This is a genomic window from Vibrio sp. 1-1(7) (assembly GCF_013048485.1).
Classification (GTDB): Bacteria; Pseudomonadota; Gammaproteobacteria; order Enterobacterales; family Vibrionaceae; genus Vibrio; species Vibrio fujianensis.
Map to the genome: position 1 here is coordinate 1 of NZ_VHSP01000005.1, position 115,343 is coordinate 115,343.

Consider the following 115,343-nt stretch of genomic DNA (forward strand, 5'->3'; position numbering starts at 1 on the left):
CAGGGTGTGTAAGCGTTGTGAGGCGTTGAGCTAACCTGTACTAATAGCCCGTGAGGCTTAACCATACAACACCGAAGAGGTTTTGATGGGCTCAATTGAGTGCATTGAATGTGTAGAGAACAAAAAACAGCTTTCCAGATTATTCTCTAGAGATTAGAGAAACAAATTTGCTTGGCGACCATAGCGTTTTGGACCCACCTGATTCCATGCCGAACTCAGAAGTGAAACGAAACAGCGTCGATGGTAGTGTGGGGTCTCCCCATGTGAGAGTAGAACATCGCCAGGCACCAATTTAAACTTCTTAACCATAATGTTGAGAAGTGACTCTAGCGCTGATAATAAGCGAACTAGCAGTTTAAAAATAGATCTGCTGATATAGCTCAGGCGGTAGAGCGCATCCTTGGTAAGGATGAGGTCCCCAGTTCGATTCTGGGTATCAGCACCAGTGATTCAATAGCTTCAGCTATAAAAATTCACTTGGCGACCATAGCGTTTTGGACCCACCTGATTCCATGCCGAACTCAGAAGTGAAACGAAACAGCGTCGATGGTAGTGTGGGGTCTCCCCATGTGAGAGTAGAACATCGCCAGGTACTCATTTGAAAAGCCTCTGTAGTAATACAGAGGCCTTTTGCTATTTACGATTTAATTGCCAATCGTATTCATAGCGAAAACTTCGCTTTATTCTTTCATCATTAGCTAGCTTTGGACGATAGCGAATAAGGTGATCCAATAATTCATCTTGTGAACCAAAATCCTCAGCATACCATTGATAAATAGAAGATAGAATCAAATGTCGATGGTTACTCTTAACGCCTTTATCGCTGTTAATGAATTCATAAGCAGCCTGTTCCAGTAAATGCTCAGTATTATCTGCAGTAAATGCTTCAGGTTGGAGATTGGGACAACCAAGGCTGGCACAATTGACCACATAATGAATTCTTGCGTCTTGCCAGATAGGCCGCAAAATTCGATGCTCAATATCATTAAGAGTCAGCTTTTGATTAGCGATTTCTATTAATGGTAGATCCCAAGGTCCAAAGCGAAACCAGCCACCAATCTTGGTAATCGATGATACAGGATAATGGTCAATGACTACTTTGACAGTGAGTGCGTTATATAAGTTGATCCAGTAAGCGTACTGCTGTTGCTTATTTAGCGTTCTCGGATCTAGCCTTGTCAGGGTGTCAATATAAGCTTGTAATTTTTCTCGGTCCGAGGCTTGTAGATTGGCATAATCGAAAACGGTATGCATGCCTTGTTGAGATAGGTAGCTATCGAGCAGTTGTTGCCAAGTTTGATGAGAGACCTCTTGTAGATTGGATTGGTCATGTTGATCCCAGTAATTCCACAATTCAGATTTAGGTGCGGCGGTGATCGATAATGACCAGCATAAGGTTAAAAGCGACAGTAAGTATTTCATAGATTCCTTAATGAAAAAAAGCAGAATGCAGCCAGCAGACAGTGTAGTTCAAATGAGAAGATTAAAAAGTAAGGGCTGCCTAGGCAGCCCTTTTTCTAATAGTCGTTGAGTTATCTAAGCTAAAAAACGTGGTATTTTCGCTTCATATTCAGCGATTTTTGTCTCATGTTGTAGGGTGAGGCCTATATTGTCTAAACCATTTAATAAACAGTGACGTCGAAAATCGTCAATTTTAAAATGGTAGGTTTTGCCGTTAGCCGAAACAGTTAGGCTTTGTAGGTCAACATTAATGGTTGCTCCTTCGGTATGCTGAACATAGCTAAACAGCTCATCGACTTCTTGATCAGTCAGTTGTACCGGAATCATCTGATTATTAATCGAGTTGCCATAAAAAATGTCGGCAAAACTTGGGGCGATGATCACTTTGATACCGTAATCGGCCAATGCCCATGGCGCGTGCTCTCGAGACGAGCCACAACCAAAGTTTTCACGGGCAAGCAAGATACTCGCTCCTTGATAGCGAGGCTGATTCATGACAAATTTCGGGTTAGTTTTTTCACCTGCATCGTCTAAAAAACGCCAGTCATGAAACAGGTGCTTACCAAACCCAGTGCGATTGACCTTTTGTAAAAACTGTTTTGGGATAATCGCATCGGTATCCACGTTGGCGGCATCAAGAGGAACGGCTAATCCGGTATGTTGCTGAAATCCTGACATGGTGTTCTCCTTGAATTAAAGTTGACGAATATCGACAAAGTGCCCACTAATGGCGGCGGCGGCGGCCATCGCAGGGCTGACTAAATGAGTTCGGCCATCACGGCCTTGACGCCCTTCAAAGTTACGGTTTGAAGTTGAAGCGCAGCGTTCTCCCGGTGCTAAGCGATCGTTATTCATGGCTAAACACATTGAACAACCGGGTAATCGCCATTCAAATCCAGCTTCAATAAAAATCTTATCTAAGCCTTCTGCTTCCGCTTGTGCTTTGACTTGCTCGGAACCCGGCACAATTAAGGCTTGAACATGGGGAGCCACTTTTTTACCTTGTGCGACTAACGCTGCGGCACGTATATCTTCAATACGCGAATTGGTACACGAACCAACGAACACTTTATCCACCTTGTAATCAGAGAGCATTTTCCCAGCGTCTAACCCCATATAAGCTAATGCTTTTTCTGCGGAGTTACGCTCAACGGGATCGGTAAAGTCGTTTGGTGATGGAATCGGTTGATCGATAGCAATCACTTGTCCGGGGTTGGTTCCCCAAGTAACTTGTGGTTTGATTTCACTGGCATCAAGGATCACTTCCGCATCAAATTGCGCATCTGGATCGGTTTTTAGTGTTTGCCAGTATTTTATAGCGTCATCCCAATCACGACCTTGTGGCGCAAACTTGCGACCTTTAATGTAATTAAAGGTCGTTTCATCAGGGGCAATTAAGCCAGCTTTTGCGCCGAGTTCAATCGCCATATTGCAGACAGTCATTCGACCTTCCATGGAAAGGTCTTGAATGGCTTGCCCACAGAACTCAACCACATAACCAGTGCCACCCGCAGCGGTAGTTTTGCCAATGATGGCTAGCACAATATCTTTAGCCGTGATGCCGGGAGCCACTTTACCCCGCACTTCGATTTTCATCGTTTTGGCACGGCCTTGTTTTAAAGTCTGGGTCGCGAGGACATGCTCGACTTCTGAAGTGCCGATACCAAATGCGAGTGAGCCAAACGCACCATGTGTTGCGGTGTGTGAATCACCGCAAACAATCGTCATGCCTGGTAGCGTGATGCCAAGTTCTGGCCCCATGACATGCACAATACCTTGATATTTATGGTTAATATCATATAAGGTCACACCAAATTCTGCGCAGTTTTTAGCAAGGGTTTGCATTTGAATCCGAGCCATTTCCCCCGACGCATTAATGTCTTTGGTGGTGGTAGAGACGTTGTGATCCATGGTGGCGAAGGTTTTGCTGACTTGACGTACCGAACGTCCTTTTTCACGTAGCCCATCAAAGGCTTGTGGAGAGGTCACTTCATGGACTAGATGGCGGTCGATGTACAAAATCGGCGTTTCTCCCGCAGCGGCAACCACCACATGGGCATCATAAATTTTTTCGTATAAGGTTTTTGCTTTTGACATTGCTTCTTCCTTGAGCTCTTTGAGCCAATGAGAGCCGATCATTGCCGACTTTGAATACTATGCGTTTAGAATATATTGTGCGATAACATCGCCCATTTCTGACGTTGATAGAGCGGGTTTCCCGCTAGCAAGATCGCCAGTTAGTTGTCCTTCTGCAAGCGCTTGGCTAACCGCTGCTTCAATTGATTGTGCAGCTTGCTCTTCGCCTAAACTATAACGGAGCATAAGCGCTGCCGAGAGAATTTGTGCGATAGGATTGGCGATGTTTTTTCCTGCTATGTCGGGGGCACTGCCACCTGCTGGTTCATATAATCCAAATTTGCTTTCGTTGATGCTAGCAGAAGGTAACATGCCCATTGAACCGGTGATCATCGCGCATTCATCGGAGAGAATATCACCGAAGATATTGGAACAAAGCATGACATCAAATTGAGCTGGATCTTTGATTAATTGCATCGTTGCATTATCGATATACATATGTGATAGCTCGATATCTGGATATTCCTTGCTTATTTCTGTTACGACCTCGCGCCATAAAATCGAACTTTGCAATACGTTAGCTTTATCGATAGAGCAGACTTTTTGGCGACGTAAGCGAGCTGATTCAAAGGCGATACGAGCGATTCGTTCGATTTCAAAGCGGTGATACACTTCAGTATCAAAGGCTTTTTCATTCGCCCCTTCTCCTTCGCGCCCTTTGGGTTGGCCGAAATAAATTCCCCCAGTTAATTCGCGTACAACGACAATATCAAAACCTTGAGCGGAAATATCGGCACGTAGTGGTGAAAAAGCTTCTAATCCACGATGAATTTTTGCAGGGCGCAAATTACAAAATAGTTGGAAATGTTTACGTAATGGCAGCAGAGCGCCACGCTCAGGTTGATCATTCGGTGGTAAATGTTCCCATTTTGGTCCACCGACAGAACCAAATAAAACCGCATCGGCTTCTTCACACGCTTTGAGGGTGCTCTCTGGTAGTGGACATCCATGATTATCAATGGCGATACCGCCGACATCATGTTCTTCACGTGTAAAGGTTAATGCATATTTCTGTTCAATCGCATCCAGCACTTTATGAGCTTGCTGCATGACTTCTGGGCCAATGCCATCACCGGGTAAAACGGCGATCCGGTAATTTTTACTTGTCATAGTCGTCCTTCTCTAATTTCTTATTTCAATTGTGTTTGCTAGCGCTAAATTTTATACGGTAGCGATTTTTTTATTCTGCTTTATCTCGGCAATTTGATCCGCTCGATGAATGCTATTGATGACATGAAGCAAGGCTTGTCCTGATGCCTCAACAATATCAGTCGAAACACCCGTACCATGATATTTTCGGCCTTTGTAATTTGCGATAATATCGGCTTGGCCTAATCCATCTTCACCTTCCCCTTTTGCAGTGAGGTCGAACTTATCTAAGACGATTTCATAACCAGTAACACGATAAATACATTGGTAGAGAGCATCGACAGGGCCATTCCCGACCGCTGCTTCACATTTCTCTTCACTACCGCATTGCAGTTTAATCGTTGTAGTGGCCATGACACTACCTGATTGTACGCTGAGGTAGTTTAACTTATAAAAATCATCCTCTTCGCGCAGATTTGAGAAGTGCATTAGCGCTTCTAGATCATAATCGAACACTTGGCCTTTACGATCCGCCAGTTTTAAGAAGTCTTCATATAATGCATCTAGGTTGTATTCGCTTTCTTTATAACCCATTGAATCCATATGGCTTTTAACAGCCGCGCGACCACTGCGGCTGGTTAAGTTCAGCACCTGATTTTTTAGCCCGATCGATTCAGGTGTGATGATTTCATAGGTGTTCTTATTTTTTAATACCCCATCTTGGTGAATGCCCGAAGAATGGCTAAAAGCATTTGCTCCAACAATGGCTTTGTTACTTTGTATTGGCATATTGCATAGCTGACTGACCAATTTACTGGTTCGACTAATTTCTTGGTGTCGAATGTTGGTGCGAACCTGCAAAAGATCTTGGCGAGTTTTTAAGATCATGGCTACTTCTTCTAGAGCACAGTTGCCCGCACGCTCACCAATACCATTAATCGTACCTTCAATTTGGCGGGCTCCAGCTTGAACGGCGGCAATAGAGTTAGCCACAGACATGCCTAAATCATCGTGACAGTGAACAGAAATCACCGCTTTATCAATGTTAGGTACGCGGTTAAACAGGGTTTGGATAATGCCACCAAATGCACTTGGAACGGTATACCCTACGGTATCAGGAATATTGATGGTTGATGCACCGGCATTAATAGCCGCTTCCACCATCCGACATAGATTATCAATCGGGGTTCTTCCTGCATCTTCACAAGAAAACTCAACATCATCAGTATAGTGACGAGCATGCTTAACCGCGTGAACGGCCATCTCTACAACATCGTCATAGCTGCGACGTAGCTTGTCTTGCACGTGGATGGTAGAGGTTGAGATAAAGGTGTGAATACGAAAAGCCTCAGCCACTTTTAATGCTTGTGCAGCGGCATCGATGTCTTTCTCTACCGCTCGAGAAAGAGCACAAATTCGGCTGTTTTTAATATGTTTGGCGATCGTTTGAACGGATTCAAAATCCCCGGGAGAGGAAACAGGAAAACCGGCCTCAATGACATCGATTCCTAGTCGTTCAAGAGCATAGGCGATTTGTAGTTTTTCTCTTACTGTAAGGCTGGCAGACAATGCCTGTTCACCATCACGTAATGTGGTATCGAATATAATAACTTGATCGCTCATATAGGCTCCCTGATCTCGACAGTTAATCGTTTACTTCCTGAATATACTTATAAAAAAACCCGCATCTCGATGCGGGTTTTATGTAATCTTGTGTGCTATTTTTCTTCCACAATCTACCCGCGCGAATGGTTCACGATAAGGAGTAGGCCCAGCAGGAGAGAAAAACGTGATGTCATCAGTAACATTCCACACAATTAAGTTAACAAATTAGTACCGCACTCAACCTGACACGTCAACCATTAAGTTGATTTTTTATTCATATCGGATCATTTTCTCAGAAATATATATCGACTATAAATGAAGTAAATTCATCGATTCACCAAAAAACAGTCACGGATCTGTCATCTCTCTTACCTATGTTGAAAGGGTAGAACTCAATCAAGGAGGTGAGGCATGCGTACCCTCGAACCGATTGCTAAATTAGATTTGGCCTTTTCTATTATTTGTCTACATCACAAGTTTAATCAGCCGGTGGCTCGATTTAGCAAAGCGATCTCTCATACCGGAGATGGGCATCTATACCTTATTTTTGGGTTGCTCGCTTGGACAACGGATGGCTCAAATGGGATGAATTTTTTAACGACTGGGCTTATTGCATTTGCCATAGAATTACCTGTGTATTGGGCACTTAAAAATAGTGTCCAACGCCGTCGACCGGAAGAATTCTCACCATTGTTAACGGCTTTTATCACCCCTTCCGATCGGTATAGTTTACCGTCAGGGCATACCGCCGCGGCTTTTCTTATGGCGATCTTAATTGGTCATTTTTATCCTTCGTTGTTTTTGGGTGCTTTATTATGGGCAGGCGTGATTGGCTCTGCTCGTATCTTATTAGGCGTACATTTTCTCACTGACGTTATCATTGGTGCGATGCTTGGCACCAGCTGCGCCATGCTATCACTTTCGCTTATGGAGGGCTGGATGTGAGAATTTTATACGGTGTGCAAGGGACAGGAAATGGCCATATCAGTCGAGCGAGAGCGATGAGTCAAGCTTTTACAAAACACAAAGTATCGATTGATTTCTTATTTTCAGGAAGAGAAAAAGCGGATTATTTTTCCATGGAATGTTTTGGTGATTTTTATACTCGGCGAGGGCTGAGTTTTATCACGGTACGAGGGAAAGTCAGCTACTTAAAAACTGCGATGCGAACCAATCTGTGGGCTTTTTTACAGGAAGTGGATCAGTTAGATCTGGATGGTTATGATTTAGTCATTAATGATTTTGAACCCGTCAGTGCATGGGCAGCAAAGCGTCAAGCGGTTCCTTGTATTAGTTTGAGTCATCAAAATGCTTTTCGTTATTCGGTTCCACTTAAAGGCATAACTTGGCTTGATCATATAATTTTGCAGTATTTTGCTCCGGCTGATCACCATTTAGCTCTTTATTGGTATCACTTTAATCAAGCGATTCTTCCTCCGATTGTAAATACCCACTTATCATCAGGTGGCGGCAATGAGCACTTTATTTTAGTGTATTTACCTTTTGAGGAAATACATCAAGTGTGTGAATTATTGAGCCGTTTTTCTCATCATCGGTTTATTTGTTACCATCCAACCGTCTTGGATCACGCTATTGTGGAAAATATTGAATTAAAACCTTTATGTCATCGTGCTTTTCATGAGCATTTACACCGTTGTAATGGCGTTATTGCCAATGGTGGATTTGAGTTACCTTCTGAAGCGTTATCTCTGGGTAAAAAACTACTATTAAAGCCGCTTTCCGGTCAGTTTGAACAGCAAAGTAATGTGGCAACATTGGATCTACTAGGCTTAGCGAGTACGATGGATTTTTTAGATGCTTCTGTTATTGGCCGGTGGCTGAATGAGAAGCAAGCTGAACGGGTCAATTATCCGGATGTTGCTAATGCGGTAGCCGATTGGGTGATAAATGGCGCATGGAACGATCACTCAGCGTTATGTGATACGCTATGGAAACAGGTCGATTTTCCTGACTATGCTGCGATTAATTCGCTATGAGTTATATGATCTTTCTTATCTTATCTTTATGGTGAATGTTAAAATTTTCCATCCTTATATTTATTTGTCTCATCAATGCTTTGTAAAAAACCATCACTAAAATATTTTTATCTTTTTTTATGAAAAGTTAATATTTTGAAAAATATTGACTTTTTTTCTAATCGGGTAAAATTTACTGACTTTTTATCAATCGTGTTGCTATTCAACAAATGAATGGTTGATAGTACAACTCAACCAGAAGTTATCTGGACACCCAATAATCTAATTTTCTATTCGCCAATCTGATTTGAATTGGTCACCTGTGACGAATTGAATAATAACAAGAGGCGTACTTCATGCTTAATAAAAAAGATCCCGTAAGCGCGATTGCTAGCTATCGTATGGAAAGCACGTTACGTAGTGTGGATTTAAATCTGCTCACGGTTTTTGATGCGGTAATGCAAGAGCAAAATATTACACGTGCAGCTCATAATTTGGGTATGTCACAACCTGCGGTCAGTAATGCAGTCGCCCGACTCAAAGTTATGTTTAATGATGAGTTATTCATGCGCCAAGGACGTGGTATTCAGCCGACTCAGCGTGCACGACAACTGTTTGGCCCGATTCGTCAAGCACTGCAATTAATTCGTAATGAACTACCGAGCTCTGTGTTTGCTCCAGAAACCTCAACGCGTTTGTTTAAATTGGCTATTTGCAGCCCTTGTGATATCCGCTTTGCACCAAAAATTATGACGAGTATCCATCAACAAGCCCCTCATGTTCAGTTACATTTAGATGCTGAGTTTGATCGAAAACTAGCAGAACGGATGCGTTATCAAGAAATTGATTTCGTGATTGATTATGCTTGTTTTGACGCACAAGGCTTTTCTAGTACAGAAATATTTCAAGACGAACTTGTTGTTGTGACTGCAAAATCTCACCCACGGATCCAAGGTAGTGTGACTCGAGAAGGTTTAGCCATGGAGCAACATGCCAAGCTTTCTAAAGTACATGGGCAACGCAGTTTTTCTGAACAGGCCTATCGAGATCTCGATTGTCACCCGAGTTATGAAGGAACCAGCCTGAGTAATGTGCTTTATGTGGTAGGGCAATCGGAATTGGTGACAATCGCCCCTCGTTGGATGGTGGAGCACGCAGCGAATAAATCGCAGTTACAAATACTGGCTTTCCCATTTGACAATGCTAGTATCAGCGGTTATTTAAGTTGGCATGAGTCGAGTGAGAAAGACAAAGGGCACATTTGGCTACGAGATCAACTTATGGTGATCTGTGGCGAAGTTGTTGCACGGAAGTAATGCTAATTGTTGTTTTATTTTAACCTTAGGTGGGCGAAAGTTCTGACCTGAGGTTTTTTTATTTTAGTTGCCTTGATATTTTGTAAAATTTTGATACGGGTCAGTTGTCTTTTTACTGGTTGAATGTACACTTGTGCGCTCAAAATAGAGCTTACAGGTGTAAGCTAAAGGTAAGAGAAATGGCCAATTTAGATTTTCATATTGTTAAATGCATTAAAGAACAAGTTTCTCTTGGCGGAAATCGTATCGCGTTACGGCATAAAGTCGGTAAAGAGTGGCAAGGGATTAGCTGGAAGGAATTTGGCCAGCAAATTGATCAGGTCTCTTTAGCTTTATTATCTTTTGGCTTAAGTGTGCAAGATAAAATAGGTATTTATGCTCCTAATATGCCGAAATGGACTATTGCTGATTTTGCTGCCCTGCAAGCAAGGCTGGTGACGGTACCCATTTATCCTACCAATACACCTGAGCAGTCGGCTTATGTCCTACAAAATGCTGATGTGAAAATCCTCTTCGTAGGAGATCAAGCACAATATGATGCCGCCCTATCGATTTTTGAACAATGTGAACAATTGCAGCTGATTGTTGCTATGAATGAACAAGTCGATCTAAAAGGATTTGTGCATGCTTTTTCTTGGGATGATTTTATCGCTCAGGGTTCATCTGTCCAAGAGGTCGAGTTAGCAGAGCGTTTAGCGGCTGCAACCTACGATGATCTTTACACATTGATCTATACCTCAGGCACCACTGGACAACCTAAAGGTGTCATGATTGATTATCGAAATATTGGAGCTCAGCTAGAAGGGCATGATCAGCGGTTAAGCTTATCGAGTGATGACGTATCTTTGTGTTTTTTGCCCCTTTCCCATGTTTTTGAACGTGCTTGGACTTGTTATGTTCTTTATAAAGGCGCGACCAACTGCTATTTGCAAGACGTAAGGCTGGTTCGTGAGGCATTGTCTGAAATCCGCCCCACAGTCATGTGTGCAGTACCACGTTTTTACGAAAAAATCTTCTCTGCTATACATGAAAAAGTAGCAAAAGCTCCCTTTCATCGTAAAGCCTTATTTACTTGGGCTGTCAACATGGGGGCGAAGATGGCGCTATGCAAACAGGAAAAACGTCAGCCATCAGTTTTCTTACGCTATAGCTATGACTGGGCGAATACATTAGTACTATCGAAATTACGCGAATTACTCGGTGGACGAATTCACTTTATGCCTTGTGGTGGGGCGAAATTAGATGAAACGATCGGGCGTTTTTTTCATGCTATTGGCATTAATGTGAAGCTTGGCTACGGTATGACAGAAACCACGGCGACGATCTCCTGCTGGGATGACGATGTGTTTAATCCTGATTCGATTGGATTATCCATGCCGGGCGTTGAAATTAAAATTGGCGAGAACAACGAAATTTTAGTTCGTGGGCCGATGGTCATGCGTGGCTACTATAAAATGCCGGAAGAAACCCAGCAAACTTTTGATGAACAAGGCTTTTTAAAAACAGGTGATGCTGGTCATATTGATGAGTATGGTCACCTTTTTATCACCGATCGTATTAAAGAATTAATGAAAACCTCTGGTGGAAAATATATAGCACCGCAAGTTGTAGAAGGGGCGATTGGTAAAGATCACTTTATCGAGCAGATTGCGGTCATTGCTGATACTCGTAAATTTGTATCCGCCTTGATCGTTCCTTGTTTTGATACGCTTGAATCATATGCTAAAGAGTTGAACATCAAATATCATGATCGGATAGAATTACTTAAGCACAGCCAAATTGTTGAGTTATTTGAAAAACGCGTGAACGATCTGCAGCAAGGATTGGCAAAATTTGAACAAGTAAAGAAATTCAAATTGCTGCCAAAAGCCTTTTCTATGGATCAAGGCGAGCTTACACCGACGCAAAAGCTGCGCCGTAAAGTGATTAATGATCGGTATCAACAGGAAATCGAAGAGATGTATCACGATAAGCCAAAAGATTAACCACGTTTTATTCCATCGACCTATTATGCTGTTTTTTAGATAGGTCGATGATTTTGCTCCTAAACGGCCTTTTTCCTCCCTTTTGATGCGTTCCGCTATAAAATTTTTCTCTTTTTTTTAACAAGTTAATCATTTTTATCTCTAGTTTTAAACGTTTATCCCACATTGAATCCTAATTATCGGTTTTTTCCCCTATATTGCTAAAAATGTCCCGATTGAGCAGTTAGACCGAATAAAAATAAAGGGGTAAAGTTGTGATGTTACCTAGCACAGGTTATGACCTGTGCAGGACATAGCCGAAAGCGGAGTGTTTTCGAATTAGGCTACGAATAAGCCCTAAACTATGTAAAACCTATCTCATTCACGGACCTTGTGATGAGAAAAAGGTAAGGAGAAAAATGACAATGTTACCCAGTACTGCAATGTTATCTGGTGCAGAGATGGTGGTTCAATCTCTCATCGAAGAAGGTGTAGAACAGATTTTTGGTTATCCAGGCGGCTCGGTACTTGATATCTACGACGCTTTGCACGAAAAAACCGATAAGATTAAACATGTTCTTGTTCGTCATGAGCAAGCGGCAACTCATATGGCAGATGGCTATGCTCGAGCGACAGGGAAACCGGGCGTAGTATTGGTTTGCTCAGGACCTGGAGCCACGAATACCGTTACTGGTATTGCCACCGCTTATATGGACTCCATTCCTATGATTGTGATTTCTGGTAACGTTGCGACCAACTTAATCGGTAATGATGCTTTTCAGGAGTGCGATATTGTGGGAGTGTCTCGCCCTATCGTAAAACACAGTTTTTTGGTGAAAGACGCGCAGGATATTCCTGAAACGATTAAAAAAGCTTTTTTTATTGCCTCAACGGGCCGCCCTGGCCCGGTTGTGATTGATCTTCCTAAAGATGTAATGAATCCGCTGATCAAATTTCCGTATCAGTATCCACAAACCATACAAATGCGTTCGTATAATCCGACAACGTCTGGGCATAAAGGGCAAATTAAGAAAGGGTTAAAAGCACTATTAGCTGCAAAAAAACCGGTACTATATATTGGTGGTGGCGCGATTATTTCACAAGCAGATAAGCAAATTCGTCAACTTGCGCAAGCGTTAAACTTACCCGTTGTGAGTACATTGATGGGGCTGGGAGCTTTCCCAGGGACACATAAAAACTTCCTCGGTATGCTTGGTATGCATGGTGTGTATGAAGCCAATATGGCGATGCATCACGCTGATTTGATTTTTGGGATTGGCGTACGGTTTGATGATCGAACGACGAATAATCTGGAAAAATATTGCCCGAATGCCAAAGTCATGCAAATTGATATCGATCCTTCTTCGATCTCGAAGAACGTGAAAGTTGATTTACCTATCGTGGGTTCTGCGGATAAAGTTTTAGCAAACATGCTGACATTGCTCGAAGAACAAGCGGAAGGAAACGATAGTCAAGCGATAGATCAATGGTGGCTTGATATTCAAAGTTGGCGTGATCGGCAATGTTTAAGTTATGAGCCATCTGTCGATCGAATCAAGCCTCAGCAAGTGATTGAAACATTATTTAAGCTAACCAAGGGCAAGGCGTATATCGCCTCGGATGTGGGGCAACATCAAATGTTTGTGGCGCTCTATTATCCTTTTGATAAACCTCGCCAATGGATTAACTCTGGAGGCCTTGGCACCATGGGCTTTGGTTTGCCTGCCGGCATGGGAGTGAAATTTGCCTTACCTGATGAGGAAGTCGTGGTAGTGACAGGAGATGGTAGTATTCAAATGAATATCCAAGAACTCTCAACCGCTCTGCAATATGGCATTCCGGTTAAGATCATTAACTTAAATAACCGCTTCTTAGGTATGGTAAAGCAATGGCAGGATATTATTTATCAGGGGCGTTATTCTAACTCTTATATGAGTTCTGTTCCTGATTTTGCTGCTATTGCCGAAGCTTATGGTCATGTAGGGGTTCGAATTACTAATCCAAGTGAATTAGAACCCCAGCTACAGCGAGCGTTAGACATGAAAGATCGCTTGGTGTTTGTGGATATTCATGTTGATGAAACCGAGCATGTTTATCCGATGCAGATTAAAGGCGAAGGAATGGATAAAATGTGGTTAAGCAAAACGGAGAGAACTTAATATGAGATACATTATTTCATTATTACTAGAAAACCAGCCGGGAGCGTTATCACGGGTGGTTGGATTGTTCTCTCAGCGTGGCTATAACATTGAAACGCTCAACGTGTCTCCAACGGATGATGAAACATTATCGCGCCTGACGATCACCACGACATCCGATGAAATGCAACTCGAGCAGATTCAAAAGCAACTGCATAAGTTAATTGATGTATTAAAAGTACAGGAAGTTTCGGAGTTTGAGCATATTGAGCGTGAATTGATGCTGGTAAAAGTGAAGGCGAGTGGGTTTGCTCGTGCAGAAGTAAAACGAACGGCTGACATATTCCGAGGGCAAATTGTTGATGTGACTGCCGCGCAATATACCGTTCAGTTAACCGGAACCAGTGATAAATTAGATGCATTTATTGACGCGATTGTCGAAGTTACAGATGTGATTGAAGTCGCCAGAAGTGGTGTGGTTGGGATGACTCGTGGAGAACGAGCATTACGAGGCTAGTCTTTTCCGCCTCCATTGCATATCAATAAAAAACCAGCCGACTTGGGCTGGTTTTTTTATTGTCTATCTTGCCGTTACACGATCAGTGCAAAATACGGGCACGAATCGTACCATCAATGCTCTTCAATTTAGCTAAGGCCTCTGCTGAGCGGGCCGTTTCAACTTCAATCACCACATAACCAATGGTTGCATTGGTTTGCAAATATTGTGCTGCAACGTTAATCCCGTCTTGTGCAAAAATGGTGTTGATCTGAGTCAGAATACCCGGGCGATTTTCATGAATATGCAATAGGCGCGAACAATCACGATGTTGTGGTAGAGATACCTCAGGAAAGTTAACACTAGAGAGCGTTGAACCATTATCGGAGTATTTAGCCAGTTTTCCTGCAACTTCAATTCCAATGTTTTCTTGTGCTTCTTGGGTTGAGCCTCCGACATGAGGAGTCAGCAGGACATTATCAAACTCAATTAAAGGTGACTCAAATGCTTCTTTATTTGAACCTGGTTCTGTCGGAAATACGTCAATAGCGGCCCCAGCAATATGACCAGATGCCAGTGCATCACACAAGGCTGGAATATCAACTACCGTTCCACGAGCGGCGTTAATAAAGATAGAACCTGGCTTCATGCGAGCAAATTCGTCTTTACCCATCATGTTTTTGGTTTCAGGTGTTTCGGGTACATGAAGGGAAATAACATCACACTTATTGAGCAATTCACTCATGGTATGAACTTGTGTTGCATTTCCTAAAGAAAGTTTACTTTCTATGTCATAAAAATAGACTCGCATGCCTAAATTTTCTGCGATGATGCCGAGCTGTGTGCCAATATGCCCATAGCCGACAATACCTAAACATTTGCCACGAGCTTCGTATGAATGATCGGCACTTTTTTTCCAGATTCCGCGGTGAGCCAGGGCATTTTTTTCAGGGATACCACGTAGCAGGAGCAGAATTTCTCCTAATACTAGTTCTGCGACACTTCGGGTATTGGAGAATGGAGCATTAAATACCGGAATACCTCGTTTAGCGGCAGCATTAAGGTTGACTTGGTTGGTTCCAATACAGAAGCAGCCAATCGCAACCAATTTATTGGCCGCATTGATCACTTTTTCTGTCAAATTGGTGCGCGAACGAATGCCAATAAAATGTACATCTTGGATCGCTTCAATCAGTTCTGATTCTTCCAAAGATCCTTTATGGTATTCAATATTGCTATAGCCAGCAGCTTGCAAAACTTCTACTGATGATGGATGAAGTCCTTCAAGGAGTAGGATTTTGATTTTGTCTTTTTCCAGTGAAACTTTGGCCATTATTCTCGTCCTTAAATATGGGATGGTGGGCTAATCAAGCAAACGCCAAGTAAAACGTAGATTATTTAACTTTTTTTATTCAACGCAAACGTTTTCCCTGTGTTGCTACACCCCATTAAACTAACAAATATTTTGTCATTTGGGTAAGGAAATTACGTAATAAGAAATAATTTTCTTATAGAAAAACCGAAAAAAACGGCACTTAGTGTGCCGTTTGTAATCAAATAACAAAAAAGTGTAGTTTTTATCAATCTTATTCTTCGATTTTAGCACCTTGTGCTGTTCCGGTAATGACTACATCGGCTCCACGGTGGGCAAATAAACCATTGGTCACCACTCCGGTGATAGCATTTATTTGGCTTTCGAGCGTTTTAGGATCACGAATTTGTAGATCATGGACATCAAGAATCACATTACCGTTGTCAGTGATAACCCCTTCACGATAAATAGGGGTTCCACCTAATTTTGTTAGCTCTCTTGTGACATAGGAGCGAGCCATCGGGATGACTTCAACAGGAAGCGGGAATTTACCTAAAATATCAACGGCTTTGGTGCCATCAACAATACAAATAAATTGATCAGCAATGGCTGCGACAATTTTCTCACGGGTCAGTGCAGCTCCTCCGCCTTTGATCATGGCTCGCTGAGGATTAATTTCATCCGCCCCATCCACATAAATATCTAACTGATCAATATCATTACAGTCGTAAACTTTGATACCGAGTGCTTGAAGTTTTTCAGTAGAAGCGATAGAGCTGGATACGGCACCTTGAAGGTCATCTTTGATAGAACCCAGTGCATCGATGAAGTGATTGACCGTTGATCCCGTCCCTACGCCAACAATACTGCCTTTTTTTACGTATTTTAGAGCAGCCCAACCGGCGGCTTTTTTCATCTCATCTTGAGTCATGCCTGTCTCCTATCATGGTTTATGAGTTAATGCGTGTGCGGCGCGATTATATACTCAAAAGACACACAGATGTACTGGAGAAGCGGACAATTCATTTAGATTGAGAGAAGCGCGAATATACGTTCCATTGCCAAGAGCGTGTAGGGGTGACAACTTGGGGGAGGGGAATATCCCAGCTTTCAATCGGTAAGGTTTTGACGTATTGGCAATCATGAGCCAGTCCAATCGGTTTGGCTCCTTGACCCGTTTTAAACCAGGTTGAAAGCGTTCGATCATAGTAACCTCCCCCCATACCAAGCCGATGACCTTGTGCATCAAAAGCCACTAATGGCGTACAGATAAGATCTAATTCTTGGGCTGGTTTTACTAGCCACTTATTGAGTTTAGGCTCCATAATGCCATATTTGTTATAAGCCATCGGTGTATCAAGTTGGTAATGTAAAAAGAGCAGGTGCCCTTTAGAAAACGGGTGCAATACGGGAAGATAGACAGATTTTCCTTGGGCCCATAACCAGTGAATGAGTGGCGTGGTGTTGAGTTCACCATCGGTTGAAAGGTACAACGCGATATGTTGGCAGCACGTTAATTCTGGCTGTTTTGCAAAGATATCCACCAAATCTAACCCTGCTTGCCGTTGAGCTTCACGAGACAGTTGATGGCGTCTTTGTCGAATGGATTGACGAAAATATTGACGAGTCGATGACATATTAGGAAACCCCAGAGTGCCGTTGAGGATTGAGGCCCTTGAACCAGCTGGTTCAAGGCGGATTAGCAATGGTTGCCGTAGGCTTCTCGGTACGAGCCGAGCTTGCTCAATAGCAATCGAATACCAACCCTTTGGTGTTGCTTATCGGCTCAGGGACTTACATCCGCTGACGAACACTCCAGGGTAAAACTTTAAGCAGGCTTTAGTGGCCTTGCTGCTGTACTTTATTGAGCGCGGCTTGCAATGAGTTTGCGAGTTCATCAACCCGTCTATTCAATTGCGAGTGTAGATCATCTTGTTTTTGCCGCTCTGTTTGTAATTCGTAGCAAATATTCAATGCTGCGATAGTCAATAACTTAACTTCATTAGTAACTTTAGTACGTTCGGCCATATCTTTCAATCGTTGATCAAGATCTTGTGCGGCACGAACCAGAGAGCTTTCCTGCCCTTTGGGGCAATTAACTCGGGTTATTTTGCCTAATATTTCAACCTCAACGGCTTGATTACTCATGATAAGTGAACTCTATTCGCGCAACTAAAGATGGGTGCAATTGCCAAACCATCGAGGGGCAAACTATAGGTAAAGCGCTATCAAGATTCAAGCTTTTCACGCCGATAAGTCTAAATTGATAGCTAAAAAACTACTTATTGGGCAATTTGAATAAAAGCTAGTCATATGGGCGTTTTCGGTTAATCGTTGAAGTGGTAGGATGGCGTTTATTTACCTAGATGAAGTGATTATGAGTGAAGCGACCTTTCCCAGTTATAACCAATTAGCCAGTGATCTGCAATCGGCCTCATTGGCGATAAATCCTGCTGAACTGCATGGCTTATTAGCTGGAATGTTAGCGGGAGGAGTAACTGTCGATGACGCCAGTTGGCAAGCGCTCATCTTTGATTATACCAATGATGGCTTAGGTTGGCCGCAACAAGCATTAACACAGGTGAAGCAACTGTTTTTAGCAACGCATAGTGAATTGGCAAGCCGTGATTTTAAATTAACGCTATTAGTTCCAGTGAATCATGATGATGAAGCGCTGTATCAGTTTGCTGATGGCGTGGTTGATTGGGTGAACCATTTTATTTCTGGGCTGGGTTTAGCGGCGATAGATCTAACCCGCGCGTCGTCAGACGCCAAAGAGGCGTTACAAGATTTAGAAGAAATTGCCAAATTAGCCATTGATGAAGAAGATGATCTACAGCAACAAGCTCAATTATTAGAGCAAATCATTGAACACATCAAGGCGTGTGTTTTTACGCTGTATATTGAGTTCTGCAAATCTGAACCAGCAGTTAAGCCGATGATTCACTAAGTGAGGTTAGGGTGAGTGACGAGAAATGTTTTGATGTCATCATCGCGGGGGGGGCAATGGCTGGAGCGACACTGGCCCTGGCATTGAATGCCTTGAGCCGAGGAAAGCTGTCTATTGCTGTGATTGAAGCTTTTCAAGTCGATCATCATGCTCATCCCGGTTTTGATGATCGAGCGATCGCTCTTTCTCATGGTACGGTGGCTCTGCTGGAGCAGTGGCAGCTATGGGATGCTATGCGTCCTTTCGCCACTGCCATTACGGATATCCATGTTTCGGATCGTTCTCATGCTGGTATGACAGAGATTCATGCTCAATCTCTTGCGTTGGATGCTTTAGGGTACGTGGTTGAGTTAGCTCGAGTGGGCGCTTTATATGCTGAAAAAATGGCACAATGTGTGAATATTGCCCAATATTGTCCGACTAGCGTGTCCCATATTTCTCGTTCATTAGACTCGGTTTCGGTCACTTTATCGGATAACTCACATCTGGTTGGTAAACTCTTGGTTGCAGCAGACGGTACGAGATCAACCTGTTGCGAAAAATTAGGCATTCCACAACAAGAGCTAGATTTTCATCAGGTGGCGGTAATTGCGAATGTACAAACGAATCAACCTCATCAAGGACGAGCGTTTGAACGTTTTACCACTTCTGGCCCATTGGCCTTACTCCCGATGGATGATAATCGGTTATCATTAGTTTGGTGTGTTTCTGCCTTGGTGGCAGAGCAAATCATGCAGATGGATGATTCTTGCTTTCTGGAACAGTTACAGCGAGATTTTGGCTGGCGTATCGGACGCTTCATCCAAGCAGGCAAGCGTAGTTGTTACCCATTAGCGCTTCGTTATCGTCACAATATAGTTTCTCACCGTTTTGCGATGATCGGCAATGCAGCACAAACTCTTCACCCGATTGCTGGGCAAGGCTTTAATCTTGCTATTCGTGATGTGGCTAGCCTAGCAGAAGAGATCATCAAGAGTGATCAGATTGGTGATTATTCATCATTGAGCCGTTTTCAGCAGCGTCGAACAGCGGATCGTCTGGCCACTATTCAATTGACCTCAACCTTGGTTCATCTTTTTTCGAATGATTGGATGAGCTTTCGTATTGGACGTAATCTTGGCTTAATGGCAATGGATAGTTTCTCATTTTTAAGTATCCCCTTGCTTCAACGCACACTTGGTGTGGTCAATCGATAAAAGGTACAAATTTATGATGCAAAGTGTAGATATTGCCATTGTGGGCGGAGGAATGGTCGGCCTTGCGCTTGCGGCTGCTTTTAAAGATTCAGACTTAAGAATAGCGATGATTGAAAGCCAGCTTCCTCAAGCTGAATTAGATCCGCTACCTGATGTTCGCGTATCTGCATTGAATCGTGCGAGTGAAATGGTGTTAAAAAACGTCAATGCTTGGGACGGAATCATAAAGCGTCGAGCTTCGCCCTATCAAGCGATGGAGGTATGGGAACAAGACAGCTTTGCTCGAATTGAGTTTTGTGCTCAGCAATTAATTCAGCCTAATCTCGGTCATATTGTTGAAAACAGAGTGGTACAACTAGCGTTATTGGATCAAGTGAAACAACAAGCCAATCTAACACTGTTTATGCCCGCGCAGTGTCAAAGTTTAGCAATTGGTGAAAGTGAAGCATGGTTGAGTTTAAGTAATGGACAATCGCTCACCGCCAAGTTAGTTGTTGGAGCAGATGGGGCCAATTCGTGGGTTCGTCGCCAAATGGATATTCCGCTCACCTATTGGGATTATGGCCATAGCGCACTCGTGGCGAATATTCGAACGCATGAACCGCATCAAGGCGTAGCAAGACAGATCTTTACTCCACAAGGCCCCTTAGCTTTTCTTCCTATGTCTGAGCCACACATGAGTTCTATTGTGTGGTCAACAGAGCCGAGCCGAGCCGAGCGTTTAGCCGCGATGGAGGCGTCGGTTTTTAATAAAGCACTTACGGTCGAATTTGATGGTCGACTTGGCTTATGTCAACTTGTCGGTCAGCGGTACACGGTGCCACTCACCGCACGTTACGCTCGTGATTTTGTCGCTGAGCGTCTGGCGTTGGTTGGAGATGCGGCCCACACGATTCATCCACTTGCGGGGCAAGGGGTTAACCTCGGTTTGCTAGATGCAGCGAGCCTAGCGCAAGAGGTGTTATCGGCTTGGCAGCAAGGCTTAGATATCGGCCAGCGGCGAAATTTACGCCGTTATGAACGTTGGCGAAAAGCCGAGGCCGCGAAAATGATAACGGCAATGCAAGGATTTAAAGATTTATTCGCGGGAAGCTATCCTGCGAAGAAATTGATTCGAGGGGTTGGGATGCGTCTTGCAGGGCAAATCCCAGGAGTAAAACAAGAAATAATGCTACATGCTTTGGGGTTAAAAGGTGAATTACCTGAGTTAGCCAAAAGGTAATCGTCTGCTGATGATTATGAGTAATCATTTAACAATAAAAAACTAGGGTTGGCATTTGCCAACCCTAGTTTTTTTAATGTTGATCAAGCATAAGCGCAGCGTAAGCGTCGAATCTCTTGGTTGACTTCATTGACGGTTTGATAATGTCGCTGTTCAGCACGTTCTGGAAGAATCAACTTCCCATTATCAAACTCAAATTTACCGACACCATAGATATAAATTCTTCCTTTAAAAAGACGACTTACGTGTTTAGCTATCATACTCGGTGTATAGCGCTTAAACAGTCTCATACTTCGATCCTTTTTTATTTGTTTAGCTCAGTGTAAGTTAAATCGGTAGGCGATACTGTGATTTCGCCGGATATATCCAAAGTTACAGTTAGTTTTTTCAGTGATTTGTGCTGTTATTAGCAAAATTGGTTCATTCTCTAAATTAAACCCTTTCTTAGTACAATCCTCGCTTGACTCTTCTCCATCCAGGCCATAAGAGAGAAATAGTGTGATGCTTTGATTATTAAGCCAAACCAATGTGACAGTTTTAAGAATAGTTGAATTATAAGTCAATGAGTAATGATGGTGTTAATTGTGTGTAAAAAATCCCACGGGGATCCGTGGGCAAAATGCATGGGCGAGGTATGACGCGCGACATGATTACCTGGCGCTACAAGCGATATTCGCTCTCGCTAGTTTGTTTCATTGGCGGCAATTTATCATGGTCTTTTCAACGGATACGGTTCGTTGAATATCAGCAAACCTTGGTTGACAGAGCTGAATCAAATCTTGTACTGATAGAGCAATGCCTGCTAAAGAAGAGCCACTGCTAATGGTGACAATTGAATGCTGTAAAATGGCATGATCAAATAAAATAGGCATTGATGTTTTAAGGCACAGTGGCGTGACTGTGCCAACCGGATATCCGGTAATTGATTCGACTTGCGAGCGATCGACACAGGTCATTCTCCGCCACTCTAATACTTGACGAACTTTTTTGGGGTCAACTGCAGCATTACCCGGTATGCAGGCTAATGCCAGACGATTTCCCATATCTCGTAGGAGGAGAGTTTTGACCATTTGACTAGCAAGAATACCACGCTGACGCGCGGTTTCTTCAATCGTAATGGTCGCGGTTTGATGAGGTAGTAGCTGGTAGCTAACCTGATGGCTGTCTAGATACTGGGTAATGGCAGTAGAAAACGGCTTATTCATCATCTAACGTATACGGCAGTGGGCAGATAGTCCAGTGAGTTTCAGGTTGTTCAGTGAGTCTCAATTTTGTTTCCGGCTCAAGGTTATTGGGCAGGACAATTAACCCTATCGCCGTTTGGTCGGTAAAGCTGTAATGCGCCATGAGTTCGCCAGCATGACGCCAGTTTTCACCGACCGCACGTTCTAATGAATAGGCTTGTTCGGAAGCGAGTGGTTGCTGAGTATTACCTTGTACGATATACATCGCTCGTTTATTGATACCGCGATACTTGGCTCTGGCTACGGTTTCTTGCCCTGTGTAGCAACCTTTTGTAAAACTAATACCACCAAGCGACTGTAAGTTTAATGCTTGTGGGATGTGTTCATTTTGTTGTGTGTGATGAATGATGGGATAGGCGTGTTGAATATCAAAATAGGTCCAGATGGCAGGATCCACTTTGTTGGCATCACTTTGATTGAGCCACGCTTCAGCCGTTGATTCTTCTATCAGTAATAGCCAGCGTAAAGCATCGATTTTTACTGCGGTACCGTTTGGTAATGGGCGAACATCTTCCCGACTTGAAGTGAAACGATTGATCCATGCCTCTGCTCCTACCCCCATAATACCCAAAGCGATATCGGTGCTTTCTCTGATTTCAACTTTAGAGAAAATGGCGTATTTTTTTAGTTCATGTAGCTCTGCTTCAATGGCCGATTGAGGTTGGAACATGGCGTAGCGATCATGATGATGAAAGAGACGAAAAGCAGACCATACTTTTCCTTTCGCATCACAATGTGCCCCCCAGCAAGATTGTCCTGTTTCTAGGCTGACCACATTACAGGTCACTTGCCCTTGCAGGTAATTTTTTTTATCGTCGCCAGATAACTCAATCACGCCCCAATGGGTTAAGTGACTAATCATTAGCTCTGGGAGTGGTGTACTGTTGGTGATAGCGAGTGTGGTAAATGTATTTTTCCAATTCATATTTTTTACCTGAGTAAGACTCTTTCCGTTATGTTAATCTGGATCAACTTTTTTGTCAGCTTGAACAGGGACTGTGACTAAGCTACTAGTTGAATTTAACATTGGTTGTTACACTTGGCGAAATTAAATATTAAGGTGAGGAAAGCCAATGTACACTACGGAAGAAAAAGCGCGCATCAAATGGGCATGCCGACGTGGAATGCTTGAACTTGATGTAGTTATCATGCCGTTCTTTGAAGAGTGTTTTGAATCATTAAGTAAGACAGAACAGCAAGATTTTGTTTCGTTACTTGAATGTGATGATCCTGACCTTTTTACTTGGATCATGGGACATGGCCGCTCAGAAAATTTGGGTCATGCAGCGATGGTAGACAAAATTGTCGCACATAATCTTAGCAAGGTCCGTTAAGCTTTATTTAAAGCCTTCTTTTCTCGCTCATATCATCGCCTTTTCTCTGTTGGCGGCTCTGGTGTGGGCGATCTTAGCTTCCTCTATTCCACTTGTTGCCAGCATGGCGATGATTGCTTTGCTTTTCTCCTATCCAGTATTGAGTTGGCTCCCCACATCTTTACAAGATGAGATTGAAATCAATTTTTCAGGAGAGTTACGTGTGGGTGACGATGATTTTGTTTTTCATCAGGTCGATTTTCTCTATCGACATCTTTTCTTGATTATTCGAGGTCAAGGGGCGCGTTGGTTATTGTGGCGCGATAGCTGTGATGAATCTGACTACCGACAGCTATTGGTGAAATTAAAACGGGAGCAGTATCGCTCCCATTAATATTATTTGGTTGGTGTCAAAATAGTTGGCCCGCTATTTTCTAGTTGATCGGGATAATCTAACGTATAGTGCAGGCCTCGGCTCTCTTTACGTAGCATCGCACAGCGTACCATCAGTTCTGCCACTTGCAGCAAGTTACGTAATTCCAACAAGTTATTCGACACTCTGAAGTTGCTGTAGTACTCATGCGTTTCTTGCTGTAGCAGTTGAATGCGACGCAGTGCACGCTGTAAACGTTTATCGGTTCGAACAATGCCCATGTAGTCCCACATAAATAGGCGCAGTTCGTGCCAGTTGTGCTGAATAACCACTTCTTCATCCGAGCAAGTGACTTTGCTTTCGTCCCAGTTTGGTAATGAAGGCGGCATTTGTGCACAAGGGTGACGACGAAGAATATCTTGTGCAGCAGACCAAGCATAAACCACACATTCTAATAATGAATTAGAAGCCATACGGTTTGCTCCGTGTAAACCGGTATAACTCACTTCACCAATGGCATACAGTTGAGCAAGATCGGTTTGTCCTTGTTGGTTGATCATTACGCCTCCGCAGGTGTAGTGAGCGGCAGGAACAATCGGTATCGGTTCTTTGGTCATATCAATGCCAAGATCCATCAAGCGGGTGTAAATGGTAGGAAAATGCTTTTCGATAAAGTCGGCTGGTTTATGGCTGATGTCTAAATACATGCAGTCTGCACCTAAGCGTTTCATTTCATAGTCGATGGCACGAGCAACAATATCTCTAGGTGCCAGTTCAGCGCGCTTATCGAAATCAGGCATGAAGCGGGAACCATCAGGGCGGCGAAGGTACGCTCCCTCGCCACGTAAGGCTTCAGTAAGTAAGAAGTTTCGAGCTTCTGGGTGATATAAGCATGTTGGATGGAATTGGTTGAATTCAAGGTTAGCGACTCGGCAACCTGCACGCCAAGCCATAGCAATACCATCACCAGAAGAAACATCGGGGTTTGAGGTGTATTGATAAACTTTAGATGCGCCACCTGTCGCAAGTACCACAAATTTGGCTCGAATGGTTTCAACATGCTCGACGTTACGATTCCAAACATAGGCCCCTATGACTTTATTTGCTTTGCCGCCAATCTTGTCTTCAGTAATTAAATCGAGTGCATTGTAACGTTCGAATAGTCGAATGTTAGGGTGGTTATGCACGTTATCTTGCAAAGAGGTCTGCATCGCCATTCCTGTGGCATCCGCAGCGTGCAGTATTCGTCGGTGGCTATGGCCTCCTTCACGAGTTAAATGATAACGAGGATGTGCATCGTCATCATTCTCTTCTCTGTCAAAAGGAACGCCACCATCAATCAACCACTGAACACAGGCTTTGGCATGCTCAGCAATGAATTGGACGGTCTCTTGATTACAGATTCCGGCACCGGCAATTAAAGTATCTTGAACATGAGATTCGATACTGTCAGATTCATCAAAGACGGCAGCGATACCGCCTTGTGCATAATAGGTTGCCCCTTCACTACGAGGTCCTTTGCTCAATACGATGACATTGCACTGCTCGGCAACTTGCAGCGCTAAGGATAATCCTGCGGCACCGCTGCCGATAACTAATACATCGCATTGATGTTCTCGATTTACGTCCATAAGATGGTTAACTTCCTGAACTCAAAGTAGAGTGTTCCTACTCTAGATTAAAATAAAACACGAATGGTATTCGGGTTATTAGTGGTTTTATTCGGTCAACTCGCGAGTGGATCAAGCTCGGTGAATCCTTTATGTCGCTTGAGATCTCATTCGCATTACCTGCCGTGCAGTCGGCTTGGTTGTCTAGCATGTCGCTCGTGACAATAACGCCAAGCAAGCTAACTTGCAGGTAAAGACAATATGTTATAAATGCTATTGTCTTTTCTAAAGGCTATCCCCACTATGTGCGGGTGTCGATAATTAATTTAGACGAATGCCATACAAGCAAAACGAATTTCCATACGAGAGTTAAGCGGGTTACTGCATAAGACTGCGGTATTAAGGCGAAATATTTTACCTTATACTTGAACTTTTTCTCGTTTATTGAGTCACAATAGTGCTCATGTAGGCAGTGGTGTCAAGACAACATTCTGCATAATTAGAGTCCATATCTGAGAAGGTAAGGGAGATAACAATAGGAGTAACCGCTCGAATGAACGATCAACTGACCGATCAAGTGTTGATTGAGCGAGTTCAGAACGGGGATAAGCAAGCATTCAATCTGTTGGTATTGAGATATCAAAACAAGGTTTGCAATCTTATTTCTAGGTATGTGAGCAATTCTGGAGATGTGGCGGATGTTGCACAAGAAGCCTTTATCAAAGCTTATCGTGCCATCCCAACATTTCGTGGCGAGAGTGCGTTTTATACTTGGCTGTATCGCATTGCTGTTAATACCGCGAAAAATCATATCGTTGCGCAAAGCCGCCGGCCGCCGGCCAACGATGTTGATGCTGAAGAAGCTGAATTTTACGAAGGTGGTAATGCACTCAAAGAAATATCGAACCCTGAAAACATTACGTTGTCCAAGGAATTAAAGCAGGTGATATTTAGCGCAATAGAAGCATTGCCTGAGGATTTAAAAACCGCGATGACGTTGCGAGAGCTGGAAGGCTTAAGTTACGAAGATATCGCAGAAGTCATGGATTGCCCCGTTGGTACGGTGCGTTCTCGTATCTTCCGTGCTCGTGAAGCGGTTGAAAAGCGAATTAAATCGTTTTTATAACGCCGCATAGTGAGCAACAAAAATGGTGAAAATAATGGCTGACAAAGAAAAACTTTCAGCATTCATGGATGGCGAATTGGTTGATAATGTGCTGATACAAGAATTAGAGCACGACTCAGAGAGCCTCGGCACGTGGAAAAATTACCATCTTATTGGTGATGTTATGCGTGGGGATACACCTCAATCTGAATGGAATATCGCTGAAAGTGTCGCTCTGGCATTAGAACATGAACCAGTACATCGCTCGTTCACCAGCTCTGAGCGTATCACTGATCTGCACTTGGCGAAACTAGAGGCTCAGCCTAAGGTTAGTCAAGCTCGTCGCCAGTTGCCTACTTGGTTTAGCCAACTCGGGCAAGTGGCGATTGCTGCGAGTGTGTCACTTGCTGTCATCATTGGTGTGCAACAATATGGTGGCAATGAAGCTACCAGCGCACAAGAAGCGCAGCTACCTGTGCTACAGACGGTGCCATTTGCGGGTAGTGCCGAACCGGTCAGTTTGACCCGAGATTCAGTCGCAAGGCATGGTAGCAGCGAAGCGAATATGCAAGAACAACGTCGTCGTATCAATGCATTATTGCAAGACTATGAACTACAGTTGAGACTCAATAGTGAGAATTTGACCTCTCACCCTGACCCAGTTGAAACGGTAATTGAATGAAAAAATTTCTGATCAGTGCGTTGACACTGTTCAGTCTGAATGTAACGCCGGCCTTTGCAGAAACGCCTTCTGCAGAGGCTTTGTTGCATCAGATGAACGAAGCCAGTCAACAGCTTAATTATGAGTTGTCTTATATTCTGATTAAGAAAAATAGCATAGAACCTTTGCTTTACCGCCATGCTCATCAAGAGAGCCAACAGTTCGCTCATCTTATTTATTTGAGTGGCCCAGTACGCGAAGTGATTCGTCGCGGTAATGAAGTCAGTTATGTTGAACCGGGTGTTGAGCCTTTTACGATTGAATCCGGTAACATGGTGGCTCCGACGATTCCTATGCTCAATAGTGATGTCGCACAACTTAGCCAATATTATGATTTTGTAAAAATGGGCCGCGCGCGTGAAGCTGGAACAGCTTGTCAGGTTCTACGTATTGTGCCCAAAGATGGCCTCCGTTACTCTTATGTTTTGTGGATCGATGAACACAGTGCACTACCTCTGCGTGCCGACTTAGTCGATCGTGATGGTGAAGTATTAGAGCAGTACCGTACTATTTCGTATTCGATTAACGATAAATTGGCCTCTTTGATGGCCGGATTAAATAATGTTCAACTGCCAGAGGTATTATCTTTACCTAAAGGTAATATCCAAGAAACATTCTGGACTGTCGGGTGGAAGCCAGAAGGTTTTCAACCACTTGAGCTGAATCGTTATCGTATGGCAATGACCGAGCGTTTGGTGGAAAGCCAGATGTTTTCCGATGGGCTGTTTAATTTTTCTGTCTATGTATCGAGTCGTGATAATCATTCACTAAAAGGGCAGTTAGTCCGTCAAGGGCGTCGCACGGTGCATAGTTTTGTCAGTGGAGAGAACGAAGTGTCGGTGGTGGGTGATATTCCTCCCGCAACCGCACAGCGTATTGCCCAATCGGTGATTTTTGAACATGCCGGAGTAAAAAATCAATGATGACTGCACTGGCAACCGTGACAGCGGTGGAGCGTCATGCACTAGGTTATTGGGTCGATCTGAGTTGTGAGCAACAAACGAGTTGTAGCCATTGTCAGTCGTCTAAGAGTTGTGGTACGGGGATGGTTTCTAAAGCGCTAGGCAATAAAGCATTAGCTTGGCGCTTAGACAGTGAAAAGCCAGTGTCAACAGGGCAAGTGGTAGAAATTGGCTTTCCAGAAAAAAGCTTATTGCAATCGGCGGCTTTGGTTTACCTTGTGCCGCTATTTATGATGATCGTCGGTGCACTGATCGCTGAAATTTGGCTTGCTCCTTGGCTAAGTATGGGGGAAGGTGTCGTGATCGGCTGTGCTTTGCTTGCTATGATATTTGGCGTGATGCTGGCGAGATATTATTCAACCCGTTTATCAAAAAATTCCGTTCAACAAGTGATACTATTGCGAGTACTAGGACAGCCTATTCTTTAAATTATGGTGCGAAGCCTAGCGAAATTCGGTAGAATCGGCCAACTTAATTGAAATACCACCTCGGTGGTGTTTTTTATTCCCTAATCAGCAAAGAGTTTAGTCATCCCAAACCTATGAAGCACATTCGTAATTTTTCGATTATCGCCCACATTGATCATGGTAAATCGACCTTATCCGACCGTTTAATCCAAGTATGTGGTGGGTTGAGCGATCGTGAAATGGCAGAACAAGTTCTTGATTCAATGGATCTTGAACGTGAGCGTGGTATCACCATTAAAGCGCAGAGTGTGACTCTCGACTACCAAGCTAACGACGGCGAAACTTATCAACTAAACTTTATCGATACGCCAGGGCATGTGGATTTCTCTTATGAGGTCTCTCGTTCTCTAGCTGCTTGTGAAGGCGCGCTTTTGGTGGTTGATGCCGGTCAGGGAGTGGAAGCTCAGACACTGGCTAATTGCTATACCGCGATCGAAATGGATCTTGAGGTGGTGCCTATCCTCAATAAAATTGATTTACCGGCAGCAGAGCCTGAACGAGTGGCAGAGGAAATCGAAGATATTGTTGGTATCGACGCTGTTGATGCTGTTCGTTGTTCAGCTAAAACTGGGCTCGGTGTTGACGAAGTGCTAGAGAAAATTGTTTCCGCCATTCCCGCACCCGAAGGCGATCCTGATGCTCCGTTACAAGCGCTTATTATTGACTCCTGGTTTGATAATTATTTAGGGGTTGTTTCTTTAGTGCGGATTAAAAACGGTAGCCTGAAGAAAAACGATAAAATCAAAGTGATGAGTACTGGGCAAATCTGGGGGGTTGATCGTATTGGTATTTTCACGCCAAAACAGGTTGATACTTCTGGGCTGAATACTGGAGAAGTTGGTTGGGTCGTTTGTGGTATTAAAGACATCCTTGGCGCACCCGTGGGGGATACCTTAACGCTGGCTAAAAATGGTTGTGAAAAACCACTACCTGGGTTTAAAAAGGTTAAACCCCAAGTCTATGCTGGGTTGTTCCCCGTCTCTTCAGACGATTATGAAAACTTCCGTGATGCATTAGGAAAACTCAGCCTCAATGATGCCTCGTTGTTCTATGAACCAGAGACATCGGCAGCACTAGGTTTTGGTTTCCGCTGTGGCTTCTTAGGTATGCTACATATGGAGATCATTCAAGAGCGTTTAGAACGAGAATATGATCTTGATTTGATCACCACGGCACCAACGGTGGTGTATGAAGTTCTCAAAACCGATCACGAAATGCTTTATGTGGATAGTCCGGCTAAGTTACCTGCTATCAATGATATCGAAGAAATTCGTGAGCCGATTGCTCGTTGTAATATTCTTGTGCCTTCCGACTATCTTGGCAGTGTGATTACCTTATGTGTCGAAAAACGTGGCACACAAGTCGATATGGTCTACCATGGCAACCAAGTGGCGTTGACTTATGATATTCCAATGGCCGAAGTTGTGCTTGATTTCTTTGATCGTTTGAAGTCAACCTCGCGCGGTTATGCGTCATTAGATTATGGCTTCCAACGTTTCCAAGCGTCCGATATGGTTAGAGTCGATGTATTGCTTAATGGTGATAAAGTCGATGCACTAGCTATTATTACTCATAAAGACCAGGCACAAACACGTGGCCGTCAGTTGGTGGAGAAAATGAAAGAATTCATTCCTCGCCAAATGTTTGATATTGCGATCCAAGCGGCTATTGGTAATCATATTATTGCTCGTTCAACCGTTAAGCAGTTGCGTAAAAACGTCTTGGCCAAATGTTATGGCGGTGATGTGAGCCGTAAGAAAAAATTATTGAAAAAACAAAAAGAAGGTAAAAAACGCATGAAGCAAATTGGTAATGTTGAATTACCACAAGAAGCGTTTTTAGCCATTTTACATGTTGGTAAAGACTAGCTATTTTGATGCGATAGAGCGATCCAGTAGCAACTCTCAAGTGAAAGGGTCTTGGCTCTTTCACTTTCGTATTTTTAGATAAGGGAAGGTAATGGCGAATACATTTTCACTCATGCTGGTGATCGTGACTCTTGTCACTGGGATTATCTGGGCACTTGAGAAATGGCTGTGGAAGAAAAAGCGCCAGCAGCGCTTTGCTGAGCTTAAAGTTGATGCTCAAGCCAGTGAGCTAAAACAAGCTACGCAACCTTGGTGGGTTGAAAATTCAGTCTCTATCTTCCCTGTTATCGCCTTTGTACTGATTCTCCGTTCATTTATTTTTGAACCTTTCCAGATCCCTTCGGGATCGATGATGCCAACCTTATTAGTAGGCGATTTTATTCTAGTTGAAAAGTATGCTTATGGATTAAAAGATCCGGTTTGGCGTACGCAACTTGTGGAAACGGGCAAGCCAGAACGTGGTGATGTTGTGGTCTTTAAATACCCACCCAATCCTAGTGTTGACTATATAAAACGAGTGGTCGGCATGCCGGGTGATATCGTGCGCTACAGTACAGAAAAAGAAATTTGTATCCAATCACCGAATACAACTGATTGCCAGCCAGTTAAATTATCTAATGTGGTGGAAAGTGAGTTTATGCAAAGCCGCATTCCACTGATTCAAATGGATGAACAATTGGGTGAAAAAGCTCATAATATCTTAATTAATCCGTTGCGGATTGATAATGTACAAGATTACCACCCTCGTGCGGGAGTGAATGAGTGGGTGGTTCCACAAGGACACTATTTTGTCATGGGTGATAACCGTGACAACAGTGCTGATAGCCGTTTTTGGGGCTTTGTTCCAGAAGAAAACTTAGTCGGTAAAGCCGTTGCGATTTGGATCAGCTTTGAGTTTGATCGCAGTCCAGACAGTTTGTTACCAACTTGGATTCCAACCGGCGTGCGCTTTAGCCGCATCGGTGGCATTAATTAGGCAGTTATACTGGCCCGTAACACATCGAGAGAGCATGAATTCTCCAATTAATAGATTAGAAACAAAGCTTTGTTATCAATTTAATGATGCGACGCTGATTGAGTTGGCACTGACCCATCGCAGTGCCAACGGAAAACATAATGAACGTCTTGAGTTTCTGGGCGATTCAATTTTAAGTTTTGTCATTGCTGATGAGCTATATCATCGTTTTCCTAAGATTAATGAAGGCGATATGAGCCGTATGCGTGCAACGCTAGTACGTGGTAATACATTAGCGGAATTAGGCCGAGAGTTTGGCTTAGGAGATTACTTAAAATTAGGTCCAGGTGAGTTGAAGAGCGGTGGTTTCCGTCGTGATTCGATTTTGGCTGACGCAGTAGAAGCTATTATAGGCGCAATATATTTAGATAGTGATATCGAGATGGTTCGCACCATTATCTTGGGTTGGTATCAAAGCCGATTAGAGGCAATTGAACCCGGTGTATCACAAAAAGATCCAAAAACACGCTTGCAAGAATTCTTGCAAGGAAGAAGAAGCCCACTACCGCTGTATAATGTGACTCATATTAAAGGTGAAGCACATAATCAACAGTTTACGGTATCGTGTACAGTGGCCGGTATTGCTAAGCCGGTGATCGGGAAAGGAACTAGCCGTCGTAAAGCGGAGCAAGCCGCCGCAGAAATCGCTTTGGAGCAATTAACTCATGGCTGATAAAGAATTCGATCTCGACGCGTATTTTGCGTCTCACGGTGAAGATGCCTCATCTTCTTCTTTGCCGGACAATCAACACTGCGGATTTATCGCGATTGTGGGCCGCCCTAATGTAGGTAAGTCGACATTACTGAATAATATTTTAGGGCAGAAGATCTCGATTACATCGCGCAAACCTCAAACAACACGCCATCGAATTATGGGGGTCGATACGCGTGGTGACTACCAAGCGATTTATGTTGATACTCCTGGACTGCACATTGAGGAAAAACGAGCGATCAACCGCTTGATGAACCGCGCGGCAAGTAGCTCGTTAAGTGATGTTAACTTGGTGTTATTTGTCGTGGATGGAACGCATTGGACGGCTGACGATGAAATGGTTTTGCATAAATTACAACAAGCCAATTTCCCTGTCGTGCTTTGCGTTAATAAAGTCGATAACGTAAAAGATCGTAATGAAGTGATGCTGCACATGCAATCGCTGTCTAAATTAATGGACTTCGTTGATGTGGTGCCGATTTCAGCAAAGCATGGCAAAAATATCGATGTGCTACATAAGCACGTGCGTAGCCATCTTCCTAAAGCCGTTCATCACTTTCCTGAAGAGTATGTCACGGATCGTTCTCAACGTTTTATGGCATCAGAAATTATTCGTGAAAAACTGATGCGTTTTACCGGTGAAGAACTGCCTTATTCTGTGACGGTAGAAATTGAACGGTTTGATTACAACCCTGAAACGGATGGTTTTCATATCAATGCACTGATCTTAGTTGAACGTATTGGGCAAAAGAAAATGGTGATCGGTAAAAAGGGTGAGAAAATTAAAACCATCGGTCGTGAAGCTCGGTTAGATATGGAAGAATTATTTGGCCGTAAGGTTTATTTAGAAACCTGGGTTAAAGTTAAATCTGGTTGGGCTGATGATGAGCGTGCTTTGCGTTCACTTGGTTATATTGATGATCTTTAACGATAATATTTGATTATTCACTCATAGGTGAGTCACGATGGTTGGGGGCGCTATGCTTGATGGTTTTCAGCGTTGCTTTGTTTTACATCGTCGCCCCTATAGTGAATCGAGCTTGATTTTAGACATCTTTAGTGAAGAGTTTGGTCGTTTATCCGTAATGGCAAAAGGCGCGAGAGGGAAACGATCAAACTTGAAAGGTGCACTACAACCTTTCACGCCACTGCTTTTGAAATGGTCAGGTAAAAGTGCAATGAAAACCCTGCGCCAAGCTGAGCCGATCAGTTTAGGGCTTCCCCTCAATGGCATTCATCTCTATTCTGCAATGTATGTTAATGAGTTAATTGGGCGCATTCTTGTGCCTGAAGTGCCAAGCCCTGGGTTATTCCATGATTATCTTTTTGCTCTGACAGAACTGGCGCAAAATAACAATCCAGAACCGGCATTACGCCGTTTTGAATTAGCCTTATTATCATCAATGGGTTATGGGATTGATTTTCTTCATTGTGCGGGAACGGGAGAACCTGTTGATCCCAACATGACTTATCGATATCGAGAACAAAAGGGATTCATTGCATCGGTTCGGCGCGATCATTTAACTTTTTATGGCGATGAATTGATCGCCATTAGCGAACGCCGTTTTACCACGAAAGCACAATTACAAGCTGCCAAGCGCTTTACACGCATAGCGTTAAAGCCATACCTTGGCGGGAAACCGTTAAAAAGTCGGGAGTTATTCCGGCAAACAACGCTATCTAGAGCACGGAGTATAGGAACATGAGCTCAATTCTTTTAGGTGTTAATATCGACCATGTTGCCACACTACGCAATGCGCGTGGCACTCGTTATCCCGATCCCGTTCATGCGGCTGAAATAGCAGAACGAGCGGGTGCTGATGGCATCACGGTTCACCTGCGAGAAGATCGTCGCCATATTCAAGATCGAGATGTGCGTATTTTACGTGAAACGATCCAAACGCGTATGAATTTAGAAATGGCGGTCACGGATGAGATGGTTGAAATCGCCTTGCAAACCAAACCTGAATTTGTTTGTTTAGTTCCAGAAAAGCGTGAGGAATTGACAACCGAAGGCGGGTTAGACGTTGTCGGCCAACTGGCTAAGATCAAAGCAGCGACCGAAAAATTGACCGCAGCGGGAATTAAAGTTTCCCTCTTTATTGATGCAGATAAAGAGCAGATCGATGCAGCTAAAGCGTGCGGCGCACCTTTTATTGAGCTACATACCGGGCATTATGCGGATGCCATTTGTGATGATGAACAGCAAAGTGAACTGAAAAAAATCGCCGCCGCTGCGGCCTATGCTGATGATCAAGGCATTACCGTCAATGCGGGGCATGGGCTGACTTATCATAATGTTTCTGCGATAGCCGCTATTCCCGAAATCTACGAATTGAATATTGGCCATTCCATTATTGGTCGCGCACTCTTTGATGGCTTAGACAAAGCGGTCGCCGAGATGAGATGCATAATGCAATCTGCCCGTAAATAGGTTAAATGACATTATGGCGATCGTCGGACTTGGAACAGATATAACGGAGATCGTTCGTATCGAAAAGGCATTATCACGTAGTGGTGATGCCTTTGCTGCGCGTATTTTAACGCCAGATGAATTGATGGTATTTGATGCGTTAAAACAAAAAGCCCGTTACTTAGCCAAACGTTTTGCCGCCAAAGAAGCTGCCTCTAAAGCTTTAGGAACGGGTATCGCTCATGGCGTTAGTTTTCAAGATTTCCACATCAATAATGATGTGAATGGAAAACCTTTGTTGATTCTGAGCGGTAAAGCGGCTGAATTTGCCTCGGCCGCTCAGGTTACTTCAATCCACCTTTCTCTGTCTGATGAGCGCCACTACGCTTTGGCGACGGTTATTTTTGAGTCCAATGCTTAAGGTTATGTTGGTGATGGAATGTAGTTTTTGGCTTGGGCTAATACCTTCTCCATCTCATCTTGTAACTCAAATAGTTCTGGCTCTATATCGCTAATAATACTGCCTGAACGTAGCATTTGTTCTAGTGATGCACACACGGTTTTAAGTGATGGTACACCACTGTATGAACAGCTACCATGCAGTTTATGAATGTGGTGTAGTAAGTCGTCAATTGGGTATGAGGCTTCTGCTAATGCTTGCTCGATGACTTGGGCAACTTCTGGAATATAATCAAGCAAAAGAGAGAGCATTTCTTGTGCGAGTGCACTTTTCCCTGCCGCTTGCTTTAAAGCGAGATCCCAGTCGATAACGGGTTTGATCGCCATTGATGGTGCGGTTGTTGCTGGTGCTAGCGCTGTTCCCGACAAGGGGAGGGGGACGAATGTATCGACCGTTCTTCTCGGACTCCAGTGTAAGAGAACTTGTTGTAAAACCTGTTCTTCAATTGGCTTGGTGAGATAATCATCCATTCCTGCCTTTAGTAATCTATCTCGCTCGCCAAGCATAGCATGAGCTGTTACCGCGATAATTGGGGTTTGGGCATTGAGCGGTAATTGTTTGATCGCCTTACAAGCAGCCACTCCATCCATATGGGGCATCTGAATATCCATCAGAATAATATCAAATGACTGTTGTTTTGCTTGCTCTACTGCCGAAACGCCATCAGTACAAGCGATCACTTGATCGACACGTTCCTGTAATAATGCCGTGATTAACTTCAGGTTGGCTGGGTTATCATCCACCGCCATAACCGTCAACGGCAACTTGTCTTGATGAGTGACAGGTTCAGGCATTTCTACGGCTTGAGGCTGATGATCAATTAAAATTTGCAGTAATTTTTTACGAGAGAGAGGCTTGGTCAGGCACTGAATTGGATAAGTTTTCATGAGCTGATCCGCCAGTGCGAGTTCGGTGCTGGGGATGCCAACAATGATATGTGGAGCTAGTGTGATGGCTTGCTCTACCCACTGTTTAACGTGAGCGGTATTCGTTTCTTTATTGGGAGATAAATTCAGTAAGATATAATCATAATGGCCTGATTCTTCTGGTATTGTTGAATGATAGGTGACGACTAGGCCTGCTTGAATCAATTGTTGTTGAACAATCGAAGCCGCTTGGATATTCGGTTCGATCAATAATAAATGTTTTTGATTCAGGACTTGGGGATCAACACTATCACTAATCGGCAGATCGGTCGCATGTAAGCGTAGGGTAAACCAAAAGGTGGAACCTTGATGAAGACGACTGGTTAAACTGATTTCTCCGCCCATTTGACTGACCAGTTTTTGGGTAATGACTAACCCTAATCCTGTTCCTCCATAACGGCGCGAAATACTGGCATCAGCTTGACTAAAGGCTTGGAATAGCTGAGCTTGTTGACGCTCAGAAATGCCTATCCCGGTGTCTCGGACCATAAATTGCAGTTCTACGGTGTCATCCCTTTGCGCTCTCATTTCCACACTCACATCAATATTGCCTCGTTCGGTAAATTTGATGGAATTACCGACTAAGTTGGTTAATACCTGCTGAATACGTAGCGGATCGCCTACTAGACCTACCGGGATTTTTGAGTCAATTTTGAGGGTGATTTCTAGACCTTTTTCATGGGCACTGGTCGCTTGCAGATTGACCACTTCTTCAAGGGTTTCTTGAAATTCAAATGGAATGTTTTCTAGGGCCAGTTTCCCCGCTTCTAGTTTAGAGAAATCAAGGATATCATTGATGATGGTTAATAAGTTATTTGCTGATTTCTCAATGGTTTGAAGGTAGTCAGCTTGGCTGTTAGTTAACTGGGTTTTGAGCATTTGGCGGGTAAATCCGATCACCCCATTGAGTGGTGTGCGTAGCTCATGTGACATATTAGCTAAAAACTCAGATTTCACTCTAGCGGCTTCTTGAGCGCGTTTTTTAGCAATATCTAACTCAATGTTTTGGATTTCCAATTGCTCAAGTGTTTCACGTAGATCCGAAGTCGCTTGATCAATACTATGTTGCATTTCGACATGGTATTCAGAGAGTGAAACCGCCATCGCATTAATGCCATTTTTGAGATCATCTAATTCACCGTGCATTTTCTCTTCAATTCGCACATCTAAATGCCCACGACGAATACGATCGACCATATTTTTCATATGTGTGATGGGGCGAGTCACGTCGTGCATCAATCGGAAAGCAAAAACGCCGGAAAGGGTCAAGCCCATGATTAACACCAGACAAGCTGAAAAAATTTCTTGGTATTGCTGTAAACGTAAAGAAGAGAGATCTAACTCTATCGCGATATACCCTAATGCCGGACTTGAGGTAGCACTGATATTCTCTTCTATCAAGCGTGTTTCAGATAAAATAGGCGTACGTAAAATTAACGTATTATTATAAAGTTGTGAGCTACCTAAGACTGGAATTGCTTGATCTTTCGGATACATTAATGCTTCAAAATTAGGGTGAAAGTTTGAGGTGACGAATAACTCGTGCTGTGAATCGAAAACAGCGATACTGCGTACAAACTTTGAATGTTTACGGTGGGCATAACTAATAATGCGGCGAACCGATTCGCGACTTTGATTTTTTAAGCCTTCTTCACTGGCAATGGCCAGCGGTTCGATAATACTTGCCCCAGAGTTGATGACTTGAACTTCTAAATCGTGATAGCGATTAAAGGAAAATAAGGCGCTAAGCAATAACCCAATGATTAAGGTTGGAGCTAAAGTAAGAGTAATAACGCGCGCACGTAAGCCATATTTGGTCATTATTGTCTAAACATCGTGGTGTGGATATGGGAAAATAACCCGCATTGAGTGTTGCCAAGCTATTCAAGGAGACAATAGCTTAATGCAATCACCCAGCTTTCGACAATCTTCCCCGTGCAGAATAGTGATGCTCGGGCCAAAAACCTTTTATCAATCACAGTTAGGCAGAGCATGGCACGTTTTTTTCAACCGAAGAAGAACCCTTCCCCCTCATCGAAACATCAGTCGGTGAGTGTCAGTAAACTCGATCATCTCGGAGCTGGTATTGCGTATCAGAAAGGTAAAGCGATTTTTATTGATGGGGCTTTGCCTGGTGAAGAGGTCGTTATTCAATTAACAGAAAGTAAGAGTAAATTTGCCAGAGCGAAACTGATTAAAGTTTTACAGACCAGCCCTGAACGGGTTACACCGTTTTGTGCTTATTATCAGCAGTGCGGTGGCTGTGATTTACAACATCTTGAGCATGCAGCGCAAATAGCCCATAAACAACAGACGCTTTCTCAGTTAATGAGTAAGTTTGCTAACCAGCAGCTAGACTTGTCAGAGCCGATTTGTGGGAAGGAAAAAGGCTACCGTCGCCGAACTCGTCTGAGCCTATTATGGGATAAAAAAACTCAGCAACTTCAATTTGGTTTTCGTCGTAAGCAAAGTAAACAGATTGTCACGATCACCCATTGCCCAGTACTTGAACCAAGTCTCAACCAGTTATTACCCGCCCTTCAAGCACGGCTAAGCACGCTGAGCCAACCTCATCAACTCGGGCATGTGGAATTGGTCAAAGGTGACAACACCATCGCACTGATGCTTCGTCATCTTGCTCCGCTCAGTCAAGTGGATCAAGAGCGATTACTCTCTTTCGCCTCAGAACATCAACTGGCATTATATTTACAGCCAACGCCCGAGCAGATTGAACATCAGTGTGGTGAGGTGCCTTACTACCGAGAGGTGGAGGCATCTATTTCTTTTCTTCCGAACCATTTTATTCAGGTCAATCAATCGGTCAATCATCAGATGGTTGAGCAAGCTATCACCTGGTTGGATGTTCAAAGCGATGATCGAGTGCTAGATTTATTCTGTGGCTTGGGCAATTTTAGCTTACCTATCGCCAAATTAGCTCAGTCGGTTGTCGGTGTTGAAGGCGTGGATGCGATGGTTAAATGGGCACAACACAATGCTGAGTTAAACCAGATCAAGACGGCCACCTTTTACCAAGCAAATTTGGAACAAGAGATGACCCGACAAGCATGGGCGGCAGATAAGTTTGATAAAATCTTACTTGATCCAGCTCGAGCTGGTGCAGCGGGCGTTATCGAACACCTTGCACGGCTTGGTGCTGAACGCGTGGTGTACGTATCGTGTAACCCAGCCACGCTGGCGCGTGATAGTCACAGTTTATTGAATCAGGGATATCAGTTGGCTAAATTGACTATGCTTGATATGTTTCCCCATACCAGCCACTTGGAATCGATGGCTCTGTTTGTAAAAACTCGGTAAATGACCGAACTTTCAAGCGTGAAAGTAGGTCGAAAGCATGAATTATAATAATTAGGACACCTCTATGGTTGCGGTACGTAGCGCACACTTAAACCCAGATGAACAGTTTGAGCTAGAAAAATGGATTGCTGGTTTAGGGCAAGAAGCAAAAACGGCGGCGAAGCTGAGCGAAGTCTATCGTCAATGCGAGCAGTTACTTGAAGGACACCCTCAAAGCTCATTATTACTGTGGCGAGGGCGGGAGATGATCGAAATATTGATCACCTTATCGATGGATAGAGCGACACTCGTGGCCGCTCTGCTGTTCCCTATTGCAATCAGCGGAGCATTGGATGCTGAAGAACTGGAAGCTGGCTATGGTAAGGAGACCGTCAAACTGATTCACGGTGTGGAAGAGATGGCTGCGATTGGTCAACTCAATGTCACACTGCGAGGCAGTGAAGCTTCAGCCCAAGTAGACAATGTGCGGCGAATGTTATTGGCTATGGTCGATGATTTTCGCTGTGTGGTGATCAAGCTGGCTGAACGAATTTGCAATCTACGTGAAGTTAAAGATCAACCAGACGAGGTGCGTCGCGCTGCCGCAAAAGAGTGTGCCAATATTTATGCGCCATTAGCCAACCGGCTTGGTATTGGTCAACTCAAATGGGAAATTGAAGATTACGCATTTCGTTACCAACAACCCGACACATATAAGCAGATCGCCAAACAACTTTCTGAACGCCGAATCGTGCGCGAGCAGTACATTCGAGATTTTGTCGATGATCTTCGCCAAGAGATGCAAGCGTCTAGCATTAATGCGGAGGTAAGTGGCCGCCCCAAACACATTTACAGCATCTGGCGAAAAATGCAGAAGAAAAATCTGGCATTTGACGAGCTATTCGACGTGCGCGCGGTTCGAATCATCGCCGATAAACTACAAGATTGCTACGCCGCATTGGGGATTGTGCATACCAAATATAAGCATTTGCCTAATGAATTTGATGATTATGTGGCTAATCCGAAGCCGAATGGTTATCAATCCATCCATACGGTGATTCTTGGCCCAGAAGGAAAAACGATAGAAATTCAGATTCGTACCAAACAGATGCATGAGGACTCAGAATTAGGCGTTGCGGCGCACTGGAAATATAAAGAAGGCAGTAGTGCTGGACGCAGCGGGTACGATGAAAAAATCACTTGGCTACGTAAGTTGTTGGATTGGCAAGAAGAAATGTCTGATTCTGGCGAAATGTTGGATGAACTGCGTAGTCAAGTGTTTGATGATCGCGTCTACGCCTTTACCCCGCGTGGCGATGTGGTCGATTTACCCATGGGAGCGACCCCGCTTGATTTCGCCTATCATATCCACTCAGAGGTTGGACATCGCTGTATCGGTGCCAAAGTCGGGGGGCGCATTGTGCCGTTTACCCATAAACTGCACATGGGCGATCAAGTAGAAATCATCACCGCTAAAGAACCCAACCCTTCTCGTGACTGGTTAAATCCGTCACTCGGTTTTGTTCATTCAGGGCGGGCACGAGCAAAAATCAATGCTTGGTTCCGTAAACAAAGCCGAGAGAAAAACTTAGAAGCAGGACGAGAGATCCTTGAAAACGAATTAGCCAAAATCGGTGCGACCTTAAAAGATGCAGAACTCTATGCGCTGAAACGTTTTAACGTAAACAGTGCAGATGAAATGTATGTTGGCGTTGGTAGTGGTGATTTACGGATTAACCAAATTGTCAATCATATCAATGCATTGGTCAATAAACCAACGGCTGAAGAAGAAGATAAACTGGCTCTTGAAAAACTGGTTGGAGAAACCAAGCCGATCGTCGGTAGCCAAACGCATAAAGATGCGGTTGTGGTGGAGGGGGTCGATAATTTGATGACGCATTTGGCGCGTTGTTGCCAACCGATCCCTGGTGATGATATTCGTGGTTATATTACCCAAGGACGTGGTATTTCAGTGCATCGAAGTGATTGCGAACAATTAGAAGAGCTGAGCCACCATGCGCCTGAGCGAATTATTAATACCGTTTGGGGGAGAGGTTTTGTCGGGAGTTATCGTTTAACATTACGAGTTGAAGCCATGGAGCGAGGAGGGCTACTGAAAGACATCACGACCTTGCTGGCCAATGAGAAAATCAAAGTGATCAGCATGAAAAGTCGTAGTGACTATAAGCGTCAGCTCTCCATTATGGATTTTGAACTTGAACTCAATAATATCGAGGTTCTACAACGTATCTCGAAACGCATTGAGCATATTAAAGATGTGATGTTGGTTAAGCGATTAGGTTAATTGAGCAGCATTTATAACGAGGTTAGCGCGCCAGTTCTGCCTCGTTTTTTTATTGAGAGGTAACATGGCCCATCCTATTTTACAGCTTGAACAAATTATGAATCAGTTACGAGATCCTGAGCATGGTTGTCCATGGGATCGCAAGCAAAGTTTTGCCAGCATTGTGCCTCATACCATTGAAGAAACTTATGAAGTGGTGGAGGCAATCGACAAACAAGATTGGCCAAACCTACGAGAAGAGCTTGGGGATCTCCTTTTTCAGGTGATCTTTTATAGCCAATTGGCAAAAGAACAGGGTTTATTCGATTTTTCAGCGGTCGTTGAAACGGTGAATGAAAAATTAATTCGCCGCCATCCTCATGTTTTTTCTAATCTTCAGTTTACCGATTCAGCTCAGTTGGCCGCTAACTGGGAGGCTGAAAAAGCCAAAGAAAAACACCAAGCAGGCAAAACAGAACAAAGTATTCTAGACTCAATACCACAAGCGTTACCAGCCTTAATGCGCGCCAATAAAATTCAACAAAAATGCGCGAAATATGGCTTTGACTGGGACACCCTTGGCCCGGTGGCCGAGAAAGTACAGGAAGAATTGGCTGAAGTGATGGAAGAAGCACTTCAAGTCGAGGTTGATGAGCAAAAAGTAGAAGAAGAACTTGGCGATCTGCTGTTTGCCACGGTCAATTTGGTTCGCCATTTAGGTAAAGATCCAGAAATAGCGTTAATGAAAGCCAATCAAAAATTTGTGCGTCGTTTCCAAGGGGTGGAGCAATTGGCGCAGGCGCATCATCAGCCCTTAACCCATTTTTCGTTAGCTGAACTTGATGCGATGTGGGAACAAGTTAAACAGAGAGAAAAAGAGAAAGTTGAGCCTTTTTTAAGTAAAAATAGCAATAAAAAGCACGATTGAGCAGAGAAAATAAACCGAGTTCAATCTGTTTGATTTGAAGCAAAAAATAAAAAACTGAGTGTGATAGATTTCACGTTGTGGCGATAAATGGGTTCTGGTATAGTTTCATCCCGTCCAGAAGAAATCCATTTCCCTCATTCAACCAATTTCAGGTTAAACATGACGACAAATTATATTTTTGTTACTGGCGGGGTCGTATCCTCTCTAGGTAAAGGTATTGCAGCAGCATCGCTTGCGGCGATTTTAGAAGCTCGTGGTTTAAAAGTGACCATGATGAAGCTTGACCCTTACATCAACGTTGATCCCGGCACAATGAGCCCAACTCAACATGGTGAAGTGTTTGTCACGGAAGATGGCGCTGAAACTGACCTTGACCTTGGCCATTACGAACGTTTCATTCGTACTAAAATGACCAAGCGCAATAACTTTACTGCTGGTCGTGTTTATGCCGATGTCTTGCGTAAAGAGCGCCGTGGTGACTACCTTGGAGCTACAATTCAGGTCATTCCTCATATTACTAATGCGATAAAAGATCGCGTGCTTGCTGGCTCTGAAGGCCATGATGTTGCTATCGTTGAAGTCGGTGGTACCGTCGGTGATATTGAATCACTGCCATTTATGGAAGCCATTCGTCAGCTTGCCATTGAAGTTGGTCGCGAGAATGCGATGTTTATGCATTTAACCTTGGTGCCATATCTCGCGGCAGCCGGTGAAGTGAAAACCAAACCGACCCAACACTCAGTTAAAGAGTTGCTTTCTATCGGAATTCAACCAGATATTTTGGTTTGTCGTAGTGATCGTGTGATCCCTGCTAACGAGCGTAAAAAAATCGCTTTATTCTGTAACGTGCCAGAAAAAGCCGTTATTTCGATGAAAGATGTTGATTCTATTTATAAAATCCCACAATTAATTAAATCTCAAGGTTTAGATGATTTAGTCTGTGCGCGTTTTGGTATTACCGCACCAGAGGCGGATCTTTCTGAGTGGGAACGAGTTATTTATGAAGAAGCCAACCCAACGGGTGAAGTCACCATTGGTATGGTAGGCAAATATATTGAATTGCCAGATGCGTATAAATCGGTCAATGAAGCCCTAAAACATGCAGGGCTGAAGAATCGCCTTAGCGTGACCATTAAGTATATCGATTCACAAGATGTTGAAACCAAAGGGGTTGATATCTTACAAGGTGTGGATGCTATTTTGGTTCCGGGTGGTTTTGGTGACCGAGGCATTGAAGGTAAGATTCTTGCCGCCCAATATGCTCGTGAAAACGGTGTCCCTTATCTTGGTATCTGCTTAGGTATGCAGGTTGCACTGATTGAGTATGCAAGAAATGTCGCGGGTATGACTGGTGCACATTCAACAGAATTTAACAAAGAAAGCCCGTATCCTGTGGTAGGCTTAATCACAGAATGGGTTGACAGTGAAGGTAAGGTTGAAGAACGTACCGAAAGTTCAGATTTAGGCGGTACGATGCGTTTAGGTTCTCAACTTTGCCACCTAACGAAAGGGACAAAAGCGTATGAATTGTACGGAAGTGCCACAATTCATGAACGTCATCGTCATCGTTATGAAGTAAACAACAACCTTCGTCCACAAATTGAAAAAGCCGGCTTGAAGGTTTCTGGGTTATCCGCAGATAAAAAACTGGTTGAGGTGATTGAAAATCCAGCGCATCCATGGTTTATTGCGGCTCAATTCCACCCAGAATTTACATCGACTCCGCGTGATGGGCATCCACTATTTGCTGGTTTCGTCAAAGCAGCGGGTCAGTTCCAACGCGGTGAATTAAAGTAAAAGGATATGGGTAGCGGCTTAAGTTGTGCCGCTATCCTTTTAGTTTTGACATTTAAATTCAATGAGAGGAAACATTAATGTCTAAGATCGTTAAAGTTCTAGGTCGTGAAATTATCGACTCACGTGGTAACCCAACTGTTGAAGCGGAAGTTCACCTAGAAGGCGGTTTCGTTGGTATGGCGGCTGCTCCATCTGGTGCATCAACTGGTTCTCGTGAAGCACTTGAGTTGCGCGATGGCGACAAAGCTCGTTTCCTAGGTAAAGGTGTTCTTAAAGCTGTGGCGGCTGTTAATGGTCCGATCGCGGAAGCATTAATCGGTAAAGATGCCAAAGATCAAGCTGCAATCGACCAAATCATGATTGACTTAGATGGTACGGAAAACAAATCTAAATTTGGTGCCAACGCTATCCTAGCTGTTTCTTTAGCAAACGCTAAAGCAGCAGCAGCAGCGAAAGGCATGCCTCTTTATGAGCACATTGCTGAGCTAAATGGCACTGCAGGTCAGTTCTCTATGCCATTACCAATGATGAATATCATCAACGGTGGTGAGCACGCCGATAACAACGTTGACATCCAAGAGTTCATGATCCAACCAGTTGGCGCAAAAACGCTAAAAGAAGCTGTACGTATCGGTTCTGAAGTATTCCATAACCTAGCTAAAGTGCTTAAGTCTAAAGGTTATAATACAGCGGTTGGTGACGAAGGTGGTTTCGCTCCTAACCTTAAATCTAACGCTGAAGCGCTAGAAGTTATTGCAGAAGCAGTTGCTGCTGCTGGCTATGAGCTAGGCAAAGACGTTACTCTAGCGATGGACTGTGCAGCCTCTGAGTTCTTTGACAAAGACGCTGGCATCTACAACATGAAAGGCGAAGGTAAAACCTTCACTTCTGAAGAGTTCAACCATTACCTAGCTGAGTTGGTTGAGAAGTTCCCAATCGTATCTATCGAAGATGGTCTAGATGAGTCTGACTGGACTGGTTTTGCACACCAAACTCAACTGCTAGGCAATAAGATCCAATTGGTTGGTGACGATCTATTTGTTACAAATACTAAGATCCTTGCTGAAGGTATTGAGAAAGGCGTTGCTAACTCTATCTTGATCAAGTTCAACCAAATCGGTTCTCTAACCGAAACTCTTGCTGCAATTAAGATGGCTAAAGATGCAGGTTACACTGCTGTTATCTCTCACCGCAGTGGCGAAACTGAAGACGCAACTATCGCTGATCTAGCGGTAGGTACTGCTGCAGGTCAAATCAAAACAGGTTCTATGAGCCGTTCTGACCGTGTTGCTAAGTACAACCAATTGATCCGTATCGAAGAAGCGCTAGGTGCTCGTGCTCCTTTCAACGGTCTTAAAGAAGTTAAAGGCCAAGCATAATTTCTCGCGAAATCGCTTAGCTTTGTTATAGTAAAACGCCCTACTGAAATGTAGGGCGTTTTTGTAGCACAAGCCATCTAGCTATTTATCTTGGTTGATTGGATTGAGCGTTATTAGTGCCGATCTAAAGCGGCAATCGCTTGAATTCGGCGTTGAGTTAATTGCTCTCTAATGGCCTTCCCTTGAAAACCCTCTGTAATAATCTGCTGAACATCAACAGTTAATGCTGCCTGATAAGCTTGGTTAAAGAGTACACTCTGTGGGTAAGGTGTCTCTTCACATCCTAAGCGGCCTGCATGATCGGCTTGGCAGCAAAGTAATACCTCATTTAAACGCGCTGGTTTACGCCATACGTCTAATTTGTCGAGTATTTTGAGTTTGGTGCTGGCTTTTAATTCCGCTGCTCTATGAATGTTTGAGTGCTGCTCGCAGACTAATAAGGCTAATTCTTTAAACTCATTAGGAATCCGCACACGCTCACATAACCGCTTGATAATGCCGATGCCAGTCTGGCAGTGCATTTTATGGCTCGGCCATTGTGCTTTGGGGGTTACCCCTTTGCCAAGGTCATGAACTTGGGCCGCAAAGCGTACGGTTAAAGAAGATGACAGTTGAGCGGCTTGTTTGGCAACCAATAATGTATGAATACCGGTGTCGATTTCTGGATGCCATTGTTCAGGCTGTGGCACACCAAAAAGACGCTCCAGTTCAGGAAGTACCACCGCGAGTGCACCACATTCATGCAGTACCGCAAGGAAAACCTCGGGGCTTGGTGTTGCCAGTGATTTATGCCACTCTTGCCAAATCCGTTCGGGCGTTAAGTGGCTGAGTTCACCAGATTGACTGATTTGCTGCATCAATTGCTGGGTCTCTTTAGCAATCGTAAAACCAAGATGGGCCAGCTTGGCAGCAAAGCGTGCGACACGTAAAACTCGCAGTGGATCTTCAACAAACGCTTTTGATACATGGCGTAAGATACGCTGCTCAATATCTTTTTTTCCACCATAGGGATCAATCAATTCACCTTGGCTGTTTTGAGCTATGGCATTAATGGTTAAATCACGTCGAGCCAAATCTTCCTCAAGTGTCACATCTTGAGCGTAATAACAGGCAAAGCCTGTATAACCTGCACCGGTTTTACGTTCGGTGCGCGCTAAGGCATATTCTTGCTTTGTTTTGGGGTGCAAGAAGACGGGAAAATCTTTTCCAACCGCTTGATAACCTTCTCGCAGCATCTGCTCTGGGCTACTGCCGACGACCACCCAATCTTTATCATAAACAGGAAGGTTAAGTAATTGATCGCGGACGGCTCCGCCAACTAGGTAAATTTGCACTTGCATTCCTTGTAGTCGTTAGATAAAAACGGCCACCTAAGGTGGCCGTGATAAAGAACAATCGTCGCTATGCCCATCCTGCTGGGTTACGCTTACGTCTTGGAATAATGTGCGGCAAGAGTAAGCCAAACAGTAAGCCTCCACCTGCGACGCCGCCGCCATACATAAAGTATTTCAGCAGTAAATCTTCTTTCTGGGTATCTAGTTTTGCACGAAGTTCACGAACTTCTGCTTGTGATGCAGTGAGCTGTTGGCTAATCTCGCCGTAGCTTTTTTCTAAATCGGCAATTTGTTTATTGCGAGCGTCTAATGAATCGATTAAGCCGGCTTTTTCACTATCAGCATTCTGCCGAGCGTTGGCCAATTGGCTTTTTACTTCTTTCAACTCCTTTTCCAGCAGAGGAAGACGTACTGCCATGCTGATATCTCGCGTGACAAAGCGGCTTTCCACCCAGCCATCACGGCCTCGACTATCGACCACTTGGCTATAGCCGGTTTCTTTATTGGTATTGAGCAGTTTTATTTTTTCTCCCGCATCAATCGAACCAATAATTCGATATTGATTACTTGGACCTGAATGCATATAAGTAAACAATTTATCTGCGATATAGCGGTCTTGTGCAAGCGTTGGTGCGGTCAAGAGAGAAAATAGCACCATGCAGACGAGTTTTTTCACGGTTTATCCCTTAGTTATGGTCAATGTTGCGATGGACAAATTTTCTCACCTAGAGAGTAAACACGCAATTGAGTGTTTTATGAGAATTTGGTCGCGCTTTTAAGGTTGTTTGGCTGATAGTAAAAACTTTATGGACTTGGTGCAACAAAGAAGGGAGGCCAAGCCTCCCTTTCTGTGCGTTTGAGTCAATAATGACAAACCATTGACAGATTCTTGATATGACTGATTAGCCAAAAACAGCTCGGATAGTATAGAAGAAGATCACCGCAAGTAGTGCGCCAGCGGGTAACGTTACTATCCATGAGGCGACAATATTGCGAACGACACCTAAATTTAGTGCCGCAATACCGCGAGCAAATCCAACGCCTAACACCGCGCCGACTAAGGTTTGGGTGGTTGAAATAGGCAAGCCGGTTCCGGATGCGAGCACCACGGTTGAGGCGGTTGCTAGCTGAGCGGCGAAGCCGCGGCTAGGCGTCAGTTCGGTAATTCCTGTCCCTACCGTCGCCATGACCTTATGCCCTAATGTCGCAAGGCCAACGACAATCCCGATGCCCCCTAGGGGTAAAATCCACCAAGCAATGGCACTTTGCCCAGTTACTTGGCCAAGATGTTCAACGGTTGAGACGACAGCGGCCAAAGGACCGATGGCATTAGCCACATCATTGGAGCCATGAGCAAAGGCCATGGCACAGGCGGTAATTACCATTAATACAGAGAAAATACGTTCTACGCTGGAAAAACCAGGATTCTCTTCGGTATTTGAAAAGCGTTTGTAGATATATATATAACCTAACAACATAATGAAGGCAGAAAAAGCGATCGAGCAGAGCCAAGCTTCAGTGCTGGTTAGGTGCAATCCAATATGCTTTAACCCTTTTTTGATGGTTACCAAAGCGATCACCATGGTGGTAATAAACATATAGATTGGCACAAATCGTTTGGCATTGAGCAGCGGCGTTTCTGTATCAAAAATAAGCCGCTGGGCACTGACAAAAATGGCGTAGGCTAGCAATCCAGAGATAAACGGAGTAATGATCCAACTTCCGACGATGCCTTGTACTGAGCTCCAATCGACCGCATCAGTGCCGACAGAGACAGAGGCAAAACCGATGATAGCACCGATGATTGAGTGCGTTGTGGAAACCGGCCACCCCATGTAAGAGGCCAGCAATAACCATGTTCCCGCAGCCAGTAAAGAAGACATCATGCCATAGACAAGCAGTTCGGGTTGGTCAGCAAAGAGTGCCGGTTCAATGACACCTTTACGAATAGTGTCGGTAACTTCACCTCCCGCCAGGTAAGCACCAGCAAATTCGAAAATCATCGCAATGATGATGGCTTGTTTTACAGTCAGGGCTTTTGAGCCCACAGATGTGCCCATTGCATTGGCAACATCATTTGCCCCAATACCAATGGCCATCAATAAACCGAAGATCGCTGCAACAAGAATCAGGACTGTGCCGTAGTTCGCAAGGATATCCATCGTAATACCTAGTTGTTGATAACAAGCGGAGTAAAATCGTAGTACTTTTTCGGCACGAAAAATCCCATCAGCGAGAACAATAATCAACGCCTAAACTGTGATGGTACGATTAATACTCTTAGTTATTTGGTTAACTTTATGATTTAAGAGCGCGACAGCATGACTTCAAGCCGAGCACCAACGCGCTGAGCTTGATCGGCAATACCGCCTACCCATTCAAAAATTTTGTATAAGAATACGACATCAATCGGATTCATTTTCGACTCTATCGCCATTAATTGTTGGCGGAGTCGAATTTGCATCGTATCGGTGTCATCCTCGATCACATCCAGTTGATTGATCATTTCAGCCACCAGCGTGACTTCACGACCTTTAAATCCAGTTTCTAATAACTCATCGAGTTCATTGATCACTTTCTGCGCTTGCTTGGCTGCGTCAAGACAGCGGCTAACGTAAGCGATGAAGTTTTCTTGGAGAGGTTCAGGGATAATAAGCTGACGACCATAAACACGACCCGCAATATCTTTGGCAAGATTGGCCAGTTTATCTTGTTGAGTGAGAAGCTCAAGCATGTCAGTACGATCAACCGGCATAAACAGCCCTCGAGGGAGTTTGAGACGGATTTCACGTTTCAACACGTCAGCTTCTTTCTCTAGATGAGAAATTTGTGCGCGTATCTCTTCTGCTTTTTCCCAATCACCTTGAGCACAAACTTCAAAGAAGTTGATCAAGTGAGAGCAGCATTCATTGACACACACAACGTGTCGTTGCAAAGGTTTAATTGGGGACTTTGCAAATAACCCCATAATGGTATTTACTGGCATGGTCATTCAACCTAATAGCTATAACCTAAAAAGAACAGATGCCATATTATGGCGAAATGTTGAGCGTTGGCTATAAAGGCGCGCATGTTAACCCATTAATTGACGTATTAAAACTGTTTTAGATCATCAATTGGTCGATATTTCTCTCTTGCCCCGTCGCCTTTTAGGCAATATCCTGTGGCTATCTGCTGCGAAAGGTATAAGTATGGAAACCGAAATAGAACTGAAGTTTTTTGTTTCTCCAGATTTTTCAGAGGTTTTACGTAGTAAAATTTCTGAAACCAAAGTACTTCAGCACAGTTGTCGAGAGTTAGGAAATACCTATTTTGATTCTGCCGATAACTGGTTACGTCAACATGATATTGGGCTACGCATTCGTCGTTTTGATGAAGTATATGTGCAAACAGTCAAAACGGCGGGGCGAGTCGTCGCAGGGCTACATCAACGGCCTGAATATAATGCAGAGCATAGCAGTAACGAGCCTGACCTCTCTCTTCATCCTGTGGATATTTGGCCAGAAGGACGCGAACTGGCTGAGTTACAAACCCAGTTATTACCTTTATTTGCGACTAACTTCACTCGTGAGCAGTGGCTCGTGGGTATGGCCGATGGTAGCCAGATTGAAGTCGCATTTGATCAAGGTGTGGTGCAAGCTGGAGTAAATCAAGCGCCAATTTGTGAAGTAGAACTTGAGCTAAAATCTGGTCAAACGGATGCATTGTTTGTCTTAGCGCGTCACTTAAGTGATCAAGGTGGCATGCGTTTGGGTAACTTGAGTAAAGCGGCGCGTGGTTATCGTTTAGCTGCCGATTATTCTGGTGATGAGGTTCAGCCGTTGAGCTTAGTCAATACTCAAAGTGATGATAGTGTTGAGTCTTGCTTTATCCGTTCTTTGGAGCATGCGTTGTCACATTGGCACTATCACGAACAAATTTATATTGAGCAAGATTCTATAGCAGCGCTGCATGAAATTAGTCATGCGATTAGCTTTATTCGTCAGCTATTGACGGTTTATGGTGGAATCGTTCCTCGTCGTGCCAGTGCGATTTTGCGTCAAGAACTAAAATGGCTTGAAGGTGAATTAGCCTGGTTAAAGCATTACGATTATTTGGATGACTTACTGAAAGATAAAGGCTACGCGCTGCGTAAGTTAGAAGCGCGAAAATTTTTAGTTACGGAACTCAAGCAGCGCCAAGAAGAACTACCACAACGGGATGAGTCTCTTAAATTACTTCATTCTGCTCGTTATACAGGCTTATTACTGGATCTTAGTCGCTGGATTTTAACCCGGGGATGGCAACCATTTTTGGATGAAAAAGCTCGCGAGCGAATGGCAAGAAATATTCGTGGTTTTTCTATAAAGCAGCTTGAGCGAGCGTGGGCTGAGCTTATGGACGTCTTTCCTCCCGAGCAAACATTATCCAGCCAAGAATATATTGATCAACAATACCGCTTGATGCGTACTCTCTATACGGGGATCGGTTTTGCTCGCTTATATGATGCGGAAAAACGACTCGCATTTCGCATGCCATGGGCTGATTTGTTGCATGGTATTGATGATCTTTTAACATTAAAAACCTTAGCCACCTTACTTGATACACTGGAAGCGGAAGAGCAAGAACAAGTGAATCGTTGGTTGATTCGTCAAGAACATTCGATCCTTCATGCGATGGAGCAAACGCGAATGATTGGGGTTGAAATTCCGCCTTATTGGCGCGATTAAGCTAGCGTGATTAAGTCACTTAACACATAAAAGGGATGCGCAATTGCATCCCTTTTATGTTTTAGCCTTCAGCATTGGCGCGATTTATCGGTATCAAATATCGACTTAGATCACAATCAGTGGTGTTGAATGGACAAGTTGCTTGAGTATTTCCATACTCAGTCGATAGGGAAGAAAGTGATCAACGATAATTTTGTGTCTATTTTTAGCTTATATTTGCCATTGGCTGATAATCCGTTTGAGATCACAAATTAGGTTATCGATCCTTGAATTAGCGATATTCCACTCATTGATACGAGTGGGTTTTTGGTACTATGGGTTTCATACGGTGCTCGAAATAATTCGTGTTTTCGAGAGAATATTTGGTAAAAAACATTAAAAATAGATAATTGAACTGAGTGGAGAACAGACAATGGCGAGGATAGCGTTTAAACCGTGGGAACGGGTTATCACAGATGTACGTCTGATACCCAAGATGGTCATGCTGATGATCTTCAGCACCTTACTGGTTATTGCTAAACAGTTATGGGATGCCAGCTTGTTCTATGATTCCCTATTGGCTGCAACCCAAAATATTGAGGTGGCTCAACAACATTATGATGCATACCTCGTTCAGGTCGTGTGGCAAACGGGGCTAATGATTGTTGTGTTTGTGGCGCTACTTTTGTTTGCCGCTCGGGTGATGCTGCGCCAGACTCAATTTTTGAATGAATCTATCAAACAAATGGCTCAGCGAGATTTATCTGAGCCCATTGTGATGGAATGTAAAGATGAATACGGTGATGTCGCTCGAGAGCTTGAGATTACTCGACATCAATTACAAGAATTGATCAAAATGCAGATCAGCACATCTCAAGAACTCACGGCTTTGACGGAAGTGATGACCATCAGCATGTCTGAAACCAAAGAGTCAGCGCAAGAAGAGTTTAACGAGATTGATCAGCTCGCAACCGCAATGAGTGAGATGTCTTCTACAGTCCAAACCGTTGCGGAACATGCGCAAAATGCTTCGTCATTAACAGAAAATACCTCTCAACAAGCTAAAACTGGCCAGCAGTTTGTACAAAGAACCATCAGTAAGATTGATCAACTCTCTAAAGATATCGCAGCATCTGCAGCTGCTGTGAATCAAGTCGAAGAACGTGTGATCGCGATTGGTAGCGTAGTAGGAACCATTCAAAGTATTTCAGAGCAAACCAACTTATTAGCATTAAACGCAGCGATTGAAGCCGCTCGCGCTGGTGAAGCCGGGCGTGGTTTTGCTGTCGTTGCTGATGAAGTCCGTAATCTGGCACAGCGTACTCAATCTGCGACAGTTGAAATTCAAGAAATGATTTCTCAGCTGCAAAGTAGTGCAAACTCGGCGGTTGATTTAATGGAAAAAAGTGTCGTAGAAGCGGCAGATGGGGTCGAGCTGGTTACCAATGCTGGCAGTGAGTTAGATGGTATCGTGGTGCAAGTCCAACAAATCAATGATATGAATTTCCAAATTGCTACTGCGGCTGAACAACAAAGTAGTGTTGCTGATGAAATGAATCAAAACTTAACCAATGTGCGAGAGTTGGTCGAAGCTTCGGTTACCGTGGTCAGTGAACTATTGGAAACGTCTGAAATTATGCAAAATAATGCAGAAGAGTTGGATAATAAAATTACTGTGTTTAAGGTATAACGCGAATTTTTCCGGCTCAGTAACACGCCCACATAATGAAAGTGGGCGTTTTTATTTTTATTTGTCTGAGCTAAAGTGTTCACCTTGGGTTTTCTCAGTAAGCAGACAAGGATGAAGCATGTCACTCCCTCAATCATTAGAGACGCAGGCTGAACGATATTATCAGCAACTTGTTACCCAGCATGTCGTTATTGCTAGCTGGCCTCAGGCATTACTTAGCCAGTTACACACGTTACTCGGTTTAAGCCCTTTTATTGCTGAAACGTTATTGCGTGACGAGGTTTTATGTCAGGAGCTTCCCTTGTTGCTGCGAGAAAAACAGCGTACATCACTCTATCGTCCACAATTAAATCGATTACTTGCATCCTGTGAGAATGAAACTGAGGGGCAACACATTTTGCGTCAGTTTCGTAACCGAGAAATGGTTTATATTGCTTGGCGTGACTTCCTCTCAGATTGGCCGTTGGAAGAGAGCTTGAATCATTTGTCTGAGTTGGCCGAAGCAATTGTGTTTGAAACCTATCAATGGCAATACGCACAGTGCTGTCAAGAATGGGGAACGCCTTGTAACGCAGAGGGGCAAGCGCAGCCGATGTTAATCATTGGGATGGGAAAATTAGGCGGCGGCGAGTTAAATTTCTCCTCTGATATTGATTTAATTTTTACTTATCCGGAAAACGGTCACACTCAAGGTGTACGTCGTTCGATTGATAATGCCCAATTTTTTACTCGCTTAGGCCAGCGGATCATTAAAATGCTCGATCAGCAAACACCAGATGGTTTTTGTTATCGAGTCGATATGCGTTTGCGTCCCTTCGGTGAAAGTGGTCCTTTGGTGATGAGTTATGCCGCTCTTGAGGATTATTACCAGGAGCAAGGCCGTGATTGGGAGCGCTATGCCATGATCAAAGCTCGAGTGATGGGCAGTGAAATGTATCAATGCTATCAAGAGCTACGTCAAATGCTACGTCCTTTTGTGTTTCGTCGTTATATCGACTTTAGCGCTATTCAGTCCTTACGCCGGATGAAAGCGATGATTCGTAGTGAAGTCCGTCGGCGAGGGTTGAGTAATAATATCAAGTTAGGGGCAGGCGGCATTCGAGAAATTGAGTTTATCGCCCAAGTTTTCCAATTGATCCGCGGCGGACGAGAACCCAGCTTGCGTCACCGAGGCTTGCTCGAAACGCTGCAAGCGATTGGAGAATTAGAATTACTGTCTGTCGATCAAATCGAGCAGTTGATGGCGGCTTACCGCTTTTTACGTCGATTAGAAAACTTACTGCAAGCGATAGAGGATAAACAAACGCAAACGCTACCCGATAAAACCGATGATCAATGGCGGCTAATTTACGCCATGGGTTATGATTCGTGGTCATCACTGCTTGAGCGCATACAGTTTGAGATGGCACAGGTTCATCAAATCTTTATTGCACTTATCGGTGAAGAAGATGAAGATGATCTCCTGATTGCTCCCTATTTTCATGAACTTTGGGATATGGCTCATAAGCCAGAAGTCATCCTCCATATCCTTGAGCATGATTTAAAATTACTTGAGCCTGAAACGGCGGCGAACACCTGTATTCACTTTAAGCAGGATTTGGCTAAAAAAACCATTGGCCCACGAGGTCGAGATGTTTTAAACCGTTTGATGCCCAAAATTTATCAGGTGATTTTTTCTCATCCAGAAGCTCAGTTTGGTCTAGCCAGAGTGCTCTCTTTACTTAATCGTATTGCCACACGAACCACTTATTTGGAACTGTTGGATGAATATCCCGCTGCGCTAAACCAGTTGGTGCGTTTATGTACCGCGAGCCCGATGATTTCAGAGCAACTAGCGCGTTATCCTATTTTGTTAGATGAGTTGATTGATCCGCAGCAGCTTTATCATCCCATCGCCTTAGACCGTTATAAAATAGAGTTGCGTGATTTCTTAGCTCGAATCCCTGAAGAGGATATGGAGCAACAAATGGAAGCGCTACGTCAGTTTAAGCAAATTTGTATTTTAAAAATTGCTGCAGCAGATATTGCCGGTGTGCTGCCAGTGATGAAGGTCAGTGATCATCTAACTTATTTAGCCGAAGCGATTGTGGAAGCGGTCATTCATCAAGCATGGTTACAAGTCAGCGTTAAGTATGGCGAGCCGAATCACCTTGCCGAGCGCGACGGCAAAGGTTTTGCCGTGATTGGTTACGGTAAGGTTGGAGGCTGGGAGTTAGGCTACAACTCCGATTTAGATATTGTCTTTGTGCATGATTGTCCGATCTCTTCAGTCACTGATGGCGAAAAACCGATTGATGGTCGGCAGTTTTATCTCCGTCTTGCCCAGCGGGTGATCCACTTGTTCTCAACACGTACTGCTTCTGGCATTTTATATGAAGTGGACACTCGATTACGTCCCTCGGGGGCATCCGGCTTATTAGTTTCTCCTTTAGATGCTTTTGCGCTTTACCAACAAGAAGAAGCATGGACTTGGGAGCATCAAGCTTTAGTTCGGGCGAGGATGATTTATGGTGACGCTCCTTTACAGCACCACTTTAGCGACATTAGGCATACCATTTTATCGCTACCGCGAGATCAAGCTACGTTGCAAAAGCAAGTGATTGAAATGCGTCAAAAAATGCGTCAACACTTAGGCAGTAAAAAAGTCGGGCGTTTTATGCTAAAGCACGATGAAGGTGGCATTGCTGATATTGAGTTTTTAGCGCAATACTGGGTGTTGTTGTACAGCCATCAATATCCTAAGTTAACTCGTTGGTCTGACAATGTGCGCATCTTTGAGTCACTGATTCAGCTTGGTGTACTCGATGAATCATCCGCAAATGCATTAACTCATGCATATACTTGTATGCGCGATCAAATCCATCATCGCAACTTACTTAATTTAGATGCCGATGTCGATGAAGCAAAATTAATTGCTGAGCGGGAAGTCGTGAAGCTAATTTGGCATAACTGGCTAGGGGCTGTTGACCTTTCGAATAAAATGTAACTGCAAAAGGTTAACAGACGCTAAGGTGAAATCTTTAGCGGCTCAAAGGCTTGTGCTACACTGCGCGGCGAGATTAATAGTGGAGATTCCATAATGAAACCGATCCTACCTGACTACAACAAAGCAGGCGTTTTGATCATCGGTGATGTCATGCTTGATCGTTACTGGCATGGTCCAACTGGACGTATTTCGCCAGAAGCTCCTGTTCCCGTTGTGAAAGTCGAGCATCATGAAGAGCGTCCAGGTGGGGCGGCGAACGTGGCCATGAATATCGCCTCTTTGGGGGGGCAGGCAACCATTATCGGCTTAACCGGTATGGATGAACCGGCACAAGTCTTAACCGAAAAACTCACTTCATTGAATGTACAGTGTGATTTTATCGCATTAACCAATTATCCCACGATCACCAAGTTGCGAGTATTAAGCCGTGGCCAACAGTTAATTCGTTTAGATTTTGAAGAAAAATTTGCGCAATACGATGCTGAGCTAGTTTTATCTCGGATGACCGATGCCTTGCCCCATGTGAATGCTGTGATTTTATCTGACTATGCGAAAGGGGCCTTAGAGCATGTTCAAGCATTGATTCAACAAGCTCGTGCGGCGAACCTACCCGTTTTTATTGATCCCAAAGGCGCTGATTTTGAACGCTATCGTGGAGCCAGCTTATTGACTCCTAACATGGCTGAGTTTGAACAGGTCGTCGGCAAAGTAAAATCGGAACAAGATCTGGTTGAGAAAGGCTTAGCCCTGATCGAACAATTTGATTTTGAGGCCTTGCTGATCACTCGAAGTGAACATGGCATGACATTATTACGTCGTGGTATGGAACCGTTTCATTTGCCGACACAAGCCAAAGAAGTGTTTGATGTGACAGGCGCTGGTGATACGGTGATTTCGGTATTAGCCGCCTCGGTAGCTGCTGGAAAGTCGTTAGATGATGCGTGTGCGTTAGCGAATGCTGCTGCCGGAGTGGTCGTCGGTAAACTCGGCACATCAACGGTTTCGACGATAGAGTTGGCAGAAGCCATTCATGGCAGCAAAGAATCTGATTTTGGGATCATCAGTGAACACGCCTTGATTGAAGCGGTCAAAAAAGCCAAAGCTCGTGGTGAGAAAGTGGTGATGACCAATGGTTGCTTTGATATTTTACATGCTGGACATGTTTCTTATCTCAATCACGCCGCCGAGCTAGGTGATCGACTGATTGTTGCTGTGAATAGCGATGAATCCGTGAAGCGCTTAAAAGGCCCAGGACGCCCAGTTAACCCGACCGATCGACGTATGGCGGTACTTGCTGGATTAGGTGCGGTTGATTGGGTGGTACCGTTTTCAGAAGATACGCCACAACGTCTAATTGCTGAAGTGTTACCGAGCTTATTAGTCAAAGGTGGTGATTATAAACCTGAAGATATCGCTGGTGGTGCGGAAGTGATCGCGGCTGGTGGTGAGGTGAAAGTACTCAACTTTGAAGAGGGTTGCTCAACCACAGAAATTATTCAGGCCATCCGCGGTGGAAAAGGTTAATGTTTTTATTTCTGCTTTGCTAACAAGTGTCATACTCGATCCTCTGAGTTTGCCGATAACCTTGGTTGTCGAGTTGAATATTTGTCACGATAAAAAAGGGCTCAGATGAGCCCTTTACCATTTTGATTCCGTTATGGTGCTATTTTTTTGCCGTTTTTAATCCTGAATTAATATCCAAAATATCTTGCTCGTTCAATGCGCCAATCGCTTGGCGAAGCTGCAGTACATTAAGAATATAATCATAACGAGCAGAAGATAAATTACGGTTCGCATCATAGAGACGACGAGTGGCATCCAACACATCGACAATCGTACGCGTGCCTACTTCAAAGCCAGCTTCAGTCGCTTCTAAAGCAGAGCGAGCGGAAATAACCGTCTGTTCATAAGCGCGTAGAGCACCAATCGAGGCATTAATATTATTGTTGTAAGCGCGAACACTCTTCACCACCGTCCGAAACGAAGCTTCTAAGTCTTGGCTCGCGGCGACATAGGTGTATTGTGCTTGTTTGGTTTGCGATGTGACATTACCACCCGTATAGAGTGGCACGCTCAAATTGACCCCAATGGCAACATCGTTGTAGTCGTGACCGCTATAATTATATGAACCACTATTACTATTGGATTCGCGAGCATAATTGTACCCGCCATCTAAGGTGAGAGAAGGTAAGTGGCCAGAGTTGGCTAACGCGATATTATCTTTGGCGATGTCTTGTGCAATGCGGGAAGAAAGCAAAGATAAGTTTTGTTGTTGTGCCCGTTCAATGAGCGCTTCAACAGACTCAGTACTACGGCTTGCTGAGAAACGATCCGTATCTAGGATATTTAAATTTGCGTACTCTTGTCCTGTAATTTCACGTAACGACTCATAGCTATTAATTAATGTATTTTCAGCTAATACTTCTTGCGCTAAAACACCGTCATATTGTGCTTGGGCATCGTGTACGTCGGTAATGGCAGATAACCCAACTTCAAAACGTTGTTTGGTCTGTTCTAGTTGACGCGCGACCGCCGCTTTTTCTGCTCGGACAAACTCTAGGTTGTCTTGTGCGCTGAGCACTTCAAAGTAGGCTTGAGCCACTCTCAAAATTAAATTCTGCTGAATGACGGCATATTCGGCATCGGCTTGGCGGGCTTGTTTTTCTGCGGTATCTAACGTGATCCAGCTTGAGCGATTATATAGTGATTGTGAAAATTTGATTCCAGCACTGAGACGATCGCTTTCGCGAGCGTCTTCATCACTACGAGTTAGGTTGTAACCAGCCGTTAAATTAATTTGTGGTAAAAGAGAACTACGACTGGAAGTGACAGCTTCAAAGGCAGCATCACGACGAGCGGCTGCGCTCAGTAGCTGAGGATCATTTTCTTTTGCTTGGTCATAAATTTGTGCAAGATCGTCTGCCCAGACGCTGGTGCTGGCGAGGGTTGCACTTACGAGTAAAGGAAGCAGTTTTTTCATCGGTCCTATTCCTGCCTGTATATGAAATGAGTTACTTTGACAGAGTGTAACTCAAATTGTTGGTATTTCGTGCGAAAGTTTGCACTTTTTTACACTTAATTGTCCACTTGTGCAATATAATTATTTGCTCAACCGAGGGATAAAAAGAAGAAATTAGCCCGAAAAGCGAGGGAGCTTGCTGTTTTTTATTAGTTCAGCATCATAACTTAACTATAAATACAAATTTTGTATAAAAAGTTGAGCCATGTCGTTGGCAGAGGCAAAAGTTCCTGAGTAAACTATAAGATTGCGCACAAGGAGTTCGAATGCAACCGACAGATCGATTGAAAAGCCCGTTTAGCAGCGGTGATATTGATATCGTCTCAAAACAGACACTATTTCAAGGCTTCTTCCGCATGGTGAAGTACCGCTTCAGACATCGTCTATTTCAAGGCGGATGGAGTGAGTTGATTGAGCGTGAAATGTTTGAGCGAGGGCATGCTGCCGCGTTATTACCTTATGATCCTTTACGCGATGAAGTGGTGATCATCGAACAAATACGGGTTGGTGCACTAGAAGATGCACAGCCTTGGCAGCTAGAGATCGTCGCGGGCATTATTGAACCGGGTGAGCTGCCTGAGGACGTCGTTCGTCGAGAGGCACAAGAAGAAGCTGGTTTGAAGGTTGACCGGCTAGAAAAAATCACCGCGTATTACCCTTCTTCAGGAGGATGTTCTGAAAAACTTGATGTCTATGTGGGTGAGGTCGATAGCACACAAGCATCTGGTGTACATGGTTTGGCTGAGGAAGGTGAAGATATTAATCTTCATGTTATGAAACGATCGGATGCTTATCAATTGGTTAAAGCAGGGCGCATTGAGAACGGTGCCTCTATTATTGCTTTACAGTGGTTAGAATTAAACCACCAGCAGTTGCAACTGCAATGGCGGAGTCGCGTTTAGTATGTCGCTACTCATGGCCATCAAGCCGTATCATGTCAATCTCGCTGAATTGATGCGAACTTATGAAACGAATTATGCCAAGCTGAACGCTTTGATCCCTCATCAGCCGAAGGTAGGAGATGTGCGTTGTTATCAAGCTGCTCACTTAATCTACCAACTTCAGGTGCTAGAGGTCACAAAGTACACAACTTTGGTGGAGATTTGTCAAAGCGATGATACTTCGATATTTCCATTGCCTACAATGTCTGTCAGGCTATATCACGATGCTCGGGTTGCTGAAGTTTGTGCGTGTCAATCGCTTGCTCGAATCGATGCTCGCTATGATTATCCAAACGACAAAATGGTACAAAAAGATGAGAAAGCCCAAGTGAATCGTTTTTTAGGTGATTGGCTAACATTTTGTTTAAAAAGAGGGATGAGTCGAACTCCCATGAATATCAACCATTAACAGCATTAGGTTTATCGCTTTGAACGTGTCGCCCAGTTTATCCCCATCAGATCATATTAAACTTGTCCAAATTACGGATACGCATCTGTTTGCGCCTGATGATGGCTGTTTACTTAGTGTTAATACCGCAGACAGCTTCCGTGCCATTGTTCAAGCCATTATTGAGCAACAAATTCATTTTGATGCCATTCTTGCTACGGGTGATATTTCACAAGATCACAGCGCTGAATCTTACCAGCGTTTTGCCGCAGGAATTCGTGATTTGCAAAAGTCATGCTTCTGGTTGCCAGGTAATCATGATTATAAACCGAACATGGGGAGTGTTATGCCATCGGCGCAGATTCAGGCATTAGAACATGTTTTGTTGGGCAAACATTGGCAAATGGTGCTGTTAGACTCTCAAGTGGTTGGGGTTCCACATGGTCGTCTTAGTGACTATCAACTCGGTTTATTGGATGAAAAGCTTACCCAATATCCCGATCGGTTTACACTGGTATTACTCCACCATCATCCTTTATTGGTTGGTAGTGCTTGGCTGGATCAGCACACACTCAAAGACAGCGATGCATTTTGGCATGTGGTTGGTCAGCATCGGAATGTTCGAGCGGTATTGTGCGGTCATGTCCATCAAGCCATGGATTGCGAATATCAAGGCGTGAAAGTCATGGCAACCCCTTCCACTTGTGTGCAATTTAAACCTAACTCTGATGATTTTGCACTTGATCTTTGTTCGCCGGGTTGGCGAGAGTTAGAACTTCATCATGATGGAGAAGTCTCGACTCAAGTGAAACGATTAAGAAAAGGAGCGTTTGTGCCTGATTTTACCTCGAGTGGGTACTAATTGTATGCCTGTACATGTAGTTCCTCCTTTATTACTTTATATTCATGGCTTTAACAGTTCCCCTCAATCACATAAGGCACAGGTGATGCTGCGCTATTGTGCTGAGCATCGACCAGATATAAAAGTCGTCGTGCCCAAATTACCCCCTTTCCCGCAACAGGCAGCCGATTTACTGTTACAGATGGTTGCGGCATACCAAAAGCAATATCGTATTGGTTTGGTGGGGAGTTCGTTAGGTGGCTATCTGGCAACCTGGTTGAATGCTCAATTTTCTTGCCCGGCGGTGCTGGTAAACCCTGCGGTTAGGCCTTACGAATTACTGGCCGATTTTCTTGGCGAACAACAAAATCCATACACTGGTGAGCGCTATGTGCTGGATCATTCGCACATTAAAGAGCTAAAAGCGCTGGATATTCCAGTGATTCACAATCTCGATCAATTTTGGTTACTACAACAAATGGGTGATGAAGTGTTAGACTATCGCCAAGCGGTAGCCAAATATCAGCACGCTCGACAAACGGTGGAGCCAAACGGTAATCATAGTTTTGTCGATTTTGAACGTTATCCTCAGCAAATTATTCAATTCTTAAATCTTTGAGGATGTCATTGAGGGAAGAGTCATAAATTTATCCCTTGCTAACGGATGTCACTTGACATCTCAAGGGCTCTTCCTGAGTATGTTTCTCTTGTTCTTTCTTCGCTTATGGCTCTATATCATTGGGTGTTGTGCATTTTTAGTGACAATTTTCTTGTAGATAGAGCATAAACGAATAGTAAAGTAACCCTAATTATTTTTCGATAAAAGCATTCCGTATGATGACTGAACAATATAATGCTGGAGCCATTGAAGTTTTAAATGGCTTAGAACCAGTACGTCGCCGACCTGGGATGTATACGGATACCACGCGCCCTAACCACTTAGGGCAAGAAGTTATCGACAACAGTGTCGATGAAGCGTTAGCCGGATACGCTACTAAGGTTCAGGTGATTCTTCATGCCGATCAATCACTAGAAGTTATTGATGATGGGCGTGGTATGCCAGTAGACATTCACCCAGAAGAGAACGTCTCTGGGGTGGAACTGATCTTATGTAAATTACATGCCGGTGGTAAGTTTTCTAATAAAAACTATCAATTTTCTGGTGGGTTACATGGGGTAGGGATTTCGGTGGTGAACGCCTTATCCAAACGCATTGAAGTCACCGTTCGCCGTGATGGGCAGATCTATGAGATTGCCTTTGAACATGGCGACAAAGTTTCTGACCTTACGGTCACCGGTACTTGTGGGCGGCGAAATCGAGGAACATCGGTACATTTTTGGCCTGAAGCGCGTTACTTTGATTCTGCTAACTTCTCCGTTTCACGTTTAATCAATAATTTACGAGCTAAAGCGGTTTTATGCCCAGGGTTAGAAGTCACTTTTACCGATAAGGTGAATGATAACGAGTACCGCTGGCTTTATGAAGATGGTTTAAAAGACTATTTAGCGGAAGGGGTTAAAGGTTATACCTTACTGCCAGAAGAACCGTTTACTGGCGAGTTAAAAACAGACATTGAAGCGGCAAACTGGGCGGTTATTTGGCTTCCTGAAGGGGGCGATTTAATTACCGAAAGTTATGTTAACTTGATCCCAACCCCGCAGGGCGGTACGCACGTTAACGGATTACGCCAAGGTTTGCTGGATGCGATGCGTGAATTTTGTGAGTTTCGTAATTTGCTACCGCGTGGGGTCAAATTAACCGGTGAAGATGTTTTTGATCGTTGTGCTTATGTGTTATCGATCAAAATGCAAGACCCTCAATTTGCCGGACAAACGAAAGAGCGGCTCTCTTCTCGTCAAACCTCCTCGTTTGTCGCTAGCGTGGTAAAAGATGCGTTTAGTTTGTGGCTCAATGAAAAGCCTCAACTCGCTGAATTATTAGCAGAAACATGTATTGCCAATGCGCATCGTCGTATGCGAGCCAGTAAAAAAGTGGTTCGTAAAAAAGTCGCCTCGGGCCCAGCGTTACCGGGTAAATTAACCGATTGTTCTCAGCAAGATCTTAGCCGTACTGAACTTTTCTTAGTCGAAGGGGATTCTGCAGGCGGAAGTGCCAAACAAGCACGTAACCGAGAATTCCAAGCCATTATGCCTTTGCGCGGTAAGATCTTAAATACATGGGAAGTGTCTGCTGATCAAGTATTGGCTTCACAAGAAGTACATGATATTTCAGTTGCTTTGGGGATTGATCCTGATAGTGATGATCTTGATTCACTGCGCTATGGCAAAGTTTGCATCTTAGCCGATGCAGACTCCGATGGGCTACACATTGCCACACTGCTTTGTGCTTTATTTACGCGTCATTTCCGCGCTTTAGTTCGAGCTGGTCATGTCTATGTCGCCATGCCGCCACTTTATCGGATCGATTGTGGTAAAGAAGTGCATTATGCCTTGGACGACGGTGAAAAAGACGCCATTCTTGAGCGCTTAAGCCAGAAAAAAGCCAAGATCAACGTCCAGCGATTCAAAGGGCTAGGCGAAATGAACCCGTTGCAATTACGGGAAACCACCATGGATCCAAACACTCGTCGTTTGGTGCAATTAACCATTGATGATGATAAAGAAACCGATGAAATGATGGATATGTTGCTGGGGAAAAAGCGTGCTGATGACCGTCGAAATTGGCTTCAGCGTTATGGTGATATGGCTGATATAGCAGAGGTGCAATAAATGTCGACAGAAATTAATTTTGACGGCGTCGAGCAACTAGCACTGCGTAAGTTTACCGAAGACGCTTATTTAAATTACTCCATGTATGTCATCATGGACCGCGCCTTGCCCTACATTGGGGATGGGCTAAAACCGGTTCAACGACGTATTATTTATGCAATGTCTGAGCTTGGGCTTTCCGCATCTGCCAAATACAAGAAATCGGCGCGTACGGTTGGTGATGTATTAGGTAAATATCACCCGCATGGTGATTCCGCCTGCTATGAAGCAATGGTGCTGATGGCCCAGCCCTTTTCCTATCGTTATCCGCTGGTGGACGGCCAAGGTAACTGGGGGGCTCCGGATGATCCTAAATCTTTCGCGGCTATGCGTTATACCGAAGCGAAGTTATCAAAATTTGCTGAAATCTTACTCGGTGAATTAGGGCAAGGAACCGTTGAGTGGCAAGCAAACTTTGACGGCACGATGAAAGAGCCGAAAATGTTGCCCGCACGTTTGCCGCACATCTTACTCAATGGCGTGACTGGGATTGCGGTGGGCATGGCTACCGACATCCCACCACATAACGTGCGGGAAGTGGTCGCGGCAACGATCCATTTAATTGAGCATCCGAATGCCGCTTTACCCGACTTGATGCAGTACATCAAAGGGCCTGATTTTCCTACTGAAGCGGAAATCATCACCCCGCAGGTTGAGCTAGAGAAAATGTACAAAACCGGACGTGGCAGTGTAAAAATGCGTGCGGTATGGCATAAAGAAGGCTCCGACATTGTTATTTCCGCCTTACCCCACCAAGTGTCAGGTGCAAAATTATTGGAACAGATTGCCAACCAGATGCGGGCGAAAAAACTGCCGATGGTGGAAGATTTGCGCGACGAGTCGGATCATGAAAATCCCACGCGTATCGTGATTGTACCGCGTTCCAATCGGGTGGATTGTGATACCTTGATGAACCACTTATTTGCTTCGACGGATCTTGAAAAAAGTTATCGAGTTAACCTGAATATGATCGGCCTCGATAACCGACCTCAAGTGAAAGGATTAACCCAAATTCTTTCTGAGTGGGTTGAGTATCGTCGTACGACGGTGCGTTCTCGTTTGCAGTTTCGTCTGGATAAGGTCTTAGCTCGCTTACATATTTTACAAGGTTTATTAATCGCTTATCTCAATATTGATGAAGTGATTGACATTATTCGCCAAGAAGATGAACCCAAACCGGTGTTAATGCAACGTTTTGGAATTAGCGATATTCAAGCGGATGCAATTCTTGATACCAAGTTGCGTCACTTAGCTAAATTAGAAGAAGTGAAAATCCGTGCGGAACAAGAGCAACTAGAGAAAGAGCGCAAGCAGTTAGAAGAACTGCTGGGTTCTGAACGCCGCTTAAATACCTTACTGAAAAAAGAACTCAAAGCGGATGCCGAGAAATATGGCGATGATCGCCGTTCACCTATTGTGGAGCGAGCGGAAGCGAAAGCATTAACCGAACGTGATTTAATGCCGAGCGAGGCGATTACGGTTGTTTTGTCTGAAAAAGGCTGGATCCGCCATGCTAAGGGGCATGATGTCGATTGCCAGAGTTTGAGTTATAAGGCAGGAGATAACTACTTAGCCCATGCTTGCGGTAAAAGTAACCTGCCTGTAGTGCTGCTCGGTAGCGATGGGCGCAGTTACTCGCTTGAGTCTCATACTTTGCCATCTGCTCGAGGGCAAGGTGAACCGATTACCGGACGGCTTAACATCACCGAAGGCAGTTCCATTCGCCAAGCGATCATGGGCGAAGAGGAGCAATTATGGTTGGTCGGTTCTGATGCTGGGTATGGTTTTGTCTGTAAAGGAGCTGATTTACTGTCGAAAAATCGCAGTGGTAAAGCCTTAGTCAATTTACCGGAAAATGCAGAAATTTTAGCACCGCAAGCGGTGAACGATTTGGATCATGACGAGATCTTAGCGATCACCAACCAAGGACGAATGCTGCTCTTCCCGATTAAAGATCTACCGCAATTGAGTAAAGGTAAAGGGAATAAGATCATCAATATTCCAAGTGCCAAAGCGAAGGCTCGAGAAGAGGTGGTTTCTCACTTAATGGTATTGCCGCCAGGTGTTTCTATTACGTTATATGCGGGAAAACGTAAGTTAGGTTTGAAATCGGCCGATCTGGATAACTTCCGAGGTGAACGTGGTCGTCGGGGAAGTTTACTTCCACGAGGTTTACAACGGGTCACCAGTATCGATATTGAAGCGGATCCAAGCCAAGCGTCGAGTGAAGAATAAATCCGTAGCAACAAATAATAAAGCCCCATTTTGGGGCTTTATTATTATAAACAGGAATGAGCTAATGATGCTCTTCTGACCAGCCATCGCTGTCCGACATATCAGGGGCACCGGGAATGGCATTTTCTTCATTGGCCCAAGTGCCAAAATCGATCATTTGGCACTTTTTACTGCAAAATGGACGGTAAGGACTCTGCTCTCCCCATTCTACCGACGCTCCGCATTGCGGGCATGTTACCACGGTCAGTTTTTTTGACATGGGTCCTCTCCTCTTGATCAAAATAACATTTTGCTTGTTTAAGAATATTTTGCTTGATTAACAACAGATTGCAAGCTCAAAAGGCACATTTTGGCTACTCGCTTGGCCGGAGTGAAAATCGATAAATTTAATCGCAAAACGATTTTTATGGCCAGAGATCATCGGATAGACGCCATAGGCTAACGGAATAGACAAACGAAGAATATTCGCGCCTTCAGCATCACTTTGATAAAAGCCGGATTGGGCAGTATGCGCTTTAAATTGACCGGTTTCTCGGGTTAATTTAAGCCATAATTTCAGGGCATCGGCCAGTGGTTGAAGGGCTAAAATCCACTGTTGGGCGTCTTGATTTTTTTGTTCAGCCGTCAAGTGAAGCCAGTAATGTAAGGCCGGGAGGTCGAAGCAGCAAGAGCCACCGGGTAAGTTAAATCGCTGTCGAATAGTGCTGAGAAAACGGTCTTCTTTCAACGATTGGCCAAAGCGTTCGCCCGCCATTAAATTACGGTGTACTTTATCGATGTCGGCTAATAAAGCGGTGAGCATATCTTGATCCACAGCCTCAATACCTTGCCACTGGCGGTAGGCGAGACGTTGTTTTTCAATGTCTTTGGCTAATTCACTTTTCAGTTGCATTTGATCGAAAATATCGAGTAGATCAAAAAGAGCGCGAAACAGTAATTGATGTTGGAGTTGGTCAGCTAATTGACAGGCTTGCTCCATTTGATTGAGCAACGCTTCTACCCGCAAATATATGCGAGTTTTTTCATTGAGCGGATGTTCAAACTTATGTGTGATCATGAAACTAGCCTTGGTGTATTTAGAACTATTCTGACTGATTTGTACTGCTTATGGCCAGATACTTTTGGTGCAATTTCGTGATTTGTGGCAAAAGTTTCTGGTTTTGTGCACTATTTTTAATCACATCATCAGCAAAAGCGAGTCGTTCAGCCCGGCTTGCCTGAGCGGATAATATGGCGAGTACTTGTTCCTTACTTACTTTATCTCTCGCCTGTGTTCGTTTAATTTGAGTTTGTTCATCGACATCGACCACTAAAATTCGATCCACCATCGACTGTAACTGGTTTTCTATCAGCAGCGGAACGACCAATAATGCATAAGGGGAGGTTACTTTTTGTAGTGCCTCACGCATTCTTCGATTAATCAGTGGATGTAATCGTTGATCGAGCCACTTTTTCTCTGCGGGTATGGCGAAAATTTGCTCGCGTAAAGCGGCACGGTTTAAGCTTCCGTCCTGGTGTAAGATACTTGGGCCAAAATGCTCGATAATTGCAGCAAGGCCTTGGCTTCCTGGAGCGACAACCTCGCGAGCAATGATGTCGGCATCAACGATATCAATTGAGAAATGGGTTTGAAATAAGTTAGCAACGGTGGTTTTCCCGCTCGCAATGCCTCCGGTTAGGCCGACGATCAAAGGCATAGCGGTTACCCTATTAATGAGTGTAAATACCAAGTAATCAATTGATTACCCCACAACATGGCGAACCATCCGGCCATAGCCAGGTAAGGGCCAAAAGGAAAGGCTTTATCTATTCCTCGTTTTTGCAGGCGTAATTGAACAATACCAAAGATAAGGCCAACAAACGAGGAGAGCAGGATAATCAGCGGGAGCAATTGCCAGCCAAACCATGCCCCTAGCGCAGCGAACAGTTTGAAATCGCCGTAGCCCATACCGTCTTTGCCGGTTAACCCTTTAAAGAGCCAGTAGATAGACCAGAGCGAGAGATAACCTAGCATCGCGCCAAGCACCGCATCGGTCAGTGACAAGGGGCTAATACCAAGTAACGCTAAGCCGATCCCGCTCCACATCAAGGGTAATGTCAGTTGATCAGGCAGGAGCATGCAATCAAAATCAATAAAGGTAGCGGCGATTAGTACATAGGTAAAAAAGAGCAGTGCAAGGCTATAACCACTAAAACCAAAGTGGATAGCAACGACGAAACTACTTAGTGCGGAGAGCAGTTCAACGAAAGGATAGCGAGGGCTGATCGGTGCTTGGCAGTGTGCGCATTTTCCTTTGAGTCGCAACCAACTCAGTAGTGGAATGTTATCGCGAATTCTCAGCTGGGTTTGACAGTGAGGGCAAGTGGAGCGAGGTGTGCTCAGTGTCAATGTGCCTTCTGGCGGTGTAATGCCATATTCAGGAAAAGCGTCGGCACACTCTTTCCGCCATTCCCTATCCATTATTTGGGGTAAGCGATAGATCACCACATTAAGAAAACTGCCGATGATTAAACCAAACAGTGTGGCGAAGATTGGAAATAACCAAGGGTAAAAATAAAAAATATCCATTTAAGAGGCTCTAAATCGCAGGATTGAGGGAAGAGAGTATACTAACCCAATACCCCCATTAAGTTAAAGATAGGAAGGTACATCGCTACGACTAATCCGCCCACCACCACGCCAAGAAAGACAATGATCAATGGTTCTAAAATTTTGCCTAAATTATCTACGGTATTATCCACTTCAAATTCATAAATCGTGGCGATTTTATTGAGCATATCATCCAACTTTCCCGATTCCTCACCAATCATCACCATTTGTAACACCATTTCAGGAAAGGCGTCTGTATTGCGCATGGCGATGTACATGGGCATTCCTGATGCGGTATCACGGTGGACTTGATCAATCGCCGTTTCAAAATGCACATTACCCGCAGTTTTGGCGGTGGTTTTTAAGCTGGCAAGGATAGGGATCCCCGCCGCAAAGCTGGTGGCGAGAGTGCGACTAAATTTGGCGATGGCGGCTTTCGCTAACACCGTACCGATAATCGGTGATTTCAAACTTAGGCGGCTGGTTTTCAGCCGGATTTGAAACGATTTTTTCCGAGCGGTTTTCACGGTCAGATATAAACCAATGCAGAGTAACAAACCGCCTAAGCTATAAGCCTGCACCGCATGAGAGAGTTTAAGGATTTGTTGGGTAAACCAAGGTAGCTCGGCACCAAAGCCTTGGAACATACTTTCAAATTCAGGAATGACCATGGTTAACATTAAATAGGAAACGCCCAAGGCAACCAAAATAACCATACTTGGATAGATCAAGGCTTTGACGACTTTAGCGCGCAATTGTTCACTTTTTTCTCGGTAGGTCGCGAGGCGATCAAAGACTTCGGCTAAATTGCCCGATTGTTCACCCGTTTGGATCAGATCGACGTAGAGTGGGTCAAAGTAACTACTCGCGGTACGCATTGCTTTTGAAATGGGTGTTCCGGCTTCGACGCTCTTGGTTATTTGCGCCAAAATGGACTTCATTTCCGCTTTGCGGTGGTTATCACCGACCAATCTCAACGCTTGAACAATTGGTACGCCGGTGGTCAACATGGTTGATAATTGGCGGGTCAGTAAGGTGATGTCTCTGCCTTTGACTCGATGCGTTAATCGAGTCAGGAATGAAACGCCCCCTTTTTTGATTTTTTTGATCTGAATGTGTTGCTCTTTAAGTTTATCGCGCACTTCTAATTCACTAAGGGCCAGTAATTGACCGGCCACTTTTTTTCCTGAGCTATTAATGCCTTTCCAACGGTAATTTTTCAGTTCATAAGCTTTAGATGAATGCATAACAGATCCATTCCCATCAATTAAAAATAAAGGACACGCTGTAATTCTTGCATGCTGGTGATGCCAAGTTTGAGTTTTTCGATACCGGATTGCTGTAAGGTTTGCATACCATGAGCTTGAGCGATGGCTTCAATCTGACTGATTGAGGCTTTTTGCATAATGGCTTCAGCCAGTTGCGGGTCGAAGGCCATAACTTCATAAATACCAACTCGCCCACTGTAGCCATTGGTGCATTCGTTACAGCCACTGGGACGAGGTCGGTAAATGGTTTGATCGGGCTCTAACATAAATTGTTGTTGCTCAGTCAGGGTGGGCAGATCGGCTTGTTTGCAATGTGGGCATAATCGTCGAGCGAGACGTTGAGCGATGATTAGGCTCAGTGAAGAGGCTAGGTTAAACGGCTCTATGCCCATATTGGCTAAACGAATGACGGTTTCTGCAGCAGAGTTGGTATGCAGGGTCGATAGCACTAAATGGCCGGTCTGGGCGGCTTTAACCGCGATTTCAGCGGTTTCTAAATCGCGGATTTCACCCACCATGACAATGTCGGGGTCTTGACGCAAAAATGAGCGTAGCGCTTGCGCAAAGCCAAAGCCTATTTTGGGTTGCACTTGCACTTGATTAATGCCGGGGAGGTTGATCTCCACCGGATCTTCAGCGGTTGAAATATTGACCTCTTCGGTATTGAGTATGCTTAAACCGGTGTAGAGTGAAACGGTTTTACCGCTGCCCGTTGGCCCGGTCATTAGAATCATCCCCTGTGGCTGTTTTAGCGCATTTAGATAAAGTTGCTTTTGCGTATCGTTATAACCTAATTTATCAATATCTAAGCTGGCACTGCTGCTGTCGAGCAAGCGCAGAACGATTTTTTCTCCCCACAGGGTGGGCAAGGTAGAAACCCGTAGATCGATCGCGGTATCAGTATTTAAGCGCAGTTTTATTCGCCCATCTTGCGGGAGTCGGCGTTCGGCAATATCGAGTTTAGCGAGAATTTTCAGCCGTGCAGCGAGCCGTCGCCCTAAGTGGCTTGCTGGTTGCTGAGTTTGCACTAAAATGCCGTCACAGCGTAGCCGAATACGGTATTGTTGTTCGTAAGGTTCAAAGTGTATATCTGAAGCACCTTTCCGCACCGCATCTAATAAAACTTGGTTGATAAAACGGCTGACTGGGGAGCCATCTTGGCTGAGATCTTCCACCGATTGCTTTTCATCATCCGAGATCTGCACCAAATCGGCCAGCTCATCTTGGCTGATCTCCTTGCCTTGGCTGGTGGCGTGGTCGATGGTGCGGCCATACAATCGACGAATGGCGGCTTGTAGTGCCTTGTAGTCCGCCAGCACTAACTCTACTTGCAGTCCGGTGGCAAAGCGAAATTCATCTTCAATTTGTAGATGAGTGGGGTCAGATACCGCTAAAGTCAGTACTTGCCCATGGCGTTGTAGCGGTAAGGCTTGATATTGGGTGATCAGCTCGCGTAAGCCGAGCTGTTGACACAATGACGGGTAGTCAAAGCGAGTTAAATCGGTTTCAGGTAGACCAAAGATTTGGCTGAGCTGTTCAGTTAAATCATGCGGGTGGAATATACCCAGCGCCAATAAAGCCTCCGGTACGCTGGCACCGGAAGCTTGAATATGGTCGACCACGGCTTGCTCTTGCGTCGGGCTTATGAGTTGAGCCTGACGTAAGATAGCAATAAGGTTGGTAAGCATGGTTAACTATTGGCAACCTTTAGGCGCTTCAGCGTTTGGATTGTTGGTTGGTGTATCATAAGCACATTTCCAACCACCATCTTCTCTTGTATAAGTAAACTTAGCGCCTTCTGCTGAGCCGTTGTTATGCTCAAATTGGATTGTATTATCGTTAGGAATGGTGAGTTCCCCCAAAGAGTTGGCATCGTTTTTTACTCCGAGTGTATCGGTTGTATTTGCTCCACCACTGAGCTTGCCATTTTCCTGAACATAAAGCTCAGCGGGAGTGATAACGGATTTTATGGTAGCAAACCCAGATGCCAACTCACTTTTCGTTACGTAGTCCTTATAGGCGGGAACGGCAATCGCGGATAAAACGCCAATAATTGCGACCACAATCATCAGTTCAATTAAGGTAAAGCCTTGTTGTTGATGGTTTCGATTCTGTTTCATTACACTGTCATCCTCATGGTGTAGTTAAGACCAGCCAAGGATAAGCACAGTGCTAGAGCGAGAGAATGGCTTCACTGACGAGCTTCGAGTCAGATGACGTTTTTGCCTGTTAATAAGCAAAAGGTTACATAAAGTTTGCGAGGGGGTTAAAAAGGCTTAGGAGTTTGTCCTAAGCCTTGAAATACAAGGTTGTTTATTGCTGAATACGCATTGACAAATCTAATGCGGTGATGTGTTTGGTGAGCGCGCCGACTGAGATGTAGTCAATGCCCGTTTCGGCATAATCGCGAATGGTGGCTAAGGTGATATTGCCAGAGTTCTCTAAGGCCGTGCGTCCGGCATTAATTTTGACTGCTTCTCGCATCATCTCAAATGAGAAGTTATCAAGCATGACAATATCCGCACCAGCGTCAATAGCCTCAGATAATTCAGCTAAACTTTCGGTTTCGACTTCCACGGGTTTACCGGGATTGAGCTGTTTGGCGGTGTGAATCGCTTGGGTGATACCACCACAGGCAATGATGTGATTTTCTTTGATTAAATACGCATCAAAAACACCAATTCGATGGTTAAAACCGCCACCACAGGCCACGGCATATTTTAACGCGCTACGTAAGCCCGGAATGGTTTTACGAGTATCGAGTAGCCGACACTGTGTGCCTTGTAACGCCTTGACATACTGCGCGGTGGTGGTAGCACAACCCGACAGCGTTTGAATGAAATTCATCGCATTCCGCTCCCCCGTGAGTAAAATACGGGCAGGCCCACTTAATGTGCAGAGGGTTTGATTGGCGCTCAGAATATCACCGTCTTCAACTTGCCATTCAATGGTGATTTGGCCACCCAATTGTTTAAATACTTCTTCAGCCCACATTTTCCCGCAAAAAACTCCCGCTTCTCGGGTTATCAATGTGGCGCGGCTATGGACATCAGCAGGGATCAAACTGGCGGTGATATCTGCCGCTGCATCAAGGGTTCCACCCAAATCTTCTTTTAAGCTATCAGCCACCGAACGGGCAATGTCTAACGGCAGTTGCTGTTTGAGATAAGCTAAGCGTTGCTGACTATTATGAGGATGTTTCATCGCAAATCATCTTTGGTTGTGGAAGAAAAGGGCATGATACGATCAGTCGCTGCAAAATTCAGCTGTTAATCTCCCATTCTGGTCTTATAAGGGGGGAGCAAAATGGAAAACGTGTCTCTTAAGGGAAATGGTGCAACAGGCCATGATGAGGCGTGATTATCGGTTATACTAGCGGGAAATGGCAAAAACAGACATCCGGATATGATTGATCAATATGGTTGGTATCAAGGGGCGCGGCGAGTTGAATCGCCGTTTTATGATCAAAGGCCAGATGAGCAGGATATTTCACTACTGGTAGTACACAACATTAGCTTGCCGCCGGGGCAATTTGGTGGGCCTTATATTGAGCAGTTTTTTTGTGGCACATTAGAGAGCCAATCGCATCCCTTTTTCAAGGTAATTGAAAAAATGCAAGTCTCGGCGCACTGTTTGATCCGACGAGACGGCGAGGTGGTGCAATTTGTTCCTTTTTCAGCTCGAGCTTGGCATGCAGGGCAATCTGCTTTTGCTGGGCGTGAACGATGTAATGATTACTCTATCGGCATTGAACTTGAAGGGAGTGATTTTATTGCCTATACCCAAGCACAGTATCAAGCATTAATTGAGCTGACAAAACATTTGATCAGGCGTTATCCTGCGTTGACTCGCACCCGAATCACAGGGCATCAATATATTGCGCCAATGCGCAAAACAGACCCTGGGTTAGTCTTCGATTGGCGTTACTTTCTTGCGCAAGTTTCCTCTGAATTCGAACTAGGCGAATAGCTGATATTCGGTGAGGATCTGCTCGACCCAGGTGGCAATTCGTTCATCACTCAGTTCATATTGCGAATCTTCATCGAGCGCTAAGCCAACAAAGTGGCGACCATCTGCGGTAAGTGCTTTGGAGGCTTCAAACTGGTACCCCTGAGTTGGCCAGTAGCCGATCAGTTTAGCTCCGTTCTTCTTGACGGCATCGTGCAGCATCCCCATCGCATCCAGATACCATTCGCCATAACCTTCTTGATCGCCTAAGCCGAATAATGCGACGAACTTGTCGTTTAGCGGTACGCCATCGATGTGATCCCATATCGCGCTCCAATCTTCTTGGATTTCACCAAAGTCCCAAGTGGAAATGCCTAGAATCAACAAGTCATAGTCGCGCATACGAGAAAGCGGCGTTTCTTTGACATTGTGGATATCAAGTAATTCTTCACCAATAATAGCGCGCATTTTTTCTGCTGCCATTTCGGTGTAACAAGTTGTTGAGCCGTAAAATAGACCAATTTTCATAGAATTCATGTTGTTTTTGCTACATGAGAGGAATTCTATACCTAACTGAGCGAAAGATGCCAGAGCCAACCGTCTATGAGTGGCGAAGAATTTATGGTATTAAGTCGAGGTCTATTTCTATCATCATATAACGAGAAGTCGCGGTGTCAGAGCAATTGTCAGTGGATCAAGGACTGGTTGAGCAGTTTTTAGATGCGATGTGGATGGAGCGAGGGTTAGCAGAAAACACCCTAAGCTCGTATCGGAATGATCTTAATAAATTGCTATTTTGGATGCAGCAGCATCACTATCGGTTAGATTTTATTAGCTTAGCTGGATTGCTTGAGTATCAAAGTTGGCTGACGGATCAAAATTACAAACAAACCTCGCGAGCAAGAATGATCTCAGCCATGCGCCGTTTGTTTCAATATTTGCACCGAGAAAAAATTCGCAGTGATGACCCGAGTGCTCTGCTGGTCAGCCCTAAACTACCGCAGCGGTTACCGAAAGATCTCAGCGAAGGGCAAGTTGAAGCCTTATTAAATGCGCCCAATCCCGATGATCCACTTGAGCTACGTGACAAAGCGATGCTTGAGTTATTGTATGCAACGGGGCTAAGGGTGACAGAGCTGGTCTCTTTAACGATGGAAAATATCAGCTTAAGGCAAGGCGTGGTGAGAGTCACCGGCAAAGGGGGAAAGGAGCGTTTAGTTCCAATGGGGGAAAATGCCATAGAATGGATTGAAACTTTTCTTACTCAAGGGCGGTCTCATTTGCTGGGTCAACAGACTTCCGATGTGGTGTTCCCCAGTAAACGTGCCAAACAAATGACTCGGCAAACCTTTTGGCATCGTCTTAAATATTACGCCGTGATTGCTGGTATTGATGTAGAAAAGCTATCACCCCATGTACTGCGTCATGCTTTTGCCACCCATTTATTGAACTATGGGGCAGATTTACGGGTGGTGCAGATGTTGCTGGGGCATAGTGACTTATCTACCACACAAATTTATACTCATGTCGCCACTGAACGACTTAAACAAATACACAGCGAGCACCATCCAAGGGCTTGATAGAAAGGATTTTTTATGAAGGTTTTATACCGCTTACCATTACTGCTGCTAACGATTTTTACAACGGCCTGTTATGCGCAGGATGGGGCGACAGGTATTGATAAAAATGTGTTTGCCAAACGCTTTGCACCATTGGGGCTGGAAGTGCTTTCTGTCACTCCCGCCGATATTACCGGTTTAGTCGAAGTGCAAACACCGGGCGGGGTGGTGTTTGCTTCGGAAGACGGCCAGCATTTTATTGCTGGGACGTTATATGCGCTAAATGATGATGGCAGTTATGTCGATGTGCTGGCCAAGCGCCAAGCGCCGATTAATGCTCAGAAAATAGAGCAGTTAAAATCGAGTATGATTGAATATAAAGCAGCGAATGAGCAATATGTGGTGACGGTCTTTACCGATACCACTTGCGGTTATTGTGTTCGCTTACATAGCCAAATGAAAGAGTATAACGATTTGGGCATTACCGTGCGTTACTTGGCTTATCCTCGTCAAGGCCCTGTTGGGCAAGTGGCGGAGCAAATGGCAGCCATTTGGTGTGCTGACGATCCTAAAGCCGCCATGCACAATGTTAAAATTGAACGGCAATCACCGCGAGCGAAAGGGGATCTTAAACAGTGTCAGCAGACGATTGCTCAGCATTACCAGTTAGGTCGAGAGCTTGGTATTTCTGGAACCCCTGCTATTTTTCTACCCAATGGTGAAATGGTCGGAGGCTATTTGCCTGCCGCTCAACTAAAAAAACGCCTGCAACAGCAGTAAGTATTTTACCCCATCGACTCACTTAGGAAGCAGGCTTGGTTCATCCAAGCCTGATTATTTTTTATGATAGAGATTCAAAGAAGACCTGATCCTGATCTGACTCAGTTGCCAGATTCCATTCCCGATTTGCTTAAGCGAATCTATTTAAATCGAGGCATCACAACCATTAACCAGCTTGAAAAGGCTGCAAAAGCTTTACACTCCTACCGACAACTGCACGGTATTGAGCTGGCGGTTGAATTATTGTTTAACGCGATTCAACAGCAACGGCGCATTATTATAGTTGGCGATTTTGATGCCGATGGCGCAACCAGTTGTGCGTTATCTGTGTTAGCGCTACGCATGCTGGGTTGCCACAATGTCGACTATCTGGTTCCTAACCGTTTTGAAGATGGTTATGGATTAAGCCCAGAAGTGGTTGATCAAGCCTTAGCGCTTGGGGCGGAGATGATCATGACGGTGGATAATGGCGTCTCTTCTATCGAGGGGGTGCGTTATGCCAAACAGCATGGACTGACGGTCTTGGTCACCGATCATCACCTACCGGGGCAGGTATTGCCCGAGGTTGATGCAATGGTCAATCCAAACCTACAGCAGTGTACGTTTCCTTCCAAAGCGTTGGCTGGGGTTGGTGTTGCTTTTTATCTTATGATGGCACTGTGTGTACATATGCGCCAGTCAGGTTGGTTTAAGCAGCAAGGTATCGCTGAACCTAAATTAATGGAGTTGATCGATCTGGTTGCTCTGGGGACGGTTGCTGATGTGGTGCCATTGGATGAAAATAACCGAATCTTAGTTCATCAAGGTCTACAACGCATCAGAGCGGGTAAGGCTCGTCCCGGGATTCAGGCATTGATTGAAGTGGCAAAACGTGACCCTCGTCGATTGATGGCGACCGATTTTGGATTTGCTCTCGGGCCTCGCATTAATGCTGCCGGGCGCTTAGATGATATGTCCTTTGGGGTCGAACTTTTATTGAGTAACAATATTCATGCCGCTCGCCGAATGGCGAATGAATTGGATGCGCTGAATCAAACGCGTAAAGCGATTGAAGAGGGGATGAAACAAGAGGCGTTGGCTTTTTGTGAACGGTTACAATTTGGTGAACATGGCACACTACCGGCTGGTTTAGTGTTATTCCAAAGGGATTGGCATCAAGGGGTTATCGGCATTCTTGCCTCGCGTATTAAAGATAAATACCATCGTCCTGTGATCGCTTTTGCTGAAGGCGGTGAGGGAATCATAAAAGGTTCTTGCCGCTCCATTCCCGGTCTGCATATGCGTGATACCTTAGATAAGATTGATACACAACATCCTGGCTTGATTATCAAATTCGGCGGACATGCGATGGCAGCAGGCTTAACTATCGCTGAGCGGCAATTAGAACATTTTCGCCAGCTATTTGAACAAGTGGTGAATGAACAGCTAGACGCCGCGAGCCTCAAAGGCATCGTACTCAGTGATGGGGAGCTGAAGCCTGAAGAATTCTCTATGCATACCGCGGAAACCTTACGTGCTGGAGGGCCGTGGGGGCAAGCCTTTCCTGAACCGCTATTTGATGGTGAGTTTAAGGTACTTCACCAAAAACTGGTGGGGGAAAAGCATCTTAAGCTTATGTTAGAGCCTTTATTTAAAGGACACCCGACTCATATCATGATCGATGGCATCGCATTTAATGTCGATTTACGCCGCTGGCCAGATGCTTCGGTCAAAACGGTTCACCTGGCTTATAAATTGGACATTAACGAGTTTCGTGGCAACCAATCTTTACAGCTATTGATTGACCATATTGAAGCAAAATAAACCGTCATCGTGATGACTTGAGTGGTGAATTCGTTGAACGCTCAAGTCTATCCCTCTGTTATTGCTTGGTTTTTATAAAATTACCGCTATCTAGCCCGCCATTTCCCCATCTGTGTATTTTTTGTAATTGGTCTTACCAATACTATTGCTGTTTTAGTCTGCTATTGTTATCAGAGTGTTTTGGTTAGACCTGTTCTATGATTTACATCAACTTTCGACTGGACAATTACGTTTTATTTATGTTAATTTCTACCTCAACTTGAAATTGGTATTACCAATTGCCAGCGGTAAAATTAAAGAGAAAAAAAACAATAAATTATGGCTTATCAAAGGATCCGTCAGCCGAAACTTTCTGATGTGATAGAACAAGAATTAGAACGGCTGATTGTGGAAGGAACATTAACGCCGGGTCAGCAACTGCCCCCAGAGCGTGAGCTGGCAAAACAGTTCGATGTTTCTCGACCTTCTGTTCGTGAAGCCATACAGCGTTTAGAAGCCAAGCGCCTTTTAACCCGCCGTCAAGGCGGTGGCACATTTGTTAGTGAGCATATTTGGCAAAGTTTCTCCGATCCTCTGCTAAATTTATTGTCTAGCCACTCAGAAACTCAGTTAGATCTACTCGAAGCGCGTCATGCGTTAGAAGGTATTTCTGCCTATTTCGCTGCATTGCGTGGTACCGATGAAGATTTTGCTCGTATTCAAGCCAGTGTGGTGCGAATTGGACAAATGCAAGAAAAACAAGATGTTGAAGCTGAAGCGGTGAGCGTAATGAAATTTCTGATTGCGATCACCGAAGCGACTCACAATGTCGTGTTATTGCACATCGTTCGTAGTCTCGCACCATTGCTTGAGCAAAATATTCTGCAAAATTTTAAATTATTACATCGCCGCCCCGAAGCGGTCGAGAAAGTAAGTAAGCACCGAGCTAATATCGTGGATGCGATTGTATCTGGCCAGCCAGAAAAGGCACGTGAGATGTCTCATTCACACTTAGCTTATATTGAAGAAACATTGTTGGATTTGACCCGAGAAGAGTCTCGTCGAGAACGTTCTCTGCGCCGTATCCAACAGGGTAATGAGCCGCAATAGCGGTTCATTGCGATTCTAAATAAGTCCAACCAACAGAAGGATAGATCGCCATGTCTGACATGAAGCATGACGTAGATGCACTGGAAACTCAGGAGTGGCTTTCCGCCCTTGAGTCAGTTGTACGTGAAGAAGGCGTAGAGCGTGCGCAATTCTTATTAGAAGAAGTTCTAGAGAAAGCCCGTCTCGATGGCGTTGATATGCCCACTGGTATCAACACAAACTATATCAACACGATTCCGGCCGCCCAAGAGCCCGCTTATCCCGGTGATACCACGATAGAGAAACGTATTCGTTCCATCATTCGTTGGAACGCGATCATGATCGTGTTGCGTGCTTCCAAGAAAGATTTAGATTTGGGTGGGCATATGGCCTCTTTCCAATCTTCCGCCGCATTCTATGAAACCTGCTTCAACCATTTCTTCCGTGCGCCGAATGAGAAGGATGGTGGTGATCTGGTTTATTATCAAGGCCACATTTCTCCGGGGATTTATGCTCGTGCCTTCGTTGAAGGTCGCCTGACTGCTGAACAATTAGACAACTTCCGTCAGGAAGTCGATGGCAAAGGAATTCCTTCTTACCCACACCCGAAATTGATGCCTGAATTCTGGCAATTCCCGACCGTTTCGATGGGGCTTGGTCCTATCGCTTCAATTTATCAAGCGCGTTTCTTGAAATATCTTGAGGGCCGAGGGCTAAAAGATACTTCACAACAACGGGTTTACGCCTTCCTGGGTGATGGTGAGATGGATGAGCCAGAATCACGTGGTGCAATTTCGTTTGCTGCACGTGAGAAGTTGGATAACCTATGTTTCCTTATCAACTGCAACTTGCAGCGTCTTGATGGCCCCGTGATGGGGAACGGTAAGATCATTCAAGAGCTAGAAGGCCTATTTAAAGGCGCTGGCTGGAATGTGGTTAAAGTGATTTGGGGCAATAACTGGGATGCGCTATTAGCGAAAGATACTTCAGGTAAATTATTGCAGCTGATGAACGAAACCATTGATGGCGATTACCAAACGTTTAAAGCGAAAGACGGTGCTTACGTTCGGGAACACTTCTTTGGTAAATATCCAGAGACAGCGGCACTGGTTGCCGATATGACCGATGATGAGATTTTTGCCTTGAAACGTGGCGGTCATGAGCCATCCAAACTGTTTGCTGCATTCAAGAATGCGCAAGAAACGAAAGGCCGCCCAACGGTTATCCTCGCAAAAACCGTCAAAGGTTATGGTATGGGTGATGCGGCAGAAGGCAAAAACATTGCGCACCAAGTGAAGAAAATGGATATGACTCATGTGGTTGCAATGCGTAACCGCCTTGGCCTGCAAGATTTAATTTCAGATGAAGAGGTGAAAAACTTACCTTATCTGAAATTAGAAGAAGGCTCGAAAGAGTTTGAATATCTACACGCTCGCCGCAAAGCTTTGCATGGCTATACGCCACAGCGCCTGCCTAATTTTACTCAAACATTTATTACCCCAGAACTAGCAGAGTTCAAGCCACTGCTTGAAGAGCAAAAACGTGAAATTTCTTCTACCATGGCTTTTGTTCGTACCTTAAATATTCTGCTGAAAGATAAAAATATCGGCCAACATATCGTACCCATTATTGCAGATGAAGCTCGTACCTTTGGTATGGAAGGGCTGTTCCGTCAAATTGGTATTTATAACCCGCATGGGCAAAACTATACCCCACAAGATAGAGACATCGTTTCTTATTATAAAGAAGCGACTTCTGGTCAAGTCTTGCAAGAAGGGATCAACGAATTGGGGGCCATGTCATCATGGGTTGCTGCAGCGACATCATACAGTACCAATGATTTACCTATGATTCCGTTCTACATCTATTACTCGATGTTTGGTTTCCAACGTGTCGGTGATATGGCATGGATGGCCGGTGACCAGCAAGCGCGTGGCTTCCTATTGGGCGCAACAGCAGGCCGAACCACACTAAATGGCGAAGGTTTGCAGCATGAAGATGGTCATTCACATATTTTAGCCAGCACAGTACCAAACTGCGTCTCTTATGACCCAACCTTTGCTTATGAAGTTGCCGTCATCATTCAAGACGGGATTCGTCGTATGTATGGTGAACAAGAAAATGTCTACTACTACTTGACGCTCATGAATGAAAACTACCCAATGCCAGCCATGCCGGAAGGTGCGGAAGAGGGTATTCGTAAAGGTATCTACAAACTAGAAACCTATACTGGCTCAAAAGGCAAGGTTCAATTAATGAGTTCAGGGACTATCATGAATGAAGTGCGCAAAGCGGCGCAAATACTAAGTGAAGAGTTTGGTGTGGCTTCTGATGTTTATTCAGTGACGTCGTTCAACGAATTGGCGCGTGATGGTCAAGCATGTGAGCGTGATGCGATGTTGCATCCTGAGGCGGAAGCGAAAGTCCCTTATATTACCCAAGTGATGGGAACTGAACCAGCAATCGCTGCGACGGATTATATGAAGAACTACGCAGAGCAAGTACGTGCTTACGTGCCAGCGGAGTCTTATAAAGTATTAGGTACAGATGGTTTTGGCCGTTCTGATAGCCGTGAAAACCTACGTCGTCACTTCGAAGTCAATGCGAGTTATGTTGTTGTTGCCGCGCTGAGCGAACTGGCTAAACGTGGTGAATTGGACAAATCAGTAGTGGTTGAAGCGATTAAGAAATTTAACATCGACACTGAAAAAACAAACCCGTTATACGCTTAATTGAAGGTAGGAAAGAATAATGGCAATCGAAATTAATGTACCGGATATTGGTGCGGATGAGGTTGAAGTTACCGAGATCCTTGTCAGCGTTGGCGACAAGGTCGAAGAAGAACAATCATTGATCACGGTTGAAGGTGATAAAGCTTCAATGGAAGTGCCTGCGTCACAAGCAGGGATCGTAAAAGAGATCAAAATCGCTGTCGGTGACAAAGTCACTACTGGTTCTTTGATCATGGTGTTTGACGCTGAAGGTGCCGCGGCAGCAGCTCCTGCGGCTGAGGCTCCTGTTGCTGCGGCTGCTGCTCCTGCTGAACTGAAAGAAGTTCAAGTGCCCGATATTGGTGGTGATGAAGTCGAAGTGACTGAAATCATGGTCGCGGTCGGTGATACGGTGACCGAAGAGCAATCATTGATTACCGTGGAAGGCGACAAAGCCTCGATGGAAGTGCCTGCGCCGTTTGCAGGTACGGTCAAAGAAATCAAAATTGCTGCTGGTGACAAAGTGACCACAGGTTCTTTGATCATGGTCTTTGAAGTGGTTGGTTCAGGCTCTGCGGCTCCAGCGTCTGTGGCTCAAGCAAGCGCTGCTGAAGCTCCTACTACCGCAGCAGAGAAAGATGTTCAAGTGCCCGATATTGGTGGTGATGAAGTTGAAGTAACCGAAATCATGGTTGCGGTTGGCGACATGGTGGAAGAAGAGCAATCATTGATCACCGTTGAAGGCGATAAAGCCTCAATGGAAGTTCCGGCACCGTTTGCAGGGAAAGTGAAAGCGATTAAAGTCGCTACGGGTGACAAAGTTTCTACTGGCTCATTGATCATGGTGTTTGAAGTCGCCGGCGCAGCACCAGCCCAAGTGGCGGTTGCTGCTCCTGTACAAGCTGCTGCACCAAGTGCTGCTGCGGCTGCGCCTGTTGCACAAGTTAGTGCTCCTGCGACCGCAGACTTCCAAGAGAATCATGAATACGCTCATGCCTCGCCAGTGGTTCGCCGTCTGGCACGTGAATTTGGCGTGAACCTAGCGAAAGTAAAAGGTTCGGGTCGTAAGAACCGTATTCTAAAAGAAGACGTTCAGAGCTATGTGAAAGAAGCACTTAAGCGTCTTGAGTCTGGTTCTGCGGCAGCTGCTTCAGGTAAAGGGGATGGCGCGGCACTGGGTCTACTTCCTTGGCCTAAAGTGGACTTTAGCAAGTTTGGTGACACTGAAGTTCAACCACTTTCCCGGATTAAGAAGATTTCAGGTGCTAACCTGCACCGTAACTGGGTGATGATCCCTCATGTCACTCAGTGGGATAACGTGGATATCACGGAGCTGGAAAACTTCCGTAAAGAACAAAATGCCATCGAAGCGAAGAAAGACACCGGAATGAAGATCACTCCATTGGTGTTCATCATGAAAGCGGTGGCTAAAGCACTAGAAGCCTTCCCAGCGTTTAACTCTTCGTTGTCAGAAGATGGCGAAAGCTTAATTCTCAAGAAGTACGTTAACGTGGGGATCGCGGTAGATACACCGAATGGTCTAGTAGTTCCAGTCTTTAAAGATGTTAATAAAAAAGGCATCTATGAGCTTTCAGCCGAGCTTGCTGCAGTCTCGAAAAAGGCGCGCGCTGGTAAGCTGACCGCGGCCGATATGCAAGGCGGTTGTTTTACGATCTCTAGCCTCGGTGGAATTGGTGGTACGGCATTTACGCCAATCGTTAATGCACCAGAAGTGGCAATTTTAGGGGTTTCTAAGTCAGAAATGAAACCGGTGTGGAATGGTAAAGAGTTTGCACCACGTCTACAGCTTCCGTTGTCACTGTCTTACGATCACCGTGTAATTGATGGTGCGGAAGGTGCACGTTTTATCACCTACTTAAATGGCTGCTTAAGTGATATTCGTCGCTTAGTATTATAAGCATGACATAAACAGCAAGGCGGCATTTAGCCGCCTTGATTCACGTATAATCTTGCAATTTGATGATAAAGAATGTTCGGTCATTGAATTGTTGTCTAGCTCACAGGCTAACTGGATTTACTTTTCATACCATTAACATCTCTGTAAACTGTTACGGTTAAAAAGTTATCGATTTAAAGCCATATTGTTTTTAATCTGGCTTTAACTAAATGAGAGAACCCTCCACTCAGCCTGTTAGGGATATTGACTATAAGAGGTCGAAATGAGCAAAGAAATTAAAGCCCAAGTTGTTGTACTGGGTGCCGGTCCTGCTGGTTATTCGGCGGCTTTTCGCTGTGCCGATTTAGGTCTGGATACCGTACTTATCGAGCGTTACAACACGCTTGGCGGCGTGTGTCTCAATGTTGGGTGTATCCCTTCAAAAGCCCTACTTCATGTGGCGAAAGTGATAGAAGAAGCCAAAGCGCTTGCGGAACACGGCATTGTCTTTGGCGAGCCACAAACGGATATTGATAAAATCCGCCTTTGGAAAGAAAAAGTGATTAACCAGTTAACCGGAGGTCTTGGCGGAATGGCTAAGATGCGTAAAGTTAATGTGGTGAACGGTTTTGGTAAGTTTACTGGTCCAAATACCATTCAAGTTGAAGGTGAAGAAGGAACAACCGTCGTTAATTTCGACAACGCGATTATCGCCGCCGGATCCCGTCCGATTAAACTGCCTTTTATTCCCCATGAAGATCCGCGTATTTGGGACTCAACCGATGCTCTGGAACTGAAACAAGTCCCCGGAAAGTTGTTAATCATGGGAGGGGGTATTATCGGTCTAGAAATGGGAACGGTGTATCACGCTCTGGGATCTCAGATCGATGTCGTTGAAATGTTTGATCAAGTCATCCCTGCGGCCGATAAAGACATCGTTAAGGTCTATACCAAACGTATCCAAAACAAATTTAATTTGATGCTTGAAACCAAAGTGACCGCAGTAGAAGCCAAAGAAGATGGCATCTATGTGTCCATGGAAGGTAAAAAAGCACCAGCAGAAGCGGAACGTTATGATGCTGTATTAGTTGCTATTGGCCGTGTTCCTAACGGAAAACTTATGGATGCAGAAAAAGCAGGTTTAGAAGTCGATGAACGTGGCTTTATTCATGTTGATAAGCAAATGCGCACCAATATTCCTCATATTTTTGCGATTGGGGATATTGTCGGACAGCCGATGTTGGCGCATAAAGGCGTACACGAAGGCCATGTTGCTGCTGAAGTGATCGCGGGTAAGAAACATTACTTCGATCCAAAAGTGATTCCTTCTATTGCTTACACTGAACCAGAAGTCGCTTGGGTTGGTAAAACAGAAAAAGAAGCCAAATCTGAAGGCATTAACTATGAAGTGGCGACATTCCCATGGGCAGCCTCAGGGCGAGCCATCGCATCTGACTGTGCAGACGGTATGACGAAACTTATCTTTGATAAAGAGACTCACCGTGTGATTGGTGGTGCAATCGTTGGAACCAATGGTGGGGAACTATTGGGCGAAATCGGTCTGGCTATTGAGATGGGCTGTGATGCTGAAGATATTGCGTTAACTATCCACGCTCACCCAACATTGCATGAATCCGTAGGGCTTGCTGCGGAAGTGTTTGAAGGAACGATCACTGATCTACCCAATGCGAAAGCAAAAAAGAAAAAGTAATTTAGCTTGATAATAAAAAGCCGCTGATTGAACAGCGGCTTTTTTATATCAACAACTTTTTATATCAACAAATAGTTAATGTTTATATCAACAAATAGTTAATGTGTTACGGATTGAGCGCTAAGAGGCAACAGATAACGGTTCTCGATTATAAATACACAACATTGCTAAGTAGTTGTTGGCTAATTTATGGATTTTTTGTCCATCAGGAACTCGATTGGCTTGCACAAAGAGAGAGTAACAAATACCAAGGAATAATATGGCCAGATTTTCAGCATCAAGCTGAGGAGAAACCTCGCCACGTTCGATGGCTTTGACAAACATATTTTTAACTAATAATTGATTGGTCTTATTACTTGAAACAAAAAGAGGCCAAACCTCATCTCGTGTTGAAGCGCTCCACTCAAACCATACTTTGAGCCAGTGGCAGTCATCAATCGCAAGTTGAACCATCGCCGAGGAGATGGTGTGCATATTTTCTTTAGCACTGAGTTCAAGGTCGATATGATCGGTTAAAAAATTAGAGAACTGCCGAACCACAAAGGTGAGTACATCGTCGACTAAGTCCTCACGAGTTGGGAAGTAGTTAAACACGGTAGCGACTGATACTTGGGCAATATCAGCAATATCTGCATGCCCTCCACGACCAATTCCTCGCTTAGCAAACACTTCTAGCGCGATTTCCATCAGTTGCTGTTTACGTTTTTGTGGAGAAAGCCGAGTTCTTGGCCGTTTCTCAATTGATGCGTCCATAGTTAATTTTTCCTTGCCATTTGACGATTTATTGCGTTTTGCCACGCTAATGATTTTTTTATAAGTTGTTTTAGAAACGCTATGAGTGTAATGGTGCATATGTATCAGGTCAATGCTTTATGCCTAAATAATCGCCATATGTAGAAAATGTTTTTTAGATCAATATGTTTTATCGATAAAAGATGTGTTACTGCTAATTTAGATTAATCAATAGGTTGGGTTTGGCTTAAATCGGCGTGGTTGTCGCTTACTTGGATCGAGCGGTAGCAAAGGTTAACACCCATCTTGTGTAATGGTATTATACGCGCCGAACAATTTGGTGGTGTGCCACTTTTGTGTGGTAAACATCGCTCTAACCAACGAGATAGGTATGAAACATACAGTTGAAGTTATGATTTCTGAACAAGAGGTTCAGGAAAGAATTCGTGAGTTAGGTCAACAAATTACTAAGCATTATCAAGGCAGTGAGGATCTAGTTCTCGTCGGTCTTTTACGGGGATCTTTTGTCTTTATGGCAGATTTAGCCCGGGCTATTGAATTGACCCATCAAGTGGATTTTATGACCGCCTCTAGTTATGGGAACAGTATGGAAAGCTCCCGAGATGTCAGAATATTAAAAGATCTGGATGATGATATTAAAGGTAAAGATGTTTTACTGGTCGAGGATATTATTGATACTGGCAACACGCTCAATAAAGTCAAAGATTTCTTATCGTTGCGTGAACCGAAATCAATTAATATCTGCACGTTACTAGATAAACCTTCTCGGCGTGAAGTTCAGGTTGATGTTCAGTGGGTTGGCTTTGAAATTCCGGATGAATTTGTTGTCGGGGTCGGAATTGATTATGCACAAAAATATCGCCATTTACCGTTTATTGGTAAAGTGATTCCGCAGGAATAATCAGTTACGACTGAAAAATGAATGCTCACGATACTCAAACAACTTGCAGTTGCAGGTAGTCGGTAGGTGGGTGAATCCCCATGAGCATAGACAGGCGGTGTGATTGGGGTGAACGAACATGGTTAACACCGCTCTAGCCTCAAGTAATAAGAGTATATGCCCACAAGAGTGGGCATTTTGCTACCCGCTGCTGAATCGTCGTCTACTGGTCGCTGTACGTTGTTTAGAGACCGTTAAATTGAGCCAGTGTTAAATTCAAGCGATACGCCATTTAAAGGCAAATAGTTGATTAACGACATAATAGTTGATGTTGTGGATTTAAAATCTTCTCTAAAGCTTTGAGATAGCTTTCATCGACTAGCTCGCCCGAGTGACAACGAAGGCCGAGATACTCTAGTTTCCCATCTTCAATCCCATAAACGACCCCATGAAGCTCAACATCTTGCCCACGTTGCCAGGCATTTTGCATAATTGTTGAGTTACCTAAGTTGTACATTTGCTCTGCTACATTAAGCTCTGCGAGCTTATCAGAGCGATCTTGCTCAGGCATTGCTTCTAAGTAGGCACGGTGTTTAAAGTAGAGATCGCGAATATGCAACAGCCAATTATTAATTAGGCCTAATTGAGGGTTATCAATTGCTGCGGTCACACCGCCACAGCCATAGTGACCACAAATAATAATATGTTTGACCTTAAGTACATCCACCGCATATTGCACGACCGATAAGCAGTTTAAATCGGTATGGATCACTTGGTTAGCCACATTACGGTGAACAAATAACTCTCCTGAATAAAGTCCGGTTAGCCTTTCAGCTGGCACTCGGCTGTCTGAGCAACCAATCCATAAAAAATCAGGATTTTGCCCTTTAGCCAGCTTGGCAAAATATTCGGGACGTTCAGCCTTAATGGATTCAGACCAACGTGAGTTATTTTCAAAAAGCTGTTTTAGTTCTGGCATCTTACTTCCCTTAAAATTTAACAATAGCTCAATTGCGCCCATAGCAATACGCAAGAATAGCACTGACTATACACAATGTTACAAATTCCTTCCCTGATAAAATGCCGAAATATCCACTCATCTGACGAGTTTCAGTGATAAAAAATCATACACTGCAATGATTCAAGGAGTGATGATGTCAATAAAGCTTTGGCTGTATGTGAATTAATGGTGAATATTTGCAGCAGTTATTTATTATAATTAAGACATTTATTTTTAGTATGAAGGAAATTATGGTGTTTAGAGGCCGTTTTGCCGATATCGATCTAAAAGGTGACCTATTCGGGGGAGTGACCACTGCGATTATTTCATTACCTCTGGCTTTAGCATTTGGGGTCGCGTCTGGAGCGGGTGCTGAAGCTGGGCTTTGGGGAGCTATACTGGTGGGGCTATTTGCCGCTCTATTCGGGGGTTCATCCACCTTGATTTCTGAACCGACTGGGCCAATGACGGTGATTATGACCGCTATTTTAACCAGCATGATGGCTCGTTATCCTGAAACTGGGTTTGCTGTTAGCTTTACTGTTGTCATGATGGCGGGAGCGTTTCAGATTTTACTGGGCACCCTAAAGCTTGGAAAATATATTACCTTAATGCCTTATAGCGTGATTTCAGGTTTTATGTCTGGCATTGGAGTGATCTTAATTGTCCTGCAGTTGTCACCGCTACTTGGTCAAGCCACGCCTGCTGGGGGAGTGATGGGGACGCTAACCGCGTTACCTGAAATCATTAATCAGATGAAGATCAGTGAGCTGTTTTTGGGGATGTTAACCTTAGGCATTTTATTTTTTCTTCCCACTCAATATCGCAAACAAGTGCCTGTCCAGTTGATCGCGTTAGTCGCTGTCACGCTGATTTCGCTATTGTTATTTGATCGCGATGAGATTCGTCGCATTGGGGTTATTGCTGCTGGTTTACCTTCTTTTGTTATCCCAACATTGAATGGTGAGATGTTCACGAATATGGTCATCGACGCACTTGTGCTTGGTACACTCGGCAGTATTGATACTTTGCTCACCGCGGTGATTGGTGATTCTCTGACCCGCAAAGAGCATGACTCAGACAAAGAGCTGCGAGGACAAGGCATTGCTAATATGATCGCTGGCTTATTTGGTGCGTTACCTGGGGCTGGTGCCACGATGGGGACGGTAACAAATATTCAAATCGGTGCACGTTCTCCACTCTCTGGCGTGGTACGCGCCTTAATACTGGCCTTGGTCGTCCTTGTGGCGGGAGAATTAACCGAACCGATTCCAATGGCTGTATTAGCTGGAATTGCGGTGTATGTCGGTTTTAATATTCTTGATTGGAGTTTTATCCAACGTGCGCATAAAGTCAGTATGCAAGGGATGGCGATCATGTACGGCGTGATGCTATTAACCGTATTTGTTGATTTAATTGTTGCGGTAGGGTTGGGAGTTTTTATTTCAAATATTTTGATTATTGAACGCTTGAGTCGCGAGCAAGCACGGCAAGTAAAAGCCATCAGTGATGCAGATGGTAATGATGTCCCATTAACCGATAGTGAAAGAGCTTTACTGGATCAAGCGAATGGGAAGGTGCTGTTTTTTTATTTATCGGGGCCGATGATTTTTAGTGTTTCGAAAGCCATTGCTCGTCAACATCATCGTATTGGTGATTATGAAGCGATGATTTTAGATCTGACCGATGTCCCCATGATTGATGTAACGGTTGGTCTAGCTTTAGAAAATGCGATTAACGATGCGTTGGATGCTCACTGTACGGTCTATCTGCTTTGCCCTAATATTGATACCAAACAGCAATTAGAAAAGTTTCATATTTTGCGATTGGTGTCGGCTGATAAAACATTTTCCTTCCGCTATGAAGCGCTCAACGCTGCGGTTAAACATGTTAACCCCGCATCATGATAAAGGGTAAAAACGCAGATCGTTGGATCTGCGTTTTTTATTTCATCAATTTCTAATGTTGGGTTGAAAAACCGGATCTTCAGCAGCACATTGAACAAGTGGCGATCACAAAGAGTGAACCTTGGAATGTATGCATTAGAAATAGAACAATTAAGAAAAACTTACTCAGGCGGGTTTGAAGCGCTGAAAGGCGTGAGCTTACAGGTTGAAAAAGGTGATTTTTACGCACTGCTTGGCCCCAATGGGGCGGGAAAATCCACTACAATTGGAATTATTTCCTCGCTGGTTAATAAAACCTCCGGTACGGTTAAAGTGTTTGGCTTTAATATCGATGATGATCTGGAAATTGCGAAACAACATATTGGCTTAGTGCCACAAGAATTTAACTTTAATCCTTTTGAAACGGTAGAGCAGATTGTCATTCAACAAGCGGGTTATTATGGGGTTGGCAAGTCATTAGCAAAAGAGCGGGCCAAAACGTATCTGACTCAGCTAGATCTCTGGGACAAACGTAAAGAGCGAGCTCGTAATCTGTCAGGAGGGATGAAGCGTCGTTTGATGATTGCCCGAGCCTTAATGCATGAACCTCAACTTTTGATCCTCGATGAACCTACTGCTGGGGTTGATATTGAGCTACGTCGCTCAATGTGGGCATTTTTAAAGCAGATCAATCAACAAGGCATCACCATTATTCTCACGACTCATTATCTTGAAGAAGCGGAAATGCTGTGTCGTCATATTGGTATTATTAATCGCGGAGAGCTGATTGAAAATACCACAATGAAAGGCTTATTGAGTCAGTTAAGAGTTGAAACTTTTATTTTAGATATTGATGACGAAAGCCGATTACAGCCCCTAAGCGATGTAATTTCTCAGCGGATCGTTGAGGGATCATTAGAGATTGAGTTAGAAAAAAGCCAAGGGTTGAATGCGGTGTTTAGTCAATTGACTCAACAAGGCATTCAGGTGCTTTCTATGCGTAACAAAGCGAACCGTTTAGAAGAGTTATTTGTGAGTATCGTTCGTGATCAGAGTCAGGAGGAGGCGTAATGTACGCGGTATATTGGACTGCTTTTGGCAGCTTGTTACGTAAAGAAATCACTCGTTTCACCCGGATTTGGGTGCAAACATTGGTGCCACCGGTCATTACCATGAGCTTATATTTTGTCATTTTTGGTAATTTGATTGGCTCTCGTATCGGCCAGATGAATGGTTTTAGCTATATGGAATACATTGTTCCCGGCTTGATTATGATGTCGGTGATCACCAACTCGTACTCTAACGTGGCGTCTTCTTTTTTTAGTGCTAAATTTCAGAAAAATATTGAAGAACTCTTGGTCGCTCCAGTCCCGAATTATGTCATTATTGCCGGATATGTGATGGGCGGGGTGACTCGGGGATTATTGGTCGGCGCATTAGTGACCACCGTTTCACTGTTATTTGTTGATTTAACGGTGGATCATTGGGGGATAATTGGTGCCACCGTTTTTTTAACCTCAGTTGTTTTTGCGTTAGGCGGTTTAATCAATGCGATATTTGCTCGGACATTTGATGATATTTCTATCATACCAACCTTTGTTCTAACGCCGTTGACCTATTTAGGTGGGGTGTTTTACTCGATCAGTTTATTACCAGATTTTTGGCAAGGTGTTTCGAAAATTAACCCGATTGTGTATATGGTGAATGCGTTTCGCTATGGATTCTTAGGGGTATCGGATGTCGATATTGTGACGTCATTTAGTGTATTGGGCATCTTTGTTGTTATGCTTTATGCCATTGCACATTATTTGATTAGCAAAGGAAAGGGGCTACGCAGTTAAGCCGAGTTTGAGATGAGAGTAATACGACTCCTCTGAAAAACAAAAAGGCCATTCTTCGCTGAGCGGGAATGGCCTTTTTTATCTTAACCGTAAGCCGTTGTACTATTGCTCTTCAGTACTCTCTTTATTATCGCCAGAGAGATCAAGTACCTGGTTATCAATTAAACGAACTTTACCTAAATAAGCCGCAATTAAAATCACGGCTTGCTTGCTTTCAGTATTGATAGGTTGCAAGGTTTGTGCATCACGAATAAAGATTTCATCTGGCTCAATATCTGCAGCGCGTAGTTGATCGATCGCATCTTCAATAATCGAGGCGTAGTCGTCTCGGCCACCTCGGATGGCACTGCTCATCCAGCGCATGGTTCTAGCGAGCACTGGTGCTCGCTGGCGCTCATCGATAGTCAGTAAACTGTTGCGAGAGCTCATGGCCAACCCATCCATTTCTCGTACCGTCGCAACACCGACAATGTCAATATCCAAACACAGATCGTTCACCATCTGACGAATAACCGCTAATTGTTGGAAATCTTTCTCTCCGAAGCAGGCAATATTCGGCTGCACAATATGAAATAACTTGCTAACAATCGTTGTAACACCACGGAAATGACCCGGACGTGAGGCTCCTTCAAGCATATGTGAAAGCCCAGGAACTTCGACAAAGGTCTGTTTATCCAACCCATTTGGATACATAACTTCAGGCGTTGGGGTAAAGACGAGATCAACCCCTTCACTGTTTAATTTGCTTAGATCCTCATCCAGCGTGCGCGGATAGTTATTGAGATCCTCACTGCGATCAAATTGCATTGGATTAACAAAAATACTGACCACAACAATATCGGCCAGCTCGCGTGCTTTACGAACTAAGGTCAAATGACCTTCGTGTAAATTGCCCATGGTTGGAACAAAAGCCACTTGGCGACCATCACGCTTATACTGTTTGATCTGCTCACGGAGAGCTGAAATATCAGCAAAAGTCTGCATGGAGTACTCCTTTAGGCAATAGTATGTGCATCATCTGGGAATGCGCCGCTGCGAACATCGGCCATATATTGGGCGACAGCTTGGCGCATATCACCAGTTTCTGCGAGAAAATCTTTCGAGAATTTTGGCATGTAGTTGGCCGAAATACCAAACATATCGTGCATCACTAGAATTTGTCCATCTGTGCCATTGCCTGCACCAATACCAATCACTGGGACATCAAGTAACTCAGTGATTCGATTAGCAAGGCTCGCGGGTACACATTCTAATAAGATGATTTGTGCCCCAGCATCTTGTAAGGCGATGGCATCTTTCACCATACGATCGGCTTTCTCTTGTTCACGACCTTGAATTTTATAGCCACCAAAAATATTGACCGATTGTGGGGTTAAACCCAGGTGAGCACAAACAGGAACCGCTCGCTCGGTCAGCATTTTTACCGTATCAACCAGCCAATCTCCTCCCTCGATTTTCACCATATTGGCTCCAGCTCTAATCAAGGTGGCAGCATTTTCACAGGCTTGCTCTGGCGTTGCATAGCTCATAAAAGGCATATCAGCCATTAGGAGACAGTTAGGACTACCGGCACGTACGCAGCGAGTATGATAGGCCATCTCTTCGACTGTGACGGGGAGCGTATCGGTCTGCCCTTGGAGAACCATTCCCAATGAGTCACCCACCAATAATACCGGCATCTCTTGGCTTTCAAACAATTGAGCAAAACTGGCGTCATAGGCGGTCGAGGTGGGAAATTTTCGACCTTCCTGTTTCCATTTCATCAGATCATTAATGGTGATTTTTTTCATTCGATATCCTTACTTGCCGTGGGTGACGGCCAAATACTAAGCCCATTCTGTGCCACTTGGTTAAGTTGATCACTTAGCTTAGTTCCATCGGGAAACTGTAAGTTTGGGGCAATTTCATACAGCGGATAAAGGACAAATTCGCGCACGTTCATCCCATAATGCGGTACAGTTAATCGTTCACTATCTATCACTTGTTGCCCGTAGAGTATGATGTCTAAATCAAGTGTTCTTGGCCCCCAGCGCTCAGTTTTACGTACACGCCCTTGTTGCTGTTCAATAGCTTGAGTGCAATCGAGCAGTTCAAGCGGGCTTAATTGCGTATCAATAGCAACAACAGCATTGATATAATCAGGCTGATCTTGGGGCCCCATTGGCGTACTGGAATACAATGATGATGCAGCAATAAATTGGGATTGAGGGAGTTTTTTTAAAGCCTCAATCGCTTGTTTTGCTTGCTTGACCGGATCGCCAAGATTGCTCCCGACAGCAATATAGGCCGTAATCATGCACTTTTACCTTTCGGCTTGCGTTTACGAGTTGAGGGCTTACGACGGCGCGGGCCTGATTTATTGTTTTCTGCGCTGTTACCTAAGTCAGCGACCATGGCTTGGCGCATATTGCGTCCAGCATTTTGGAAAGTCTGCCACCAATTCGCTAACTGTTTGACTTCTCCACCTTCAATTTCTCCCCGCATTTCCAGAAAGTCGAATCCAGCTCGGAATTTATTTAATTCAAGTAGGCGGAAAGCTCGTTTGCCAGTCCGACGGGGCAAACGAAGTTGCATTTGCCAAATTTCGCGGATCGTTGTGGTATGACGGCGTGGAATCGCAATCGATTTAACCACTTGGTCGAGCGTTTTATTGCTCGCTTCCATCACCGCATCATAAAAATTATATTGATGCGTCTCCATGATCTGTTCGGCCAGCTTAATCATTGGATACCAAAAGAAAGCGGCAAACATAAAGGCTGGGTTAATTCGTTTGCCTTCTTCAATGCGAATATCGGTCGAGTCTAGAGCTAAGTCGATCATTTGTTCCGTCAGTGATGAGTCATCTTCGGTAAAATGCTCAGCCACTTGTGGAAACAGTTGTTGAAATAGGTTGTATTCTCTCATCAGGTGATAGGTTTCTAAACCATAACCTGTTTGTAGCATTTTTAACGACTCTTCGTAGAGACGCGCGGAAGGAATGTCTCGTAATAGCGGCGCTAATTGTTCAATAGGAGCGGCGGTATCTTCTTCGATATCAAAATCAAGCTTAACGGCGAAGCGAATCGCTCGTAACATGCGGACAGGATCTTCTCGATAGCGTGTTTCCGGATCGCCAATAAGACGAACCAGTTTATCTTCGAGATCTTCCATACCACCAGCGTAGTCATGAATACTGTAATCAGCGATGTTGTAATACATCGCATTGATGGTGAAATCACGACGCTCGGCATCTTCATCAATCGTACCGTACACGTTATCGCGCAATAACATCCCCGCTTCTGATTGAGCGGCAATCTGTTGGTTGATTTCTTGATGATGGCCTCGGAAGGTGGCGACTTCAACAATATCTCGGCCAAACATTATATGGGCAAGACGGAAGCGTCGTCCAATCAACCGGCAATTACGAAAGAGTTGACGCACTTGCTCTGGGGTTGCATTGGTGGCGATATCAAAATCTTTTGGAGTCGCGCCGAGCAGTAAGTCTCTGACGCCACCTCCCACTAAATACGCTTCAAAGCCCGCTCCGTGTAATCGATAAAGGACTTTGAGTGCGTTTTCACTGATCGACTGCCGTGAGATTTTATGCTCTTGGCGAGTGATGATATTTAACGCTAGCTCAGGATAAGTATGAGGTTTGCGTGATTTTAGTTCATTATTATTCATGTGCATCTGACAATGATTGGTGTTGGCTATTCAAGCGTTGTGGTGCACCTTTTTGGCTTAAATGGGCCGAAATTTCGGCTAATAATAGCGTACACAGCGCCTTTTGAGAATCACGGTGTGATCTCTATCTCTTGCGGCAATCGTGTTATCTGCCAGTTCTTGATGCCCCAAGCGATCATTTCTTCGACTCGGGCATCCATAAAATCTTTCGGTATATCAAAGCCTAAAAACGCCATCGCTCGAATTAATGTTGGTTTTGGCTGGTCAATATTAATCGCCTTTGCATGGTTTTGTTTGGATAGTTTATTTCCATTACCATCCATCGCCAATGGCAAATGTAAGTAACTAACGGGCTTTTGCTGCAAGCAGTGATACAGGCTGATTTGTCGCCCAGTGGGTTCAATTAAATCAGCTCCTCGAACCACTTGTGTCACGCCTTGTTGAATATCGTCAATTACCACAGCAAGGTTATAAGCAAACAGTCCATCTCGCCTTTTGATGATGAAATCTTCTTCTGCTAGGGCCTTGGGGATGGTAATTTCTCCCTGTTTCAGATCGATGAACGAATAGATCGGATGATCCATCCGAAAACGAATCGCACAACCTGAGGTTTGATGCAATGCTAAATGGCGGCAAGTACCGAGATAGTATCCCCCCGTTTGTTTTACTTGCTTACGTGTACACTGACAATAGTAAGCTTGTCCAGATTGTAGCCATGTCTCTATTTGAGCTTGATATAGCTCATGACGTTGACTCTGATAAACAACATCGCCATCCCACGTTAATTGATAAGCTTCTAGTGCCTGTAAAATCCATTGTGCAGAGCCGGGAATTTCTCTGGGGGGATCGAGATCTTCAATGCGCACAACCCATTGGCCTTGTTGACTGCGAGCCTGAAAATAGCTGCCTAGTGCTGCGATTAGTGAGCCAAAATGTAATGGGCCAGAAGGCGATGGAGCAAAACGACCAATATAATGCATAGTTGTCACAATCAAATTCAATGAAAAAATAAGGCTAACTCATCGAAAGCACAGGGATTGTAACCTGTAATACAAGCAAAAAGGGAGCGGTTTGCTCCCTTTTTGTTGATTGACTATGATGATAGAACAGGTTAACCCATCATCTGTTTTTCTTTAATCTCAGCCAGTGTTTTACAATCGATACAGAGGTCGGCTGTTGGGCGAGCCTCTAAGCGACGAACACCAATTTCCACGCCACAAGATTCGCAGAATCCGAAGTCGTCTTCTTTGATCTTATCTAAAGTCTTCTCAATTTTCTTGATGAGACGACGTTCACGATCTCGATTACGCAGTTCCAGGCTAAATTCTTCTTCCTGAGATGCGCGATCCACCGGATCGGGAAAGTTTGCCGCTTCATCCTGCATATGATTGACTGTGCGATTAACCTCTTCCCTTAGCTGGTTACGCCAAGCTTCTAAGATTTTGGTAAAGTGAGCGATCTGATCCGGTGACATATACTCTTCACCGGCTTTTTCTTGATACGGCTCAACACCTGCAATGGCTAGGATGCCTAGCGTTTTCTTTTTGGATTCTGTCATACAGCATCTCCTACTAACACCTAGTCAACTGCGAGAGCAGTTAATTTAAGGCGGGTATCTATAGCAAAAAGAAGTGAGCGAGGCAAACACTGAATCGTAAAGTTATCGTCAATGTGAAGGCGACATCATTTTTTATCATGAATGTACAAATTCTATTGGCGAAATTAATCGGATTTCTTGTTCTGAAAGCTGTGCTTTGTAGCACAGTACTTCAACTCCAGCTTCTTGAGCCATTGTTAATAATTGTGAATAGTTCGCATCTATATGGTGAGCGACGGAGACTTTTTCAATCCCTGAATGTAAAACTGTAAATAAAAGTACGGCTCTGCTCCCATTTTGGGCCATTTGGGCTAATTCGCGCAAATGTTTTTGCCCACGCGTGGTGACAGTATCAGGGAAATAACCTTGACCAAGCAAGGGCCTCTGGCCGTCACCGGTGAAAGCGCACTCATCCAGTAACGTGACACTTTTTACTTCTATATAGCAATTTGGTCGTTGTGGTGTGGTGAGCAAGATATCAATTCGGCTATTTTCTTGCCCGTATTTTACTTCCGTCAGTTGTTGTTGATATCCCTGCAATTCTTTTATAGTCCCATCATGAATGGCCTCAACGGCCAAGGCATTGGCTCGAGCCGTGTTGACACAAATACGCTGACCCATGTGGTTTTCTGTCAGTTCCCAGCTATGAGGGTATTTCCGTTTAGGGTTTTGCGAGGTGGAATACCAGACGGTATTTCCTACTTCGGCGCAGCCAGTCATGGCTCCGGTATTGGCGCAATGAATCGTACATTGCTCGCCGTTATCCAGCGTGACATCGGCAAGAAAGCGTTTATAGCGGCGGATTAAGGTCGCTTTTTTCAATGGGGGATCAAATTGCATGGTATGGCCTGTCAAACATCGTACGAAAAGTAAATTTAATCACAATAGCGTGGAATGTCCTACAATCCTCAAGATAGTGGCTGGACAAAATTTATGACACAGTCCAAGGTTGCTAGTGATGAATAGGCTGGAGTGGGAGGCATGATGTATCCTTTTAACCATGTGTTATATGTTTATACTGAATCGTCTGATCAACAGGCTTTGGCTCATGCTGTTCATTGGGCCAAGAACTCTCAAGCGAAACTGTCGATTATTTATGTGCTTGAAAAAGATAATCACGAGTTTGAGAAGGTTGATGAAATTGAACGTAATATCTTAGCGTTTCAAAGGGATAAAATTACCCAATGTTGTCAAACATTGTCGTTTGAACGTTCAGTACAAGTGCACTTAGTCACGGGAAAAGTTTATTTAGAAGTGATTCGCACTGTGTTGAGAGAATCAGTTGATTTAGTCATTAAAGAAGCTGAAAACCCGCATTGGAGTGCGAGTTTATTTGGCAGTAATGATGTTCATTTATTAAGAAAATGCCCATGCCCTTTGCTGTTAACCAAGCCCAACTTTCCATTATCGGGCTATAAAAATATTCTTGCCACGATCGATTTCGGAGTGTTTGAACAGCACAATCATTTGAATGAAAAAATCTGCCAAATGGCGGTTCAGCTTGCATTAGGGGAATTTGCGCAGCTGCACATCGCTAATGCATGGGATATCCCCTACGCTGGATTTGTTAGCATTTGGGGAGATGGCAATAAACAGACGGAAGCACGAATGTGGCAAGATGAGCAGCAACACCGTTATCAACAAATAGAGCAACTTATTCAGCCATTCATGACACAGACAGCAGGGTTTAGTCAGCCACTGATTCATTTACCGCAAGGAAAGCCGGTGGCTGTGCTTCCTCCTTTAATTGCTGCACATGAGATCGATTTAGTGGTGATGGGAACGCTTTCTCGAACCGGGATCAGCGGCATGTTAATTGGTAATACCTCTGAAGAGCTGATTAGCCAGTTACATTGTTCGATATTAGCGTTAAAACCCGATCATTTTGAAACGCCTGTCACGTTACCTTCTTGATCATGGATATTCTGAGCCGTGATTTCAGAGAAGCCTCGCGTCGGGGAGCGGCTTTTCAGGTAGAGTAATGACATTTCAAAGCCTCTGCCTTGCATAAAGAAGCCACAAACGGCTGCGAAAATCGGCTCGAAAGGTCAAAAGTCCCCAGAGATAAGCGATCGACAGGCTATTTATTCTCTAAACTTCTTATGTACAATGTGGCGCTCAGTTTAGAAAGGATGTCATGTTGTCAGATCTACCTATTGATGTTGTGATCCCAGAGTTACTAATGGCGATACAACATTCACCTCAAGTGATTCTTAAAGCCCCTCCCGGAGCGGGTAAATCAACACAACTTCCGTTAGCGTTGCTTCGTTCTTCGAATGTGAAGGGGAAGATCGTGATGCTGGAACCTCGACGATTAGCGGTGCGTAATATTGCTCGTTATTTAGCCCAGCAATTGGGTGAGAAGGTTGGCGAAAGTGTCGGCTATCGGATTCGAGGGGAAAGTAAAGTGAGCGCTCAGACGCGATTGGAGATCGTCACGGAAGGAATTTTGACTCGGATGATTCAACACGATCCTGAGCTAACTGGGATTGATATTTTGATCTTCGATGAGTTTCATGAGCGAAATCTGCATGCCGATATGGCACTCGCATTAAGCTTAGATATACAGATGGCGTTACGGGAAACTCTCACCATTGTAGTGATGTCTGCGACGTTAGATCAACAAGCATTGCAGACACTGTTACCACAAGCGCACGCTATTGAATCTTTAGGTCGTAGTTATCCGGTCGCGATCCACTACCAACCGATGCAAGATGCACATGGCCTAGTTTATGCCGTCGAGCATCAGATCCGGAGTTTATTGGCTCAACAAGCTGGATCGCTATTGGCCTTTTTACCGGGCAGTGGAGCGATTCGTCAATTGCAAGAGCGATTGAGCGATCTGCCTGAAGCGATTGATGTGTGTCCTTTATATGGTCAATTACCTTTTTCTATCCAGCAACAAGCAATTGCTCCATCTCCCTCTGGGCGTCGTAAAGTGGTTTTGGCCACCAATATTGCTGAAACGTCACTGACTATTGAAGGGATTCGATTGGTGGTCGACAGTGGTTGGGAGCGTCGCGCCCGTTTTGATCCTAAAACCGGCATTACTCGTTTAGAGCAAGTACGCATCGCACAATCTTCTGCCGAGCAAAGAGCGGGACGAGCCGGTCGATTGGAAGCCGGGTTATGTGTTCGCCTATATAGTGAAGCACAATTTAATCAACAGCCATGGGTTCCGGAACCTGAGATTTTACATAGTGATCTGACTGCGTTAGCGCTGGAATTAGCACAATGGGGCACACAACAAGCCGATGAGCTTAACTGGTTAAATGTACCGCCTCGCGCCGCTCTAGAACAGGCGCGTGATCTATTACGCACATTACAACTGATTGATGAACGAGGTCAGTTAACCGCAAAGGGACAAGCTGCCCATTGTTTAGGGATTGAACCTCGTATAGCTGCTATGTTGCTTTGGGCCAAAGAAAAAGGGGCGAGATATTTAAATTCAGCCTTGGCATTGGCTGCCTTAATGGAAGAGCCAGAATATCAGGTCTTGGATTTACAGCACAGTTTACATCGTTGGCAGCAGGGGATACATCATAAAAGCAAGTTGATGGCGCAACATGCCAAGGCATTGGCGCACACATTACACAGCCAATTTTCACTCAATCAGGTTGACAGTGAGTGTATGGCGGTGGCAGCTTGCTTTGCTTTTTCTGACCGAATTGCTCAGCAACGAGGGCAGTATGGGCATTATTTACTGGCGAATGGACATGGTGCTTTTGTGCATGAAACCCATCCGTTAGCCAGCCAAGGCTATTTATTGGCCGTTGATTTAATGCGTAGCCAACAGCAATCAAGTCAGATATTTTCAGCATTATCGCTTGAGATAGACTCCCTAGCTACCGAAATACCATCGCTCTTTTCTGAGCAAGAGTGGGTCGATTGGGATGAGAAGCAAGGGCGCTTAGTTGCGGAATGTCAACTGCGCATCGGGCATTTGATGGTTCGTCGTCGTGCTTTGGCTGAACCCAGCTTAGAAAAAATGACGCAAGCTTTGCTGAATTATGTCCAACGTAATGGACTTTCGGTATTGAATTGGAATACTGAGAGTCAAGAGTGGTTAGCGAGAGTTCGTTGTGCCAGTGAATGGTTACCCGAGGAAAACTGGCCTGATATGAGTGAGGATGGATTGTTAAGCGCCTTGGAACAATGGTTGGGCCCTTATTTAATCGGTCTTCGCACGGTAAAAGATTTGCATCAAGTCTCGGTTTTAGACGCTTTAGTGGCTTATGTGGCTTGGCCACTCAACCAGCAGTTGGATGAATGGTTACCGACGCATTATCAATTACCGACAGGAAATCGCAAGAAAATCCGTTATCAGCCTGCGAGTGATCCGGTGCTTTCCGTTCGAATGCAAGAGGTATTTGGTGAGCAACACTCACCATTGATAGCGAAAGGACGAGTGGGGTTGGTGATGGAATTATTATCTCCTGCTCAACGACCTTTGCAGGTGACGCGGGACTTAGCCAGTTTCTGGCAAGGGGCCTATCGTGATGTGCAGAAAGAGATGAAAGGCCGCTATCCTAAACATGTTTGGCCCGATGATCCGGCCAGCCACTGTGCGACAACAAAAACAAAACGGCACTTAAAATCATGACCAAGAAAAAAACACCGACCAAGCGGCCAAGCAGTAGAAAAAAGGCCCCCTCAAAACCTAAAAAAACCTCATGGGGATTACGTTTATGGGGCGTGTTTTGGAAAGGATCATTAGCGTTTTCGGCTGTGTTGCTTGTGAGTGGATTGTACTTAAATAGTGTTGTGAAACAACGCTTTGATGGCCAGCTATTCGATTTGCCGACTGTGGTTTATGCGCGAATTTTAACCTTACAGCCGGGTGATAAAATTACCTTGCCAGAAGTTCGTAATGAGCTCGATGTCTTGAATTATCGTAAAGTGGCTCAGCCCCGTTTCCCCGGTGAGTATTCGGCATCGTCAAGCAAAATTGAGTTGATCCGTCGCCCATTTGAATTTTCTGATGGCCCTGAACCGGATCGCCATGTCATGTTATCTTTTGACCAACACTCATTACTCCGCATTCAATCACTTGAGCAACGAGGCCAGCTCGGCTATCTACGTCTCGACCCGAAAATGCTCGGTATGTTAGAAAAAGATGTGATTGAACAACGGCTCTTTTTACGGCGCGAACAATTTCCAGAAGTGATGGTGGATGCCCTATTAGCCACGGAAGATCGCTACTTTTACCAGCATGATGGTATTTCTCCTTTTTCGATAGCACGAGCGATGTTGGCCAATCTAAAAGCGGGACGCACCGTTCAAGGGGGAAGTACTCTGACGCAGCAGTTGGCGAAGAATATCTTTTTATCCAGTGAACGGACGTTATGGCGTAAATTGCGCGAAGCCTATATCGCCTTAATTATTGATTACCGCTATAGCAAAGATCGTATTTTAGAAGCTTACCTTAACGAAGTTTATCTTGGTCAAAATGGCAAAGAGGCTATCCATGGTTTTGGGCTCGCCTCTCGGCTCTATTTTGGCCAACCGCTACCAGAGCTAAGAATTGATCAGCTTGCTTTGTTAGTGGGAATGGTGAAAGGGCCATCTTATTACCAACCGGCACGTTATCCTGAGCGAGCCAAAGAGCGACGTGATTTAGTATTAAAATTAATGCTGGAACAAAATATTCTAACTGCTAAGCAGTATGAACAGGCTGTTTCTCGTCCATTGGATGTTCAGAAACATCCACATATCGCCAGTCGACAACCGGCTTATTTCCAACAACTCGCCATTGAGCTAAAACAAAAAGTAGGAACACGATTTGAAACCGACAAAGGGCTGCGAGTCTTTACCTCATTAGATCCCGTTTCCCAGGAAAAACTAGAACAAGCTATTTCTCACCAAGTTTCAATACTTGCGCCAAAAGCGGGTCACCAATTAGAAGCGGCGGCGATTGCCGTGGATCGTTCCAGTGGTGAAATTCGCGCCATGGTCGGTGGAAAACGCACCGGATACGATGGTTTTAACCGAGCCTTAAATGCTAGTCGTCCAATCGGATCGCTGGTTAAACCTGCGGTTTACCTGACCGCATTAGCCCAGCCAGATAAATATCACCTTGCGAGCACTTTAATCGATAAACCGATCAGCTTAAAAGGCAGTGGGGGCACGGTATGGACTCCTCGTAATTTTGATCGGCAATATCGAGGTGAGGTACCGTTATATCAAGCTCTCGCTCAATCATTGAATGTTCCTACCGTGCAGTTGGGAATGTCATTAGGCATTGATGCGGTGTCTAATACATTGCAGCAATTGGGGGTTAATCGGCATGAAATTCGTCCGGTTCCATCTATGTTTTTAGGATCGTTTTCGTTAACACCTTATCAAGTCGCTCAGATGTATCAGACGATCACCAATGCTGGTAAAAAAGCCCCGCTGTCTGCCCTTCGATCGGTATTGGATCTTCAAGGCAATGTGCTTTATCAATCGATTCCTAAAGCCTCTCAGGTTGTAGATCAGCAAGCGGCATGGTTGACGACTTACGCGATGAAACAAGGGGTAAAGCAAGGGACAGGGCGTTACTTGAATCAGCAATTTGCTTGGGCTTCCTTAGCGGGAAAAACGGGAACCAGTAGTGATCGTCGTGACAGTTGGTTTGTTGGTGTTGATGGGCGAGAAGTAACCACCATTTGGCTTGGTCGAGATGATAATCAACCAACGCAATTAACGGGATCGAGTGGGGCGCTACGAGTGTATGCTGAATACTTACAGCATCGGATTCCTGAACAATTATTGCTCCCTTGGCCACAGGGAATGAGTACTTTTGGTTTCAGCGCCACTCCGTCTGGGGCATTTGTACTCGATTGCGATAGTCACTTTACTTTGCCAGTTTGGGATAAGTCAGGCAATTTAAAACAACAGTGTGAGAATCGCCCCAAAGAATGGTTGAAAAACATCTTTCGATGGTAGCTGGGCACGTTTATAGTGAGTTGATTGGAAAGGACGAGAGGAATTCGATGTGAGAGGTGGGCGATTCGGGATTATAGGAATGATAAGCATCACTTTATCTTGCTTTTCTTGGGCGCAGGATGAACGTATTCAACCCATAGCATTAAGTCATTCTCGTCCGGTTATCGCTCTTGTTCTTGCTGGTGGGGGAGCTAAAGGTGCCGCTCACATGGGCGTGATTAAAGCGCTAGAAGAAATGAAAGTACCAGTAGATATCGTACTTGGCACTAGCATGGGAGCGTATGTTGCAGGGCTCTATGCTACGGGAATGGATGCTGAAGAAATTGAAAGCGTTATCTATAGTGTCGATTGGCAATTGGGGTATCGTGATCGTGTCAGCCGTAGTCAGCGACGAGTTCGTGATAAAGAGTATGAAGACCGTTATCAATTAACCACTGATTTAGGTTTTGGTTGGGATGGTATTCGTGCGCCTCGGGGCGTGGTTCAAGGGCAAAGTATGCTGCGTATTTTGCGTGAAACCTCAGGTAACCTCGCGAAACTAGACTCATTTGATGATTTGGTTATCCCGTATCGAGCGGTCGCGACCGATATTATTGAAATGCAGCCCGTGGTATTAGATAAAGGCTACTTGGTCGATGCAATGATGGCCAGCATGTCGGTTCCTGGTGCGCTACCGCCTTACGATATTGATGGTCGCTGGCTGGTTGACGGCGGGGTGACCAATAATATGCCTGTGGATGTGGCTAAAGCGATGGGCGCGGATGTCGTGATTGCGGTCGACATTAGTTCCGATTATAAGCAGCAAGAGTCATTTAGTAGCTTTTTAAGTGCCGCGAACCAGCTATCTAATTACCTTGTGCGACGTACCACTGAGCGCCAAAATTCTTATTTGAGCGAGCAAGATATTTTACTCAAGCCCAATGTCGGGCTGATGGAAACGACCGAATTTCATAAAATGCCCGATGCCTTTATTGAAGGTTATCAAACGGCGTCAGCGCACCAGCAACAATTACAGAAGCTCGCTTTGAGTAGCGCTCAGTATCAAGATTACATTGATGCTAAAGAACAGCGTCGCCGAAAGCTGCAATACGGCGATCAGTTAACGGTCGATAATATTGCGATTCGTAACCACTCTCATTACAGCGACTTACTGTTAAAAAATAGACTGAATTTAGCGCAAGATATGGCGCTCAGTACCGAAGAGATTGAAGCAAGTATTGATCGACTTTATGCGTTAGACCGATTTAAACTTGTTCGTTATCAGTATGAGCAAGCCGATGAAAAAAATAACTTATTAATTGATGTTTACGAGAAAGGTTGGGGCCCTAATTACTTAAATTTTCGCTTTTTTTTAGAAGATGATTTTAGCACCACCAGTCAATACTCTTTAGGTGCATCTTTGAATTTTACCGATCTTGGTTCTCAGGGGGCGGAGTTGGCACTTAATATCGATTTGGGAACCGATAAACAATTAGAGGCTGAACTTTACTCACCGCTGTTCTCGAGTCAAAAAACCTTTATTGCAGTGACTGGGCGTTATCGCGATGATAACCGCCAAGTTCCCTATGATGATTTATTTGAAAATACCGGACTTTCTGCGACGCGCAATTATATACCTATCTCTTATCGTACCTTGACCGGTGAGGTGGCATTGGGGTATCAACAAACCTTGTGGCGTCAATTAAGAGTGGGTGCACGTTATATTGATGGTAAGGCTGAGCCTTCAACTATCCCTGATTATGGGCATGCCACTTTTACTCGCCAAGGAGTATTTGTCAATTTTCGCATTGATTCACTAGATGATTTTAGTATGCCACGTGAAGGTAACTACATTGATCTTGAATATGTTATCTCACACGATGATGTGCATGATCTGATCGATCAAACCAATAACAGCTCTGATACGGTGTATGATATTTCCGCCAAGTTGATGTCGGCAAAAAGTTTTGGCCGTCATACGTTGGTTGCTAATTTAGACTACGGAGAAGTGAGGAGCAAAAACTCGATAACCCCAGTGGAGCCGAAAACCATTGGTGGCTTTTTAAATCTTTCAGGGATCCCTCGTAATAGTTTGATCGGACAAAATAAAGCGTATACGAGTTTGGTTTACCGTTATCGTTGGTTTGATAACGATTTCGGTTTATTTACTTCCCCGGTCTATTTGGGGGCCTCTTTAGAGTATGGTGGGATTTGGTCAGAGCCAAAAGTCAATATTGATAATGCCCCTATGTATGTTGCGAGTTCGATTTTCGCTGGGGTTGATTCTCCGATAGGCCCGATCATGTTTGGTTACGGCCGAACAGAACAAAATTTTGATGCGTTCTACCTGATTGTAGGAAGCACTTTTTAAGGCATAGAGGGCGGGAGTGAGGATAAACTTTCGTCTTAACTTGCTATGTTGGTCAACATGATGAGATTTTAATTTATCGTTAAATTTGCTATTCTATTGTCCACAGTTTGGCCTCTAGGGCGCTGTTTCTCAGTCAAATTTGAATGAAAACATGGGCAACGGAGAGCCAAGTTTCCAAGGATGTTCACTCACCTTTTAATAATAATTTGGGTGAACCGCAATGAGAGGAAAAAGTCGTGCTTGAAGCCTACCGTAAACACGTCGCAGAGCGTGCTGCTGAAGGAGTTGTCCCCAAACCTTTAGATGCAGAGCAAGTTGCTGGACTTGTTGAGCTATTGAAAAATCCCCCGCAGGGTGAGGAAGCTTTTATTCTTGACCTGCTTGAAAACCGCATCCCGCCCGGTGTTGACGAAGCTGCTTACGTGAAAGCGGGTTTTTTAACCGCGATAACCCAAGGTGAAGTTTCTTCCCCTCTAATCAGTCGTGAAAAAGCGGCTAAACTACTCGGCACCATGCAGGGTGGATATAATATTGAGCCGCTGGTCTCGCTGCTTGATGATAATGAGCTTGCGCCGATTGCTGCAACAGCCCTTTCTCACACCTTACTGATGTTTGATGCTTTCTACGATGTCGAAGAAAAAGCACAAAACGGTAATCTGTTTGCGAAACAGGTGATGCAATCCTGGGCTGAGGCTGAGTGGTTCCTCGCCAAACCCGCACTCGCAGAAAAAATCACCTTAACCGTGTTTAAAGTGACCGGTGAAACCAACACCGATGATTTATCGCCAGCGCCAGATGCTTGGTCTCGGCCTGATATTCCTGTCCATGCCTTAGCCATGCTTAAAAATGAGCGAGAAGGCATCGAACCTGATGATGCGGGAAAAATAGGCCCTATCAAACAAATTGAAGCATTAAAAGCACAAGGGCATCAATTAGTTTATGTGGGAGATGTCGTCGGAACTGGCTCTTCACGTAAGTCTGCGACTAACTCGGTACTTTGGTTTATGGGCGATGATATTCCGTTCGTTCCGAATAAACGTGCTGGTGGTTATGTTCTCGGTGGAAAAATCGCCCCAATCTTCTTTAACACAATGGAAGATGCTGGAGCACTGCCTATCGAGGTGGATGTATCCAAACTCAATATGGGAGATGTGATTGATATCTACCCTTATGAGGGAAAAGTATGCCATCACCAAACCGGAGAAATACTGGCTCACTTTACATTAAAAACCGATGTGCTGATTGATGAAGTTCGCGCGGGAGGGCGTATTCCGCTGATCATCGGACGAGGGTTGACCGATAAAGCGCGTGAGTCATTGGGTTTAGAACCGTCGACGGTGTTCCGTCGTCCATCTCCGATTGCAGAAAGCAACAAAGGCTTTACCTTAGCACAAAAAATGGTGGGTAAAGCCTGTGGCGTCAAGGGAATTCGCCCTGGAACCTACTGCGAACCTAAGATGACTACGGTTGGGTCGCAAGATACCACTGGGCCGATGACTCGAGATGAACTGAAAGATCTGGCGTGTCTTGGTTTTTCAGCCGATCTGGTGATGCAGTCTTTTTGTCATACCTCAGCTTATCCAAAACCGGTTGATGTCAATACGCACCATACGTTACCGGACTTTATTATGAATCGAGGTGGGGTTTCACTGCGCCCTGGAGATGGGGTGATTCACTCTTGGTTAAACCGCATGCTGCTGCCTGATACCGTAGGTACAGGCGGGGACTCACACACCCGTTTTCCATTAGGGATTTCATTTCCAGCTGGCTCGGGTTTAGTGGCGTTTGCTGCTGCTACCGGTGTCATGCCTTTGGATATGCCAGAATCAATTTTGGTCCGTTTTAAAGGCAAAATGCAGCCGGGTATTACCTTACGAGACTTAGTCCATGCCATTCCTTATTACGGTATTAAGCAAGGGCTACTGACGGTTGAAAAAGCAGGGAAAATTAATGAATTCTCTGGCCGAGTGCTAGAAATTGAGGGAGTGGAACACTTAACGGTTGAGCAAGCGTTTGAGTTGTCTGATGCTTCTGCTGAACGTTCGGCGGCGGGCTGTACCGTCAAATTATCCCAAGAATCGATTGCGGAATACCTGAATTCCAATATCACCATGCTCAAATGGATGATCGCTGAAGGCTATGGTGATCGTCGTACGATTGAGCGTCGTATTAAAGCGATGGAAGAGTGGCTGGCCAATCCGCAGTTGATGGAAGCAGATAAAGACGCGGAATATGCGCACGTGATTGAGATCGATTTGGCTGACATTAAAGAGCCGATTCTTTGTGCACCCAATGATCCTGATGATGCTCGGCTACTTTCTGAGTGCGCTGGGACTAAGATCGATGAAGTGTTTATTGGTTCTTGTATGACCAATATTGGTCATTTCCGCGCTGCTGGTAAATTGATTGAAAAATATAACGGTCAACTTGAGACGCGTCTTTGGGTTGCACCACCGACTAAGATGGATCGAGATCAACTGACCGAAGAAGGCTATTACGGCATCTTTGGGCGGGCAGGGGTTCGCATTGAAACACCGGGATGTTCTCTCTGCATGGGTAACCAAGCTCGTGTTGCAGATAAAGCGACCGTTATGTCAACCTCAACGCGTAATTTCCCGAACCGACTTGGAACCGGGGCAAACGTTTATTTGGCTTCTGCCGAACTTTCAGCCGTTGGCGCAATTCTTGGTCGAATTCCAACCATGGATGAATATTTAGCGTATGCCAAGCAAATTGATGCGACCGCTGCGGATACTTACCGTTACTTGAACTTTCATTTGATGCCACATTATACCAAGAAGGCTGAGAGTGTGATTATTCAGCAAGCAGTCTAAGCTTTACGCTTAATCTGGCCGCCTCCGTTGAGGCGGTTTTTTTATGGATATTGATTTCTTCCAGGTCTACATCGGCAAGGTTTTTTTGTATCATGCACGCGACAGTTATTAGGATGGCGATAAGCGATGGAGTATCAATTTATCCGTAATACCTTACAGGGACAGTATAGTGTGCGTTGTGAGATGGGGTTTGAAGTTATTGCACGTTGGTTGCAAGACGAAATAGCAGCGGAGTGCACAAAAATTGATCAGGTCATGCACCTGATTAAACTGGCTCAGCAACAGCCTAATCAAGAGCAATATTTAGTTGGACAAGAAATATCTCTGCTGATTCAAGGAGATGAGGTAACGATTCAAGAGAATATTTTGTTACAAGAACAGGAGCTACTGAGTGATGAAGCATTTGGCTTCTACGATTGTGAAAGTTTTGCCCAATGTGGTTTAGACGATTTTCAGCAGTTATTAGTAGGATGGCGAAAGTTTGTAACTGAGCGTTGAGCCGAGTGTTGCACCGATATGGTGACAACGATTCACGTTGCTTTATATCAGGGAAATAGGCGCACCGTTATGGTGCGTTTATTGTTTTTCATGACGATAATATTTAATCTTTTCCTTTTTATTCAATATGTTAAAAAGTTGGCACGTACCTTGGATTAACTGAAGTGTAAATGGATTACTGCTTCAGAGAGGATACGATGAAACTGATTAACGCCATAATTAAACCCTTTAAACTCGATGATGTACGTGAAGCCTTAGCCGATGTCGGCATTGAAGGTATGACCGTTGCTGAAGTGAAAGGCTTTGGACGTCAGAAAGGACATACCGAGCTTTACCGTGGAGCGGAGTATCAGGTGGACTTTCTACCTAAAGTAAAAATCGAGATTGCCACTCAAGCGGATAATGTTGATCGAGTGTTGGAAGCGATCATCAAAGCCGCTCATACCGGGAAAATCGGTGACGGGAAAATATTTGTTTATGACTTGAGCCACGCTGTTCGCATTCGTACCGGCGAGACTGATGGCGAAGCACTTTAATATTCAAAGAATTGGAGATAATGACTATGGATTTGTCAGTGACAGTAACAGAACTGCGCTACGCACTGGATACCTTCTTTTTCTTGATTTCTGGCGCGTTAGTGATGTGGATGGCTGCCGGTTTTGCCATGTTAGAAGCCGGATTAGTTCGTTCAAAAAACACCACAGAAATTTTAACGAAAAACTTTGTATTATATGCCATTGCTTGTACAACTTATTTAATCGTCGGCTATAACATCATGTATGTAGGGAATAGTGAAGGGGGGTGGCTACCCTCCATTGGTACGCTGATCGGCAGTCAAGATGCAGGGGCAGATCACTCGCTAGAATCTGATTTCTTTTTTCAAGTTGTTTTTGTTGCAACCGCCATGTCGGTGGTTTCAGGCGCGGTAGCTGAACGTATGAAGTTGTGGGCTTTTTTAATTTTTGCGGTGGTGCTTACCTCGTTCATTTACCCAATACATGGTTATTGGACATGGGGTGGTGGTTTCTTAGCGCAAGCCGGATTTAGTGACTTTGCTGGTTCTGGTATTGTTCATATGGCTGGGGCTTCGGCAGCACTCGCAGGCGTTTTATTACTGGGGGCTCGTAAAGGGAAATACGGTAAAAATGGCCAAATTTATCCGATACCGGGGTCAAATATGCCATTAGCGACATTAGGTACCTTCATTTTGTGGTTTGGTTGGTTTGGTTTCAACGGTGGCTCACAACTAATGGTTTCTGATTTTGAAAACGCGACCGCGGTAGGACAAATCTTCCTTAATACCAATGCCGCGGCTGCTGCCGGAGCGATTGCTGCACTTATGGTGTGTAAAACGACTTGGGGCAAAGCTGATTTAACGATGGTACTCAATGGAGCATTAGCCGGTTTGGTTGCGATTACAGCGGATCCACTATCTCCTTCTCCGCTCTATTCAGTGGCGATAGGTGCAGTGTCAGGTGTGATTGTTGTGTTTAGTATTATTGCGCTGGATAAGCTTAAAATTGATGATCCCGTTGGGGCGATTTCAGTACACGGCGTGTGTGGTTTCTTTGGCTTAATGGTTGTGCCACTGAGTAATGGTGATGCGAGCTTTAGTGCTCAGTTCATCGGCGCGGCGGTTATTTTTGCTTGGGTTTTCATGGCAAGTTTAGTGGTATGGGGAATGCTTAAAGCCACCATGGGGATCCGCGTTTCTGAGGAAGAAGAGCTGGAAGGGATGGATGTTCATGACTGTGGCGTCGATGCTTACCCTGAATTTGTTACTCTAAAGTAATAATTGGTTACAAATACATTGCAAAAGCTTGCTTTTATAGCAGGCTTTTTTATTTTTCCACGATTGTTTTATTCAGTTTGAACAATATAATGAGTGAAATTGATAAGTGTTATCATTATTAATAATAAAGGACTGAACTATGAAAAAACTCCTCATGCTTACTGCCATTGCATGTAGTACCTTATCGCCAGCGGTAATCGCTGCACAAGAAGTCAATGTCTACTCCTATCGGCAGCCTTTTCTGGTTGAGCCAATGTTTGATGAATTTACGAAAGAAACGGGGATTAAAGTCAACGTTATGTTTGCCAAAACCGGAATCGCTGAAAAATTGGTTCAGGAAGGTGAATATAGCCCCGCCGATGTTATTCTAACCGTTGATATTAGTCGCTTAGCGGAACTAACTGATAAAGGGTTATTGCAACCGGTCTCCAGTGAACTTATCGAAGCAAACATTCCCGCGCAATACCAAGATAAGGAAAATGAATGGTTTGCATTAACGACGCGAACTCGGAGTGTTTATTCTTCTCGTGATCGAGTCGGTCAGTTGGGCGATGCTTTTAACTATGCTGATTTAGCAAACCCCGAGTTTAAAGGAAAAGTTTGTACACGAAGCGGTAAGCACCCTTATAACGTGTCGTTGGTCTCAGCCATGATTGCTCATCATGGTGAAGCGGAAACGAAACAGTGGCTAAAAGGGGTAAAAGCGAACTTAGCTCGTAAACCACAAGGTAATGATCGCGGTCAAGTGAAAGCGATTAAAGAGGGATTGTGTGATGTTTCACTGGGTAATAGCTATTATCTTGGCGCGATGATCAATGATCCTGAGCAAAAAGCATGGGCGGATTCGGTTTATATTAATTTCCCCAATCAACAGACCACAGGAACACATGTCAATATTTCAGGTATGGCAATGGCAAAGTATGCGCCAAATAAAGAGAATGCATTAAAACTGATGGAATTTTTGACCGGTGATAAAGCGCAGCAGATGTATGCTGAAGTTAATTTTGAGTATCCAGTCAAGCCAGGTGTAGCTCGCTCTGCCTTAGTGGCTTCTTGGGGGGACTTTAAAGCGGATACGATTTCACTCGATGAGATTGCATCACATCATAACACCGCGGTGAAGCTGTTGGATGAAGTGAAGTTTGATCTGTAATTAAATTGGTTAGCTAATGCTCGGGATGATTAAAACCGATAGCAGATGCTTTGAAGGATACGGCTATGCCATCAAGTTTTGTCGTTTTTGACGATGAATGAAAAACAATTCCTATGGAAAACCAGTAGTGGTGTTTTGGCGCTGCTACTGGTTTTGCCTATTTTAGCTATTTTCTATACCGCTGTTGGGGAAAGTGATGCGTTATTTGCTCATCTAATGACCACTGTAATGCCGACCTATATCTGGAATACACTGTTATTAACCTTCGGAGTTATGCTGTGTTCCTTTTTACTTGGCCTTCCAGCGGCTTGGCTAATGGCAATGTGCCGTTTACCCAGTGAAAAGTATTTGCAATGGGCGTTGGTTTTACCGTTAGCTATGCCTGGTTACCTGATCGGCTATATTTATACCGACTGGTTTGATTTTGCAGGCCCGGTGCAGATTTTTCTACGAGAGATAACCGGATGGGCGGCGGGAGATTACTGGTTTCCCGATATTCGCACCGTGGCCGGTGCTGTTATGGTGTTGTCATTGGTTTTATACCCTTATGTTTATTTACTCTGTCGTGCCGCTTTTATGGAACAGAGTGTCTCGTTGCTACAAAGTGCTCGGTTACTGAAATGTAGCCCACGGGAAAGTTTTAGACGTATCTCTTTGCCATTGGCTCGTCCTTCTATAGCCGTCGGGCTTGCTTTAGTGGCCATGGAAACGATAGGCGACTTTGGTACGGTTAGCTATTTTGCGGTCAATACCTTAACTACCGCGGTGTATGATACTTGGCTGGGGTACTCTAATTTAAATGCAGCAGCGAAGATTTCAGCCCTGATGCTGTTTATTATTGTGCTATTACTGAGTGGTGAGCGATACAGTCGGCGTAAACAGAAGTTATTTCAAACTCAGTTTAATAGTCATGAAGATTGTCGTTACGCCTTAACGGGATGGAAAAAGTGGTTAGGGGTAATATGGTGTTGGGGGCTCGTCTTGGTCGCCTTTGTCTTACCTTTACTGCAGTTGTTCCATTACGCCTTGATCTATTTTTCTGTCAGTTGGACAGCTGAGTTTCGCCAATTTGCTTTCAATAGTTTTACGGTTGCTATTTTTGCGGCAATTACTGCGGTTATGGTCGCTTTAGTGATGAATTTTAACGTTCGTCTGCATACAAACAAATGTTCATTGATCTATATGCGTATCGCTGCTTTGGGGTATGCCGTGCCTGGAACGGTGCTTGCAATCGGGATTATGATGCCGGTATTAATGATCGATCATGGGGTGAATGACGTAGCGAAGTGGTTAAATTGGGGGCGGCCCGGTTTAATTTTTTCAGGTTCAATGTTCGCCATTATTTTTGCGATGGTGGTGAGGTTTTCTGCTGTGGCGATAGGCAGTATTGAAACCAGCCTCAATAAAGTATCACCATCGCTGGACATGGCAGCCAGAACAATGGGATGTAATGCCAATCGCATGCTTTGGCGTGTCCATTTTCCTCTCGTCAAGCGTGGGATATTGATTGCTGGGCTATTGGTGTTTATTGAATCGATGAAAGAACTCAACGCCGCGTTATTGTTGCGCCCATTCAATTTTGAAACGTTAGCCACCTATGTGTATAACTACGCCTCAGATGAGCGGTTAGAAATGGCAGCAATGCCTGCGATCCTGCTTGTGTTGGTTGGATTGATTCCTTTGCTTATCGTTAACCGTTCACTGGAGCAAAAACACTAATGAATAGTGCTTTATTGATTAACAATCTCTCTTGTCAATATGAGAATCAAGTTATATTAGAATCCTTATCATTAGAGGTGGAAAGTGGGCAAATCGTCTGTTTACTTGGAGCCAGTGGCTGTGGAAAAACCACTTTATTGAAAGCGATAGCCGGCTTATTACCTCTCAGCTCCGGTGAAATGCACCTCAATGGTCGGCTTATCGACAATGGCCGACATTGGGTGCCACCCGAGCAACGAAACATTGGCATGATTTTTCAAGATTATGCATTATTCCCACATTTAACGGTGGCTGAAAATGTAGCGTTTGGTTTGCGTGGCCTTGAGCGTGATAAGGTTCAGGAAAAAGTCGCAGAAATGCTTGAACTAGTCCATTTAGGAACTTTTGCTGAGCGTTATCCACACCAGTTATCGGGAGGACAACAGCAACGTGTCGCTATCGCTCGTTCACTGGCTTATAAACCCGATCTGTTACTGCTTGATGAGCCTTTTT

The 115,343-nt window shown here is 44.5% G+C and carries 97 protein-coding genes, 1 tRNA gene, 2 rRNA genes and 1 other RNA gene (1 of these 101 running past the window's edge); 63 read left to right on the top strand and 38 right to left on the bottom strand.

Going from position 1 to position 115,343, the window contains the following annotated elements; translation table 11 throughout:
* The first annotated feature begins 170 nt into the window (after positions 1–170).
* The 3 genes from rrf (FKN05_RS13985) to rrf (FKN05_RS13995) all read left to right on the top strand — a co-directional run bounded on the left by rrf (FKN05_RS13985) (position 171) and on the right by rrf (FKN05_RS13995) (position 592).
* Positions 171–286, top strand: a 5S ribosomal RNA gene (gene rrf / locus FKN05_RS13985).
* A gap of 83 nt (positions 287–369) precedes the next feature.
* Positions 370–445, top strand: a tRNA-Thr gene (locus tag FKN05_RS13990).
* A 31-nt stretch (positions 446–476) separates the two neighbouring features.
* Positions 477–592: ribosomal RNA gene (gene rrf, locus FKN05_RS13995) — 5S ribosomal RNA — on the top strand.
* A 41-nt stretch (positions 593–633) separates the two neighbouring features.
* On the opposite strand, the gene FKN05_RS14000 is transcribed toward rrf (FKN05_RS13995), so the two are convergent.
* The 5 genes from FKN05_RS14000 to leuA form a co-directional block, all read right to left on the bottom strand.
* A complete protein-coding gene (locus FKN05_RS14000) occupies positions 634–1,422 on the bottom strand; it encodes a DUF547 domain-containing protein (RefSeq protein ID WP_170887786.1) in 789 nt (262 codons plus the stop codon).
* A 114-nt stretch (positions 1,423–1,536) separates the two neighbouring features.
* A complete protein-coding gene (leuD, locus tag FKN05_RS14005) occupies positions 1,537–2,139 on the bottom strand; it encodes a 3-isopropylmalate dehydratase small subunit (RefSeq protein ID WP_170887787.1) in 603 nt (200 codons plus the stop codon).
* A 15-nt stretch (positions 2,140–2,154) separates the two neighbouring features.
* Positions 2,155–3,558, bottom strand: a complete 1,404-nt coding sequence (gene leuC, locus FKN05_RS14010; RefSeq protein WP_099610530.1) for a 3-isopropylmalate dehydratase large subunit — start codon at positions 3,556–3,558, stop codon at positions 2,155–2,157.
* 57 nt (positions 3,559–3,615) lie between these two features.
* Positions 3,616–4,707 (bottom strand): 3-isopropylmalate dehydrogenase, encoded by a 1,092-nt coding sequence (gene leuB, locus FKN05_RS14015; RefSeq protein ID WP_161428494.1) that lies wholly within the window; start codon positions 4,705–4,707, stop codon positions 3,616–3,618.
* A 51-nt stretch (positions 4,708–4,758) separates the two neighbouring features.
* Positions 4,759–6,309: a 2-isopropylmalate synthase gene (leuA, locus tag FKN05_RS14020; RefSeq protein ID WP_170887788.1), complete on the bottom strand. Its 1,551-nt coding sequence runs from the start codon at positions 6,307–6,309 to the stop codon at positions 4,759–4,761.
* Positions 6,310–6,702: 393 nt separating this feature from the next.
* Here leuA and FKN05_RS14025 point away from each other — a divergent pair, with 393 nt between their 5' ends.
* From FKN05_RS14025 to ilvN, 6 genes are all read left to right on the top strand, one after another.
* Positions 6,703–7,236: a phosphatase PAP2 family protein gene (locus tag FKN05_RS14025; protein ID WP_099610533.1), complete on the top strand. Its 534-nt coding sequence runs from the start codon at positions 6,703–6,705 to the stop codon at positions 7,234–7,236.
* Positions 7,233–8,288 carry an MJ1255/VC2487 family glycosyltransferase gene (locus FKN05_RS14030; protein WP_170887789.1) on the top strand — a complete coding sequence of 352 codons (1,056 nt, stop codon included), beginning with the start codon at positions 7,233–7,235 and terminating at the stop codon, positions 8,286–8,288. The genes FKN05_RS14025 and FKN05_RS14030 overlap by 4 nt, the downstream gene beginning before the upstream one ends.
* A gap of 335 nt (positions 8,289–8,623) precedes the next feature.
* Entirely contained in the window at positions 8,624–9,583 is a 960-nt protein-coding gene (gene leuO / locus FKN05_RS14035) for a transcriptional regulator LeuO (RefSeq protein WP_099610535.1), read from the top strand.
* A 179-nt stretch (positions 9,584–9,762) separates the two neighbouring features.
* Positions 9,763–11,568: an AMP-dependent synthetase/ligase gene (locus FKN05_RS14040; RefSeq protein ID WP_099610536.1), complete on the top strand. Its 1,806-nt coding sequence runs from the start codon at positions 9,763–9,765 to the stop codon at positions 11,566–11,568.
* Between the two features lie 404 nt (positions 11,569–11,972).
* A complete protein-coding gene (locus FKN05_RS14045; protein WP_249339328.1) occupies positions 11,973–13,706 on the top strand; it encodes an acetolactate synthase 3 large subunit in 1,734 nt (577 codons plus the stop codon).
* Between the two features lies 1 nt (position 13,707).
* Positions 13,708–14,202: an acetolactate synthase small subunit gene (ilvN, locus tag FKN05_RS14050; protein WP_170887790.1), complete on the top strand. Its 495-nt coding sequence runs from the start codon at positions 13,708–13,710 to the stop codon at positions 14,200–14,202.
* A gap of 82 nt (positions 14,203–14,284) precedes the next feature.
* On the opposite strand, the gene serA is transcribed toward ilvN, so the two are convergent.
* From serA to zapA, 5 genes are all read right to left on the bottom strand, one after another.
* Positions 14,285–15,514, bottom strand: coding sequence for a phosphoglycerate dehydrogenase (serA, locus tag FKN05_RS14055; RefSeq protein ID WP_161428474.1), 1,230 nt, complete (start codon positions 15,512–15,514; stop codon positions 14,285–14,287).
* 253 nt (positions 15,515–15,767) lie between these two features.
* Entirely contained in the window at positions 15,768–16,424 is a 657-nt protein-coding gene (gene rpiA / locus FKN05_RS14060; protein WP_161428473.1) for a ribose-5-phosphate isomerase RpiA, read from the bottom strand.
* A 91-nt stretch (positions 16,425–16,515) separates the two neighbouring features.
* Entirely contained in the window at positions 16,516–17,130 is a 615-nt protein-coding gene (locus FKN05_RS14065) for a 5-formyltetrahydrofolate cyclo-ligase (RefSeq protein WP_170887791.1), read from the bottom strand.
* A 4-nt stretch (positions 17,131–17,134) separates the two neighbouring features.
* A non-coding RNA gene (ssrS, locus tag FKN05_RS14070) (6S RNA) lies at positions 17,135–17,318 on the bottom strand.
* A 14-nt stretch (positions 17,319–17,332) separates the two neighbouring features.
* Positions 17,333–17,641 carry a cell division protein ZapA gene (zapA, locus tag FKN05_RS14075; protein WP_099610542.1) on the bottom strand — a complete coding sequence of 103 codons (309 nt, stop codon included), beginning with the start codon at positions 17,639–17,641 and terminating at the stop codon, positions 17,333–17,335.
* Between the two features lie 229 nt (positions 17,642–17,870).
* On the opposite strand from zapA, the gene FKN05_RS14080 reads away from it, so the two are divergent.
* Genes FKN05_RS14080 through FKN05_RS14090 form a run of 3 tightly spaced genes read left to right on the top strand, consistent with a single transcriptional unit; the run spans position 17,871 to position 20,861 of the window.
* Positions 17,871–18,443, top strand: a complete 573-nt coding sequence (locus tag FKN05_RS14080; protein ID WP_170887842.1) for a YecA/YgfB family protein — start codon at positions 17,871–17,873, stop codon at positions 18,441–18,443.
* 11 nt (positions 18,444–18,454) lie between these two features.
* A complete protein-coding gene (gene ubiH / locus FKN05_RS14085; RefSeq protein ID WP_099610543.1) occupies positions 18,455–19,639 on the top strand; it encodes a 2-octaprenyl-6-methoxyphenyl hydroxylase in 1,185 nt (394 codons plus the stop codon).
* Positions 19,640–19,652: 13 nt separating this feature from the next.
* A complete protein-coding gene (locus FKN05_RS14090; RefSeq protein ID WP_170887792.1) occupies positions 19,653–20,861 on the top strand; it encodes an FAD-dependent 2-octaprenylphenol hydroxylase in 1,209 nt (402 codons plus the stop codon).
* A gap of 83 nt (positions 20,862–20,944) precedes the next feature.
* On the opposite strand, the gene ytfK is transcribed toward FKN05_RS14090, so the two are convergent.
* The 3 genes from ytfK to ygfZ all read right to left on the bottom strand — a co-directional run bounded on the left by ytfK (position 20,945) and on the right by ygfZ (position 23,030).
* Positions 20,945–21,151, bottom strand: coding sequence for a stringent response modulator YtfK (gene ytfK / locus FKN05_RS14095; protein ID WP_078925982.1), 207 nt, complete (start codon positions 21,149–21,151; stop codon positions 20,945–20,947).
* Positions 21,152–21,553: 402 nt separating this feature from the next.
* Positions 21,554–22,066 carry an aminoacyl-tRNA deacylase gene (locus FKN05_RS14100; RefSeq protein ID WP_170887843.1) on the bottom strand — a complete coding sequence of 171 codons (513 nt, stop codon included), beginning with the start codon at positions 22,064–22,066 and terminating at the stop codon, positions 21,554–21,556.
* Complete coding sequence (gene ygfZ / locus FKN05_RS14105) at positions 22,059–23,030, bottom strand: tRNA-modifying protein YgfZ (protein WP_170887793.1); 972 nt, start codon at positions 23,028–23,030, stop codon at positions 22,059–22,061. The genes FKN05_RS14100 and ygfZ overlap by 8 nt, the downstream gene beginning before the upstream one ends.
* Before the next feature lie 148 nt (positions 23,031–23,178).
* Here ygfZ and FKN05_RS14110 point away from each other — a divergent pair, with 148 nt between their 5' ends.
* Together FKN05_RS14110 and FKN05_RS14115 are read left to right on the top strand one after the other, a co-directional pair.
* Entirely contained in the window at positions 23,179–23,439 is a 261-nt protein-coding gene (locus FKN05_RS14110; RefSeq protein ID WP_099610546.1) for an FAD assembly factor SdhE, read from the top strand.
* Positions 23,440–23,500: 61 nt separating this feature from the next.
* Entirely contained in the window at positions 23,501–23,812 is a 312-nt protein-coding gene (locus tag FKN05_RS14115; RefSeq protein WP_099610547.1) for a hypothetical protein, read from the top strand.
* Between the two features lie 2 nt (positions 23,813–23,814).
* On the opposite strand, the gene nadB is transcribed toward FKN05_RS14115, so the two are convergent.
* Positions 23,815–25,422, bottom strand: coding sequence for an L-aspartate oxidase (gene nadB / locus FKN05_RS14120; protein WP_161428468.1), 1,608 nt, complete (start codon positions 25,420–25,422; stop codon positions 23,815–23,817).
* Positions 25,423–25,954: 532 nt separating this feature from the next.
* Here nadB and rpoE point away from each other — a divergent pair.
* The 11 genes from rpoE to acpS all read left to right on the top strand — a co-directional run bounded on the left by rpoE (position 25,955) and on the right by acpS (position 35,085).
* The gene (rpoE, locus tag FKN05_RS14125) at positions 25,955–26,527 is read left to right on the top strand and encodes an RNA polymerase sigma factor RpoE (RefSeq protein WP_099610549.1); all 573 of its coding nucleotides are present in this window, start codon (positions 25,955–25,957) and stop codon (positions 26,525–26,527) included.
* A gap of 34 nt (positions 26,528–26,561) precedes the next feature.
* Positions 26,562–27,188 carry a sigma-E factor negative regulatory protein gene (locus FKN05_RS14130; protein ID WP_099610550.1) on the top strand — a complete coding sequence of 209 codons (627 nt, stop codon included), beginning with the start codon at positions 26,562–26,564 and terminating at the stop codon, positions 27,186–27,188.
* Positions 27,185–28,150 carry a sigma-E factor regulatory protein RseB gene (gene rseB / locus FKN05_RS14135; RefSeq protein ID WP_170887794.1) on the top strand — a complete coding sequence of 322 codons (966 nt, stop codon included), beginning with the start codon at positions 27,185–27,187 and terminating at the stop codon, positions 28,148–28,150. The genes FKN05_RS14130 and rseB overlap by 4 nt, the downstream gene beginning before the upstream one ends.
* Positions 28,147–28,617 (top strand): SoxR reducing system RseC family protein, encoded by a 471-nt coding sequence (locus FKN05_RS14140; protein ID WP_099610552.1) that lies wholly within the window; start codon positions 28,147–28,149, stop codon positions 28,615–28,617. Before rseB ends, FKN05_RS14140 begins: the two co-directional genes overlap by 4 nt.
* A gap of 113 nt (positions 28,618–28,730) precedes the next feature.
* The gene (gene lepA, locus FKN05_RS14145) at positions 28,731–30,524 is read left to right on the top strand and encodes a translation elongation factor 4 (RefSeq protein WP_161428070.1); all 1,794 of its coding nucleotides are present in this window, start codon (positions 28,731–28,733) and stop codon (positions 30,522–30,524) included.
* Between the two features lie 91 nt (positions 30,525–30,615).
* Positions 30,616–31,500, top strand: a complete 885-nt coding sequence (lepB, locus tag FKN05_RS14150) for a signal peptidase I (protein WP_099610554.1) — start codon at positions 30,616–30,618, stop codon at positions 31,498–31,500.
* A gap of 34 nt (positions 31,501–31,534) precedes the next feature.
* The gene (rnc, locus tag FKN05_RS14155) at positions 31,535–32,212 is read left to right on the top strand and encodes a ribonuclease III (protein ID WP_099610555.1); all 678 of its coding nucleotides are present in this window, start codon (positions 31,535–31,537) and stop codon (positions 32,210–32,212) included.
* Entirely contained in the window at positions 32,205–33,179 is a 975-nt protein-coding gene (gene era / locus FKN05_RS14160) for a GTPase Era (RefSeq protein ID WP_099610556.1), read from the top strand. The genes rnc and era overlap by 8 nt, the downstream gene beginning before the upstream one ends.
* 52 nt (positions 33,180–33,231) lie before the next feature.
* Positions 33,232–33,957, top strand: coding sequence for a DNA repair protein RecO (gene recO, locus FKN05_RS14165; RefSeq protein ID WP_161428069.1), 726 nt, complete (start codon positions 33,232–33,234; stop codon positions 33,955–33,957).
* Entirely contained in the window at positions 33,954–34,685 is a 732-nt protein-coding gene (gene pdxJ / locus FKN05_RS14170; RefSeq protein WP_099610557.1) for a pyridoxine 5'-phosphate synthase, read from the top strand. The genes recO and pdxJ overlap by 4 nt, the downstream gene beginning before the upstream one ends.
* A 13-nt stretch (positions 34,686–34,698) precedes the next feature.
* Positions 34,699–35,085 (top strand): holo-ACP synthase, encoded by a 387-nt coding sequence (gene acpS, locus FKN05_RS14175; RefSeq protein WP_099610558.1) that lies wholly within the window; start codon positions 34,699–34,701, stop codon positions 35,083–35,085.
* 2 nt (positions 35,086–35,087) lie between these two features.
* On the opposite strand, the gene barA is transcribed toward acpS, so the two are convergent.
* A complete protein-coding gene (gene barA / locus FKN05_RS14180) occupies positions 35,088–37,871 on the bottom strand; it encodes a two-component sensor histidine kinase BarA (protein ID WP_170887795.1) in 2,784 nt (927 codons plus the stop codon).
* Positions 37,872–38,042: 171 nt separating this feature from the next.
* Between barA and rlmD the strand changes: the two genes are divergently transcribed.
* From rlmD to eno, 5 genes are all read left to right on the top strand, one after another.
* The gene (gene rlmD / locus FKN05_RS14185; protein ID WP_099610560.1) at positions 38,043–39,365 is read left to right on the top strand and encodes a 23S rRNA (uracil(1939)-C(5))-methyltransferase RlmD; all 1,323 of its coding nucleotides are present in this window, start codon (positions 38,043–38,045) and stop codon (positions 39,363–39,365) included.
* Positions 39,366–39,429: 64 nt separating this feature from the next.
* The gene (gene relA, locus FKN05_RS14190) at positions 39,430–41,649 is read left to right on the top strand and encodes a GTP diphosphokinase (protein ID WP_099610561.1); all 2,220 of its coding nucleotides are present in this window, start codon (positions 39,430–39,432) and stop codon (positions 41,647–41,649) included.
* A gap of 64 nt (positions 41,650–41,713) precedes the next feature.
* Complete coding sequence (mazG, locus tag FKN05_RS14195; protein ID WP_099610562.1) at positions 41,714–42,556, top strand: nucleoside triphosphate pyrophosphohydrolase; 843 nt, start codon at positions 41,714–41,716, stop codon at positions 42,554–42,556.
* Positions 42,557–42,715: 159 nt separating this feature from the next.
* A complete protein-coding gene (gene pyrG / locus FKN05_RS14200; RefSeq protein ID WP_161428063.1) occupies positions 42,716–44,353 on the top strand; it encodes a CTP synthase in 1,638 nt (545 codons plus the stop codon).
* A 77-nt stretch (positions 44,354–44,430) separates the two neighbouring features.
* Positions 44,431–45,732 carry a phosphopyruvate hydratase gene (gene eno / locus FKN05_RS14205; RefSeq protein WP_099610563.1) on the top strand — a complete coding sequence of 434 codons (1,302 nt, stop codon included), beginning with the start codon at positions 44,431–44,433 and terminating at the stop codon, positions 45,730–45,732.
* A gap of 113 nt (positions 45,733–45,845) precedes the next feature.
* Here eno and FKN05_RS14210 read toward each other — a convergent pair whose 3' ends face one another.
* The 4 genes from FKN05_RS14210 to FKN05_RS14225 all read right to left on the bottom strand — a co-directional run bounded on the left by FKN05_RS14210 (position 45,846) and on the right by FKN05_RS14225 (position 50,052).
* Complete coding sequence (locus FKN05_RS14210; protein ID WP_170887796.1) at positions 45,846–47,066, bottom strand: multifunctional CCA addition/repair protein; 1,221 nt, start codon at positions 47,064–47,066, stop codon at positions 45,846–45,848.
* A gap of 67 nt (positions 47,067–47,133) precedes the next feature.
* On the bottom strand, positions 47,134–47,742 hold the full coding sequence (locus tag FKN05_RS14215; RefSeq protein ID WP_099610564.1) for a TIGR04211 family SH3 domain-containing protein: 609 nt from the start codon (positions 47,740–47,742) through the stop codon (positions 47,134–47,136).
* 226 nt (positions 47,743–47,968) lie between these two features.
* Positions 47,969–49,228: an inorganic phosphate transporter gene (locus FKN05_RS14220; RefSeq protein ID WP_161428503.1), complete on the bottom strand. Its 1,260-nt coding sequence runs from the start codon at positions 49,226–49,228 to the stop codon at positions 47,969–47,971.
* Between the two features lie 143 nt (positions 49,229–49,371).
* On the bottom strand, positions 49,372–50,052 hold the full coding sequence (locus FKN05_RS14225) for a TIGR00153 family protein (protein WP_161428504.1): 681 nt from the start codon (positions 50,050–50,052) through the stop codon (positions 49,372–49,374).
* A gap of 205 nt (positions 50,053–50,257) precedes the next feature.
* Between FKN05_RS14225 and FKN05_RS14230 the strand changes: the two genes are divergently transcribed.
* The 4 genes from FKN05_RS14230 to hldE all read left to right on the top strand — a co-directional run bounded on the left by FKN05_RS14230 (position 50,258) and on the right by hldE (position 57,954).
* The gene (locus FKN05_RS14230) at positions 50,258–51,775 is read left to right on the top strand and encodes a CYTH and CHAD domain-containing protein (RefSeq protein WP_170887797.1); all 1,518 of its coding nucleotides are present in this window, start codon (positions 50,258–50,260) and stop codon (positions 51,773–51,775) included.
* A 412-nt stretch (positions 51,776–52,187) separates the two neighbouring features.
* Complete coding sequence (locus FKN05_RS14235; RefSeq protein WP_099610566.1) at positions 52,188–53,444, top strand: methyl-accepting chemotaxis protein; 1,257 nt, start codon at positions 52,188–52,190, stop codon at positions 53,442–53,444.
* 118 nt (positions 53,445–53,562) lie between these two features.
* Positions 53,563–56,430 carry a bifunctional [glutamate--ammonia ligase]-adenylyl-L-tyrosine phosphorylase/[glutamate--ammonia-ligase] adenylyltransferase gene (glnE, locus tag FKN05_RS14240; protein WP_170887798.1) on the top strand — a complete coding sequence of 956 codons (2,868 nt, stop codon included), beginning with the start codon at positions 53,563–53,565 and terminating at the stop codon, positions 56,428–56,430.
* A gap of 93 nt (positions 56,431–56,523) precedes the next feature.
* Positions 56,524–57,954, top strand: a complete 1,431-nt coding sequence (gene hldE, locus FKN05_RS14245) for a bifunctional D-glycero-beta-D-manno-heptose-7-phosphate kinase/D-glycero-beta-D-manno-heptose 1-phosphate adenylyltransferase HldE (RefSeq protein WP_099610568.1) — start codon at positions 56,524–56,526, stop codon at positions 57,952–57,954.
* Between the two features lie 139 nt (positions 57,955–58,093).
* Here the strand turns inward: hldE and tolC are convergent, their stop codons facing one another.
* The gene (gene tolC, locus FKN05_RS14250; protein ID WP_161428507.1) at positions 58,094–59,410 is read right to left on the bottom strand and encodes an outer membrane channel protein TolC; all 1,317 of its coding nucleotides are present in this window, start codon (positions 59,408–59,410) and stop codon (positions 58,094–58,096) included.
* Positions 59,411–59,715: 305 nt separating this feature from the next.
* Between tolC and nudF the strand changes: the two genes are divergently transcribed.
* From nudF to parC, 6 genes are all read left to right on the top strand, one after another.
* Positions 59,716–60,351 (top strand): ADP-ribose diphosphatase, encoded by a 636-nt coding sequence (gene nudF, locus FKN05_RS14255; protein WP_170887799.1) that lies wholly within the window; start codon positions 59,716–59,718, stop codon positions 60,349–60,351.
* 1 nt (position 60,352) lies between these two features.
* Positions 60,353–60,799: a DUF1249 family protein gene (locus FKN05_RS14260; protein ID WP_099610571.1), complete on the top strand. Its 447-nt coding sequence runs from the start codon at positions 60,353–60,355 to the stop codon at positions 60,797–60,799.
* A 19-nt stretch (positions 60,800–60,818) separates the two neighbouring features.
* Positions 60,819–61,640, top strand: a complete 822-nt coding sequence (cpdA, locus tag FKN05_RS14265) for a 3',5'-cyclic-AMP phosphodiesterase (RefSeq protein WP_170887800.1) — start codon at positions 60,819–60,821, stop codon at positions 61,638–61,640.
* Between the two features lie 4 nt (positions 61,641–61,644).
* Entirely contained in the window at positions 61,645–62,238 is a 594-nt protein-coding gene (gene yqiA / locus FKN05_RS14270; protein ID WP_170887801.1) for an esterase YqiA, read from the top strand.
* A gap of 218 nt (positions 62,239–62,456) precedes the next feature.
* On the top strand, positions 62,457–64,349 hold the full coding sequence (gene parE, locus FKN05_RS14275) for a DNA topoisomerase IV subunit B (RefSeq protein WP_099610685.1): 1,893 nt from the start codon (positions 62,457–62,459) through the stop codon (positions 64,347–64,349).
* Positions 64,350–66,623, top strand: coding sequence for a DNA topoisomerase IV subunit A (parC, locus tag FKN05_RS14280; RefSeq protein ID WP_170887802.1), 2,274 nt, complete (start codon positions 64,350–64,352; stop codon positions 66,621–66,623).
* Between the two features lie 61 nt (positions 66,624–66,684).
* Here the strand turns inward: parC and yacG are convergent, their stop codons facing one another.
* The 8 genes from yacG to nadC all read right to left on the bottom strand — a co-directional run bounded on the left by yacG (position 66,685) and on the right by nadC (position 73,685).
* Positions 66,685–66,882, bottom strand: coding sequence for a DNA gyrase inhibitor YacG (yacG, locus tag FKN05_RS14285; protein ID WP_161427160.1), 198 nt, complete (start codon positions 66,880–66,882; stop codon positions 66,685–66,687).
* Between the two features lie 57 nt (positions 66,883–66,939).
* A complete protein-coding gene (gene zapD, locus FKN05_RS14290; RefSeq protein ID WP_099610575.1) occupies positions 66,940–67,680 on the bottom strand; it encodes a cell division protein ZapD in 741 nt (246 codons plus the stop codon).
* Positions 67,681–67,705: 25 nt separating this feature from the next.
* Positions 67,706–68,320, bottom strand: coding sequence for a dephospho-CoA kinase (gene coaE / locus FKN05_RS14295; protein WP_170887803.1), 615 nt, complete (start codon positions 68,318–68,320; stop codon positions 67,706–67,708).
* Between the two features lie 5 nt (positions 68,321–68,325).
* Positions 68,326–69,192 carry a prepilin peptidase gene (locus tag FKN05_RS14300; RefSeq protein WP_099610576.1) on the bottom strand — a complete coding sequence of 289 codons (867 nt, stop codon included), beginning with the start codon at positions 69,190–69,192 and terminating at the stop codon, positions 68,326–68,328.
* Positions 69,193–69,233: 41 nt separating this feature from the next.
* Positions 69,234–70,460 carry a type II secretion system F family protein gene (locus FKN05_RS14305; protein ID WP_099610577.1) on the bottom strand — a complete coding sequence of 409 codons (1,227 nt, stop codon included), beginning with the start codon at positions 70,458–70,460 and terminating at the stop codon, positions 69,234–69,236.
* Between the two features lie 20 nt (positions 70,461–70,480).
* On the bottom strand, positions 70,481–72,169 hold the full coding sequence (pilB, locus tag FKN05_RS14310) for a type IV-A pilus assembly ATPase PilB (protein WP_170887804.1): 1,689 nt from the start codon (positions 72,167–72,169) through the stop codon (positions 70,481–70,483).
* A gap of 6 nt (positions 72,170–72,175) precedes the next feature.
* Entirely contained in the window at positions 72,176–72,601 is a 426-nt protein-coding gene (locus tag FKN05_RS14315; protein WP_170887805.1) for a pilin, read from the bottom strand.
* Between the two features lie 193 nt (positions 72,602–72,794).
* Positions 72,795–73,685, bottom strand: a complete 891-nt coding sequence (gene nadC / locus FKN05_RS14320) for a carboxylating nicotinate-nucleotide diphosphorylase (protein WP_099610580.1) — start codon at positions 73,683–73,685, stop codon at positions 72,795–72,797.
* Positions 73,686–73,886: 201 nt separating this feature from the next.
* On the opposite strand from nadC, the gene ampD reads away from it, so the two are divergent.
* Positions 73,887–74,450 carry a 1,6-anhydro-N-acetylmuramyl-L-alanine amidase AmpD gene (gene ampD / locus FKN05_RS14325; protein ID WP_161427155.1) on the top strand — a complete coding sequence of 188 codons (564 nt, stop codon included), beginning with the start codon at positions 73,887–73,889 and terminating at the stop codon, positions 74,448–74,450.
* On the opposite strand, the gene fldB is transcribed toward ampD, so the two are convergent.
* Positions 74,439–74,957: a flavodoxin FldB gene (gene fldB / locus FKN05_RS14330; protein WP_099610581.1), complete on the bottom strand. Its 519-nt coding sequence runs from the start codon at positions 74,955–74,957 to the stop codon at positions 74,439–74,441. The two genes, ampD and fldB, sit on opposite strands and share 12 nt — an antisense overlap.
* A gap of 143 nt (positions 74,958–75,100) precedes the next feature.
* Between fldB and xerD the strand changes: the two genes are divergently transcribed.
* The 7 genes from xerD to lpdA all read left to right on the top strand — a co-directional run bounded on the left by xerD (position 75,101) and on the right by lpdA (position 85,958).
* Positions 75,101–76,009 carry a site-specific tyrosine recombinase XerD gene (gene xerD, locus FKN05_RS14335; RefSeq protein ID WP_099610582.1) on the top strand — a complete coding sequence of 303 codons (909 nt, stop codon included), beginning with the start codon at positions 75,101–75,103 and terminating at the stop codon, positions 76,007–76,009.
* Between the two features lie 15 nt (positions 76,010–76,024).
* Positions 76,025–76,768, top strand: a complete 744-nt coding sequence (gene dsbC / locus FKN05_RS14340; protein WP_099610583.1) for a bifunctional protein-disulfide isomerase/oxidoreductase DsbC — start codon at positions 76,025–76,027, stop codon at positions 76,766–76,768.
* Between the two features lie 63 nt (positions 76,769–76,831).
* Complete coding sequence (gene recJ, locus FKN05_RS14345) at positions 76,832–78,571, top strand: single-stranded-DNA-specific exonuclease RecJ (RefSeq protein ID WP_170887806.1); 1,740 nt, start codon at positions 76,832–76,834, stop codon at positions 78,569–78,571.
* A gap of 318 nt (positions 78,572–78,889) precedes the next feature.
* Positions 78,890–79,660, top strand: a complete 771-nt coding sequence (gene pdhR / locus FKN05_RS14350; RefSeq protein WP_099610585.1) for a pyruvate dehydrogenase complex transcriptional repressor PdhR — start codon at positions 78,890–78,892, stop codon at positions 79,658–79,660.
* A gap of 50 nt (positions 79,661–79,710) precedes the next feature.
* On the top strand, positions 79,711–82,371 hold the full coding sequence (gene aceE, locus FKN05_RS14355; protein ID WP_099610586.1) for a pyruvate dehydrogenase (acetyl-transferring), homodimeric type: 2,661 nt from the start codon (positions 79,711–79,713) through the stop codon (positions 82,369–82,371).
* A 19-nt stretch (positions 82,372–82,390) separates the two neighbouring features.
* The gene (gene aceF, locus FKN05_RS14360; RefSeq protein WP_099610587.1) at positions 82,391–84,268 is read left to right on the top strand and encodes a pyruvate dehydrogenase complex dihydrolipoyllysine-residue acetyltransferase; all 1,878 of its coding nucleotides are present in this window, start codon (positions 82,391–82,393) and stop codon (positions 84,266–84,268) included.
* 262 nt (positions 84,269–84,530) lie between these two features.
* On the top strand, positions 84,531–85,958 hold the full coding sequence (gene lpdA, locus FKN05_RS14365; RefSeq protein WP_099610588.1) for a dihydrolipoyl dehydrogenase: 1,428 nt from the start codon (positions 84,531–84,533) through the stop codon (positions 85,956–85,958).
* Positions 85,959–86,078: 120 nt separating this feature from the next.
* Here the strand turns inward: lpdA and FKN05_RS14370 are convergent, their stop codons facing one another.
* Positions 86,079–86,711 carry a LuxR/HapR/OpaR family quorum-sensing transcriptional regulator gene (locus FKN05_RS14370; protein ID WP_099610589.1) on the bottom strand — a complete coding sequence of 211 codons (633 nt, stop codon included), beginning with the start codon at positions 86,709–86,711 and terminating at the stop codon, positions 86,079–86,081.
* Between the two features lie 370 nt (positions 86,712–87,081).
* On the opposite strand from FKN05_RS14370, the gene hpt reads away from it, so the two are divergent.
* Complete coding sequence (hpt, locus tag FKN05_RS14375; RefSeq protein ID WP_099610590.1) at positions 87,082–87,612, top strand: hypoxanthine phosphoribosyltransferase; 531 nt, start codon at positions 87,082–87,084, stop codon at positions 87,610–87,612.
* Positions 87,613–87,901: 289 nt separating this feature from the next.
* On the opposite strand, the gene can is transcribed toward hpt, so the two are convergent.
* Positions 87,902–88,570 (bottom strand): carbonate dehydratase, encoded by a 669-nt coding sequence (can, locus tag FKN05_RS14380; protein ID WP_099610591.1) that lies wholly within the window; start codon positions 88,568–88,570, stop codon positions 87,902–87,904.
* A gap of 272 nt (positions 88,571–88,842) precedes the next feature.
* Between can and FKN05_RS14385 the strand changes: the two genes are divergently transcribed.
* The 3 genes from FKN05_RS14385 (at position 88,843) to FKN05_RS14395 (ending at position 92,318) form a co-directional block, all read left to right on the top strand.
* Positions 88,843–90,498 carry a SulP family inorganic anion transporter gene (locus FKN05_RS14385; RefSeq protein WP_161427687.1) on the top strand — a complete coding sequence of 552 codons (1,656 nt, stop codon included), beginning with the start codon at positions 88,843–88,845 and terminating at the stop codon, positions 90,496–90,498.
* 126 nt (positions 90,499–90,624) lie between these two features.
* On the top strand, positions 90,625–91,548 hold the full coding sequence (locus tag FKN05_RS14390; protein ID WP_099610593.1) for an ABC transporter ATP-binding protein: 924 nt from the start codon (positions 90,625–90,627) through the stop codon (positions 91,546–91,548).
* The gene (locus FKN05_RS14395) at positions 91,548–92,318 is read left to right on the top strand and encodes an ABC transporter permease (protein ID WP_099610594.1); all 771 of its coding nucleotides are present in this window, start codon (positions 91,548–91,550) and stop codon (positions 92,316–92,318) included. The genes FKN05_RS14390 and FKN05_RS14395 overlap by 1 nt, the downstream gene beginning before the upstream one ends.
* Before the next feature lie 102 nt (positions 92,319–92,420).
* Here FKN05_RS14395 and panC read toward each other — a convergent pair whose 3' ends face one another.
* The 7 genes from panC to sfsA form a co-directional block, all read right to left on the bottom strand.
* Entirely contained in the window at positions 92,421–93,302 is an 882-nt protein-coding gene (gene panC / locus FKN05_RS14400; RefSeq protein WP_161427686.1) for a pantoate--beta-alanine ligase, read from the bottom strand.
* 11 nt (positions 93,303–93,313) lie between these two features.
* Positions 93,314–94,108: a 3-methyl-2-oxobutanoate hydroxymethyltransferase gene (gene panB / locus FKN05_RS14405; protein WP_099610596.1), complete on the bottom strand. Its 795-nt coding sequence runs from the start codon at positions 94,106–94,108 to the stop codon at positions 93,314–93,316.
* Positions 94,105–94,614 (bottom strand): 2-amino-4-hydroxy-6-hydroxymethyldihydropteridine diphosphokinase, encoded by a 510-nt coding sequence (gene folK / locus FKN05_RS14410; RefSeq protein ID WP_099610597.1) that lies wholly within the window; start codon positions 94,612–94,614, stop codon positions 94,105–94,107. The genes panB and folK overlap by 4 nt, the downstream gene beginning before the upstream one ends.
* Positions 94,611–95,987, bottom strand: a complete 1,377-nt coding sequence (pcnB, locus tag FKN05_RS14415) for a polynucleotide adenylyltransferase PcnB (RefSeq protein WP_425445494.1) — start codon at positions 95,985–95,987, stop codon at positions 94,611–94,613. Before pcnB ends, folK begins: the two co-directional genes overlap by 4 nt.
* 104 nt (positions 95,988–96,091) lie before the next feature.
* Complete coding sequence (gene gluQRS, locus FKN05_RS14420) at positions 96,092–96,961, bottom strand: tRNA glutamyl-Q(34) synthetase GluQRS (protein ID WP_170887807.1); 870 nt, start codon at positions 96,959–96,961, stop codon at positions 96,092–96,094.
* A 131-nt stretch (positions 96,962–97,092) separates the two neighbouring features.
* Entirely contained in the window at positions 97,093–97,539 is a 447-nt protein-coding gene (gene dksA, locus FKN05_RS14425; protein WP_099610600.1) for an RNA polymerase-binding protein DksA, read from the bottom strand.
* Between the two features lie 135 nt (positions 97,540–97,674).
* Positions 97,675–98,418: a DNA/RNA nuclease SfsA gene (gene sfsA, locus FKN05_RS14430; protein WP_099610601.1), complete on the bottom strand. Its 744-nt coding sequence runs from the start codon at positions 98,416–98,418 to the stop codon at positions 97,675–97,677.
* 141 nt (positions 98,419–98,559) lie between these two features.
* Here sfsA and FKN05_RS14435 point away from each other — a divergent pair, with 141 nt between their 5' ends.
* The 11 genes from FKN05_RS14435 to FKN05_RS14485 form a co-directional block, all read left to right on the top strand.
* Complete coding sequence (locus tag FKN05_RS14435; protein WP_099610602.1) at positions 98,560–99,492, top strand: universal stress protein; 933 nt, start codon at positions 98,560–98,562, stop codon at positions 99,490–99,492.
* Between the two features lie 226 nt (positions 99,493–99,718).
* Complete coding sequence (hrpB, locus tag FKN05_RS14440) at positions 99,719–102,181, top strand: ATP-dependent helicase HrpB (protein WP_170887844.1); 2,463 nt, start codon at positions 99,719–99,721, stop codon at positions 102,179–102,181.
* Positions 102,178–104,505: a penicillin-binding protein 1B gene (gene mrcB, locus FKN05_RS14445; RefSeq protein WP_161427680.1), complete on the top strand. Its 2,328-nt coding sequence runs from the start codon at positions 102,178–102,180 to the stop codon at positions 104,503–104,505. Before hrpB ends, mrcB begins: the two co-directional genes overlap by 4 nt.
* Before the next feature lie 79 nt (positions 104,506–104,584).
* Positions 104,585–106,855, top strand: coding sequence for a patatin-like phospholipase family protein (locus tag FKN05_RS14450; protein WP_161427679.1), 2,271 nt, complete (start codon positions 104,585–104,587; stop codon positions 106,853–106,855).
* Between the two features lie 236 nt (positions 106,856–107,091).
* The gene (acnB, locus tag FKN05_RS14455; protein WP_170887808.1) at positions 107,092–109,689 is read left to right on the top strand and encodes a bifunctional aconitate hydratase 2/2-methylisocitrate dehydratase; all 2,598 of its coding nucleotides are present in this window, start codon (positions 107,092–107,094) and stop codon (positions 109,687–109,689) included.
* A 126-nt stretch (positions 109,690–109,815) separates the two neighbouring features.
* Entirely contained in the window at positions 109,816–110,187 is a 372-nt protein-coding gene (locus tag FKN05_RS14460; RefSeq protein WP_170887809.1) for a YacL family protein, read from the top strand.
* A 197-nt stretch (positions 110,188–110,384) separates the two neighbouring features.
* Positions 110,385–110,723, top strand: a complete 339-nt coding sequence (glnK, locus tag FKN05_RS14465) for a P-II family nitrogen regulator (protein WP_099610606.1) — start codon at positions 110,385–110,387, stop codon at positions 110,721–110,723.
* 26 nt (positions 110,724–110,749) lie between these two features.
* Positions 110,750–111,979 carry an ammonium transporter AmtB gene (amtB, locus tag FKN05_RS14470; protein WP_099610687.1) on the top strand — a complete coding sequence of 410 codons (1,230 nt, stop codon included), beginning with the start codon at positions 110,750–110,752 and terminating at the stop codon, positions 111,977–111,979.
* A gap of 139 nt (positions 111,980–112,118) precedes the next feature.
* Positions 112,119–113,132, top strand: coding sequence for a Fe(3+) ABC transporter substrate-binding protein (locus FKN05_RS14475; protein WP_170887810.1), 1,014 nt, complete (start codon positions 112,119–112,121; stop codon positions 113,130–113,132).
* Positions 113,133–113,225: 93 nt separating this feature from the next.
* Positions 113,226–114,851: an ABC transporter permease gene (locus tag FKN05_RS14480; protein WP_170887811.1), complete on the top strand. Its 1,626-nt coding sequence runs from the start codon at positions 113,226–113,228 to the stop codon at positions 114,849–114,851.
* On the top strand, positions 114,851–115,343 hold the 5' portion of the coding sequence (locus FKN05_RS14485; protein ID WP_170887812.1) for an ABC transporter ATP-binding protein. The gene runs 536 nt beyond the window's last position; 493 of the gene's 1,029 nt are visible here — the first part of the coding sequence; its start codon is at positions 114,851–114,853; the stop codon falls past the right edge of the window. The genes FKN05_RS14480 and FKN05_RS14485 overlap by 1 nt, the downstream gene beginning before the upstream one ends.

Excerpts from the sequence above, each read along its gene's own strand:
- FKN05_RS14225 (WP_161428504.1), bottom strand. The coding sequence starts at position 50,052 with ATGCCAGTAAATACCATTATGGGGTTATTTGCAAAGTCCCCAATTAAA.
- FKN05_RS14230 (WP_170887797.1), top strand. The coding sequence starts at position 50,258 with ATGGAAACCGAAATAGAACTGAAGTTTTTTGTTTCTCCAGATTTTTCA.
- aceF (WP_099610587.1), top strand. The coding sequence starts at position 82,391 with ATGGCAATCGAAATTAATGTACCGGATATTGGTGCGGATGAGGTTGAA.
- panB (WP_099610596.1), bottom strand. The coding sequence starts at position 94,108 with ATGAAAAAAATCACCATTAATGATCTGATGAAATGGAAACAGGAAGGT.
- FKN05_RS14460 (WP_170887809.1), top strand. The coding sequence starts at position 109,816 with ATGGAGTATCAATTTATCCGTAATACCTTACAGGGACAGTATAGTGTG.
- parC (WP_170887802.1), top strand. The coding sequence starts at position 64,350 with ATGTCGACAGAAATTAATTTTGACGGCGTCGAGCAACTAGCACTGCGT.
- FKN05_RS14435 (WP_099610602.1), top strand. The coding sequence starts at position 98,560 with ATGATGTATCCTTTTAACCATGTGTTATATGTTTATACTGAATCGTCT.
- leuA (WP_170887788.1), bottom strand. The coding sequence starts at position 6,309 with ATGAGCGATCAAGTTATTATATTCGATACCACATTACGTGATGGTGAA.
- ampD (WP_161427155.1), top strand. The coding sequence starts at position 73,887 with ATGATTGATCAATATGGTTGGTATCAAGGGGCGCGGCGAGTTGAATCG.
- leuD (WP_170887787.1), bottom strand. The coding sequence starts at position 2,139 with ATGTCAGGATTTCAGCAACATACCGGATTAGCCGTTCCTCTTGATGCC.
- gluQRS (WP_170887807.1), bottom strand. The coding sequence starts at position 96,961 with ATGCATTATATTGGTCGTTTTGCTCCATCGCCTTCTGGCCCATTACAT.
- yacG (WP_161427160.1), bottom strand. The coding sequence starts at position 66,882 with ATGTCAAAAAAACTGACCGTGGTAACATGCCCGCAATGCGGAGCGTCG.
- glnE (WP_170887798.1), top strand. The coding sequence starts at position 53,563 with ATGTCACTCCCTCAATCATTAGAGACGCAGGCTGAACGATATTATCAG.
- recO (WP_161428069.1), top strand. The coding sequence starts at position 33,232 with ATGCTTGATGGTTTTCAGCGTTGCTTTGTTTTACATCGTCGCCCCTAT.
- acpS (WP_099610558.1), top strand. The coding sequence starts at position 34,699 with ATGGCGATCGTCGGACTTGGAACAGATATAACGGAGATCGTTCGTATC.
- can (WP_099610591.1), bottom strand. The coding sequence starts at position 88,570 with ATGCCAGAACTAAAACAGCTTTTTGAAAATAACTCACGTTGGTCTGAA.
- FKN05_RS14395 (WP_099610594.1), top strand. The coding sequence starts at position 91,548 with ATGTACGCGGTATATTGGACTGCTTTTGGCAGCTTGTTACGTAAAGAA.
- ilvN (WP_170887790.1), top strand. The coding sequence starts at position 13,708 with ATGAGATACATTATTTCATTATTACTAGAAAACCAGCCGGGAGCGTTA.
- rlmD (WP_099610560.1), top strand. The coding sequence starts at position 38,043 with ATGGCACGTTTTTTTCAACCGAAGAAGAACCCTTCCCCCTCATCGAAA.
- nadB (WP_161428468.1), bottom strand. The coding sequence starts at position 25,422 with ATGGACGTAAATCGAGAACATCAATGCGATGTATTAGTTATCGGCAGC.
- panC (WP_161427686.1), bottom strand. The coding sequence starts at position 93,302 with ATGCAGACTTTTGCTGATATTTCAGCTCTCCGTGAGCAGATCAAACAG.
- FKN05_RS14140 (WP_099610552.1), top strand. The coding sequence starts at position 28,147 with ATGATGACTGCACTGGCAACCGTGACAGCGGTGGAGCGTCATGCACTA.
- mazG (WP_099610562.1), top strand. The coding sequence starts at position 41,714 with ATGGCCCATCCTATTTTACAGCTTGAACAAATTATGAATCAGTTACGA.
- coaE (WP_170887803.1), bottom strand. The coding sequence starts at position 68,320 with ATGCCTTTGATCGTCGGCCTAACCGGAGGCATTGCGAGCGGGAAAACC.
- pyrG (WP_161428063.1), top strand. The coding sequence starts at position 42,716 with ATGACGACAAATTATATTTTTGTTACTGGCGGGGTCGTATCCTCTCTA.
- folK (WP_099610597.1), bottom strand. The coding sequence starts at position 94,614 with ATGATTACGGCCTATATTGCTGTCGGGAGCAATCTTGGCGATCCGGTC.
- FKN05_RS14110 (WP_099610546.1), top strand. The coding sequence starts at position 23,179 with ATGTACACTACGGAAGAAAAAGCGCGCATCAAATGGGCATGCCGACGT.
- FKN05_RS14065 (WP_170887791.1), bottom strand. The coding sequence starts at position 17,130 with ATGTCATCGACTCGTCAATATTTTCGTCAATCCATTCGACAAAGACGC.
- pilB (WP_170887804.1), bottom strand. The coding sequence starts at position 72,169 with ATGCTTACCAACCTTATTGCTATCTTACGTCAGGCTCAACTCATAAGC.
- fldB (WP_099610581.1), bottom strand. The coding sequence starts at position 74,957 with ATGAAAATTGGTCTATTTTACGGCTCAACAACTTGTTACACCGAAATG.
- yqiA (WP_170887801.1), top strand. The coding sequence starts at position 61,645 with ATGCCTGTACATGTAGTTCCTCCTTTATTACTTTATATTCATGGCTTT.
- FKN05_RS14235 (WP_099610566.1), top strand. The coding sequence starts at position 52,188 with ATGGCGAGGATAGCGTTTAAACCGTGGGAACGGGTTATCACAGATGTA.
- eno (WP_099610563.1), top strand. The coding sequence starts at position 44,431 with ATGTCTAAGATCGTTAAAGTTCTAGGTCGTGAAATTATCGACTCACGT.
- sfsA (WP_099610601.1), bottom strand. The coding sequence starts at position 98,418 with ATGCAATTTGATCCCCCATTGAAAAAAGCGACCTTAATCCGCCGCTAT.
- rnc (WP_099610555.1), top strand. The coding sequence starts at position 31,535 with ATGAATTCTCCAATTAATAGATTAGAAACAAAGCTTTGTTATCAATTT.
- FKN05_RS14040 (WP_099610536.1), top strand. The coding sequence starts at position 9,763 with ATGGCCAATTTAGATTTTCATATTGTTAAATGCATTAAAGAACAAGTT.
- FKN05_RS14025 (WP_099610533.1), top strand. The coding sequence starts at position 6,703 with ATGCGTACCCTCGAACCGATTGCTAAATTAGATTTGGCCTTTTCTATT.
- glnK (WP_099610606.1), top strand. The coding sequence starts at position 110,385 with ATGAAACTGATTAACGCCATAATTAAACCCTTTAAACTCGATGATGTA.
- zapD (WP_099610575.1), bottom strand. The coding sequence starts at position 67,680 with ATGATCACACATAAGTTTGAACATCCGCTCAATGAAAAAACTCGCATA.
- dsbC (WP_099610583.1), top strand. The coding sequence starts at position 76,025 with ATGAAGGTTTTATACCGCTTACCATTACTGCTGCTAACGATTTTTACA.
- nadC (WP_099610580.1), bottom strand. The coding sequence starts at position 73,685 with ATGAAACATCCTCATAATAGTCAGCAACGCTTAGCTTATCTCAAACAG.
- FKN05_RS14385 (WP_161427687.1), top strand. The coding sequence starts at position 88,843 with ATGGTGTTTAGAGGCCGTTTTGCCGATATCGATCTAAAAGGTGACCTA.
- mrcB (WP_161427680.1), top strand. The coding sequence starts at position 102,178 with ATGACCAAGAAAAAAACACCGACCAAGCGGCCAAGCAGTAGAAAAAAG.
- FKN05_RS14130 (WP_099610550.1), top strand. The coding sequence starts at position 26,562 with ATGGCTGACAAAGAAAAACTTTCAGCATTCATGGATGGCGAATTGGTT.
- lepA (WP_161428070.1), top strand. The coding sequence starts at position 28,731 with ATGAAGCACATTCGTAATTTTTCGATTATCGCCCACATTGATCATGGT.
- FKN05_RS14475 (WP_170887810.1), top strand. The coding sequence starts at position 112,119 with ATGAAAAAACTCCTCATGCTTACTGCCATTGCATGTAGTACCTTATCG.
- serA (WP_161428474.1), bottom strand. The coding sequence starts at position 15,514 with ATGGCCAAAGTTTCACTGGAAAAAGACAAAATCAAAATCCTACTCCTT.
- era (WP_099610556.1), top strand. The coding sequence starts at position 32,205 with ATGGCTGATAAAGAATTCGATCTCGACGCGTATTTTGCGTCTCACGGT.
- zapA (WP_099610542.1), bottom strand. The coding sequence starts at position 17,641 with ATGAGTAATCAAGCCGTTGAGGTTGAAATATTAGGCAAAATAACCCGA.
- FKN05_RS14090 (WP_170887792.1), top strand. The coding sequence starts at position 19,653 with ATGATGCAAAGTGTAGATATTGCCATTGTGGGCGGAGGAATGGTCGGC.
- hpt (WP_099610590.1), top strand. The coding sequence starts at position 87,082 with ATGAAACATACAGTTGAAGTTATGATTTCTGAACAAGAGGTTCAGGAA.
- recJ (WP_170887806.1), top strand. The coding sequence starts at position 76,832 with ATGATAGAGATTCAAAGAAGACCTGATCCTGATCTGACTCAGTTGCCA.
- FKN05_RS14220 (WP_161428503.1), bottom strand. The coding sequence starts at position 49,228 with ATGGATATCCTTGCGAACTACGGCACAGTCCTGATTCTTGTTGCAGCG.
- pcnB (WP_425445494.1), bottom strand. The coding sequence starts at position 95,987 with ATGCACATGAATAATAATGAACTAAAATCACGCAAACCTCATACTTAT.
- FKN05_RS14045 (WP_249339328.1), top strand. The coding sequence starts at position 11,973 with ATGTTACCCAGTACTGCAATGTTATCTGGTGCAGAGATGGTGGTTCAA.
- ytfK (WP_078925982.1), bottom strand. The coding sequence starts at position 21,151 with ATGAGACTGTTTAAGCGCTATACACCGAGTATGATAGCTAAACACGTA.
- parE (WP_099610685.1), top strand. The coding sequence starts at position 62,457 with ATGACTGAACAATATAATGCTGGAGCCATTGAAGTTTTAAATGGCTTA.
- hldE (WP_099610568.1), top strand. The coding sequence starts at position 56,524 with ATGAAACCGATCCTACCTGACTACAACAAAGCAGGCGTTTTGATCATC.
- tolC (WP_161428507.1), bottom strand. The coding sequence starts at position 59,410 with ATGAAAAAACTGCTTCCTTTACTCGTAAGTGCAACCCTCGCCAGCACC.
- relA (WP_099610561.1), top strand. The coding sequence starts at position 39,430 with ATGGTTGCGGTACGTAGCGCACACTTAAACCCAGATGAACAGTTTGAG.
- leuO (WP_099610535.1), top strand. The coding sequence starts at position 8,624 with ATGCTTAATAAAAAAGATCCCGTAAGCGCGATTGCTAGCTATCGTATG.
- amtB (WP_099610687.1), top strand. The coding sequence starts at position 110,750 with ATGGATTTGTCAGTGACAGTAACAGAACTGCGCTACGCACTGGATACC.
- aceE (WP_099610586.1), top strand. The coding sequence starts at position 79,711 with ATGTCTGACATGAAGCATGACGTAGATGCACTGGAAACTCAGGAGTGG.
- leuC (WP_099610530.1), bottom strand. The coding sequence starts at position 3,558 with ATGTCAAAAGCAAAAACCTTATACGAAAAAATTTATGATGCCCATGTG.
- pdhR (WP_099610585.1), top strand. The coding sequence starts at position 78,890 with ATGGCTTATCAAAGGATCCGTCAGCCGAAACTTTCTGATGTGATAGAA.
- rpoE (WP_099610549.1), top strand. The coding sequence starts at position 25,955 with ATGAACGATCAACTGACCGATCAAGTGTTGATTGAGCGAGTTCAGAAC.
- rseB (WP_170887794.1), top strand. The coding sequence starts at position 27,185 with ATGAAAAAATTTCTGATCAGTGCGTTGACACTGTTCAGTCTGAATGTA.
- rpiA (WP_161428473.1), bottom strand. The coding sequence starts at position 16,424 with ATGACTCAAGATGAGATGAAAAAAGCCGCCGGTTGGGCTGCTCTAAAA.
- FKN05_RS14080 (WP_170887842.1), top strand. The coding sequence starts at position 17,871 with ATGAGTGAAGCGACCTTTCCCAGTTATAACCAATTAGCCAGTGATCTG.
- barA (WP_170887795.1), bottom strand. The coding sequence starts at position 37,871 with ATGACCAAATATGGCTTACGTGCGCGCGTTATTACTCTTACTTTAGCT.
- leuB (WP_161428494.1), bottom strand. The coding sequence starts at position 4,707 with ATGACAAGTAAAAATTACCGGATCGCCGTTTTACCCGGTGATGGCATT.
- FKN05_RS14450 (WP_161427679.1), top strand. The coding sequence starts at position 104,585 with ATGATAAGCATCACTTTATCTTGCTTTTCTTGGGCGCAGGATGAACGT.
- dksA (WP_099610600.1), bottom strand. The coding sequence starts at position 97,539 with ATGACAGAATCCAAAAAGAAAACGCTAGGCATCCTAGCCATTGCAGGT.
- pdxJ (WP_099610557.1), top strand. The coding sequence starts at position 33,954 with ATGAGCTCAATTCTTTTAGGTGTTAATATCGACCATGTTGCCACACTA.
- lpdA (WP_099610588.1), top strand. The coding sequence starts at position 84,531 with ATGAGCAAAGAAATTAAAGCCCAAGTTGTTGTACTGGGTGCCGGTCCT.
- lepB (WP_099610554.1), top strand. The coding sequence starts at position 30,616 with ATGGCGAATACATTTTCACTCATGCTGGTGATCGTGACTCTTGTCACT.
- FKN05_RS14480 (WP_170887811.1), top strand. The coding sequence starts at position 113,226 with ATGAATGAAAAACAATTCCTATGGAAAACCAGTAGTGGTGTTTTGGCG.
- FKN05_RS14100 (WP_170887843.1), bottom strand. The coding sequence starts at position 22,066 with ATGAATAAGCCGTTTTCTACTGCCATTACCCAGTATCTAGACAGCCAT.
- FKN05_RS14315 (WP_170887805.1), bottom strand. The coding sequence starts at position 72,601 with ATGAAACAGAATCGAAACCATCAACAACAAGGCTTTACCTTAATTGAA.
- FKN05_RS14260 (WP_099610571.1), top strand. The coding sequence starts at position 60,353 with ATGTCGCTACTCATGGCCATCAAGCCGTATCATGTCAATCTCGCTGAA.
- nudF (WP_170887799.1), top strand. The coding sequence starts at position 59,716 with ATGCAACCGACAGATCGATTGAAAAGCCCGTTTAGCAGCGGTGATATT.
- FKN05_RS14000 (WP_170887786.1), bottom strand. The coding sequence starts at position 1,422 with ATGAAATACTTACTGTCGCTTTTAACCTTATGCTGGTCATTATCGATC.
- FKN05_RS14305 (WP_099610577.1), bottom strand. The coding sequence starts at position 70,460 with ATGCATTCATCTAAAGCTTATGAACTGAAAAATTACCGTTGGAAAGGC.
- ygfZ (WP_170887793.1), bottom strand. The coding sequence starts at position 23,030 with ATGAATTGGAAAAATACATTTACCACACTCGCTATCACCAACAGTACA.
- FKN05_RS14390 (WP_099610593.1), top strand. The coding sequence starts at position 90,625 with ATGTATGCATTAGAAATAGAACAATTAAGAAAAACTTACTCAGGCGGG.
- FKN05_RS14370 (WP_099610589.1), bottom strand. The coding sequence starts at position 86,711 with ATGGACGCATCAATTGAGAAACGGCCAAGAACTCGGCTTTCTCCACAA.
- FKN05_RS14300 (WP_099610576.1), bottom strand. The coding sequence starts at position 69,192 with ATGGATATTTTTTATTTTTACCCTTGGTTATTTCCAATCTTCGCCACA.